The sequence below is a fragment of the Sorangium sp. So ce385 genome, from assembly GCF_051474135.1.
Classification (GTDB): Bacteria; Myxococcota_A; Polyangia; order Polyangiales; family Polyangiaceae; genus Sorangium; species Sorangium cellulosum_D.
Genome location: NZ_CP150337.1, coordinates 3,051,580 through 3,166,922 on the forward strand (window position 1 = coordinate 3,051,580; position 115,343 = coordinate 3,166,922).

Here is a 115,343-nt window from a genome sequence, read left to right on the forward strand (position 1 = left end):
GGAGCCCCAGCGCCGCGGCGAGCTGCGCGCCGAACAGGCTGGAGCCCAGGATCCAGATCGGCACGTCCAGACCGGCGCCGGGCACGGCCTGCACCAGCTGGCCAGGCTCCGCCGGGCGGAAGTAGCCCATCAGCTCCAGGACGTCCTGGGGGAAGCCGTCGACGTCGCCGGCGAGGTTGCGCCTCAGCGCGCGGGCGGTGACCGGGTCGGTGCCGGGAGCCCGCCCGAGGCCCAGGTCGATGCGCCCGGGAAAGAGCGACGCCAGCGTGCCGAACTGCTCGGCGATGATCAGCGGCGCGTGGTTCGGCAACATGATCCCGCCCGCGCCGACGCGGATCGTCCGGGTGCCGCCGGCGACGTGCGCGATCACGACCGCGGTCGCGGCGCTGGCCACGCCGCCCATGTTGTGGTGCTCGGCCAGCCAGAAGCGACGGTAGCCGAGCCGCTCGGCGTGGCGGGCGAGGTCGAGCGTGTTGCGGAAGGCCTGGGAGGCGTCTCCGCCCTGGACGATCGGAGACAGGTCGAGAACGGAAAAGGGAATCATGTCGGACACCTCGCTCGACTGTTGCACGCCGAGGACGGTTGCGGGAGCGCCCGGAGGCCGGCGCTGCTCGAGGCGCGGCGGCGCCCTCGCTCCGGCGCTCCGGCGGTCCCGTCCGCCCGGCGTCCCGGCCCCGCGACGCCCGGGCCGCCTGGAACGGCCATGACGCGGCCGCGCCCGCTGTACTACGCTCGGGTCGTGCGCCGTACCGCCTCGCCGCTGCGCCGGCTCCCGCAGGTCCTGCTCGTCGTCGCCGCCTCGGCCGCCGCGCTCGCGCCGCCCGGGGACGCCGCCGCGTTCCTCTGGCCCAACGTGCCGGAGCAGATCGCGCGCGCGCTCACGTCGGGCGACGTGTCGGAGCGGCGCCTCGCCGCGACCCGCGTCGGCGAGCTCGCCCCGGAGACGGCGATCGCGCTCATCCAGAAGGGCATGAGCGATCCGGACGTCGAGGTGCGGCTGCACCTCGCCGGGGCGGCCGTTCGCTTCCGGATGCCGCGCGCCGGAGACCTCGTGATCGAGTGGCTCGGCGAGGGCGACGCGCGCCTGCGGCTCGCGGCCTGCGACGTGATCCGCGCCGCGCCCACCGACCGGTCCGTCGTCGCCCTCGGCCGGGTGCTCGGCGATCCCGACCCGCACGTCCGCCTCGCCGCCGCCGCCGCCATGGGCGCGGCGGGGCTCCCGGACGCCGTCTCGCCGCTGCTCGGCCACCTCGACGACACCGCGCCGGAGGTGCGCGCGGAGGTCGCGCGCGCGCTCGGCCGGATCGGCGACGCGCGCGCCGTCGTGCCGCTCATCGGCAAGGTGCAGGACTCGGTCCCGGAGGTCCGCCGGGCCACGGCGCGGGCGCTCGGAGAGCTCGGGGACGCGCGCGCGGTCAGCGCGCTCATCCTCGCGCTCCAGGACGCATCCCAGGACGTCCGCGTCGAGGCCGTGACCGCCCTCGGCCGGCTGCGCTCGGACGAGGCGACGTCCGCGATCGCCGATCTCGTCGCGGCGTCGCCGCTGCCCACGGGCGCGTTCCTCGGAGCGCGCCCGACCGACAGCGGCACCTCGAGCAACGACGTGCGCGAGGCGGCGCTCCGGGCGCTCGGCCGCATCGGCTCCGACGCGGCGGTGAAGGTGCTGCTCGCGGCGCTCGCGAAGGACGACCCCGCGGCGCCGCGGTCCGCGGTCCGCGACGCGCTCGTCACCGCCGGGAGGCCGCCGGCGGCGCCCGCGGCGGCTGCGCCCGCTGCGGCGGCGACGCCCGCGGCGGCGGCGGCGACGCCCGCTGGGGCACCGACGCCCGCGGCCTCGGCGACCCCCGCGCCGTCGGCGGCGCCCGCTCCTGCGCCTCCGCCCGCCGGCGGCGCGGGGAGCGCCGTCGGCGCGAACGCTCGCAAGGGCACCGCCGTCCCCGCGCTCGTCGCCGCGCTCGCGGCCGCGCCGTCGCCCAACACCGCGGCGGGCGCCGCCCTCGTGCTCGGCGAGCTCAAGGCCAGGGAAGGGCTGCCCGCCATCGTCCGGGCGATGCAGCGCGGCGTCGTCCCGCTCCGGCACGGGCTCCGCGCCCTCGGCGCGCTCGGCGACCCCGCGGCGCTGCCCAGCGTGCTCGAGCTGCTCGGCGACGCCGATCCCTCGGTCCGCCGCGAGGCGATCCGCGCCGCGACCGCGCTGCTCGATCCCGCGCGGCCCGACGGGCGCGCGGTCGACCCCGCGCGCGCCCTGCTCGTCGACCCGGCCACCCCGCCCGACGAGAAGCTCGCCCTCGTCCAGCTCCTCGGCCGCACCGGCTCGCCGCGCGCCCAGGGGGTGCTGCTGCCCCTCGCGAAGGCCCGCTCCGCGCCGCTCCGCCTCGCCGTGATCGAGGCGCTCGGCGCGGCGCGCGCCGCCGGCGAGCTCGGCGCCGCCGTGGACGCCGCGCTGCTCGAGGCGCTCGACGACGAGTCGGCCGACGTGCGCCTCCGCGCGGCGATCGCGCTCTCCCGCGTCGCCGGCCCGGGGAGCGCGCGCGCGCTGCTCGAGCGCCTCACCGTCGCCGCCGAGCAGGACCGCGGCGCGCTCGGCATCGCCCTCTCGGGCGCGCTGTCGCGCGTCCCGGACGACGCCAAGGGCGCGAAGGACGGCGACAGCGCGGGCCTCGCCCGCGACGTCGCGGCCGCCGTCGCGAGCGCGCCGGACGCCGCGCGCGACGCGCTGCTGGAGGGGCTCGGCCGCATGCCCGGGCAGGCCGCGGGCGCCGCGCTCGCGCGGATGGCCTCGGCGGCGCCGATCGACGACCGCCGCAAGATCGCCGAGGCGCTCGCCGGGCACGCGGGGCACACGGGCGCCGCCGCCGCGCTCCGCAAGCTCGCGGGCGATCCGGATCCGGGCGTCCGCGCCAACGCGGTCTGGTCGCTCGGCGCCGTGGGGGACCGGGACGCGCTGCCGCTGCTCCAGCCGCTCCTCAAGGACCCCGACGCCGCCGTGGCGGGCAACGCGGCGGGCGCGATCGGGCGCGCCGCGGGCCGCGCCGGCCAGCCCGCGCGCGCGGCCGCGGCGCTCTGCGGCGCGCTCGCCGACGCGCGCCCCTACGTGCGCGCCAACGCCCTCGCCGGCCTCACCGTCGCCCGCGCGCGCTGCGACGGCGCCGCGGCCCGCGACCTGCTCGCGCGCGACCCCGCCGAGGCCGTCCGCCTCGCCGCCGCCGACCACCTCGCGCAGGGCGGCGCCGACGCCGATCGCCGCGCGCTCGCCCGCTGCGCCAGCGAGGACCGGAACGCCTCGGTCGCGGGGCGCTGCGCCAGCGCCGCCTCGCCCGGCGCGCCGCCGGCCGGCGCCGAGGATGTCGCGGTCTTCGTCGTCCCGTTCGACGCGGGCCGGGGCGGCTCGCCCCGCGACGCGCCGGTCCCGCGCGCCCCCTTCGCGCTCGTGCGCGCCGACGGCCTCCTGCGCCTCGGGGTCGCCGATCGGCGCGGGGAGGTCTTCGAGCGCGGCGCTCCCCGAGGGCCGCTCCGCCTCGCCGTCCCGGCGCCGCTCGTGAAGTGAGCCCGCGCCCGCCGCGCTGAGCCGTTCGCCATGCGCAGCCGACCCGACGTCGAGCTCCGGATGTCCAGGACCGTCCACCCGGGCGACGTCGTCCTCGTCGAGCTCGTGCTGCGCAGCCGCGCGAGGACGCCTGTCGACTCCGTCGAGCTCCACCTGGAGGGCATGCAGATCGCCCGCGTCGAGGAGCGCGTCCTCGTGCCGCCCCACTTCCTCTCGCTCGTCGCCCGCCTCGCGGGGGAGACGACGCTCCCCGAGGGCGAGCAGCGCTACCGCGCGAGCTTCCCGCTCCCGGCCGACGCGCCCTGCTCGTACCTCGGCACGCGCGCCGAGATCCGCTACGGCATCACGCTCTCCATCGCGATCCCGTGGTGGCTCGACGTCCAGGAGTCGTACGAGGTGCTCGTCACGCCGCGCCCGGGCACGCGCCCGCCCCGCTCGCCGGTCGCGGGCACCACCGCGCGCGGGGACAGCCCCTTCATCGAGGTCTCGCTCGACGATCAGGTCTTCGCGCCCGGCGACGAGATCTCGGGGGCGGTGGCGCTCGGCAACGTGCAGGGCCGCGGCGTGCGCGGCATCGAGATCTCGCTGGTCGGCGTCGAGCGCCTCCTCAGCGGGGGCCCCGACGCGTCGAACCGCGCGACCGAGGCGCACCGCTTCACCGCCTTCCGCCGCGCGGACAGCCGCGACGAGGGGCGGGAGCTGCCCTTCCGTTTCCGGATCCCCCGCTCCGTCGCGCCCTCGTTCGACGCCGGGTGGGTCGCCCTCGTCTGGGGGCTCGAGGTGCGCGTCGAGCTCGCGCGCGCGGACGGCGTCGTCCACACGACGCCGCTCGTGCTCGGCGTCTTCGACCGGCCGCCCGGCCTCGGCGCGATCCGCCGGCAGATCGGCTCGGGGCGGTGGCGCGCGGTCTGGGGCGCGGTCGGCGCGCGCCACGGCCTGTCGCTCGATCCGCTGGAGCTGCGCCTCTCGGGCGCGCTCTCCGGCTGCGCGGCGTCGGTGTGGATCGACGCGGGCTCGTCGTCGAGCGGCGCGCTCGTGGGCGAGCTGCGCTGGCCGTCGTGGGGGCTCGACCTGGACGTCGGCGTGAAGCGCTTCCTGCTCGCGCTCGCCTCCGAGGACGACGAGGGCTTCGGCCGCCGCTACCGCGTGCGTGGGCGCGACCCCGGCCAGGTCCGCGCCGTCGTCGCGGGGCCGCTGCGCAGGGCGCTGCTCGCCTTCGACGACGTCCGGCTCGACGACGAGCACGTGTCGGTCCGGTCCCGCACGCCGGGCCACGACCAGCCGTGGCTCGGCGCGTTCCTGGACCACCTCGCCGCGCTGGCGGCCGAGATCACCGCGGCGTCCGCGCGCATCCCGCCGCCCACGCCGATGGCCGGCATGCGCCCGGCGTGGGAGCGGTTCGCGGCCGAGGTCCACGGCCGCTTCGAGGTCGGCCGCATGCGCATCCGCGACGCGCAGCTCGACGGCGCCACGTTCCACATCGACACCTGCTTCGAGCGAGGCCCCTACCCCGAGCGCTCCGAGGTCACGCTGGTGCTCGATCCGCCCCTCGACGCGGCGCTCGACCCCGACGATCCCGAGCAGCTGCGCGCGGCCTCGCCCGGCGCGCGCGAGGCGGTGAAGCGCCTGCGGGCCCGCACGGACGCGCTGCGGATCGCGCCGCACGCCATCGTGATCACGGTCCCGGCGCCGCTCGAGGACCCCGCGACCCTGCGCGATCTGCTCGGCGCGCAGCTGCACTTGTCGGCGCTCCTGCGCGGCCGGCGCGTCGCTCGCCCGTACCGCTGAGGCGCCGCGGGCGGGCAGCGTGGAACCGCGGAAGGAGCGGGAAGAAAGCGGGAAGAAGAGGAAGCGGGCAGGGACCGGGGCGCGTGAGCGCGAGGCGCGAGGCGCTAGGGCAAACGGCGAGGTCCGGGAATCCCCTTACGGCGGGCGGCGTGCCGATTCCACACAAAGCGCCGGCTGATCCGGGCTAGAGTCTCCGCCCATGCTCGACAAGCTCTCTCGCCAAGAACGCCTCCAGCTGATGCGGTTCATCTGCTCGTTCGCCTGGGCCGACCTCCAGGTGCGCGAGCAGGAGCGCGCGTTCGTGCGCAAGATGATCCTGCGGCTCCAGCTCGACGAGGAGGAGGCCAAGGAGGTGCGCAGCTGGCTCGAGGTGCCGCCCGCGGCCGACGACCTGGATCCGATGAAGATCCCCCGCGCGCACCGGCAGCTCTTCCTGGCGGCCGCGCGCGAGATGATCTCGTCCGACGGCGAGATCGGCGAGGAGGAGCGCGAGAGCCTGAGCCTGCTAGAGCAGCTCACGCGGTGACCGGGGCGCGGCGCCTCGGTCGATGGATGATGGGTCGGTGATGAGTGGAACGATGAGCACGATGGCGCAGGGAGGGGCCGGCGAGGGCCGGGCCCCGACGGAGATGGGAGCGAGCTCGACCGAGAAGCCGTGGGTCGGCGTGATCATGGGGGGCAAGAGCGACTACGAGCACCTCGCCGTGACGAGCGAGCTGCTCACGCAGCTCGGCATCCCGCACGAGGTGCGCGTCGTCTCGGCGCACCGCACGCCGGACCGGATGTTCGAGTACGCGAGCACGGCCGCGGACCGCGGCATCGAGGTGATCATCGCCGCCGCGGGCGGCGCCGCCCACCTGCCCGGGATGGTCGCCGCGAAGACCGTGCTCCCGGTCATCGGCGTGCCCATCCCCGCCACGGCGCTGAACGGCATGGACGCGCTGCTCTCGATCGTCCAGATGCCCAAGGGCGTCCCGGTCGCCACGATGGCGATCGGCAAGCCCGGCGCCGCCAACGCCGCCCTGTTCGCGGCGGCGATCCTGTCGGGCAAGCGCCCCGAGCTCCGCGAGCGCCTCGCCGCGTTCCGCAGCGCCCAGGAGGCGTCGGTGCTCCGCGACTCGGTCATCGTCTAGCCTCGTCCAGCCTCACCCAGCCTCACCCAGGTTCTCACAGGTCCCAGAAATGCCCATCGCTCCCGGCTCTACGCTCGGTATCCTCGGCGGCGGTCAGCTCGGCCGCATGACGGCGCTCGCCGCCCGCACGCTCGGATACAAGGTCCACGCCCTCGACCCGGATCCGGACTGCCCGGCCCGCTCGGTGCTCGATCGCTGCATCGTCGCCTCGTTCGACGACGCCGCGCAGGCGGCCGAGCTCGCGTCGCAGTGCGACGTGGTGACGCTCGAGATCGAGAAGGTCGCCACGGCCGGGCTCGCGGCCGCCGCGCGGTTCGCGCCGGTGCGCCCGTCGGCCGACGTGCTGGGCATGGTGCAGGACCGCGGCGTCCAGAAGAGCTGGCTGTCGAGCAACGGCTTCCCGGTGGGCCCCTTCCGCGAGGTCGCGACGAGCGCGGAGCTCCTCGCGGCCACGCGCGCCATGGGCGGGGCGTGCTTCGTGAAGTCGTGCGTCGGCGGGTACGACGGCAGGGGGCAGCTGCGGCTCTCGGGGGGCGCGTCCCCGGGCGGCGGCGACGACCTCGAGCGCGAGGCGGCGGCGCTCTTCGGATCGCTCGGCGGCCAGCGCTGCGTGGTCGAGCAGGCGCTCGATCTCGAGGCCGAGCTCTCGGTGCTCGTCGCGCGGAGCCCGAGCGGCAAGCTGGCGGTCTACCCGCCGGCCCTGAACCACCACCGCGACCAGATCCTCGACTGGTCGCTGCTGCCCGGCCCCCTCTCGGCCTCGGTGACGGGGCAGGCGGTGCAGATCGCGCTCGATCTCGCGGTCGGCCTGCGGGTGGAGGGCCTGCTCGTGGTCGAGCTCTTCCTCCTCAAGGACGGCCGCCTCCTCATCAACGAGCTCGCCCCGCGGCCGCACAACAGCTACCACGCCTCCGAGGTCGCCTGCGCGACGAGCCAGTTCGAGCAGGCGGTCCGCGCCGTCTGCGATCTGCCGCTCGGCTCGGTCGAGGTCGTCCGCCCCGCCGCGATCGTCAACCTGCTCGGCGACGCGTGGCTCGACGGCGCGCCGCCGCCCTTCGAGGCCGCGCTGGAGATCCCGGGCGTCCGGCTCCACCTCTACGGCAAGCGGATCGCCCGGCCGGGCCGCAAGATGGGCCACCTCTCGGCCACGGGCCGCACGCCGGAGGAGGCGCTCGTCGCCGCGAAGCTCGCGATGGCCCGCCTCTCGGCGCACGCCGGCCTGCCGCTCCCCAGCCGGTAACGGCCTCTCGCGCCGCGCGCGAGGCTCTCACCAGGTCACCACACCACCCCACGCCCTCCGAGCATCCTCACGGCCTGTCGGCGCCGTCGCGCCGATCTCGTCGCGTCGATTCATGAGCCGCCGGCGAAGCGGGGCGCGACTGCTCGCCCAGGACAACCAGTGCGGGTGGGCCGGCGACGACCGCCCGCGGAGAGGCGGGACGATGGGTAGATCCTCATTCGTGGTGTTGGCGTGCGCGGCGGCTGCGCTCGGAAGCGCGTCGTGCGGGGGGACGGATGCGGGCGACGACGCCACGCCGGGCGAGAGCCCGCAGTTCTCCGTCGACGCCCAGGGCGGTGTCTTCACCGCGGAGGACGGCTTCACGATCGAGGTGCCCCCGGGCGCGGTCAGCGCGGCGACGGCGCTCACCATCGAGCGCGTCGAGGCCACGCGCGACGGCGCGGTGGGGCCCATGTATGTCCTCGGCCCTGAGGGGCAGACGTTCACCAAGCCGATCACGCTCACGCTGCCGATCACCGTCGAGCTCGAGGCGGAGCTCGGGGAGAACACCTTCCTCGACGCCTACGGCTTCACCGCGCCCACCGGCTCCGACGACTTCACCCCGATGGATCGTCACGACCCCTCTTCCGCCGGCGTCATCACCGAGACCTCGCATTTCTCCAGCTTCTTTGCCGGGATGATCCCGCCGACGGCGATGGCGACCCAGCACTACTTCCCGAAGGCGATCGCCGCCGACGACGCCTACCTCTATTTCGCGAGCGGCGGCACCGAGGATACCGCGCCCGAAGACTCGAACGACGGCTTCATCTATCGCGTCAAGAAGGGCACCACCGAGGCCGAGGCGATGACGCCGCCGGATCCCGACCCCACGGCGCTGTGGGTCAACGACACCGACGTGTACTGGGCGAGCGGCGGCGACAACGATCCGGTCATCCCGTCGGGGATCAAGCGCGTCAACAAATCCACCCTGGAGATGGAGACGCTGGTCGAGGTCGGTTATCTGCTGAGCCTCATCGGCGACGAAACGTCGATCTATTTCGGCGACGGCGATGGACACAACATCTACAAGATGGCGCTCGACGGCGGCGAGCCCGTCGTCCTCGCGGAAGGCGCCGGCAAGCCCGAGCACCTCGCGCAGGACGCGGACCACATCTACTGGACCGGCGGCAAAGCGACCAACAAGGTCTACAAGGTGGCGAAGTCGGGCGGGGAGGTGACGGTCATCGCCGAGAACGAGGCGGAGCCGGCCGGGATCGCGGTGGACGCGGCGTTCGTCTACTGGGCCAACGCCGGCGACGGCGGCGTGTTCAAGGCGCCGATCGCCGGTGGGGCGAAGACGCTGATCCATCAGGGGGGCTCGATGGCGGGGCTGGCCCTCCGGGGCTCGACGCTGTTCTCGACGGACACGAGCCGGAACCGCAGCGTCAACGCGCACGATCTCGAGGGCGGCTCGACCGTCGTGCTCGCGCTCGGCCAGCACTTCGCCTGGCGCATCGTCGCCCCGGAAGGTCAGGACGTGTTCTGGGCGAGCGGCGGCGATTACCGCTTCGAAGGCCAGGTCGTCGCCTACCGCGCGCCTTGATCGCCCGCGCCCCGGCGGCGAGCCCGAGCGCGCGACAGCAGGGGCGAACGCGACCGACGGTGCCTGTTCGTCCTCGCCGCGCTCCTCCGCCGCGGCGGCGCCGGAGGCCGCGTCGCGCGCTCTCCTGAGGCCGCTCGCCGTCGCGCCGCGCGGCGCGGCCCGGGGGGGCTGGGCGCGTTGACGGCGTGAGACGTCCTCGCGTATCTATGCATGTTCGATGCAGATCACCCTCGCGAGCGCCAGGCTGCGAACCGCGCTGTTCGCCTCGATGGCGGCGGTCGCGGGGGCCGGGCTCGCCGTCGAGGTGCTCAAGCCGATCCTCGAGCTGAAGGGCCGCAGCGGCGTCGTCCCGCTCCTCTCGCTGAGCTACGAGCAGAATGTGCCCACGTGGTACACATCGTGTCTGCTGTTCGCGTGCGCTCTCACCCTCGCGGCGATCGCCGCCGGCGCCCGCCGCGGGGGCCGGTACGTGAAGCACTGGTGGGGGCTCGCCGCGGCGTTCCTGTACATCTCGCTCGACGAGGTCGTGGAGATCCACGAAGCCGCGAGCTCCTGGCTCGATCTGGGCGGGGTCCTGTATTTCAGCTGGGTGATCCCGGCGGCCGTCGTGGTGGCGGCGTTCGCGCTCGCGTACCTCGGGTTCCTCGCGCACCTCCCGCGCGGCACCCGGAACCGGTTCTTGCTCTCGGGCAGCATCTATGTCGCCGGCGCCCTCGCCCTGGAGCTTCCGCTCGGGTACTGGACCGAGCAGGCCGGGAGCAACAACCTCGTTTACGCGCTCATCGACTTCGTGGAGGAGTCGATGGAGATGCTGGGCCTGAATCTCTTCCTCCTGTCCCTCGTCGACTATCTCGCCGTGCAGGGGTGGACGATCGGCTTCTCGCCAGCAGCTCCGGAGCCGGGTTCCGCCCCGGTCGAGCGTGCGGCATGAGCGCCCGGGCCGAGCCCGCGTCTCCCGCGCCCCCCGCCGCGGGCAGGGCGGCCTATATCGTCGGCCCCGGGTACGACTGGGCTTTCTTCCTGCTCCCGCCGCTCGTCGCGCTGGCCGCCGGCGCCTTGATCGCGGGGACGCCGTTCACCGACGCGCGGTTCCGGCTGTACGGGGAGAAGGTCACGTGGGCGGGGCTCTTCATCGGGACGCTCATCCACGGCCACCTCGCCGCGGTGCTCCTCCGGAGCCACGGCAACGCGGAGATCTTCCGGCAGCACCGGCTCCGCTTCCTCGTGGCGCCGGTCGCCCTCTTCGCCGCGATGATGCTGTCCCTGTGGGCCGTCGTTTGCGTGACGGTCCTCGTGGTGTTCTGGGACGTCTACCACTCGGCGCTCCAGACGTTCGGCCTCGGGCGCATCTACGACACCCGCGCGGGGAACGCGCCGGCGCTCGGCCGCCGGCTGGATCTCTGGCTCAACCTGCTCCTCTACGTCGGCCCCATCCTGGCGGGCGCGACGATGATCCTCCACTTCCAGAGCTTCGACGCCTTCGAGGACGTGGGCGCCGCGCTCTTCGCCTCCGTCCCGGGGCTGATGGAGTCGCACCACCGCATCATCCGCTGGTGCGTCATCGCCGCAGGGACCTCGTTCCTGGTCTATTACGCGCTCGCGTACCGCTCCCTGTACCGGCGGGGCTATCGGGTGTCGTTCCCCAAGGTGTGGCTGTTCGTGACCACGGGGCTCTGCTCCATCTACACATGGGGGTTCAACCCCTGGGGACAGGCGTTCTTCATCATGAACCTGTTCCACGCCGTGCAGTACCTCGCGCTCGTCTGGTGGTCGGAGGGCGGCCGCCTCCGCCGGCGGCTGCGCCTCGACGCGCGCCGCGCCGGCAAGCCGATCGCGGTGGCCGTCTTCCTCGGGGGCGTCCTCGCCTACGGCGTGTGGGCCGAGCTCGCGCCGGCGGAGGACCGCGCGCTCTGGTCGCTCACGCAGACCGTCGCGCTGATGCACTTCTGGTACGACGGCTTCATCTGGTCCGTGACCCGCAAGCAGGTGTGAGGCGGCATGCGGACCATGAGCACCTCGGGACAGTTCTATGGCCGCGCGGCGCCGCGCGGCGCCGCCGGCGCGTCCGTGGCGCGGGCGGACGGCCACGCGGGCGCGGCCGCTCTGGTGCGATGCGGCCGGCTCACCCGGCCGCCGTTCGGTGGACTCCGCATTTGAAGCGCTCGATCCGGGCTTTGCCAAAGAGGGATGTATGCGAATCCAAGGTTGTCTCCGCTCCGTGCTCCTCTCGCTCGCGGTGGTCTCCACGGCGCTCGTCGCGCCCGCCTGCAGCAAGTCGCCGCAGATCACGGCGGAGAGCATCGAGGACAACTGGGCGCTGACGGAGCAGCACGAGCCCGGCTCCGTGGTCATGACCGTGGCCCAGGACGGGCAGGTGACGGTGCTCGTGAAGGACAGCGACGGCAAGCCCATCCAGGAGGGCGTGTCGGGCAACCTCACGGTCAAGGTGCCTGGCAAGGACGGCGCCGCGGTGAAGGCGGAGCTCGTGCCGGAGCCCAAGTCGGGCGGCGTCCTGCGCGCCAAGATCCCGCCGCTCGAGGACGACCTCACCGAGGTGAGCTACGAGTTCAAGGTCAAGGGCGAGCCGTTCACGGGGGTGCTGCACGTGCCGCGCGGCGGGACCCGGGAGCTCCAGGAGAGCGCCAAGGAGAACCAGGCGACCAAGGTCGATGGGATGAAGGGCCCGAACGGCGGGGTGCTCCAGCCGGTCGGGGACGACATCGTGGAGATCGTCGCCGACAAGGAGACGGGCGATCTGCGCGTCTACGTGCTCGATCTCAACCTCAAGCCGGTCCCGATCGGCGAGCGCGAGATCAAGCTGGCCATCCAGACGGCGTCGGGCCCCGACGTCATCGTGCTCGCGCCCGGGCCCGATCGCCTTTACTTCACGGGCAAGCTGAACGTGAAGGTCAACCCGACCAAGATCACGGTGGTGCTCAAGGAGGGCGGGCACACGGATGTGGTCCTCTGCGGCTACCGTCCGGGCTCGGTGATCGTGGTCGGCCCGAGCGCGCCGGTGATCGGCATCCTGGTCGCCACCGCGTGGGCCGTGAAGGTCAACGTGAAGCCCACCGTCGTGGTGCACGACGACGACGACGACGACGGCCGCCGGGTCATCGTCATCCACAAGGGCAAGCACAAGGGGAAAGGCAAGGGCAAGTGGCGCTGGAAGTGAGGGAGCCCGGCGCCGCGGCCTCGCGCGGCGCCCCGGAGAGGTGACGCGGCGCCCCGGCGCGGTAAGGTAGCGGCGCCGCGCCCGCCTCACCCGACGGAAGGCCCTCCTCCATGACCGAAGCGCCCGAGCTCCCCGACCTCTCCCCCGACGACGCTCACCCCCGGGCGGTCGCTGCCCTCGCCGACCCGTTCTTCTGGTCGCTGACCGACGAGACCGCCCCGTTCGGCAACGAGACGGCGCACGAGACGCTCACCGCGTTCCGCGACTTCCGCGACGAGCACCCGAAGGGGAGCCCCATCGAGCTGCTCGACGCGCTCCTCGCCCGCTGGGAGGTGGAGAGCGCCCACTGGAACGCCGTGGACGCGGCCGAGGTCCAGGCGCTCGGCGAGGAGGACGAGTACGGCCTGCTCACGCGCGACGAGGCGATCCTCGCCCTCGCCTTCAGCCAGATCGTGACCGAGGGCAGGCTCGATCCCGAGGTGCGCCGCCGCGCGCTCCTCGCGCTGGCCCGTCAGGCGCTGCCCGCCCTGCTCAGCGCCTTCGAGGGGCGCGCCCTGGAGCGCGCGCTCCGGATCGACCGGATGAGGGCCGTCCTCTCGGGGCGCTGGGAGTAGCGCGGCGTCGCTCGGGTCGCCTCGAGGGCCTACCGCCATTGAAGAATGGGGTATGCCGTCAGGCCAAAAGAAGCGAATCCTCGAATCTGAGCCCGTCTTCCTTCGGATCCTCGTGCGCGTCCCACCCGCACGCGGGCGCGTTGATGACTGAACCTCGATAGGCCTGTTCGTCCCGGGGACAGCGTTCCTCTCGTCGATCCGACACACTGTAGGGTGGCTCGCAGAGAGCGTCAGTGGATGCGTCTACCGACCGAGTTGTCAGGGAAGCCCTGAATTTTTCTGCCGCTCCGTCGCCGGTGCATGGAGGGCTGGATCGCCGCAATCGGGCCCGATTTCGCGGCCTTAGGGGCTTGTCGAGCGGCCCGACCGACAGGCCCTCGTGTCACCGGTGTTCTCGAACGTCGTGCCATCGAGGCACGCGGCTGTTGCGCCTACGGAGCATCGAGCTCATCGGTGCATGGATGATCAGGCCTCCCTCTTCCTCAGCGCGCCCAGCGCGAGGACTCGGCAGGGACGGCAACGCTCGTCGCCCCCCTCGGCCGATCCGCTGGAGCCGGCGGTACGCGCGTGATACAATCCACGTTCCGGCGATCGACGTCGCGGGACCGTTCACGAGCGGGTAGGGCATAGCGCCCCGAAGGAGAAGGAGTGCAGAATGGAGCTTAGAGCATGGTGCGCGGCGCTCTGCGCAGGGATGGTGGGTCTTGTGGCGTGCGGCGGGGACTCGGGCACCAACGGGGAAAGCGGTTCGCCGGGCGCGGGCAACGGAGGAAGCCAGGGGCAAGGCGGGGACATCTTCGGGTCGGGGAGTGGCCCCTTCGGGCAAGGGGGGGGCTCCTTCGGCAACGGGGTCAGCGGATCGACCGGCGGGACGGGGGGCAGCGGCGCGAACAGCGCGGGGTGCGAGCACGTCGATGTCGTGTTCGCGCTCGACAACTCCTCGAGCATGGACGAGGAAAAGCAGTCGATGCGCGAGATCGTGTTCCCGGCCTTCGCGCAGGCGCTGCTCGATATCAGCGGCATCCAAGACTTCCGCGCGGCCGTGATCGACGCCTGCCCGATTCCTGCAAATTTCCACACGCGCGGCGCCGCAGGCGAATGTTCGTTCCAGAGCGGACAAGCGTGGATGGATAGCTCGAGCAACGACCTCACGAGCGAGTTCCAGTGCGCCGCAGATCTTTATGTGGACGATGTCGAGTGCACCGGCAACAACGACGACGAACAGCCCGCGTCCGCCGTCGCCGCCGCGCTGGAGCCGCCGTTCTCCCAGGAGGCGAACGCGGGGTTCAGCCGCGAGAACGCGCTCCTCGTGGTGGTGGTGATCACCGATGAGGACGAGCAGCCCGTCCCCCGCCAGGAGCCGCAAGCGATCCACGATCGGCTCGTCGCCGTGAAGGGCGACGCGAAGAACGTCGTGTTCCTCGGCATCGGCGGGAAGACCGAGTGCGAGGGGGCCTATGGGGACGCCGAAGAGGCCGACAACCTGCAGCGGCTCGTGGACACGTTCGCCGCCGACGGCCGCGGCTTCTTCTGGGATCTCTGCGCAGGGCGCCTCGAGGACGGCCTCACGAACGCCCTCACGGCGATCGAGGAGGCGTGCGAGGAGTTCGTGCCCGTCGTGAATTGACCCGAGCCGGGCGCCAGGGAATGCGATGAGCGCACCTGGCCCCGGAGCGGCGGAGCGCCCGGCCCTGTCCTGAGCGCGCTCTTCGGCGGTAGGATCGCCGCCATGGACACCGCTTCCTTCCTCGCCGAGGTCGAGCCGCTCGCCCACCACGACCGCGTCCGCCGCGCCGTCGCGCTCGGCCGCGCCGCCGCGGGCGGCGACGCGGGCGCCGCCGCCCTCCTCGGCGCGCTCTCGGGCAGCGCCCAGGCCTACGAGCGCCTCCTCGCGCTCATGGCCGTGTACGGCTCGGGAGACGGCGCGCGCGTGCTCGCGGCCGTGTCGGACCCGTCCCGCCTCGTCCGGCGGCGCGCGGGCCGCATGGTGGCCCGCTACTGCGACGACGCCCAGGCGCTCGCGGCGCTCGGCGCCGTCGTCGAGCGCCGCACCCTCCGGCGCACGGTCGCCCAGCTCGCGCGGCGCAAGCGCCAGGCGGTCGTGGACGCCTTCCTCGGCGCGCGCCTGCAGCGGCAGGGGCGCGATCCGACGATCGTCGATCTGCTCCCGTTCGGCTCCGCGCCGCTCGTGTCGGCGCACCGGCGCGCCATCGACGAGGCGGGCGGCCCGCTCTGCCTCGCGCGGCTCGCCGACCGGCACCCCGCGGACGCGGCGCGCTGGTTCGGGGAGGCGCTCGCGCCCTCCGGGTCGCTCGACGTCCGCCACCGCTACCGCCTCGCGCCGCTCCTCGTCCGGCTCGCCCGGCGCGCCCCCGACGCGGCGCTCCCGCTGGTCCGGGCCCTCTTCGACCGCGGCGAGGAGCCCTCGTTCCTCGCCGACGAGCTCCGCCTGCTCGCCCGATCGCGCCCGGCCGCCACGTTCGACCTCCTCAAGGCGCGCCACGAGAGCGGCCGCCCCGCCCGTCCGCCCGGCGCCTTCGGGGTCGTGCGCTTCGACGAGGGCGCGCCCGCGCTCGGCGCCGAGCGCCTCGATTTCCTCATCCGCAACGCCTGGGGCGCGCTGAGCGACGGGAAGCGGGGCGTGCGGTGGTTCCTGCGGCTCTGCGCGGACGACCAGAAGGCGGTCCTCCGCGCCTTCCTCCTCGGCGGGCGCGGGGGCTTCGGCGCCTTCCTGTTCCGCTACATCAAGGCCGAGTCCGCCGAGGAGCGGGCGCTCCGCGAGCGGGCCTTCGAGCGCTGGTCGTGCGCCGCGCAGGCCGCCGACGGCTCGATCGCGCCCGAGGTGCTCGACGCCCTGCCCGCCGATCTGCGCGAGCGCGAGGCGCGGCGGCACCTCTTCGACTGCCCCGCGCTCGTCGCCAAGCCGGACCGGCGGATGAGCTACGCGCGCCTCCTGCCGTTCGCCGAGGCCAAGGCGGTGCTCGCGCCGCTCCTCGGGCACCCCGAAGGCGACGAGCGGGCCAAGGCGCAGGCGCTGCTCATCGCGAGCGTCCTGCACGACCGGGGCGCGCTCGCCGAGGCGCTCGCGAACGTGCGTGCCCGCAAGTTCGAGCAGGACCCGGTGCGGCGCGCGATGATCGGCGCCCTCGCCGCGCTGCCGCTCGCCCGCTTCGGGCCGGAGCACCTCGAGGCCGTGGGCGTCGTGGCGCAGGACGCGCTCGACGCCGCGGACCTGTCCCAGGCCACGGCCTCGGCCGTCGAGCGGCTCGTGGTCAAGCTGTTCCGCCTCGACGGCGCGTGGGGCGCCCGCTGGCTCGCGCGGATCCTCGCCGTGCGCGGCTCGGTGTCGACGGCCGGGCTCGGGGAGGGGCTCACGCGGGCGGAGGCCGAGCGGCTCACCCCCGCGCTCGCGCAGCTCGCGGGCGCGTGGAGCACCGCCGAGCGGGCCGGGGCGGTGCTCTCGCTCGCGCACAGCCTCGGCATCCGCCTCAAGGTGGTCGCGCCGCTGCTCGACGCGCTCGAGCGGCTGTCCCGCGAGCTCCCGTTCGTCGGCGTCGCGGCCGGCGCGCTGGCGCTCCTCCGCGCGCACGATCGGCCGCGGTTCGCGCGGCTCGTGCCCGCGCTCCTGCGCGAGGACGCGAGCTTCGCCCTGATCGTCGACGTCGCCCGGCACGTGAGCCGGAGGCGCCAGGATCTGCTCGATCCGCTCCTGGACGGCCGGCCGATGACCGGCAGGTACGCGACGGGGCGGACGCGCTGGGTGATCGACTTCGGCGCGGGCCACGCCCGCTGGACGGCGCGGCAGCAGGCGCGGTACGCGGCCGGCCTGCGCGCGCTGCTCGCGGACGAGACGTGCGACGTCCCCACGCTGCGGTTCGCCGTCTCCACGCTGGCCCGGCTGGCGTACGTCGACGCGTCGGTGATCGTCCCGTTCGCGGCGGATCCGCGGCAGCCGCTCCGCGAGATGGCCGTCCGGGCGCTGCCGTGGCTCGACGCCGGCCAGGGCGTGCCGGTCCTGATCGAGTGCCTGGGCGACGACCGCGCGCGCTGGGCCATCTACGCGCTCCGGAAGGCCTTCTCCGAGATGTCCCGCGATCGGGTGCTCGCCGAGCTCAGGGCCGTGCCGACGGCGAAGGTGACGGTGGCCAAGGAGGTCGTGCGCCTGCTCGGCGAGCTCGGCGGCGACGACGGCTACCGGGAGCTGCTCCGGCTGGACGGCCCGAAGACCCACCGCGACGTGCGGATCGCGCTGCTGCGGGCGCTCTGGGATCACCTCGACCGGCCGGAGACGTGGGACGTCTTCGGCCGCGCGGTCCGGGATCCCGACTGGATCGTGGCCTCGAAGCTCGCGGACATCCCGCTCGGCCGGCTCTCGACCGAGGCCGAGCAGCGCGTCGTGGAGCTGCTCGCCGCGATCCTCGGGCGGGCGGAGCCGGAGGCGCGGCTCGATCTGCTCCGGCGCGCCGCGTCCTTGCCGCTCCGGGACGAGAAGCGCGCGCTCTTCCAGCGGCTGCTCGGGCACCTGGACGCGCCCGCGCCCGAGGAGGCGGCGGTGGCGCTGGCCGCCGTGCTCGCCCGGATGCAGCCGGCGGAGGTGGCGGCCGTAGTGGCGCGGCTGAAGGAGCTCTCGCCGAGGCGCCGGCACCTCGTGGCGCTGCTGCCGGTGCTGTCGGCGCGGCTCGGCGCGTATGCCGCGCGGCACCACGTGGCGGTCGGCGAGGGGCTGCTCGCCGTGCTGAAGGCGGATGCGCTGGCCGTGCCGCAGTACCTCGGGCTCGCGGCCCGTCTGCTGCAATGGCGGGAGCTCGGGCAGGCGCTCGTCGAGCTCGGCCGGCGGGACCTGCTGCACCACGACGCGATGGTCGCGGCGATGGCCGCGGTGCACGGCTGCGTGCACCCGTCGCTGCTCGAGGAGGCGCTGCGGGGGAGCGACGATCCGCGGCTGCGGCGGCTCGCGCTGGAGGCGCTGGTGCAGGCGGCGTCGCCGAAGAACGGGTGGACGGCGGATCGGCGGGCGCTGCTGGAAGAGCGGTACCGGAAGGACCGGTCGCCGGCGGTGGCGGGGCCGGCGTCGTTCGTCGCGCCGCCGTGATCGATCTGCGGATCGTCCCCGCGTCGCCGGGCGGCGCCGGACGAGCGTGAGCCCTGCGGCTCGCAGCCCGAAGTCGCGAGGACTCTCGTCTGCAAGGAGCGCAATAGCTATTCGGCACCGAGCCGTGTCGCCCGCGCGAGGCCTTGCCGGCGCCCCTCGAGCTCGCGGCGCGACGCATTGGCGGAGTCCGAATCTCTGCTCGCTCTCGGCATGATTCCGACAATGCGGAGCGATGGTCATGGTGGTATTGTGCCGGCGCACGCAGTCCATGCGTTCGGGCAAGCCGATCGTTGGTCGATTTTTTTTTTTTGTTTGGGGAAAGGGAATGTGGAACCATGAAGAAGCTCGCGAAATTCGCAGTCCTCCCTGCGTTGGGTCTCCTGTCGAGCCCGGGTGACGTGTCGGCTGGGGCGACCGCGAGCGCCGGGGCGTGCTTCGCGTCCTCGGAAACGACCGTGTTTCGAGCGAGCAACGGCCTGACAAACCTCTTGAGCGGCGCGCAGGTCGTCACTTGCCCGATCCCGGTAGATCATCAGCTCGGAGGGACGGTGACCTTCCGGATCCGCATGGTTGATCTCAACTCCGACTCCGCGGACGACGCGAACGTGATGTGTATCGGAGGCGTGTTCGATCAGGATGGCAATGGTGTCGGCGATACTCCAATCATAACGTCAGGGACCGGAACCTTCACCGGCTTCGTGACGAAGACCACCTCGATCACCGTCTCGCCGCAGAGCTCTTCGCACACGTACTCCGTGACTTGCTTGCTTCCAGGGGGTGGATCGTCTGGTATCAGCACGGTGCGCGTCTTCTGAGTCGAGCCGAGCGAGCCGAGTCGAGCCACGTAGGCCATGAGCTCTGGACGTCCACGCGGGGGACCGGTGATCGAACGACGACCGCACTGGCTGCTCATCCTGCTGGCTGGCATCGCAGCGTCGGCGGGCGCATACGTCTGGGGGCGCGCTTCGGCGCCCCCGGCGAGCGAGCGCGAGGGCGCCTTGCGCGCGGAGGACGGCCAGCGAATCGCGGCCCTGGAACGCGAGGTCCGCAGGCTGCGCGCCGCGACGTTGAAGGCAGCCGTCCCTTCGCAGCAGGGCTCGGCTGGCGAGGATGTGGTCGAGCCCCTCGGCTCCGCCCGGCCTCGCGACCGCGATGAGCAGGACGGCGACAGCTTCGACAGCACGGGCGCGCACGAGCAGCTCGATCCCGAGGAAGAGGAGCGTTCGTTGCGCGAGGCGCGCATCAAATTCTGGGACGGGTTGAGCGATCGCGTCAACACCGAGCCGGCCGACCCAGCATGGCGTCGTGAGACAGCGCCGGTGATCGCACGGTTGATCCCCGAGCAGCTGGGGCCACAGGTCAGCGTCGACGAGGTTGTCTGTTCTTCCAGCATCTGTCGCGCGAAGCTGACCCACCCCGAATGGCCACGCATCCCCGGCGACAAGCTCGTCCAGCTCAGCTTGCGCCGCGGATCGCTGGGGACGATGGAGCTCCAGATGGATACTCGGCAGGAGGGCGCCACCGTTCTGTTCTTCTTGCGTAGAGAACAAGCGCCCGCGGACCATGAGCTGTGAGGTTCGCTCGGTGCCGCACAGGGTGCCGCCACAGCCACCGTGACGAAGGAAATGTGACGAGCCGCGCCAGCGTGCGCCTCGATTCAGGAGCTCGGCCGCTGCCGAGCCCCTGGAGCACGCAGGCGTCAAGGTCCACAGGGCGGCGCGGCGCCGCCGCCCGTCACTGGCAGGGCGGGTCCCCGAGCGCCGCGGCGCACAGCGTCGGATCCTCGAACGCGCGGCTCACGTAGAGCAGCCGGCAGGCGACCGTGGCGCCCTCGGCGCTCGCGACGGCGTAGCCGGAGTCCTGGCCCGCCCCCGACACCTCGCCGCAGTCGAGCTCGCACGCGCCCCGCTCCACGAAGATCTCGTCGAACGCCTCCTTGCAGGCCGCCTCGAGCAGCGTGCAGTACGACGCGCAGTTGCCCGTCGTCGTGGAGTCGCTGTCGAGCCCGCAATGGCCGTCGCCCCCCGGCCCCGCGTGCCCGCAGTGGGTCTCCGGGGCCAGCAGCGCGCTGTAGGCGTGGTACTGGCGGCAGCCCACCGTGTTCTCGCTCCGGTCCTCCGTCCCGCCCGGCGGGAGCGCCCCGCAGACGGCGAGGCACTGCTCGACGGAGTCGTAGACGGCCAGGTCGTCCTCGCAGGACGTCATGACCACCCGGCAGAAGTCCTCGCAGCTCGGCTCGGTCCCCTCCGGCTCGATGCACGGCTCCACCGGCATCAGGCTCGCGTGATCGCAGTGCTCGTCGGGGTCCACCGTCGCGGAGCTCACGTGCACGAGCCGGCATTGCAGCGTGTCGCCCTCGTGGTTCTCGATGGCGTCGAACCCCTCGACGTCCCGGAGCCCCGCGCACTTGGCGACGCACTCCTCCTGCGTGGGGAGCTCGGGCGTGCACGCCGCCGCCTGCAGCGCGCAGTAGCTCTCGCAGTCGGTCCCGCACTCCCCGTCGCCGCCCGGGCCCGCCGCCGGACAGTGCACCGCCGGCTCGCCGGTGAGCCCCGCCAGCTCCGCCTGGCGCGCGCGGCAGGCGAGCGTGTTGTCCACCGGCTCCAGCGGATCGCCCGCCGGGAGCGCCGCGCACACGCCGTGGCAGGTGTCGAGCGTGGAGTACACCTGGTTCTCGCCCGTGCAGTTCGCCATCACGTCGGCGCAGTACGACGCGCACGCCTCGCTCACAGGAGAAGGCTCCGGCTCCTCCTCCGGCGGAACGTAGGTGCGGTCCTCGATGCCGGCGATGGCGTGGCAGCCGAGCCAGCCGAAGAGCGCCGGCGGGGCGAGCAGGACGAGCGGCAAGAGCCCGGTCATGAGGGGGCGCCTCATTGGAACGTCCCTCCGACGCGCAGCCCGACGTTGCGCGCGCCCACCACCGGCCCCACCTCGACCCGCGACGACGCCCGCGGCGCCACGAAGTACAGCACCGCGCCGCCGGCGAGCGCGGCCGCCCCGAGCCCGAACGCGATGTTCGAGGCGGTGGCGGCGCTGCTGGCCTCCTCGGTCAGCGTCACGCCGCGCGGATCCTCGCACGTGCTGCCGCCCTTGCAGTAGCCCTCGGCGTCGCCGTTCTTCGAGATGGCCTTCACGCCGAAGAACGTCCCCACGCCGAGCCCCACGACGCCCGCGCCGCCGACGACGAGGCCGACCAGGCGCATCGTGTCGCCCCGCGACGCCGCCGGCGCCGGAGCGGGCGCCGGAGCGGGCGCCGGCGCGGGCGCGCCGACCGCGGGCGCGGCGACCTCCGCCTCGGTGGGCGCCGGCTTGACCGGGTCGGGCGGCGGCCCCTCGAGCCGCTTGAGCGCCGGCACGTCGACGGTCGCCGACGCCTTGTTGCTCCCGAGCTTCACCGTCGTCTTCCAGGTCTCATGGCCCGGCGCGCTCGCCTCGATCGCGATCTCGCCCGGATCCACCGGGATCGCGATGCCGAAGATCGCCGGCTCGACGGGCTTTCCGGCGGAGCGCACCGCGAACCCCTGGAGGGCCAGGTTCTCCGGGGCGACGCCGATGCTCAGCTTGGACAGGCCCGGCTCCAGCCGGGCGGCCCTCGCCTGCGCCTTGCGGGAGCGCTCGGCCTGGCCCGCGGCCCTCGACTCCGACGCGGCCTGGCGGAACGTGGCCCAGGCGCTCGCCGTGCGGCCGGTGTTCTCGTAGCACTCGGCCAGGTAGAGCAGCGTGCCGATCCCCGGGTCGATGCGGTGGCTCTGCTCCAGCCTCGGGCACGCCTCCTCGCTGCGCCCCTGCTTCATCAGATCGAGCGCCGCGTCGAAGAGCGCCTCCGCCGTCGCCTTCTCGGCGGCGCTCGGCTCCGCCCGCGCGGGGAGCGCCCCGGAGATCAACGCCGCGCACAGACCCAGCGCGACGGGGTGTGCGGTGCTTCGCTGATGCCGTCTCATTCGTCCTGTACTCTCCTCCAAGCTGGCCGCGACGGCGTCCGAGGGCCGTCGCCCGGTTGACGCGGGCGCCGCGCTCAGCGCCGCCCGCCGAAGTCGCTGATCGTGGTGTTCCGGCGCGGCTCCTGCGGCGCGCCCGCGCCGGGCTGCGGGCGCTCGGCGGGGCGGGCCGTCGCGCTCGCCGGCGGCGCGGCCGGCCGGGAGGCGGGAGGCGGGCTGGAGGCCGCCGCCGGCGCTGCGGCGCTGCCGGCGGCGGCGGGCGGCTCCGGGGCGGCGGCGCTGCCGGCGGCGGGCGGCTCCGGGGCGGCGGCGCTGCCGGCGGCGGTAGGCGGCTCCGGCGCGGCGGTCGCGCCGGGCGGGGCGGCGCTCGCGGCGCCCGGCGCGGCCTCGGGCGCGGGATCCTGCGCGGCGGCGCCGGGCAGCTGCGTGGCCGCGGGCGCGGGGGGCTGTTCGCCGGCGGTGCTCCCGGGGCGCACGAAGAGGAAGAGCAGGGCGCCGAACGAGAACGCGGCCAGCGCGGCGCCGACCGCGAGGGCGGCGCCGACGAGCGCCCCCTTGCGCCCCGCGCGCGGGACCTGGCCCGTGTTGCTCCACGAGCTCACCGCGGGCCCCGTGTCCGCCGACGCCGCGGGCGACGGCGCGCCGTGCGGCACGGACAGGCGCGCTCCGGCGAGCTGCCCGCCGGTCGCCGCGCCGGGCGGAGGGAGCGAGATGCCGGGCTGGCTGAACGCCGGCGGCCGGGCGCCCGGGAGGCCGAGCACGCGGCGCGCCCGCTCGACGTGCACGTGGCTCCCGGCCGGGCCGAACGCGAGCAGCGCCGCCGCCAGATCGCCGACGTTCCTCCACCGCTGCTCGGGGTCCTTGGCGAGGCAGTGCATCACCACCGCGTCGAGCTCGCGCGGCACGTCGGCGCGCAGCTGCGCCATCGTGGGGGGCGTCTCGTGGAGCAGCGACGCGAAGAGCTGCGGCACCGAGTCGCCGTTGTAGGGCGTCCGGCCGATCAGCATCTCGTACACGATGACGCCGAGCGCCCAGATGTCGGTGCGCGCGTCCACGTCCTTGGCGCAGCGCACTTGCTCCGGGGACATGTAGAGCGGCGAGCCGAGGAGCGCCGCTGTCTTGGTCAGCGCCAGCTCGTCGCGCGAGCCGCCGAGCATCGATTTGGAGATCCCGAAATCGAGGACCTTGATGATCCGCCCGCCGTCGGGCCGGCGCGCGAGGAACAGGTTGGCCGGCTTGAGATCGCGGTGGACGATCCCCGCGGCGTGCGCCTCGGCCATCGCCTCGATGGCCTCGAGGACGTACCCGACGGCCTCCACCACGGGGAGCGGACCTCGCGCGCGGATCTCCTCCGCGAGGTTGTTCCCCTCCAGGAACTCCATGACCATGTAGGGCATCCCGCCCTGCATCGAGCCGACATCGAGGACGCGCGCCACGTGCTCGCTCTTGATCCTGGCCAGCGCGCGTGCCTCGCGCCGGAACCGCTCCGCCGGGTCGCCGCCCTCGGTGCCGGGCGAGTGCAGGAACTTCATCGCGACCCGCTGATCGAGCTCCAGGTGCCACGCGGCGACGATCGTGCCCATCGCGCCTGCGCCAACGATCTGCTCCACGCGGTATTTGCCCGCCAGCACATCGCCTATCGCCACGGGAGCCGCCACCATGGCCCGTAGGCTAGCCGAGATCCGAGGGAGCACCTACTCCGGAGCGCCGCGCCCTGCGCGCGGGACACAAAGCGCCGGCGAGCCGCGCCGCCGCGGCGGAACTGCCGGAGCTGTGCGCCCGGACACGCGTACCCGGGCATGCCGCGGGCGGCTCGACGCTCGGCGCCCGCCCGGCGAGGCGCTCACGGGCGCGTCAGCGCGACGCCCTCGACGCAGCGCCAGCGCTCGGTCGGCCCGTCCACGGCCCACAGCTCGAGCCGCTCGGCCCACCCTCGGTCGCGCCCGAGCGAGAGCACCCGCGGATCCGCGGCGAGGGACCGGCGGCGGTCTTCCGGCAGGTCGCCGTAGACGAGGCTCACGTGCGGGCGAAACGGGCTCTCGCCGGCGCCGAGCGCGGCCTGCGCGGCGCGGCGCAGCGCCGCGAGCGGCTCGGTGAGCGCCACGTCGAGGAACACGCACTGGTGGCGGGACGCGCCGACGGCGGGGCCGCGCGCGTGGAGCTCCACGGCGTGGAGGGCGCCCTCGAGGTGGCCGAGCTGCGCGGCCAGCGCGGCGCCGTCGCCGCGCAGCCCGGAGACCAGGGTGAGGTGCGGCGCGAACGCCGGCCCGCCGGTCTCCCGGGCGAGCGCCGCGATGAGCTCCCGGAGCCGCGCGGCCGGCGCGCCGCCGGGGACGAGCCACAGAGCGAACGCCTTGTCCTCTGCCATCGCCGACTCCCTCGCGCCGCCGCGCCCCGGGGGCAAGCGCTGCTACCGACCCGCGCGCGGCTCCAGGCGGAGCCACACGCCGCCGGACGTCCGCAGCGTGCCCGCGATGGCCAGCCGCGTCGTCCGCCCCGGCACCGCGCTCACCCGGTACTGCTGGACGATGCGGGCGAGGATGAGCTGACCCTCCATGTGCGCGAACTCCTTTCCGACGCACTGCCGCTGTCCGATCCCGAACGGGACGAACGAGAGCGGGTGCCGCCCGCGCGCGCGCTCGGGCGCGAACCGGCCGGGATCGAAGGTCTCGGGGCTCTCCCAGCAGTCGGGGTGCCGGTGGAGGACATAGCTCATCACGCCCACCATGGTCCCGGCGGGGATGTGGAATCCGTCGATCTCGTCGTCCTCGATGGCGGTGCGAGGGATCCAGTAGGCGGGCGGGTAGAGCCGGAGCGCCTCCTGGAAGATCGCGAGCGCGAGCGGGAGCCTGGGGACGTCCGCGAAGCCGGGCCGCCGGTCGCCGAGCGCCGCGTCGACCTCGGCCTCGAGCGCCCGCAGGACGCTGGGGTGCTCGACCAGGAGGTGGAGCGCCCACGCGAGGGCGACGGCGGTCGTCTCGTAGCCGGCGAGGAACATCGTGACCGCCTCGTCCCGGAGCTGCTGGCTGGTCATCTGCTCGCCGGTCTCCGCGTCGACGCTGTGGAGCAGGATCGTGAGCAGATCGCCGCCTCTCCCCGGCTGCGCCCGGCTCTGCGCGATGAAGCGGAACACGTGCTCGTCGATGCTCTTCACCGCCAGCTCGAAGCGGCGCCGCCCCGGGGACGGCACCCAGCTCGGCAGCGACCGGAGCACGACGCCGAGGAGCAGGAAGTCGTTCGCGTACCGGAGCGCGTCGCCGACGGTCGCCGCCTCTTCCTTGGTGATCCCGGTGCCGAACAGCGTGTTGAGGATGACCTTCATCGTGATGTGCGGCAGCTCCCGCTCGGCGTCGACCGGGCGCCCCGCGGCGGCGGCCGCGTGGAAGCCGGACAGCCCGTCGTCGATGGCCTGCACCATGAGGTCGCACATCGCGGCGAGCCGATCGCGGTGGAACTCCGGCTGGATCATGCGCCGCTGCCGCATCCAGAAGTCGCCCTCGCTCGTGGGCAGCCCGTTGCCGAGGAGGTCGCGCACGCCCTCCCACAAGGGGCCTCCTTTGCGGTAGTTGCGCGCGTGGTCGCGCAGGACGTGCTGGGCGTGCCGCGGGTGATTCAGCGCGATGAGCCGCGTGGCCCCGAGATCGAGCGCATAGAGATCGCCGAGCTCCTTCCGGGCGGAGAGGAGGTAATCGAAACGATCCTTGATCAGGCGCGGGAGCGCGCCCACGAGCGGGAAGCCGCGCGTCGACGGCGGCCGGCTCGCGCGGGCGGCGGCACGCGCAGGGCTGCTGGCGAGAAGGTCTGATGGCATGGTGGCCTCGTCCGGAAGTGGAGTGCGAGTGCGGGTGCGAGTGCGGGTGCGAGTGCGAATGCGAGCGCGAGCGCCGCCGGGCCGCTCGACGGCCGGAGCGCCCGCTCGTGGATCGGACGAGAGTACAGGAGGCCAGACCCCGGGAGAGTCGATGTTGTAAATAGATTTCTTCACGCCTGCGGCGTGCGGGCCTCGCGCGTCGCCGGGGGAGATGTGGTGAGGGCGCGCAGGCCGTGCTCTGAGCGCGGTTTACCCGGACGACGCGCTCGTCACCCGCGCGCCGCGAGGCGCCGCTCGATGTGGCCGATCGCCGTCGCCACGCCGTCCTCGCCGCGGATCTTGCGGCCGAGCTCCTCGGCGCGCTGCCGCATGCCGGCGTCGGTCGCGGCGGCGTGGATCGCGGCCGCGAGCGCCTCGGCGGTGAGGCGCGGCCGCGGGATGGCGCGCGGGCCGACGCCGAGCTCCTCGACGCGCCGGCCCCAGTAGAGCTGGTCGCCGAGGTGCGGGACGACCACCGCGGGCCGCCCGGCGCGCAGGCACGACGCCACGGTGCCGGCGCCCCCGTGGATCACCGCCGCGGCGACGCGCGGGTACAGCCAGTCGTGCGGCACGGCGTCGATCCGCAGGATCGCGTCGGGGAGCGCGGCGTCGCCGAGCCCGGCCCAGCCCGCGAGCAGGACCGCGCGCCGGCCGCTCCGCACGACCGCGTCGACGAGGAGCCGGGTGGTCGCGGCGGGATCGTGGGACGTCATGCTGCCGAAGCCGACGGCGACGGGCGGCTCGCCCGCCGCGAGGAACCGCTCGAGGGCCTCGGGCGGCCGGTACGCGCCGCCCTCGTCGAGGAACCAGTAGCCCGTCGTGTGGAAGCCGGGCGGCCAGTCCGGGGCGCGCGGGACCACGTGGGCGCTGTAGCCGTGGACGACCAGCATGCGGCGCAGCGCGGCCAGGTACGCGCGCCGGCCCTGCGGCGGCAGGCCGAGCCGCTTCCGCACGCGGTTCGTCACGCCGGCGTACCAGCGCCACACCGTCGGCTCGATCAGGAGCTTGCCCACGAGGAGGTTGAGCGCGCTGTCCCCGCGCGGGACCGGCGCGACCATCGCGGTCGGGCCGTGGCGCGTGGCCAGGATCGCGGGCTGGAGCGGCATGCTGACCTGCACCGCGCCGGAGGCCTCGGCGATCGACGCCGCGTACGTATCCGAGGTGAAGCTGCTCAGGATGAGCTCGGCGCCCTCGCAGGCGCGCAGCGCGTCCTCGGACATCTCCGCGCCGTAGCGATCGATGATCTGCTGCAGGATCCGCGGCTGGGCCATGGGATCGGTGCCGCGCGCCACCCACGCCTTGCCGAGGTCGCTCTCCATGATGTCGACGGTGTCGACGCTCGCCGGGATCGCCGTGAGCCCGTGCGCCTCGATCCAGCCCTGGAAGCTCTTGCCGGCGAGGACGCGGACGTCGTGGCCGCGGGCGGCGAGCGCCTTGCCGAGCGCGATGGCGGGCTGGACGTCGCCCCGGGTCCCCACGGCGAGCACGGTGGTCTTCATGCGGGGCCTGCTCGCCTCAGAGCGCCTTCCAGGACGCGTCGCCCGAGGGCAGCCGCGGCGGCTCGACCGACAGGATGTAGTCGACGCGGCGGTTGCGCGGCTCGTCCACCTGGTCCGCGGTCTTCACGAGCGGCGCCGACTCGCCGAGCCCCTCGAACGCGACCGGGAGCTTCAGGCCGCGGCCCTTGAACCAGGCGGCGATCGCGCGCGCGCGCCGCCGCGACAGGGCGAGGTTGTGCTCCACGCTGCCCACGGTGTCGGTGTGGCCGACGATGAACAGGGTGATCTTGCCGAGCTCGCTGGTCTTCGCGACGACCTCCGAGATCTTCTGGAGGCTCGCTTCCAGCTTGGGCACCTCGGGCGCCCGGATGACGTCGGAGTTGGTCTCGAACTGCACCTCTTCGTGGGGGATGCTCACGTTCCACGGGAGGATCGCGACCCCCGCCCAGTAGCCCTGGGTGTCGTAACCGAACACCTCGATGCGCGCGACGGTCTCGTCGCTCGAGGGCGTCCAGGTCACGGCGAGCGGCGTGCCGGCCGCGGCCCCGCCGAACGGCTTCTCCTCCTCGGCGAGGACGGCGCCCGACTGGCCGACGACCTTGATGCGCACCTTGGCGGCCGCGCGCGACAGCTTGACCTCGATCTGGCGGCCCTTGAGGTCCACCTTCGACCGGTCGATCGTCACCTCCAGCGCCGGCGGCCTGGGGGCCTTTTCGCCCTGCGCGGGCGCGGGGGCCGGGCCGTCGCCTCGAGCGGCGGCGGGGGCGAGCAGCGAGGCGGCGACGAGCAGGGCCGGGAGATGGCGCATGGGGACCTCATCTCGGAGGGTGAGGGAAGTCAGGAAGACGGGCCGAGTATACCACCGGGACGCCGGCGCCGCGCCGGCGGGCGTCCGGCGCGCCGCGCGATTTTGCCGCGTCCGCCGCCGCGCTTCTCCGCGCCGCGCCGGCGCGGCGGTGGCGGTCGCCGGCGCGATCCCGTAGTGTCGGCGGGCGTCGAGCGGCGCCCCTGCGAGGCTCTCCGGCGCACCAGCGCACATGGCAGTCACCATTTTCGATCTCTTCAAGATCGGCATCGGGCCGAGCAGCTCGCACACGGTCGGACCGATGCGCGCGGCGCGGATGTTCGCGGTGGATCTCGACGCGTCGGGCCTGCTCGACCGCACCGCGTCGGTGCGGGTGGAGCTGTTCGGCTCGCTCGGCGCCACGGGCCGCGGCCACGGCAGCGACAAGGCCGTGATCCTCGGGCTCATGGGCGAGACGCCGGACGGCGTGGACGTCGAGCGCGCGGGCGAGATCGTCGAGGGCGTGCGGCGGAGCGGCCGGCTGTCGCTGCTCGCCCGGCACGAGATCGGCTTCGAGGTGAAGGGGCATCTCGCCTTCTTGCACCGGAGCTTGCCTTTCCATCCGAACGGCATGCGCTTCACGGCGCTGGACCAGGGCGGCGCGCCGCTGCGCGTGCGGGTGTATTATTCGGTGGGCGGCGGCTTCGTGGTGAACGAGGGCGCGGCGAAGGGGGAGAATCCGATCGAGGAGGACGCGACGCCGCTCCCGTATCCGTTCCACAGCGCCGCGGAGCTGCTCGCGGCGTGCGCGGCCGGGGGCCTGCCCATCAGCCAGGTCATGCTGGAGAACGAGAAGGTCTTCCGTCCGGAGGCGGAGATCCGGGCGGGCCTCCTGCGGATCTGGGCGGTGATGCAGGAGTGCGTGCGGCGCGGCTTCCGGACAGAGGGCGTGTTGCCGGGCGGCCTCAAGGTGGCGCGCCGCGCGCCGGCGCTGTACCGCAAGCTCGTGGAGAGCCCCGAGGCGGGCCTCCGGGATCCGCTGACGGCGATGGACTGGGTGAGCCTCTATGCGCTCGCCGTGAGCGAGGAGAACGCCGCCGGGGGCCGCGTCGTGACGGCGCCGACCAACGGCGCGGCGGGGATCATCCCTGCGGTCCTGCACTATTACCGGCGCTTCGTGCCGACGTCGACGGACGAGGGGGTGATCCGGTTCTTGCTGACGGCGGGCGCGATCGGCCTTCTTTACAAGGAGAACGCGTCGATCAGCGGCGCGGAGGTGGGGTGTCAGGGCGAGGTGGGCTCCGCGTGCTCGATGGCCGCGGGCGCGCTGGCCGAGGGGCTCGGCGGCACGCCGGCGCAGGTGGAGAACGCGGCCGAGATCGCGATGGAGCACAACCTCGGGCTCACGTGCGATCCGGTGGGCGGGCTCGTCCAGGTGCCGTGCATCGAGCGCAACGCGATGGCCGCGATCAAGGCGATCAGCGCCGCGCGCATGGCGTTGCACGGCGACGGGGCGCATTTCGTGAGCCTCGACAAGGTGATCAAGACGATGCGCGACACGGGCGCGGACATGGAGTCGAAGTACAAGGAGACGGCGCGCGGCGGCCTCGCGGTGAACGTGGTCGAGGTGCCGCTGGAGGTCGGGGTCCACCTGCCGGAGTGCTAGCTCCACCCACCAGGAGTCTGGCCACGGATCCGGAGAGAGAGTTCAACGCAAAGGCGCAAAGGCGCAAAGGCGCAAAAAAGATCTGTAGTTTTGCGTCTTTGCGCCTTTGCGTTAAATTCTCTTCCCTAGCGAGGCAGATCCCTGGCGGGATTTCTGACGCACGGAACTATCCCCGCGCGCCGCCGCGTCGCACACGTCGAAGGGCCCGCGGCATCACCGGTCCACCGCATCGCCACGCTGCGCAGCCGCCCTGCGCGCGTGCGCCACACCTGCCGCAAACGTCGCACACACCGCGCCTGCCGGCTGAGCGCAGGGCGCACTGCGGAGCGTCGCGCCCATCTCGGGCGCCGTCGCGCGGCGATCGACGCGCGGGCAGCGCGCTTCACGGCCACGAGGGAATACCCTAGCCTGGCCGTGGGTCTCCGCCGCCACGGGCGCCGCATGCCGCGCCACGGGCGCCACAAGGAAAGAAGGACTCATGGCCGTTCCCTCTGGATTCGACCTCACAAGCGAGCGCTTCTTCGCCGATCCCTTCCCGACGCTCGAGCGGCTCCGGACCGAGGCGCCGGTCTACTTCTTCGAGCCGCTACAGTGCTTCCTCATCACCGCTCCTGCCGATATCGAGGGGCTCGTGAGGGACTCGAGCTTCACCGCGCGGCGGGCGACGGCGCTCCTCGGCGGCCTCGGCATGCTCGGGGAGGACGAGCTCTCGAGGAAGACGTTCGACTCCCTGTCGCGGCTCGCCTTCTTCCAGGACCCGCCGCGCCACACGCAGCTTCGACAGCTCATCATGAAAGGGTTCTCGCCCTCGGCGGTCGAGTGGATGCGCCCGCGGGTCGTGGGGCTCGTGCAGCGGGCCATCGAGCGGGCGCGGCGCGACGGCGAGATGGACGTCGTCTCGGCGTTCTCCGAGGCGGTCGCGCTCAACACGCTGGCCGAGATGTTCGTGATACCCGACGCCGATCGTCCGCAGTTCCTGAGATGGTCGACGGATCTGTTGAAGCTCGCCGGCGGCGGGGTGAGCTCGGAGGAGCAGAAGCGGGCGGTGAAGCAGAGCTGCTGCGACATGCTCGACTACATGACGAGGCTCGTCGAGGAGCGCCGGAAGGCGCCGGGCGAGGACGTGGCGAGCAGGTTCATCGCCGCGGAGGACGGTGACACCGAGCTCGCGGGCGAGGCGGCCCTGCAGTGCTTCCAGATGGTCGCCGCCGGCTTCGTCACCTCCGTGAACCAGATCGCGAACACCGTGCTCGCGCTCCTCAACCACCCTGCAGAGCTCGCGAAGCTCCGGGAGGCGCCGGGCCTCGTCCGCGGCGCGGTCGAGGAGAGCCTGCGCTTCGAGCCGTCCGTGCTCTCCCTCAGCCGCATGTGCAAGAGGGACACGGAGATCCGGGGCGCCAGGGTGTCCGAGGGGCAGTTCGTCTTCGCGATGATCGCCGCAGCGAACCGCGATCCCGGGCTGTTTTCCGAGCCGGACCGCTTCGATATCACCCGGCAGCAGAGCCGGCACCTGACCTTCGGGAGCGGCGCTCATTACTGCCCGGGGGCCCCGCTCATCCGGATGGAAGTGGAGGAGTCGCTGCGCGCTCTGCTTTCGCTGCCGCGCTGGGAGCTCGCGGAACCGACGTTGAGCTACGCCGGGTCGAACCTGCAGGACCGCGGGCCGAGCTCGCTGCGCGTCCGCTTCCCCGCGGCCTGAAGCCGGCGAGCGCGGCTCCGCTCGACGATCCCCGCGAGGCCGGGCGGGCGCGCGATTCCCCCCGAACACGCCCTTGGGCGCCCGGCCTGAAGCCGTGAACGAGGCTGTGGCGAGCTCGCCGAGACGCGGGTAGGCTGGCCTCGAAAGGTGCGGGCGGCCGCGTAGCCCTGGGGGTCGACACGATGCGAACGCCGATGCATGAACCGAAGCCACGGGCGCTCCGCGGCGCACGCTCCGCAACAGGTCACCGCCGCGGCCCGCGCTGGCAAGCCGCCTTGCCGCTGCTCCTCGGTGTCGTGGTCGCCGGCTCGGCGTGCGTCGGCGCGACCCGCGTCGGGGGGGCGGGGACCGGACGCGAGGAGCCGCGCAGCTCACCGCTTGCCTCGAACGCCGGCGCCCCGGCAGAAGACGCCGGCGCCCCGGCGCAAGAGCCCCATCCACAGCCGCCGGGCACCGAGCATCGGCCCGCGGAGAGCCCTGCCGCACCGGCCGCCGGCGTCCAGCAAGCGGCCGCGCCGCGCTGTGATGCGCTCGCGCGCTGTGGTGAACATGGCATCTGTCCCGCGGGGAGCGGATGCTTCGACCTCAAGCGCTGCGGGGGCACGGTGTGCACCACGATGGAGGCGGCTTGCGCCATCGAATGCGCACGTCCGGGGTGCACGCTGCTCAAGAGCCTGCCCCCTCAGATCCATTGCTCTCCCTGAGAAACGATCGCCCGGCGGGCGCTTGGCCCACCCAGCGCTCTGACCGGATCGTCGGCGCGCCAGCGCAGACCCCAGGCTCACGGTCTTCTGCAATGCTGTAATGTTCTGCGCCTCGGAATGGCTTGATTCAACTTTTGCCGGATTGAAAGAACTCGAAGCGCGGCTTGCGCCGAAGTTCTGCCGTCGACTAGCATCGACGCGGCGAACGCGCGCCATCGTCGGCGACGCCAGCGCAAGAGGTGCTCGACATGCGTCGATTTCAGGATCGCGTCCTCGTGGTCGCGTCGATGTCTCTGGGACTGCTCGCGGCCATGCCGGCGCGCGCGGCGTCCGTGGTGAAGGTGGACCGGACGACGTGGGGAGCGAGCGGCGTACCGGACTACGTCAACATGAACATTTATGTCCCGGACCGGCTGGCGGACAATCCACCCATCGTGGTGGCCTGCCACTCGTGCAGCACGCCGGTGAGCGGGTTCTTCAACAGCATCTCGGGGATCCGCGCGGGGGCCGACCAGAACGGCTTCATCATCGTCCTTCCGGAGGCCACCGGCCGGAACTGTTGGGACGTCGGCTCTACGAAGTCCCTGACCCACGACGGCGGCGGCGACACGCAGGCCGTCGCTCAGATGGTGAAATACACGCTCGAGAAGTACGGCGGCGACCCGAAGCGCGTCTACGTGATGGGCGGCTCCTCCGGAGCGATGATGACCCAAGCCATGCTGGCCGTGTACCCGGACATCTTCAGGGCCGGCGCGGCGAGGGCGGGGGTGCCGGCGGGGTGCTGGGCCGACGGCTTCGACCCGAGCAACCAGTGGAGCGGCAACTGCGCGGGGGGCAGGACGAGCAAGACGGCGGAGCAATGGGGAGACCAGGTCCGCGCGATGTATCCTGGCTACACGGGACACCGCCCGCGTCTTCAGATCTTCCACGGCACGGCGGACGCGACGATCAACTACAAGAACCAGGGCGAGGCGATCAAGGAGTGGACCAACGTCCTGGGGTTGAGCGAGGCCCCGACCTCGACCGACAGCACGACGTCGAACGGAACGACCTATGAGCGCCAGTTCTGGAAGAACGAGTGTGGCTACACGGTGTTCGAGGCCTGGTCCGGAAAAAACGGGGCGCACTCCATGCCTTACGAGGCCGACGCCATCCTCGCGTTCTTCGGCCTCGACGAGGCCGGCGGCGCCGATCCAGAGCCCGGTTGTCCAGGGCCCGACGGCGGCGGTGGCATGGGCGGCGCGGGCGGCGTGGGCGGCTCTGTCAGCTCTGGGGGCGGCGCCGGACCGGACGCGGGGAGCACCACCGGCGGGGGCGCAAACGCCGGCTCTGGCGGGCAGCCCGCCGGCAGCGGCACGGGCGGCAGCGGCACGGGCGGCGGCGGCACCACGGGCGGCAGCACCCCGACCGGCGTCGCGGGCAGCGACGACCCCGGCGCGGGCCCGGATTCCGCATCCGAATCGGGCGGATGCGCCTATGTCGTCGGCGATGCGAAGCCGATGAGCTCGACGGCAGCGGTCGTCGCCATGGGCCTCGCGCTGTTGACGTTCCGCCGACGGCAGCGAAGCTCGGACCGTGACATGTCACGCCTCGGACCGTGACATGTCACGCCTCGAACCGTGACATGTCCCGCCTCGAACCGTGACATGTCACGGTGGCTCGCCCCGCGCAGAGGGCGAGCCCTCGGCCGGCGCGCGCGGTTCGGCCGGAGTCGCCGCGCCGGCGCGCTCCCTCGGAAGGCGCGCCAGGCGGCATGTGCCTTGCTGATCCGCGCGCTGGCTCGCAACGCACCAGCGCGCGGGATGGCCGCGCCATACCCGGGGAACGGAGCACCATGATGTCTGCGCCGATACCGATGACCACCATGAACCTCCTCGCGAGGTCCATTTCTGCTGAGCAGCGGCTCGACGAGGCGGTCCTCTGCGCCAACGTGCCGAGCCCCCTGTCCGCGGTCGCGTTTCATCAGGATGTCGAGTGCATCCGGCGGTTCTTCGCCGCGGGGTTCCCGGTTCACCTGGCGGTCCATCGCGTGGACCGCGCCGAGCCGGCGCGCCGGGACTACACCGCGCTGCACACCCACGATGTCCCGGAGATCAACCTGATCCTCCCCGACCCCACAGGCCTGGAGTACCGCATCGAGCTCGGCTCCAGCGCCCACCTCGTCACGAACAGCGCGAGCATCTGGATCCCGCCGGGCGTCCCGCACTCCGCCAACGTGGTCCAGGGCTCTGGCTACCTCGTCACCGTGCGCCTCGATCGCGAGGTCGCGACATGAGCTGCGAGCTTCCTCGGAACCTCGACGATGACGACGACCCGACGATGCCTGCCATCCCCGTCCCCCACGCCGCGCAGGCCTACCGGAGAGGGAGCCTCTGGCAGAAGGGGCGCGGCGAGCACCTCATCGAGCTCGCCGGCGTGAGGCGGGGCGAGCTCGTGCTCGACCTCGGCTGCGGCACGGGCGGCCTCACGCAGCAGCTCGCCGATCTCGTCGGCCCCGGCGGGCGCGTCGTCGGGATCGATCCGGACGAGGCGCGGATCGCGCTCGCCCGGGAGACCGCGGTCGCGCCCAACCTCGAGTTCCGGGTGGGCACGGCCGAGACCCTCGGCGAGATCGCCCGGGGCCGCCCCGTCGACGTCGTCTTCTCGAACTTCGTGTTCCACTGGATCCGCGACAAGCGGGCGGTCCTCCGCCGGCTGCGCGGCCTGCTCCACCCCGCGGGGCGCATCGTCGTCCAGTGCGTCTCGTCGCTCCCCGTGCTCGTCGGGGAGCTCTCGCAGCTCGCGGACCCGTCGGGGGAGACGATCCTCCGGGACTTCGCCTTCGAGGACGCCGCGGCGCTCGCGCGCCACGTCCACGGCGCCGGACTGCAGCTGATCCGCCTGGAGGAGCAGCAGGGGACACACGTGTATCCGACGCTGGACGCGCTGCTCACCTGGTGGCGGGCGACGACGCACGACCGCTTCGACCCGCGGGCGATCGAGCCGGCGGCGCTCGCGCGGTTCGCCGAGCAGCATGGCGAAGGCGGCGCGTTCCTGGTGCACGAGACGTTCTGCTGGTTCGAGGCGCGGATCCCCCCGGCGCACGCGTGGGGACGCCGCGGCTGACCCGGCGCCCCCTCGGCGGCGGGGGCCTCACCCGCGGCCGCTCATCGACCCTCCGCCGCGCGGCGCGTTCAGCGCGTCACGCCTTATGCCCCCACAGCTCCTCGGTGGCGAGCCGCGCGCCCTGCGCGAGCGACTCGAACTTCGCCCACATCACCGTCGGGTGGACGCGCTGGATGTGATCGGCCTGGGCGAACCCGCAGTCCGACCCGGCGATGACGTTCTCGCGGCCCACGATGTTGGCGAACCGCACGATGCGATCGGCGACCACCTGCGGGTGCTCCACCGTCGTGATGTGATGGGTGATCACGCCGGGAATGAGGATCTTCTCCGGCGGCAGCTTCGCCTTCTGCCACACGCGCCACTCGTGCTCGTGCCGCGGGTTCGCCGCCTCGATCGAGTACGCGCCCGCGCGGACGCGGAGGATGAGGTCCACGATGTCCTCCAGCGGCGCGTCGGACATGTGCGGCAGGTGCCAGCTGCCGAAGCACACGTGATAGCGGACGCGATCCTCCGGAATGTCGCGGAGCGCGTGGTTGAGCGCCTCCACGCGCAGCTCGGCCCACGTGCGGTACGCCTGCGGGCTCTGCTGCACGAGGTGATCATACATGTTCGCGAGCACCGCGTCGTCCACCTGGACGACCAGGCCCGCCTTGTGAATGGCCAGGTACTCCTCGCGCAGCGCCTCGGCGAGGGCGAAGATGTACTCGCGCTCGCTCCCGTAGAACTCGTTCAGGCCGTTGAACACGGCGCTCCCTGGCGCGACCACCGTGAGGAACCCCTCCGCGACGTCGACGCCGGCGAGCGCGGCCTTCAGGTTGTCGACGTCCCTTTGCACGTCGCCCGGACGGTAGCGGAGGGCGCTCGTACAGACGTGCTGCATGAGGGTGCCGGGGTTGTCCTTGAACTCGAGATCGACGACTTCCTTGAAGCGGTCCTTGTCACGGCCGAGCCAGTCGCGCGGGCTCTTGCCGCCAGGCCGGAGCTCGAAGCCCGACACGCGCTCGAGGACGTAGTTCGCCCAGCTCGACTTGCCGTACTCGCCATCGTTCACGATGTCGATGCCGGCCGCCGCCTGCCGGCTGACCACGTCGGCGACCGACCGGCGCAGCAGCCCGGCGTAGGCCGCCGGGTCCTTCGGCGGGCCGATGCGCTGGCTCGCCATCTCGAGCATCGCCGTCGGCCGGGCGATGCTGCCGACGTGGGTGGTGAGAATCCGGTCTTCGCTGCGTCTCATGACCCTCTTGGCTCCACCGATTCCGGTCGTCCACGACCTCGAACGAGCCCTCGCTCGCCCTCCGAAGCGCGATGAGGGCGCCCCCGGCACGCCCCGGCGCGATCGCTCGGCAACGCCAGCTCTCACCCAGGGTCGGGCTCGCTCACGTGGCAATCGAGGTTGTCTCCGCGGGAAACCCGAGGCGCCTGGGGCGAACGAACCGGATTTCCTCCTCCCCGACCCCTAACACGCGCCCCGCTCACGGCGCAACGGTCAAAGGTGCCCGTCCACACCTCGACGGATACCTGCTACCCGTTTCCGGCTCCTGCCCTGAGTCCATCTCTCGCGCTCCACCTGGGGTGAACTCAATCGAATTTTTCAATCAGCGAGGAGCCCTCCTGTCCCTTGGTCCTATGGGCTCGCACAGATACAGCAGGGCCTCTGCGCGCGCGTCGGTCGACAGGGCGCGCCTCGATAGCCCACGTGCGCCGCGGAGCGCGGCGGTCCGCCTCGGCGCGAGCGCCGCGACGGATCAGCTCGGCTCGACGGGAGCTCACCGATGCTCCGGGGGCGCACGCCCCTTTCCCGGCGGGCGCGGCGCCGGGCGATGGACGCGCCAGGCCAGGTCGAGTAGGAGGTGCAACGCCCTTCGCGTCCCGCCGAGCAGCAGGCCAGATGGACAAGAACGAGATCGAGATCACTTCGCTCATCGATTCGGCGAAGTTCATCGGCCTGCCGCTCGCGATAACCGTGCTCACCGTCATCATCATGCTGGTCGACGGCTTCGACCTGCAGGCGATGGCGTTCGTGGCGCCCGAGGTCCTGAAGGAGTGGGGGATCGCGCGTGCGGCGCTGACGCCGGCCCTGACGGCCAGCATGGTGGGCATGGCCGTCGGCTCGGTGGCGCTCGGCTGGGCCGGCGATCGCGTCGGGCGCAGGAGCTCGTACATCGCCTGCATGGCGTTCCTGGCCCTCGGGTCGTTCTTCTGCGCCCACGCCGGCTCGCTCACCAGCCTCACGATCTGGCGCGTGGTGACGGGGATCGGGCTCGGCGGGGTGACGCCGCTCGCGGCCGCCATCATCTCCGAATGGACCCCGAAGCACGCCCGCAGCATCGCCGTGGCGTGCGCCATGGTGGCCGTGCCCCTCGGGGGCATGCTCGGGGCGGGGGTCGCTCAGCGGGTCATCCCGATGTACGGCTGGCGCGGTGTGTTCTGGATCGGCGCGGCGCTGCCGCTCGCGCTCTTCGTGGCGGCGATGTTCCTGCTGCCCGAGTCGCCCAAGTACCTCGCGCAGCGCCCCCACCTGCACGGCCGCCTCGCGGAGCTGCTGAACCGCCTGTTCCGCGAGCGCCGCTTCACCGGCGACGAGCGCTTCGTGGTGGCCGAGCCGCCGCCGCCCAGGAGCTGGCTCGCCGCGCTGCTCGGCCCCGCGTACCGCTCCACCACGCTGCTGCTCTGGGCCGCGTTTGCGCTGAACACGCTCGCGCTGTTCTCCTGCGTGAACCTGCTGCCCACGGTGCTCTCCTTCACGGGCATGAGCACCGCGGAGTCGCTGCAGGGCTCGAAGTTCTTCAATTTCGGCGGGTTCTTCGGCGCGGTGGGCGGGGCCGTGATGATCGGCTGGTGGGGCTCGCGCCGCGTGGGCGCGGCGCTCTCGACGGTCGGCGCCGTCGCCACGCTCCTCATCGGCGCGACCCTCCTCGACGGCGGGGGCGCCCTCCACGGCCGGTCGCTCGCGCTGCTCACGCTCGCGGGGATGGCGATGAACGGGATGCAGAGCTTCCTCTACACCGTCGGCGCGCACTCCTACCCCACGTATATCCGCGCGTCGGGCGTGGGCTGCGCGCAGACGGTGTCTCGCGCCGGCGGCCTCCTCGGCACGGTGGCCGGCGGCTCGTTCTTCGCGCTCGATCCGCAGCCGCCCGTGAGCTACTTCTTCTACGCCGTCGCCGCCGCCGTCGCGCTGGTGGTCGTGAGCTTCACCGCGCTCCGCACGCACATCCCGGGTCGGGGAAGGGCCGTTTCGCCGCAGGCGCGAGGCGTCGAGCAGGGCAGGGGGCCGTGAAGCGGGGGCACTTGTTCCTCACCTCTTGAACGGAGACGTGTCTATGGGAATGCTGGACGGCAAGGTCATCATCGTCACGGGCGCGAGCTCGGGCATCGGCAGGGCGGCGGCCGCCGCGCTCGCGGCCGAGGGCGCCAGCGTGGTCGCGAGCGCGCGGCGCGAGGCGCAGGGGCGCGCGCTGGTCGAGGAGATCAGGCGCCGCGGCGGGGAGATCACCTGGGTGACGGCCGACATGCGGGTCGAGCGCGACGTCGCGGCGCTCGTGGACGCCGCGCGCTCCACCTACGGCCGGCTCGACGGCGCCTTCAACAACGCCGGATACGCCGCGATGGGCCTGCTCGCCGAGATGAGCAACGAGGACTACGACGCGCTCATGGAGACGAACCTCCGCGGCGCCTTCTGGTGCATGAAATACGAGATCAAGGCCATGCTCGCGGGCGGCGGCGGATCGATCGTCAACTGCGCCTCGGTGGGCGCATGGGGCGCCGCGCCCGGGATCACGGTGTACGGCGCCTCCAAGGCGGGCCTCGTCGCGCTCACGCGCGGCGCCGCCGTCGAGTGCGCGCAAAAGGGTATTCGCGTCAACTCGGTGAGCCCTGGCATCGTCACGTCGGAGATGGCCGCCGAGGCATGGCGCCTCGATACGCCCGCGGGCGCCGCCTTCGCCGCGTCGCTGCACGCCATGAACCGCGTCGGCGCGCCCGAGGAGGTGGCCGCGCTCGTCGCATTCCTGCTCAGCGACAAGGCCTCGTTCATCACGGGCCAGGACATCCCGGTCGACGGCGGCTTCCTGGCGCAGGCGTGGCCCGCGAGCTACGGCGGCGGCGGCTGACGCCGTCGCGACCCGGGCCGATCGCCGCTATGCTGGGCCCATGCAATGGAAACAGAGATTCCTTGTCCTTGGGCTCGTGAGCTCTCTCGGCTGTGCCACCAGCGACTCGGCGTCGCGCGCCGGCGACGGCGCCGGCGCCGGCGGCGCCGGTGCGGGGGGCCGGGACGTCTCGGACGGCGCCGGAGGCTCGGGCGGCGCGGGAGGCCGGGACGACTTCGGGAGCTCGGGCATCGGTGGGTTCGTCGTCTCCGACTGGGATTACAAGCCGATCCCGCTCGATGGCGTCCCGCCCTGCGAGGAGCGCCCGGTGTTCTGCGAATCTACGGGCATCTCCGCCGACGCTGCTGCGGATCGCGTGGTGGAGATCGGCGGCGATTGCCGCGCCCCCAATTTCCCCTGCGGCGGAACGATCGGGGTCCTGTTCGACGACATGGGTTGCGCGATCGGACTAGAGGCTCCCGATCTCGACGAGAAAGCGACGTCCTGCGTCAACAAGGCCCTCACGGCGGAGCGATGGGCTTGCGCCGCGGGCCTGGTCGTGCACGCTGGCGGCTGGAATTGCGAATGACGGGCGCTCGCCTCGACGCGCTGCCCTGGGCGCATGACCGCTCGTCGCAGCGCTCCCGGCGCCCGCGCCGCGCGTGACCGCCCCCCTCGCGCCGCGCCGGCATCTAACCGGCGAGGGCCACGCGCGCTGTCCGGCGCGGTCTTCGAAGGGGGCCTATGTCCGTCCATATCACCGATGTCGTCGCCCGCGATATCCGCTTTCCGACCTCGCGCTCCCTCGCCGGCTCGGACGCCATGAACCCCGAGCCGGACTACTCGGCGGCGTACGTCGTGCTCGAGACCGATGGCCCGGAGGGGCTGGAAGGCCACGGCCTGACCTTCACGATCGGCCGTGGCAACGAGCTCTGCGTGGCGGCGATCGGCGCGCTCCGGCCGTTCGTCGTGGGCAGGCGCCTCGACGAGGTGACGGCCGACATGGGCGCATTCTGGGACGAGATCACCGGCGACAGCCAGCTCCGCTGGGTCGGCCCGGAGAAGGGGGTCATCCACCTGGCGACGGCGGCGATCGTCAACGCCGCCTGGGATCTGCGGGCGAAGGCGGCGCGCAAGCCGCTCTGGAAGCTGCTCGTGGACATGACCCCCGAGGAGCTCGTCCGCTGCGTCAGCTTCCGCTACCTCACGGACGCGCTCGGCCCCGAGGAGGCGCTCGACATCCTCCGCCGGAACGCGCCGACCCGCGGCGCGCGGGAGCAAGAGATGCGAGCGCACGGCTTCCCCGCCTACACGACGTCCGCGGGGTGGCTCGGCTACTCCGACGCCAAGCTGCGCCGCCTGTGCCGCGAGGGGCTCGCGCGCGGCTTTTCCCATTTCAAGATGAAGGTCGGCGCGAACCTCGACGACGACATCCGCCGTGCGCAGATCCTCCGTGAGGAGATCGGGGCGCACCGCAAGCTCATGATGGATGCCAATCAGGTGTGGGATGTGGACCAGGCGATCGCCAGCATGCAGCGCCTCGCCGCCTTCGATCCGTGGTGGATCGAGGAGCCCACGAGCCCCGACGACATCCTCGGCCACGCCGCCATCGCCAGGGCGATCGCGCCGATCGGCGTGGCGACGGGAGAGCACGCCCACAACCGGGTCATGTTCAAGCAGCTGTTCCAGACCGGCGCCATCCGGTTCTGCCAGGTGGATTGCGCCCGGCTGGGCGGCGTCAACGAGGCGCTCGCCGTGCTGCTCATGGCGGCCAAGTTCGGCGTCCCGGTCTGCCCTCACGCCGGCGGGGTCGGCCTGCCGGAGATCATGCAACATCTCTCGCTCTTCGATTACATCTGCGTGAGCGCGTCGCTCGAGAATCGCGTCCTGGAGCACGTCGACCACCTCCACGAGCACTTCGTCGATCCGGTCGTGATCGAGGCTGGCCGCTACATGCCGCCCAGCGCGGCGGGGTGCAGCGTCACCCTGCGGCCCGAGTCGCTCGAGAGGTTCGAGTTCCCGTTCGGAGAAGCGTGGGTGAGGCAACGGCAGGCGTCGGTGATGCCCTGAACGGGCCGGCCGTCCTGCCGGGCGGCGCGGCCTCGCGGTGATCCCCGTCACGAGCGGCCGGGCCCCGCCGTGGGGCTTGCATCGTCCTCCGCCCAGATCGACCATGCGGCCGGAGCAGGGGCGCGCGGCGGGCTCCGCGCGCGCGAGCACGCGGCATGGCGCAGATCACCTTCACGCAGAACCTGGCAAGACACGTGGAATGTCCCGCGCTCGAGGTCGACGGCGGGACCGTGCGCGAGGCGCTGGAGCGCTACTTCGCGCTGCACCCGCGCGTGCGCGGCTACGTGCTCGACGAGCAGGGCGCGCTCCGCAAGCACGTCGTGATCTTCGTCGATGGCCAGCAGCTCAGGGATCGCGCCGGCCTGAGCGAGCCGGTGCGCGAGGGGACGAGCCTCTACGTCATGCAGGCGCTCTCCGGAGGATAGGGACCATGATGAACTCGTTGCTCGTCGCGACCCGCAAAGGCCTGTTCCGGATCGAACGGGGCAGCGCCGGGTGGGACATCGCGCAGGTGTCGTTCCTCGGGGACGCCGTCCCGATGGTCTTGCCCGACGCGCGGGACGGCGCGATCTACGCCGCGCTCGGGCTCGGCCACTTCGGCGCGAAGCTGCGCCGCTCGCGCGATCGCGGCGAGACCTGGGAGGAGCTCCCGACGCCGGCCTATCCGCAGCAGCCCGAGGGCGTGGCCGACTCGCTGCCGGACGGGCAGCCGTGGCCCTGGCGCCTCCAGCAGGTCTGGTCGCTCGAGGCGGCGCACCCGAGCCAGCCCAAGACGCTCTTCTGCGGCACCATCCCGGGCGGCCTGTTCCGGTCCGACGACAGCGGCGCCTCCTGGACGCTCGTGCGGTCGCTCTGGGACCACCCGAAGCGCAAGGAGTGGTTCGGCGGCGGCGCCGATCTGCCGGGGATCCACTCGATCTGCGTCGACCCCTCGCGCCCGGGCCGGGTCACGATCGGCGTGTCGTCCGGCGGCGTGTGGCAGACCGAGGACGACGGCGCCTCCTGGGCGCTGCGCGGCACCGGCATGTACGCCGCGTACATGCCGCCCGAGCGCCGGGACGACCCCGCCATCCAGGATCCGCACCGCGTCGTCGCCTGTCCCGCGCGGCCGGACCACCTCTGGGCCCAGCACCACAACGGCGTCTTCCGCAGCACGAACGGCGGCGCGCTGTGGCACGACGTCCCGAGCGCGACCCCCTCGACGTTCGGCTTCGCCGTGGCCGTCCACCCGCGCGACCCCGACACCGCGTGGCTCGTCCCCGCGCAGAAGGACGAGACGCGCGTGCCCGTCGGCGCGAGCGTCGTCGTGTCCCGCACCCGCGACGGCGGCGAGACCTGGGACGTGCTCCGCGACGGGCTCCCGCAGCGCCACGCCTACGACCTCACGTTCCGGCACGCCCTCGACATCGACGACAGCGGCGATCGCCTCGCCTTCGGGTCCACCACTGGCTCGCTCTGGATCACCGAGGATCAGGGCGACTCGTGGCACGCCATCTCCACCCATCTCCCGCCGATCTACTGCGTCCGGTTCATGGCCTGACGCGCGTCGATGACCCGCGCATCCCGCGATGCGCCGCGATGCGATGCGATGCGATGCGCTGCGCCAGCCCAGCCGCCCCTCCGGCGCAGCTGGCCAGACCGCCAGACCCATCGCGAGCGCCGGTGTCGGAGATTTGTTTACGTTTCTTTGGTAAAGAGCATTTCCCTCCTTGCCGCGGCGGCCCACTCGTGTGCATCTTGCCCGGTGGCGCGCCGGCCAAGGTCGTCACTTCCGACGTCCCTGCCGTCGTGTCGAGAGCTTTCTTTTGGCAGTGGCGGCGCCGTGTCCGGGGGCAGCCTCGTGCTCGCGCGGCCTGCAGTGGAGATCAAGAGTCATGACCGACAAGAAGCAAGGTGCACCTTCGTCCCGCTCGGACCGTACCCGCCGCCAGGTGCTGAAGCAGGCGGTGGGCCTGGGCGCGGGGCTGGCCGCCGCGAGCTTGCTCGGCGGAGAGGCGTCTGCCGCGCCGCGCCCGCGCATCCGCTCCGGGACCTTCACGACCAGCGACGGGGTCGCGCTCAACTACCTGGAGGCGGGCCGAGGCGAGCCGCTGCTCCTCTTGCCGGGGTGGTCCCAGTCGGCGGCGCTGTACCGGACGCAGATCCTCGCCTTCGCGGAGCACTACCACGTCATCGTGCTCGATTGGCGCGGCCACGGCGAGTCGGAGAAGGTCGACCACGGCTATCGCATGGCGCGCTTCAGCAGGGATCTCTACGAGTTCCTCCGCGGGATGAGGCTCAAGCGCGTCACCGCGCTCGGGCACTCGATGGGGTGCGGCGTGCTCTATAGCTACTGGGACAACTACGGCGGGCAGTACCTGGATCGGCTGATCCTGGTCGACGTGGGCCCGGCGATGACGGCCTGGCCCGACTGGTCCGAGGAGGAGAAGGTCGAGGCAGGGTCGCTGTTCACGCCGCAGTCGCTCTACGACACGGCCGCCGCGCTGCGCGGCCCCGACGGGATCGCCACGACCCAGGGCCTCGTGGCGAGCCTCTTCAGCCCCGGCTTTCCGGCGGATCGGCTCGCCGCCATCGTCGAGGAGAACCTGAAGCTCCCGCGCGAGTACGCGGCCAAGCTGCTCGTGGACCAGGCCGCGCAGGACTGGCGGGACGTGATCCCGCGGATCGACGTGCCCACCCTCGTGGTCGGGGGCGAGATCAGCATCTTCAGCCCCATCTCCCAGCAGTGGGTCGCCGACCAGATCCCCGGCGCAGAGCTCATCATCTTCAGCGCCGAGGAGGGTGGCAGCCACTTCATGTGGGTCGAGAACCCCGAGAAGTTCAACCAGGATGTGCTCGATTTCCTCGGCTGCTGAGCCGCGCCGCCCGCTCAGGGGTTGAGGCGCGCAAGCGCGGAGATCATCCGTTCGGCGATGTCGGCGGGCCCGGGGAAGATGCGGGTCACGGCGCGCTGGTGCGCGAGCCCGTGGAGGCCGAGCCACAGCGCGATCGCGTCGGCGGCGGGGTCGGCGCTGGCGGAGCAGCCGGCGGCGACGCAGCCGCCGAGGGCGTCGACGAGGAGCTTCAGGGCTCCCTCGCCGAGCGTGGTCAGGTCCCGCTCCGTCAGGGAGCTGTCGCCCAGCGTGGGCATCCAGAGGCCACCGAACATGGTGCGATAGCGCTCTGGATGCGTCCTGGAGAACTCCAGATAAGCGTTGCAGACGGCGTATAGCCGCGCTCGTGGATCGTCGCCGGCCTCTTCCACGGCGCGGCGCAGCTGGCCCTCGAGCTCGGCGAAGGCCTGCTGCACGACGGCCAGCATGATGGCCGGCTGATCGGGGAAGTGGGGGTAGATCGAGGGGGCGGCGATCCCGACCCGGCGGGCCACCGATCGCAGCGTGATGGCGCGTTCGTCGCCGGCCTCGTCCAGCAGCGCGACCGCCGCGGCCACGATGTCGTCGCGCAGGCGGGCGCCCTCGCCGCGGCGGTTGCGGTCGCGGGCCGGTTTCGGTGCGGCCGACGCCGCCGTTCCGCGGTCTCTCATGGTGTTACCTTACACCGAAAAACTTATCGCCGTTAGCCCTTGCAGAGGAACATAACGTAAGATTTGTTACGTTTGTGAGCGGTTGCCGGCGGACCTGCTCGACGGCGGCGAGGGGCGGCCCGTGACCGCGCGCCGTGGCCCCGGTCGTGGCCTCGTCGTCTTGCGGCCCGAGAGGGCGGGCCTCGGCCCAGCGAGGGGCGCGGGACAGCCGCGTCGCGCCACGCCCCGACGCGCTCCAGGCGCCGGGACGACTTTCTTGCCGAGGTCAGTTGACAATCGTTAGGTGACGATCATAAGCTTACACATGTAAGTCGACGCCGATGGCGTCCCGTTTTCTTTCAACGGCTCGCCGTTCTCGGCTCGCCCCACGACCCGGAGGTTCCAACATGTCCGCCGCCACCCCGACCCTGTTCGCCGCCACCACCGACGCCGTCCCCGCACTCCCCGTGGGCGAGGTCGACAACCGCGCGACCTACATCAGCTTCGGACTTGCCTACGCGCTCGGCCACGGCGCCGCCGCAGTCTCCAAGGGAGCCAGCCCCCTGCTCGCCTTGCCCGGCTGGGTGCCCACGACGCTGCTGGGGACGGGGCTCGCGGTCGGCACCGTCTACGCCACCCTCGCCGCCGCCCGCGCCCAGCGCGGCGCGAGCGGGGCCGACGCCCTGTCCGGCAAGCTGCTCGGCGCTTCGTGGGCCAGCGCCTTCACCGCGCTGTTCCTCGCCATCACCGGCCTGGCGTACACCCTCGACATGCCGGACCTGCAGACCCTCCTCTGGCCCACCGGCTCCGGCTTCGTCGTCGGCCTGATCTACCTCAGCGAAGGCGCCGTGCGCCGCAACCTGCTGCATTACGGGCTCGGCACCTGGCTCGCCCTGATCTCCACCGCAGCGCTCTTCCTCGGCGCTCCCGGCATCTTCTGGGTGCTCGCCATCGCCGGCGGCGGCGGCTACGGCGTCGCCTCGGTCCTCGAGGCCCGTCGCCTCACCGCGCTCGCGAAGCAAGCGCGGCGCTGACACCCCCGCTGTTCCTCGGGAGGAACAGGTGTCTCCTCCGGAGAGACAGGGGCTCGCCAGCCTCGTGCTCATCTCCGTGGATCAGGGGAGCGATAAGCCTCGTTTTCGGAGCAAACGCGGGAGCTCGCCGATGGCCGCTCGGCCCGCCCGCCGCGGCATGACGATTGCTGGTTCTTTCGCCGTACGCTTCGTCGCTCGCCGACAACGCCGCTTCGACCGCCGATCCACGCACGCCGCGCGTGGCTCGACGAGCGCGGAGCGGGTCGTCGTCGTCCAGACGAACAGCAACCCGAAGGAGCCTGTCCATGAAGCACCTGTTGTTCGCCGCGTTCCTGCTGCCGCTCGCGCACATCGGTGATGCCGACCCCGCCACGCCCGGATCGAGCGAAGGCGCGGCGGTCGAGGCCGCCACCGAGATCGACGCCGCAGCGAAGCCGCCCGTGCCCTTCTGCCTGCCTGGTGAGAAGGTCGTATGCACCCTGGGGCCTCCGCCTGTTTGCCATTGCGAGTAGCCGCCGCGAAGGGCCGTCGATCGCGGCCTGCGCCGGCCCCGGCGCGAGCACGGAGCTCGACGGGAGCCGCGGGCGACTTCGACGCAGGGGGCGCTCGCCGTGAGCTCCTGCCGACGTCATAGGCATCTCTGTTTCACATGTCCGGTCTACATCGAGGAGAATCGAATGTTTACTCGTGTCATCCAACGAACCATGTCCGTCCTTCTCGCGTCGCTGCTGGTGAGCTTCACCCTGATCGGCTGTCAGGTCGAGGTCGTCGACGAGCCGTCCCCCGACGCCGAGGTGGGCGAGGCGAGCCAGGCCATGCTCAACTGCAAGGGGCGGTGCGCCAGGTTCTTCATGCTCTGCGTCCAGTCCGGCGATGACTACGAGCTGTGCGCCGGCGAGCGGGACGCTTGCATGGCGGACTGCGATGAACAGACCTGCGAGCCCGGGGAGCCCGGTTGCTGCCAGGGTCAGCCGACCTGCTGGTAGGCGGCTTTTCCCGAAGGGGCCGCGTCCGGAGCGGTCAAGGCTGATCCGTTCGGCCGTGGCCTCTGTCTCGTCGCGCTCACGGAGCGGGGCTGTGACGCCGCTGTGGATGGCGGAATCGCGTCGGTCACCCGGAGCGCTCGACAGGGCAGGGGACGCGCGCCACCTGGCCGCGCTCTGCGCTGGTCCAGGCGCACGCATGAGCTACAACCTCTCTCATGTCACCTCAGCCGATGACGAAAGAAGCTGTCCGTGCGTTGTGCGCCGTCGCTCTTGAGTCGTTCGAGGACGTGCTCCCCCCGAAGCTCTATCAGGATGCGCACCGTTGGGTTCACCTGTATGGGGAGTGGGGGCTCGCTATGGAGTGCGTCATCGACTGGATCGGCGACCTCGATCTTCCTGTCGGACAAGCGCAATTCGATGCGATGACGAGCGCCATGGCCGCCATGGGCTGGGCTGAGAGCTCGAGGATGAAATGGCTTCGTGAGTATTTCGCGGCTCAAAGCCCTCGGCCGAAGGCGAGATGACCACGTACGGCGCTCGAGCTCCCCCACCATCGCGCTCTCGCCCGTGCCCGACCCGCCCGCGGGCAGGAAGACGTGACGGAGCAGCTCTCCCGGCCCTCCCGAGCGGCGCTCCCAGGGAGCGCCGCTCCCAGGCATGGCGGCGGGGGCGTTGCGGGCGGCCAACAAGGGATCGCCGGCCGACGCCGAAGCTCGAGCCGCTAGGGCGCCGGACGCCTTACCAAGGTGCACGGGGTGGGTGCTCGCAGGCCCTCGTGGTTCGCCCCAGCCACGGTTGGGCAGCCGACCGAGCTCGTGTAGCCTCGTCGCGGATAGGAGAACGCGACCATGCTCGAAACGTTCGATCCTTCGCCCGCGGCTGCGTCACCGTCGGTTCTTCGCAAGCCAGCAGCGCGCGCCCGCGGCTATCCGGTGGTAGGGCTGCTCCCGGGGCTGGTGCACGACGCGCCCAGCCTCTTCCTCCAGCTCGCACGGCAGCACCCGGGCGCGCTCATCGAGCTCGATCTCGGCCTCATCCGCGCCTACCTGGCGACGCACCCCGACCAGGCGCAGTACGTCATCAACGACAACTGGCGCAACTTCACCAAGGAAGGCGGGATGTGGACGCCCCTCAGGAGGCTCCTTGGCAACGGCCTCATCTCGGCCAGCGGCGACGACTGGCTCCGCAACCGCCGGCGCATGCAGCCGCTGTTCGCGCAGCGGCAGCTCGAGGGCCTGGTCGACCTCATGGTCGATGTCGTCGAGAGCGATCTGCCGCGGCTCGAGCAGCTGGCGCGCACCGGCGCCGTCGTCGACATGGACAGGGAGATGATGCGGATCACCCAGCGCGTCATCTTCGCGACCATGTTCGGCGCCAGCATCACCCCCCGGGAGGCCGACAGCCTCGGCGACGCGCTCCTCACCGCGTTCCAGGCGCTGAACGCGAGGATGTTCCTCTACTTCTTGCCCGACCGCCTGCTCCCTGGCGAGCGCGCGTTCAGGGACGCGCTCGCCAGGATCGACGAGGCGATCCTCGGCCTCGTCAAGGAACGCCGCCGGAGCGGGGAAGGGCGGGACGACCTCCTCTCGCTCCTCCTGCACGCGCGGGACGAGTCCGGCTCTCGCATGGACGACCGACAGCTCCGGGACGAGCTCGTCACCATGTTCATCGCCGGCAACGAGACCACGGCGATCACGATGACCTGGCTCTTCTACCTGCTCGACGGGCACCCCGAGGTCGAGCGCAAGCTCCGCGCGGAGATCGAGCAGGTCCTCGGCGACCGGCGGCCCACGGCCGCCGACCTGGCCAAGATGGACTACACGAAGATGGTGATCCAGGAGGCGATGCGCCTCTATCCGCCCTCCTGGTTCCTCCCGCGCGTGGCGAAGGAGGACGACCAGATCTGCGGCTATCCCGTGCGCGCCGGCGCGCCCGTCATCGTCAGCCAGTACGTCATGCACCGCGACCCGGCCTTCTGGGAGGACCCCGAGAGGTTCGACCCCGAGCGCTTCACGCCCGAGCGCTCGGCCTCCCGACCGCGCTACTCGTTCATGCCGTTCGGCGGCGGACCGCGGCAGTGCATCGGCAACCTGTTCGCGATCATGGAGGCGCAGATCCTCCTCGGCGTCCTGCTGCGGCGGCTCCGCACGCGCCTCGTGCCCGGTCGCCCGGTGTCGCCTCAGGCCGTGACCACCCTCCGGCCGCGCCATGGCCTCAAGATGACGCTCCACCCCGCCTGATCGGATCCCCCGCCGAGCGCGCGGTCCGCTGGAGCGCGGCCGCCCGCTCGGGCGCGCGAGGCCGGCGTGAGCTCGGATGTACCTCGGCGCGCCCGGGTCTCGTAAGATGGTGAGCTCATGCCGCGACCGCCGGCACGACACGGCCCCCACCCCCGGCGCCGCACGAGCGCACGGGCGAACACGACAGGCGCTGCGCCGAGGAGATCCACGTGAGCGCTCGAATCCCCCTTCCGCCTTTCCCGAAAGGCTGGTTTCAGGTCGCCTCTGCGGAGGAGCTGTCCGCCGGCGGCCCCCTCCCGCTCCGCTGTTTCGGGCAGGACCTGGTGCTGTTCCGGACGCAGGACGGCGAGGCCCGCGTCCTCGACGCCCACTGCCCGCACATGGGCGCCCACCTCGGGGTGGGGGGCCGCGTCGAGCAGCGCGGGATCCGGTGCCCGTTCCATGGATGGGTGATCTCGGGCGAGGGCGCGTGCGTGCACATCCCGTACGCGGACACGATCCCCCCGAAGGCGAGGGTCCGCTGCTGGGAGGTGCGGGAGCTCGACGGCGCCATCCTGGTCCACCACGCGCCCTCGGGCGAGCCTCCGGCGTTCGAGATCCCGCCGCTGCCCGAGGCGCGCTCGGCGGAGTGGGTCCCGGGCATGAGCAAGCGCTGGAGGATCCGCACGCACGTCCAGGAGGCGCTCGAGAACATCGTGGACCCGGCCCACTTCGTCGTGGTGCACAGCATGCCGGCGCCGCCCCGGACCGAGCTCGAGATCGACGGCCACATCCTCCGATCCCGATCGGCGGTGAAGCAGAAGGGCCCGGGCGGGCAGGTGGTCGACGGCTCGATCACCTGGGAAGGCCACGGCATGGGGTACGGGACGATCCGCTTCACCGGCATCGTCGAGCTCCTCTTCGTGAACGCCGTCACCCCGATCGACGAGGAGCTCATCGACGTGCGCTTCGCCTTCTGGCTGCGCAACGACGGCGCGCAGCGCCTCGGCCACGCCCTCGCCGCCGAGGTGTGCCGGCAGCTCGAGGAGGACATCCCGATCTGGGAGAACAAGATCTATCGCCCGCAGCCGGTCCTGTGCGCCGGCGAGAAGACCATCATGACGTTCCGCAAGTGGAGCAGCCAGTTCCTCTGAGCGGCGGCGGCGCCGTCGGCGTCGTCGGCGGCGTCGGCGTAGGATTCCGCCCCGAGCTCGCGGCGGATCTGCTCGCCGCGCCCTCGACCGTGGACTTCGTCGAGGTCGTGGCCGAGGCCTGCTTCGCGAGCCCGGCCGCGCGGCGCGAGGCCTCGGCCATCGCGCGCATCTGGCCGGTGGTGCCCCACGGGGTGAAGCTCTCGCTCGGCAGCGCCGAGGGCGTCGACGTCGATCGCGCCCGCCGCCTCGGGGCGCTCTGCCGCGAGCTCGCGGCCCCGGTCGTGAGCGAGCACGTCGCCTTCGTGCGCGGCGGCGGGCGCGAGATCGGGCACCTCACCGCCCTGCCGTACACGCTCGAGGCGGCCCGCGTCGTCGCGCGGAACGTCGCCGCCGCCCGGCGGGCGCTCCCGGACATCCCGCTCCTGCTCGAGAACGCCGCGCGCACGCTGCGCTTCCCCGACGACGCCCTCGACGAGGGGAGCTTCTACGCCGAGGTCGTCGCCCGCACCGGCTGCGACCTCCTCCTCGACGTCGGCAACGTCTACGCGAACGCCGTCAACGCCGGCGTCGATCCCGGGGCGCTCGCCCGGTCGTACCCGCTCGAGCGCGTGGCGATGATCCACGTCGCCGGCGGCGCCCGCGAGCACGGCTTCTACTTCGACACGCACGCCCACCCCGTCCCCGCGCCGGTCTTCGCCCTCCTCGCCGAGGTCCTCGCGGCCACCGGGCCGGTCCCGATCCTCCTCGAGCGCGACGGCGACTTCCCGCCCTTCGCCGCCCTCGCCGCCGAGCTCGCGACCGCCCGCGAGCTCGCCCGGTCCGCGCCGCCGCGCCCCGCGCCGCCCCCGCCGCGCCCCGCGCCGCCGCCTGTTTCCACCGGCGATCCGCCCGCCGGCGCCGCGGCGCTCGCCGCGGTCCAGGCGCGCGTGGCCGAGCTCTTCACCGCCCCGCGCGCGCCGTCGCCGGCCGACGTCCGGCCGTATGCGGCCGACGAGGTCGCGCGATCGCGCGCGATCCTGCAGCGCAAGCGGGTCGACGACGCGCTCCCGCTCTTGCCGCGGCTCGCGTCGCACCGCGAGGCGGCCGCGCGCCTCGGGGCCCGGTGCGTCGAGGCGTCGCCGCGGGCCCCGCGCCTCACCGCCGTCGCCGACGCGCTCCGGATCGCCGCCGCGGCGGCGGCCGACGAGCGCCTCGCGGCCGAGGCGCTCGTCGATCGCCTGCTCCTCCGCGCCCGCTTCGTCGGGCCGGCGGCCGACGGGAGCGTGCGGCCCAGGCGCCTGCCGTTCATTCGGCGGGAACGGCTGCCCGGAGGTCGGGTAATCTGGGCGATCAAGGGGATGGGCTCGAGCGCCGAGGTCCGGATCGTCGAGCCGCGAAGATAGCCTATGAAAGACGGATCGAACGCCACGGGGAGCGCGGTCTCCCGCTTGCCGGCGCCGGTGCAGGCGCGGCTCGTCGAGCTCAAGGAGAGCCTGGAGCGGGCGCTCGGCGACCGGCTCGCGTGCCTGCTCGTCTACGGGAGCGCGGCGCGGGGCGGCTACCGCGACGGCCACAGCGACGTGGACCTGATGGTGGTGCTCGAGGAGGCGTCGCGCGAGAGCCTCGACGCGATCGCCAACGCCCTCCGGCTCGCGCGCTACGCGGCCCGGATCGAGGCGATGATCCTCACGGCGGCCGAGATCCCGCAGGCCGCGGACGTGTTCCCGCTGCTCTACGACGACATCCGCCGGTGCCACGTGCTCCTCTCCGGCCGCGACCCGTTCTCGGCGCTGGTGATCGACGGCAAGAACCGCCGCCTGCGCGTCGAGCAGGAGCTCCGCGAGGCGCAGATCCGGCTCCGGCGCGCGGTGGTGGACGGCATGGGCTCGGACGACGCCCTGCGCGGCGCGGTGCTCCGCAAGGTGAAGCAGATCCGCGGCCCGCTGCACGCGCTGCTCGGCCTGCGCGGGATCGACGGCGACGACGATCTCGGCACGGTGCTCGCCGGCGCGGGCAAGCTGCTCGGCGTGGACGTCGCCCCGCTGCAGCGGGCCCACGAGGCGCCGGGCGCGGCCTACGAGGCGCTGGCGGCGCTGCTCGCCCGCGCCGTCGACGAGGTCGATCGGCTCGAGCACGGGGAGGCGTCGCGATGATCCACGAGATCTTCGACTTCTTCCCGTTCAACATCGCGTCGGGGCCGGAGTTCTTGCTGTTTTACTTCGTGCTGTCGTCGTCCGGCCTCTTCTTCGCCGCGCTGGCGCGGAAGGCGCTCGGCGCGTCGCTCGATCGCGCGGCGCCGCCGGGCGGCGCGCCGGCGGTCGCCGCGGCCGCGGCGGGCACGCCCTACCGCTTCCACGCGCCGCCGCCGCCGCCGCGGCAGCGGCTCTCGGTGGGCTGGATCCCGCAGCCGGACGAGTACTGGGCGATCGCGTACCTCCGGGAGGAGAACAAGGGGGTCGCGGCCACGCTGATCGCGGTCGCGATGGCCGCGGGGTGGCTCGTCCCCGCCGGCGACGGGAAGGGGGAGTCGTTCCACGTGGTGGGCGGCGCCCCGCCGCGGGACCGGGTGCTCTCGGCGTTCTTCGGCTTGCTCACGTCGCTCCGCCCGGGCGGCGACGCGAGCGCGGCGCTCTCGGTGGAGCAGGTGCGCGCCGCCGCCGAGCGGGTCGCGGCCGACTTCGAGCCGGGGCTCCGCGAGGAGCTCGCCGCCGCCGGGATGATCCGGCCGCGGGGGACGGTGGCGATCCTCTCGGCGGTGGTCTGGGCGGTGGGCGTCGTCCTGCTCGGCGTGGGGCTGATCCGCGTCCTGCGCGCGGAGGAGCTCCACCGGCCGCACACGTTCCTGGTGGTGGAGATGATCGCGCTCCTGTTCGCCACGTGGCTCGTGGCGAGGAGCACGAGCGCGTACAGCGCCCTGAAGTCGGCCTACCTCGACTGGATCGAGGACTCGACCGTCTCGCTGCGCGCCGACGTCGCGGGCGGCCGCCGCCGGGAGGCGGTGGACGTCGGCTTGACGGTGGCCGCGACCGGCACGGCGGCGCTCGCGATGTCGCCGCTCTTCGGGCCGATGATCTTCGCGATCACCCCGCCGCGCGTGGTCTCGACCGAGGGCGGCTCCGGCGGCTCGGGGTGCAGCTCGTCGAGCTGCGGCGGCGGCGGCGGCTGCGGTGGCGGCGGCGGCTGCGGCGGTGGCGGTGGCTGCGGCGGGTGATGCCTGCTTCGAGGTGCTCGACGCCCTCGGCCTGTGCCGGCTGACCCGGCGCACCGGCGATCTCGACGGCGCGGTGCCGCTGCGGGTGGCGAAGGCGTGCGTGCCGCTCCTCGAGGGCAACGCGTTCGGTCATCAGATCACGCTGGCGCGGCCGATCGAGGTGCAGCGGCGGCTCGGGTCGCTCCGGGCCGAGCCTGTGGGCGAGCACCGCGAGGCGCTGCTCCGCGCCCACCGCGCCGCGCTGCCCCGGCTCGTGTCGCAGGGCTTCCTGGCGCCGGACGGGGCGTGGCACCGGGCGCTGCGCGGCGGCCTCGCCTGGACGTGCCGGACGGGGCTGGGGCGGCCGCGCCTGCGGCTGTGGACCGGGCTCCTGGTGCGGCCGGACCCAGGCGTGTGGCTGCGGGTCGCGGGCGCGGCGAACCGCCGCAACGTGCTGATCGAGGTGAGCGAGGCGGTTCTCGCGGACGAGCGCGCGTTCGTCCCGTTGGTGGTCGAGCTGCGCGTCCGCGACGAGGCGCCGCGGATCCTGCGGCTCGAGGGCGAGATCGGCTGCCTTGCGCCGGTGCGCCCCGACGTGCGGATCGAGGCCTGCGCGCTGGCGGACGCGCCCGAGGTGGGGCGGGCGCACGCGGAGTTCTACGACGCGAGGTACTTCGCGGTGAAGAAGGGCGAGGTGACCCGCAAGTACCGGCGCCTCGTGCGAGGCGAGGCCGGCGCGCGGAAGGGGCGTGCGGGAGAAGGGGGCGCGGGCGAGGGGAGCGCGCGAGAGGGCGATGCGGGCGAGGGGAGCGCGCGAGAGGGCGATGCGAGCGATGCGGGCGAGGGGAGCGATGCGGGCGAGGGGAGCGCGGGGCCGGCGCGCGTGCGGCTGGTGGTCGCCGGGCCGGCGGCGCCCGAGATCGCCGAGGTGACCGAGGTCACGACCGCGGCCGGGCCGGATCCGGTCCCATGGCGCGGGGGCGCGCGGCGCCTCGCGTCGCTCGTGGTGAGGAACGCGGTGCCGTTCCGCGCGACGTTCGACGGGCACACGCTCGCCGTCGCGCCGGAGGCGCCGCGCCTGGCCGAGGGCGCGGCCGCGGTGGAGCGCGCCTTCGCCCGGGTCTTCGGCGAGGATTTCATCGCCGCGAACCGCGGGGCGCTCTGGTACCTGACGAAGTACTTCACGCCCCACCCGCCGGGCGAGCCGCACTTCTTCGTGAAGCCGTGGGCCTTCATCCGGACGCCGCCGGGCTGGTCGAGCCTGCTCGACGGCATCCACGGCGAGGGCTACGACGTGATGCGCGGCGTGGTCGCGACCGACGTCTTCTTCGCGACCCCCGCGGTGTTCCACGTGCGCCGGCTCGGCGCGCCGATCGAGGTGCCCGAGGGCGCGCCGCTGCTCCGGGTCCTGCCGATCCCGCGCGACCTGCTCCGGGCCGGCTTCCGCGAGGCTCGGTTCCTCGATGCGTGAGCGGCGCGGACGGCGCGGACGCTCGGGCTGCATGTGCTGGATAACGATGATGATTTCGCCCTTCGAGCGCCCCCGCGGAGCGCGCCCGTGAGCGCGCGGTGGATCTGGCCCGGCGCGGAGCGCGGTCCGGCGAGGCTCCTCGACGAGCTCGCGGCGCGCGGCTTCTCGGTCCTCCGCGGCGACGCCTCGCTGGCCCCCGAGGAGGCCGCGCGGGCGCCGTGGAGCTTCGCCGAGCGGCTCCTCGGGTCGAGGCCGCGCCTGGTCGAGCGGCAGCCGATCAAGGCCGTGCCGGGGGGGAGGTCGTTCGCCGCGAGCTCCGCGGCGGCGCCGCTCCACACCGACAGCCAGAGCTACGCGGGCGCGCCGCCGGCCGTGCAGATCATGGCCTGCGTCCGGCCCGCGGAGCGCGGCGGCGAGAGCCTCCTGCTCGACGGCTGGGCGCTGCTCGCGGCCGTCGAGCGCGCCGACCCCGAGCTCTTCCGCGCGCTCTTCACGGTCTACCGGCGCATCCCGTTCGTCTTCGGCGACGTCTTCGGTCCCACGGTGTCGCTCCGCGACGGCGCCCTCGCGCTGACGCACGCGCCGGTCGCGCCGCCGGGGGACGCGATCGCCGCGCGCCTCGCGCGGTTCGTCGAGGCGTCGCGGCGCGAGCTGAGCGAGCTCGCGCTCGGCCCGGCGGATCTCCTGGTGGTCGACAACCGGCGCATGCTCCACGGCCGCCGGGCGTTCGAGGGCGGCGCGCGCGAGTTCGTGCGGCTGCTCGTTTGGATGGATGCGCCGCTCCCGTCGCCGCCCGCGTACCGCGCGCTGGCCGCCCAGGTCGCCGAGGCGGCCGCGCGCCGCGTCGCCGGCGCGCCGGAGGCGACGCGGCGGCGGCTCGGCCTCGGGGCGCCGGCCCCGCCCGAGGCGAGGCGCCGCCTCGGGGTGGTCCTGGAGATGCTGCGCGGCGTCCCGCCGGGGGTGCTCGCCGCGCGCGAGCGGATCCCCGAGCCGGAGCTCTACCGCCTCCGCGACGCGGCGCTCGCGGCGGCCGAGGCGGCGCTCGCGGGCGATGCGGCGGGCGCGGACGACGGCGCGCTGGCCGAGGCGATCGCGCGGATGGGCCGGGGGTGAGCGGCGCGCGCGCCGCGCGCCACGCAGAGGACGTCGCGCCATCGGCGATCCGTCAGCCTGCGCGGCCCGCTCCCGTCACTGCGCGACGCAGTTCTCCTTCATCACTTCCCAGACGGCATCCCCGGTGGCGATGCTGCCTGCAGAGGTGGGGTGGATCCCGTCTTGCGTATATTCGTTGTGTCCGTTCCAGGTCGGACGAAGGTCGAGCCAGTAACACTTCGGCGACGTGAGCCCGTCGCACAGCTCCTTCATCTTCGGTCGGAGCGCGTCGAGGCAGGTCTTGAGCGACGCGAACTGGTTTCCGATGGGGTCCGGATAGAAGAAGTAGACCACCTTTTCGACGTTGTCCCCGGCCATGGTCTCGAACAGCGACTCCGCGGCCGCGAGGGCTGCGTCGCCGTCCCCTCTCAACAAGCAGTCGTTCCCGCCCCCATCCATCAGCACGTACTTGATCATGCCGTTCTCCGCGGCTTTGCGGTACTGGCTGGGGATTTGATCGTTGGCCAGCGTCGTGCCGCTGACCGAGTTGTCGATGTAGCGCTCGTTCTCGGCGAGGGAGCCGTTGGCCTTGGCCTGCTTCTCGATCTGCTGCGTGATGCCGTGGGTCGCGGCGATGAACGATTCGCCGATGACCGCGACCTGATTCCCCCTGGTCTGGCCGGTGACGCACTCGTCCGAGCTCCCGCCGGTGCTGGCCGTTTCTCCGCCGCTGGCCGAGCTGCTGGCCGGCCCGGTGGTCGCGCCACCGCTGCTCGAGGTGCTCTCGGCTGCTGAGCCTCCGGTGCCGCCAGGGCCCATGCCGCCAGTGCCCGTGCCGCCGGTGCCGACCGTCGCCGTGGTACCCCCGCCGCTGGTAGACCCGTCAGGGGTGCCTCCGCTGGTCGAGGTCGTATCACCGTCGTTCGCCTCACCACAGGCACAAATGCCGAGGCTCAGGAGACCGAGGACGATCAAGTTCGTAGAGACGCAGCGACGTATTGACCGCATTTTTCTTTCTCCAGTGTCCGAATTCGCGCCGAGGTTTCAGGGTACGAAAGGCCTTCGTCTGCCTTTGCGATGCATCGTCGTGGCGAGCGCCGATCCAATTCGAGAGGCTTGTAGCCGCGCTTGAAGCCGAGAGGGTGGTCTCGGTGTCCGGGGCGCACCAGGCGAAGAACAGCCGGTGAGCACGAATCGAATCGTAGTCGTCCGGTACGGCGAGGATGCGCTGCCCTCGCCCCTCTGTTCCGAGATCGCCGTCCGTCCTCGCATCGCACGATGCAACTGACTGCCACGACTTCGTACCCGAGCCAGCTGGATCGAGGTATAGGCATACCCGCCTATGCCTCGATGCGTGATGGCACGTCCACGTCGGTGGACTGCACAATTCGGGCGAGAGTCGAATTCGGTCATCACTACACAAACTGCGGGATCTGCGGGACCTACCCCGGTCGACGGGCGGCGCTCGCCTGCGGCTCGTCCACCCCGGCACTGAGCCGGGACGCCGCGCGGGCCCGACACGACACCGCCGCTCACCGCGCCCGGCCCCCCGCGGCGCACGGCGCGCGCCCCGCCGCGCGGGCCCGCGCTGCTACCGCCTTGGTGCGCCGCGGGCCTCCGGATATGCTCGCGCGGTATGGCCTCACGTCCTCCCGGTGCCGCTTCGCTGCGCGGGGCCGCCCTCGGCAGCGACGCGGGCCGGTCTGCGGCGAAGCCATCGAAGGAGCAGCGAAATGACGAGCTGGTGTCTGGATCCTGACGCTTTGCGTGGTCGCATCGCGGTCGTCGCCGGGGCGACGCGGGGGGCTGGCCGCGGGATCGCGGCCGCCCTGGGAGAGGCCGGCGCCACGGTGATCTGTACCGGCCGCAGCAGCCGCAACCGCTCCCTGCAATCGGACTACGACCGTCCGGAGACGATCGAGGAGACCGCCGAGCTCGTCACCTCGCTGGGCGGCCACGGCATCCCCATGGTCGTCGACCACCTCGACGCCTCCCAGGTCGAGCGTCTGGCGGGCCAGATCCGGGATGCGCACGGCCACATCGACATCTTGGTCAACGACATCTGGGGCGCCGAGCGGCTCAAAGGTGGACCCTCCGAATGGAACACGCCCATCTGGCGGCACGACCTCCAGAAGGGGCTCCGGATCCTCCGGCTCGCCATCGATACGCACCTGATCACCTCCCACCACCTCATCCCGCTCCTGATCGCCCGCCCCGGAGGCCTCCTGGTCGAGGTGACCGACGGCACCGCCGACTACAACGCCTCGCGGTACCGCATCTCGGTGTTCTATGACCTGGCCAAGGCGGCGGTGAACCGTCTGGCGTTCTCCCAAGGCCACGAGCTCGCGCCGCACGGGGCCACGGCCGTGGCGATCAGCCCTGGATGGCTCCGCTCCGAGATGATGCTCGAGAACTACAAGGTCACCGAGGACAACTGGCGCGCCGCGCCCTCACCGCCCGGGTTCGCGGTCTCGGAGTCGCCTCGCTACGTGGGGCGCGCGGTCGTGGCGCTCGCGACCGACCCCAGGCGTGAGCGATGGAACCAGCGGTCGGTGACCTCCGCGCAGCTGGCGGCCGAGTACGGCTTCACGGACCTCGACGGCTCACGCCCCGATGTGTGGCGATACAGCCAGGCCGTCGAGGACGGCGACCAGGACGTCGATCCGAGGGACTACCGGTGAGCTGCCCATGTTCAAAAGAGCTCGACGTTTCGTAGCAGTCGTTCACGAAACGGTTCGAACGCCGGTACACCAAGCAGCGCTGGAAAGCCCGCACACTCGAGGATAGACGTTCGCAGGTATCCCAGCAGGTCGCTGGGATCGGGCGGCGCCGAGACCGGGCGTCGCGGGCCGGCCCAGGAGAAGTTCCGCCAAGGCGCGAGCCAGCCGCCGCCGATCTCGATGCCATGAGGCATCCCGCCGCTGATGTTGTCCTTGTGGTAGCCGTCCGGAGCGAGGGGCAGCAGGTACGGACCATCCACCAGCGGCGAGCCCGGATCCTCGAGCAGGTCGGTGAAGTCTTGCACGGCAAACGCGATCCACGCAGCGCTACATGGGTCCACGTGGACGCCATCACAGTAACCGTCCGGCCCGGTGACACCGTGAGCCTTCCAGAATTCGACGTGCGCGTACCACTCGAGGTCCACGAGTGAGATTCCCCCGACCTGCTGCCAAAACGCGACGAGGATCGGCGGAATGGCTCCACCGACCGTTGCCTCGAGGTGCCGCAGTCTCGAATCGAGGCCAGGTTCGGGCGGGGTGACTCCCGGGACCGGCGGGTAGCCCAGATCCCGGAGATTCACCATGAGAGCTGCCGCGGCCTTCTCCAAACCAGCGAGCGCGTGCACCGCGTCGCGCGCCGCTGCTTGGGCGTCGTAAAGGGCCGCGTCGCGCCAGGAGCGCTGCGCCCTCAGGATGGTCATCGCGTCAATCATCGCGGCCCCTCCGAGCCTGCCAACGATGCGTCGATGGGTCGACCGAAGCCGCCGGGCCAAGTCTGTCTCAATCGTCGCCCTCTGTGACGTCCCCGCGTGGAAAATCTCACGGACCGGCTGTGTGCCGCAACACCCAAATGCTGCCCAGCGCCGGCGTCCAGCGGCTCCGCGCCCGGCGGGCGACCCAGAGGCGCCGGCACGCCGGTTACAAAACGACACCGAACGGTTTCGGAACTTGACAGTATCGAAACTGTTCGGTATCGATATGTGCAGAGGGTGAGGTGACCGCATGACCCAGAACGAGGACGAGCCCGCCGAGGTGGAGCCCGCGAGGCCGGGGCGCAAGCGAGACCGCTCGCGCGACGCCAAGATCCTCGAGGCCGCGCTCGAGGTCCTCGCCGAGGTGGGCGCAGCCGGCTTGACGATGGACCTGGTGGCCGCGCGGGCGGGGGCCGGGAAGGCGACCATCTACCGTCGTTGGACCTCGAAGACGGAGCTGGTCATCGACGCCGTCGCGCACATGAAGCGCAATCAGGTCGATCTCGAGCATCTGCCCGACACCGGCACGCTCCGCGGAGACCTCCTCGGCTTGTTCAAGCCGCAGTCGATCGAAGAGGGCGAGCGCAAGCTCAAGATCATGACCGGGCTCGCCTCATTGCTCTCGCAGGAGCAGGCGCTCGCCGAGGCAGCCAACAGCGCGATCGTCGAGCCGTGGGCCGAAGCGCATCTCGCGCTGATGCAGCGAGCCGTGGCGCGCGGCGAGATCTCGGCGTCCGCCGACATCGCCACCCTGTCCCAGGTCATCCCGTCGATGGCCGCCTACCGCACCCTGGTCCAGCGCAAGCCGTTCGACTGGGCCTTCCTCGTGTCGATGGTCGACGGCGTCATCGTGCCGGCCGTCCGGAATCAGCCCTCCGACGTGCCGCCAGGCTCGACAGGCCACCGGCCTGATCACACCACCTCACCGGCCCACGAATCCGCGCCGCCCCGACGGGCCGCGCGCGTGGGGACACGCTTGAAACCCTGAACCTGCATAGGAGAAAATCATGACCGTCAGCGTTACCAACCACCTCAACTTCCGTGGCGATGCCCGAGCGGCGCTGGAGTTCTACCAGTCCGTGTTCGGCGGTGACATCACCGTCATCACCTACAAGGACGCTCACAACGTCCAGGCTCCGTCGGAGGCCGATCAGGTGATGTGGGGCCAGGTCGCCGCCAAGAACGGCTTCCGGGTGATGGCTTACGACGTGCCCTCCCGGACGCCATGGGAGCAGGGCAAGAACGCGTTCTTCGTCTCGGTCCGCGGCGACTCGGCCGCCGAGATCTCCGCGCTCTGGGAGAAGCTCTCCGCCGGCGCGACCATCGCGCAGCCCCTGGCGCCGTCGGGATGGACCCCCCTGTACGGCATGCTCAAGGATCGCTTCGGCGTCACGTGGGTCCTGGATGTCGCGACGGAGTACAAGGCGTCCTGAGCGCGCGGAAGAGCGCGCGCGCAAGGAGATAACGATGCCCCCGTCGTTTGGATCGACGTCGACCACGGACGAAGTGCTCGAGGCCCGCGATCTCAGCGGCAAACGCGCCTTGGTCACCGGCGTGTCCGCCGGCCTCGGCGTCGAGACGGCGCGCGCGCTGGTCGCCCACGGCGCCCACGTCGTGGGCGCAGCGCGTGACCTCGAGAAAGCGGAAGCGGCGACCCGCGGGGTGCGGGCGGCGAGCGCCGGCTCCGGGCGGCTCGAGCTGGTGGAGCTGGACCTCGCCTCGCTGGCCAGCGTGCGCCGCTGCGCCGACGACCTGCTGAGGCAGGGGGAGCCGTTCGACGTCGTCATCGCCAACGCGGGGGTGATGGCGTGTCCGTTCGGCCTGACCGAGGATGGGTTCGAGCTGCAACTCGGCACGAACCACCTCGGCCATTTCGTGCTCGTCAACCGGATCGCTTCCTTGCTGCGGGCAGGCTCGAGGGTCGTGTCCCTCTCGTCCGCGGGGCATCGCTACGCGGACGTCGACCTCGCCGATCCCCATTTCGAGCGCACGCGTTACGAGCCGTTCGTCGCCTACGGGCGCTCCAAGACCGCGAACATCCTGTTCGCGGTGGAGCTCGATCGACGCCTCCGCGAGCGCGGGACGCGCGCCACCGCCGTGCATCCGGGCGTCATCCAGACCGAGCTCGGGCGCCACCTCCCCGGCGACTCCCTCTCGACCCTGGTCGAGCGGATCAACGCGGACCTCGCTGCTCGAGGCAAACCGCCGTTCGCGCCCAAGACCATCCCCCAAGGCGCGGCGACCTCGGTCTGGGCTGGCGTGGTGGCCGAGGCGGACGAGGTCGGAGGCCGCTACTGCGAGAACTGCCATGTCACCACGAGGGTGACCCTCGACCCGATCGATCCCATCAGCGAAGGGGTCCGTCCGTATGCGCTCGATCTCGAGCGAGCAGCGGCGCTCTGGGCGAAGAGCGAGGCATGGGTCCGCGAGCGCTTCTGAGCCGACGGCCGGAGGCCATGGATCTCCACCTGCGGCGAGATCTTGCCGGCAATCCCGGCAAGCCCCGGCAAGATCTTGCCGGCCTCCTTCGCCGCTGGCCCTCGCCCAAGTCCGAAGGATTGCTGTCGATGGCCAGCCCTCACCACGTTCGCGCGTGGATCGAGCGCGCTGTCCCGGGTCCCCGCCCCCTCGTACGGCGCGCGGCACGATCGTTGATATGAGAGGGCGGGAGGGACGGACAGCGCGAAGCGCGCTTCCGACAACAATCCCTCGGAGGAGGTACATCATGGGCTTTTATGGACCGGTCACGACGCATGGTCTCGAGGCAACGGCCGAGTTTCGCGCCACCGGGTTTGGCGGGGTCGTGGGCGTGCTCGGCATCAAGGTGAGCGGCGAGGCGCAGAACTTCACGTCCGGGTTCGTGCTGGTGCGGGACGAGAAGTTCGTCGGCGGTCTGAGGTACAATCTCATGGGCTGGACGGGCCCGCTGGGGAAGGGGGATTCGCCCTTCCATCACGAGCAGGGCTTCGATCTCGGCGCGATGCCGCCCGAGGAGATCGTGATCGCGTCGGCCAGCGAGACGATCCGGGTGTCCGTCAAGCTGCCGAAGGCGTCGGCGGCGGCGCCCGCGCCCACGAACACCGGGCTGCCCGCGCCGCTCATGGGCGTCGGATCGTCGACGAAGCTCGACTACGACGAGGCGTACGGCGCGGCGCTGCGCGATCTGGTCGCGAAGTGGAAGCCCGAGCTCCTCGCGAGCCGCGAGATCGCCCTGTATCGGCAAGAGGTGACGTTCCTGGGGCTCGTGCTCGGGGCGCCGACCTTCCGGCTGACGGTCACCCTGATCGCGCCCGACAAGGCTGCGAGCTGACCGAAGCCGCGCGGTCGCGCGGGAGCGAGCGCGCCGCGCCGGCTGCGCCGCTCCTCGCCCGACGCGCGGCCTGCGCGGTCCCCTCAGCGCTGGTCAGCGCGGGCCTGATCCTGGATGGCGTTGAACACGGCGGCCATCTCATCGGCGCCGTGGCCGAGCTGCAATGCCCGTTTGAAGTAGCTCAGGATGAGCTCCGGGATGCGCCGATCGACGCCGTTCTCCCGGCTGAGACGCGCGATGTGCTCGAGGGCGCCGACGTGGATGTCCAGCGTGCAGTCGGTCCCCTTGAAATCGCCGGTAGACAGCATCTTCTTGCTCATGTCGGCGGTGACCGAGATGAGCGGCATGATCGCCTGAAAACCGGCGAAGTACGCGTCGAGGGGGAACTTCTCCGACGCGCAGATCGCCGCCCCGTGCAGGAACGACAGCGTGGCGCCGTAAAAGCTCTCCAGGAGAGCGCAGTCGAGCGTTGCCGCGGCCCCGATCGGCTCGCCGACGTGGGAGGTGGCCCCGCCGAGGACGCGCAGCGTCGGCTCGTGGCGGTCGTAGAGCCCCTTGGGACCCGAGTAGAACACCGGCGTCTGCTCACCACCGATGTAGCTGGGGTAAGCCATGATGCACCCGTCCAGGTAGTTGATCCCGAGCTCCGACGTCCATGCCGCCCCGCTGCGGGCATCGTTGGGCGTGCCGCTGGTCAGCTGCACCAGCGTCCGACCCTTCGCGGCCTCGGCCACGAGGGGAGCGCGGAGGACCTGATCGCTCGCTGCGTAGTTGGTCAGCGAGATGATCGTCAGGTCGCTCTCGCTGCACGCCTGCTCGGGCGTCGCCGCCACCTTCGCCTGGCCCTGAAACGGCTCTGCCTTGCCGTGGGTCCGGTTCCATACGGTCACCCGATGGCCGGCGTTGATGTAGGCGCGCGCCAGCGCGGCGCCCATTTGACCCAAGCCGATGATGGACACGGTCTCTTTGTGCGACATGATCTGGTTCTTCTCTCCTGTAATCGCCTGAGGGCACCCGAGCGCGCGCTCCTCACCCTCGATTCTCTGGCGCAACCGATTCGAGCCGACCGCCGTCGAGGACGCGGGCGAGGCATGCACACCTGCCATGAGAACGAGCGCTTCGCGCGAGGCCTGCGGCTGCCGAGGGACACCAGCCTCGGAGGCTACCGATGGCGAAGGAAAAGTAAAACGATTCGAGGAGGTCGAGGGCGAATCGCCAAGCCCGCTTCCGGTGGCAGAAGCAGGTGTTTCCCACGTCACACCCCTTACTACCGGCCGGGCGGGTCGTTGCGCGTTGGTGCCCCGCGCCCGCCGGGGTACGCTCCCGAGGCATGGCGTCACGTCTTCTCCTCGAAGCGGCCGCGGTGTGTGGGCTCGCCGTCGGCTGCGCGGCGTGCAAGCCGGCGGAGGAGCCGCTGCCGGCCCATGTGCGCGTCTCCATCGACGGCGCGGTCATCAGCCCGGCCAAGGCGGATGGGCGCCAGTGGGACGGCATGGGCACGGTCCCGGCGGGGGCGCTGACCACCATCGGCGACCTGCTCCGCACGGCGCACCCCGCCGCGGCGGCCGCCAGCGTGGCGGGGTACGCCGCGGAGGCGGCGGGGGCGGGCACCGAGCCGCCGGAGCCGTTCGGCTCGGCGGAGCTGTTCGCGGGCGGCCGGTCGCTCGGCCGGCTCGCGCTCGATCGCTCGGGGCAGCGCGACACCTGCACGCCCGGGTGGAAAGGCCCGCCGACCTGGCGCCGCGTGCCGCTCGCGCCGGACGTCCACCTGAGCGGTGAGCTCATCGACCGCGACCTCGTCAACGACGACTTCATCGGGAGGTTCGCCATCCACCGCGATCACCTCGTCGAGGCGCTCCGGGCGCGCACCGTGTACCCGGTGGCGGTCGGCAACCAGGCCGCCGGACAGGTGCTGTTCGTCTGGATCGAGGTCTGGCCGGAGTAGACCGGCGTGGACGCGAGCCGGCGACTCCGCCGCACGCGCGTCGGCGCCTGACCGGTGCGCGGCGCCCGCGCCTGCGCCGCGCAGCGCCGGTGAAGCAAGCGGTGCGCGCCCGGCGGCGCGCCAGCCGTGACGCTGACGCGCGGTCCTGGGCGCAGCCCGACGCGCGCGACGTCACGCCGCGCTGGACGAGCTCGCGCTCTCGGCCGGCGACGCGCCGGCGAGCGGGGCGCGCTTCTCGCCCGCGAAGGCCTTCTCCACGAGGTAGTCGCCCGGCTCGCCGCTGTTGCCCTCTTCGAAGCCGCGCGACTCCAAGAGCGCGGCGGTATCGGCGAGCATCTCCGAGCTGCCGCAGAGCATCAGCCGGTCGTGCGCGGGGTCGAGCGTGGGCAGCGCCAGATCGGCGAAGATCCGGCCGGACTCGATGAGCGCGGTGATCCGGCCCTCGGTCCTGAACGCCTCGCGGGTGACGGACGGGTAGTAGAGGAGCTTGGGCCGCACGATCTCGCCGAGCAGCTCGTCCGCCAGGAGATCGTGCTCGATGTAGCGCGCGTAGGCGAGGTCCTGCGCGCGGCGGCACGTGTGCGTGAGGACCACGCGCTCGAAGCGATCGTACGTCTCGGGGTCCTTGATGACGCTGAGGAACGGCGCCAGGCCGGTCCCGGTCGCCAGGAGCCACAGCGTTCGCCCCGGCCGCAAGTTACCGATCGTGAGCGTGCCCGTCGCGCGCTTGCCGACGAGGATCGTCTCGCCGACGGCGACGTGCTGCAGGCGCGAGGTCAACGGGCCGTTCGGCACCTTGATCGAGAAGAACTCGAGCGTCTCCTCGTGGTTCGCGCTCGCGAGGGAGTACGCGCGGACGAGCGGCTTGCCCGCGACCTCGAGCCCCATCATGCAGAACTGCCCGTTCGCGAAGCGGAAGCCTGGCGAGCGGGTGGTCTTGAGCGTGAAGAGCTTGTCCGTCCAGTGATGGACCTCGAGCACCGTCTCTTCTGTGTAGCCGGGTATCATGTCGTTCATCCTTGTCGGTGCGAAACCATCGCGGGGTCGCGGTTCGAAAGCGCGCGCTCCCCGGTCATGACGGCGGCGCGGCGCCGCGGCGCGCGCCGTCGCCTGCCGCGTGAAGCTCGTTCCATCGCGGCGAGAGCGCCGCCGCGTCGTCAGCGAGCGCGGCGCTCCCGAGCGCGACGAGGTCCATCGCGAGGTCGTCTTCCATGAGCTCGGGGCTTCACGTACCACTGATGCAAATGAAAATCAAGATCATGATGAGCCTGCGACGTTCCCGCCGCGCGTGTCGAACCGCTCGACGCTCGTCACCTCGTCCCCGTCCCCTGGCGCGCGGGCGCGCCACGCCGCCGCGACCGTCGGCTCGCGACGTGCGGGGTGAGCCCGGGACGGCGCGCGGGGGACGGCGCAGGCGCGCCGCCGAGGAAGCGCATCCCACGCGCGCCGTGAGGCAGGGCGCCAGCACGGAAACGCCGCCCGATGCCTGCGTGCTTCCCTTGTGTTGCAAATGAAAGTCTTTATCATCAGTTGCGCGAACGGCTCGGCGAGCGCTCGCTGGTCGTCGGCACGGTGCCGGCGCCGACTGGCTGTGCGCACCGAGCATCCCGTCGCAGGAGGTCACGATGGTGTCCGAGAGCTCCTCACCAGCCGTATTGCCCGCGCCCTTGGTCGTTTATCAACTCGCGATCGGTCACTATCGATCGCGCGCGCTCGCCTTGGTCGCGAAGCTCGGTGTCGCGGACCTGATCGCCGCGGGCCGGCGGAGCGTGGACGATCTGGCGAGCGCCACGTCGACACAACCGCAGGCGTTGCGGCGCGTGCTGCGTCTCCTCGTGAGCGCCGACGTGTTCCGTGAGGACGATGCGGGAGCCTTCGAGCTCACGGCCGTGGGGCAGCTCCTCCGCTCCGATGTGCCGGGTTCCATGAAGGCGCTCGTCGCCACGTTCGCGGGCCCTCCCATCCAGGAGAGCTGGCGGGAGCTCGAGTACTGCGTCCGCACGGGCCAGCCTGCGTTCAAGAAGGATGACCCGAACGCCGATTGGACCACGCGCTTCTCGGCGGATCCCGAGACGGCGGAGAACTTCGACAAGGCCATGGCGACCGGGACCGCGCTCGCCGCGCCGGCGGTCGCGAGCGCCTACGATTTCTCGAGCTTCAACACGATCGTCGACATCGGCGGAGGGAACGGCGCGCTCCTGGCGGCGATCTTGAGCGCGCATCCGAAGCTGCGCGGCGCGTTGTTCGAGCGCCCCGACGTCATCGAACGAGCCCGCGGCGCGCTCGCTTCGAGCCCGTTGCAGTCCCGGATCGACCTCGTGGCGGGGAGCTTCTTCGAGGCCGTCCCGGCGGGGCTGGACGCTTACATGCTCAAGCACGTGATCCACGACTGGAGCGACGCCGACGCTCGCGCGATCTTGGAGGTGTGTCGCCGCGCCATGCCGACGCACGCGAAGCTCTTGCTCGTGGAAGGGGTTTACCCGCGGCGCGTCGAGCCGTCGCTCGAAGCGCAGGGCGCCACGGCCAACGACGTCAACATGCTGGTCTGTACCGGAGGCCGCCAGCGCTCCGAGGCCGAATTTCGAGAGCTCCTGGCGGCCGCCTCCTTCCAGCTCACGCGGATCATCCCGGCCTCGATGGGCGCCTGCGTCATCGAGGGTGTGCCCTGCTGAGATGGGAGCGCGCCGCTGAAGCAAACCTGCTCGCGCCTTCTGCGCGCGTCCCTCCCGGTGTATCCTGCCGGTCGCCGCCCGTGGGACTCCGGGGCGATTTCCGAGCCCAGTCTGGTTACTGTCGTAGGTAGATCGCCCCACCATTCCCCGGGCGGCTTTCGTATGCCGCCCGCGCCCCCCGCACGTTTCCATACCGAGCGCGTCGAGCGCGAGGACCTCGTCATGTTCATCAACGCCTGCTTCGCGTGCAGCGGGCAGGCCGAGTTCTACGGCTCCTCCGGCGGCCAGGTCGTCTCCGTCGACTTCCTCCACGAGTACATCCTCGGCAACTACCGCCGCCTCTACGCGCGCACGCTCGCGGCCGGCATCAACCACTTCAACCAGGCGCGCATCGCCGTGAACCTCCTCGCGACCGGCGCCGAGACGCCCCCCGCCGACAGGCGCGAGGAGGGGCTGCTCATCGCGGCCGCGCTCCGGGAGCTCCCGCCGCAGCGCGCGCTCCGGGCGCTCCGCGAGCTCCGGGAGCGGCGCGTGAACAACCGCCGCGCGCGCGCCGTCATCCGCGACTACCTCGCCGGCCGGCCCGACCCGGCCTTCGACGCCGTGAAGTACCGCGCCCACGTCCGCGCGCTCGCCGTGCACGCCCACCTCCGGCTCCCCGGCGAGATCGGGCCGTTCCTGTTCGAGGCCGGGCGGCGCGCGCCGTTCGAGGCGCCGCTCCTCGAGCGCGCGCGGCAGGCGCGCTACGCGAAGGAGGCGATCTTCGACCTGCCGCTGACCGTCGCCGAGGGCCTCGCCGCCGCCCGCGGCGTCTCGCGCGACGAGCTCCTGCGCCGCGCCGCGCCGCGCATGACCGAGGGCGAGCGCCTGCGGCTGCAGCGCGCCGCCGGGCGCGAGGACGTCGACCTCGCCGTCGACCTCGGCCGCGCCCCGCTCACGCGCGTCGCCCTCTACGCGCTCAGCCTGCCCGAGGCGGCGCGGCGCGACCGCCGCGACGAGCTCCACGCCGCGCTCGAGCGCGCCGCCGCCCGCGCGCTCCGCCGGAGCCCCGCCGCGCTCGGCCGCGTCGCCGCCGTGCTCGATCGGAGCTACTCGGCGTCCGGATCGAGCGAGAAGCGCCGCCGCCCGCTCGCCGTCGCGCTCGGCGTGAGCTACCTGCTGCGCGCCGCCGCCAGCGAGTACCGCGCGTTCTGGACCGCGCCCACGCCGGACGAGATCCTCGTCGGCGCGCGCGGCCAGACCGATCTCGCGACGCCGCTGCTCGACGCGCTCGCGTGGCGGCCGGACGTCGTGATCGTGGTCTCGGACGGCTTCGAGAACGACCCGGCCGGCGCCGCCGCCGAGGTCGCGCGGTGCTTCCGGGCGCGGCTCGATCCGGGGCAGCGCACGTCGATCGTCCACATCAACCCGGTGTTCGACAGCGAGCGGTACGCGCCGCGCGCGCTCGGCCCGTCGATCCCGACGGTCGGCCTGCGCGACGCCGAGGATCTACCGACGGTCCTCGGCTTCGCCCGGTTCGCCGAGGGGACGGCGCCGCTCGCGGAGCTCGAGCGTTACCTCGCGCGGCGCGCGGAGGCCCTGCTCGCGCGGCACGCCAGGGCGCCCGGCGCGTCGGTGCCGGTGGAAGAGTCGCCCATCGCGGCGGCGCTGGCGGAGGCGCCCGCGGCGGCGCTCGAGGCGCCCTGATGGCGAAGGGGCCGGCCCTGCTCCAGTCGCTCTCGCTCCGGGGGCTGACGGCAACGCACGCCCAGGTCTTCGCGGGCGTGCGCCTGGTCCCGCTCCTCCGGTCCGCGCCGCGCGACGACCTGCGCATCGCCCGCCGCCGGTACGACGACCCCATGGCGCTCGTCGATGTGGGCGACGGCTCGTACTACTGCTCGAGCTACGTGCCGCACGCGCTCGTGGTCGGGTGGACCGAGGACGGGTCGCCGGTCGCGTCCTACGGCGCGGCGCTCGCGGGGCCGGCCGACCGCAACCCGCTCGCCAAGATCTGCCGCGGCGTCAACGTGCTCCACCGCATGGTGCGGCGCGAGGCGCGCGGCGAGGACCCGGCCGAGCGGAACCGCCTGCGCCTCCTGCCGCAGCACCTCGCGATGGAGGGCTTCCTCGCCTTGCACTTCAACGCCCCCGAGATCGCCTGGTCCGAGTACTCGCGGCGGGCGATCTCCCGCGGCCTCGATCCGCGCACCGAGGTGTCGCTCTCCGGCCGGGCGATCCCGAGCCTCGAGGACGCGCTGCGCGTCTTCGAGATCCACGAGGGCCAGAGCGGCCTGCTGCTCTTCGTCGGCGAGCTGCTCGCGTCGGTGTTCGTGGTGTCGCACCCCGACGACTACCGCGCGCTGCACCGCACGCTGATCGAGGACTTCTACGAGCAGACGCTGCTCTACGCGGCCCGCCACAACGGCGACAGCCAGGCCTTCACGCACACCTTCGACGAGGCGCAGATCGGCTCGCTCGACGATCTGCGGGCGGCGCTCGGCCGGGCGCGGGCGGAGGCCGGCGCGCTGCACGTGGACACGGCCGCGGGCCTGCTCGGCCGGACGATCGCGGCGCAGCGCGTGTACCGGGCGGGGCCGTTCTCGCTGCAGCGGTTCATGACCGAGCTCGATCCGGCGCTCGAGAACCACATCGGCGAGGCGATCGTGCGCGACGACGGCTCGCTGGAGTACGCGAAGACCTACCGGCTCTCGGCCGGGCAGGTGCGGCGCGCGCGGCTCCTGGAGCAGCTCGCCGCGCACGGGTGGAACCTGGACGCCACCGCGGCGGCGCTCAAGATCACGCGCGACCAGCTGCTCCGGCGGATCGACGGGGAGGGGTTCGGGTACCTGATCGCGGAGCACGTGCTCAAGGCGGCGCTGAAGCGGACGAGGTGAGCCCCGCGTGCTGCCCGGGGGCGCCGGCGCGCGCCCCTCGCGGCGGTCAGAAGCTGGCGCAGAAGCTCGCGTAATCCAGCGCGACCTGGTCGGCGTAATCGAGCGCGATCGCGCGCACTTTGGCGCGGAAGCCCGCGTGATCCCCGTCGGTGAGCGCGTCGATCTGCACGTCGACCGAGCCGGGGAACACCGCCGCGTCCCAGTCGTCGTCGGCGCGCGCGTGCTGCGTCGCCAGGATCTCGCCCCACTGCTGGGCGAGGTTGGTGAAGCGGGTCATCGTCGAGAGGCTCGCGGTGTCGAAGGTGTCCTTGTAGGGCGAGCGCTCGCGCACGCTGTAGCTCTGGCCGTCGGAGAGCGTCATCCAGCCGAGCAGGTCATCGACCCGGTAGCCGAGCGCCTTGTACGCGAGCACGGTCCGGGTTGCCTGGTTGCCGCCGCTCGCCGCGTTGGTCTGGGAGACGGCGGCGGCGGCGATGCCGGCGAACGCGCTCGGCGCGCCCTGGGCCTTGATGTCGAGGAGGCGGTCGTCGTCCTGTCCCGCGGTCGGCCCCTCGATCAGCACGTAATACCGCGTCACGCCGAGCGAGCCGATCCCGCTGTGCAGCCGCTGGGCCACGCTCTTCACCGCGAAGTAGGCGGCCGGCAGCCCGCTGCCGCCGCCGCTCAGGGTGGCGCGATAGGCCGACATGTGGCCCCGGACGTCGGCGTCCAAGGCCGCGGACACCGGGGCGAGATCCGGGTTGCCCCCCGTGTCGAGCGCGCGCACGCCGCCGATCTTGACCGTGAAATCGTCGAGCATCTCGACCCGGCTGTTCGACGCCGCGACGTCGTCGAGGAAGTCGTCGAGCAGGCCATAGGTGTTGCTCTCCGTGAACTTCCGCGTGGTCTCCTGGCTGTTCCCGGCGTAGCTCGCGATCGCGTCGAGGTACGCCTCGGTGAACGCGTCGAGGAGCGAGCTCTGGTCGGCGAGGCTGTAGCCGCCGTTCTCCCGGGCGACCAGCGCGAGGCTCGTGGCGAGCCGCCAGACGTCGAGCTGGTAGTCGCCGATGACCGCCTCGTCGAAATCGTTGATGGCGTACACGACGTCGCCCTGGTCGTCATCGAACGCGCCCATGTTGTTGACGTGCATGTCGCCGCCGAGCCACGTCCGGGTGGAGCTCGCGCCGCCATACGTGAGGAGCTGGGGCGAGCTGCCGAGATCCTTCCAGTAGAGGTGGTTGGAGCCGCGGAAGAACGTGAACGGAGAAGCCTTCATCTCTGCGTACTTCTCGGCCCGAGCGCCCGAGGGCAGACCCGCGTTGGCGCTCGTGATCTCGGCGACGACATGGCTCGTGCGGCTCGAGGCCGCCGAGCCGGGCGTGGCGGCGAGGGCGACCGCGGAGAAGGTGGCGGCGACACAAGAGCGGCGCGCGACGAGCGCTCGAATCGACGGTCTGGACATGGGCTTGCTCCTGGGGGGCGATCGCGGCGTCGTACGTCGAGCGCCGCGCGCACGGCAAGAGCGCGCGCCGGGTGACACGGTCTCGAAGCGCCATCGTCGCTTTGCCGAAGCGGGTACGGCGCTCCCCGGCGAGGGGGTAGGAACACGCGCTCATGCCACGCTTTTCGCGCGGGCTGAGCCTGAGCCGCGGTGTGAGGGGCTGTAGAGACGTGCCGTTTCCGGCGGGCGGGTCACATCGGCGCTCGGAGGTCCTCGTAGCTCGGCAGCGCGCCATCGTTGACGCCGATACCGAAGTTGAACGAGAGCTCCGGTCCCTCGAGGCTCTTCAGCATCGTGAGCTCGGGGTGAAAGGCGACGCCACGCTCGGACCGGAGCTGCAGGCCCAGGCTGCCGCGCAGGAGGAGGCCGTCTGCGGCCAACAAGGCCTTCTCCTTTTCCTTGATGGGGTCCATCACGATGCCGTAGCTGATGCCGGGGGTCACCACGATCGAGAGCCAGTCCGCGGGGTTCACGCCGAGCATCACCGGCGCGTGCATGTAGATGATGGGGCCCTGGAAGAAGGAGAACTGAGCCCCGGGATCGACGGCGAGGTCGAAGACGCCGCGGACCGGGTTCACCTTGAGATCGAGGCCGACCGTGCCGAGGCTGTGGATGTGGGCCCCGAGGTCGATCCTGTCGGTCAAGCCGCCCCGTCGCTGGAACGAGGGGAGCGCCGGCGCGAACCCGCTGGTCGTCGCTGTCGTCATTTCGCCGGTGGCCGGGTCGATCCGGGTTCGTCCGGTCTCGGCGATGAACCCGTAACTCTCGAGGGAGAACGTGGTCGCGATCTCGTCGGGCGCCACGGTCCTCGGCGTCGCGTAGGTGTTCGGGTTGGGGCACCCGGAGAGAAGGACGGAAGAGAGCGCGACGGCTGGAATCGCCGCGAGGCGCGCGGAGGGGCCTCGCGCCGACGGCGCTGTTTCAGGCGCAGCGAACAGCGCATGTTGGGTCGGGCGCGACTGGCATGCTCGTGGCTTTGCTGCCGAGATGCGGGACATGGAAGAGATACGCCGGTTCGGCAGCAGAGATTCGCGGAGGGGCCAGTCGAATGCTTGCTCGGGAGGGCTCGCGCACACGACATGCGCGCGACAAAGGATCTCCTTGGACGGATTCACCTCGGCTCCGGAGCCGGCGGCGCACGACGAGCACGTTTCCAGCGCGATGGCCTTCGAGAGGCATGGGCTGCCCCGCGGATGACGTGCCGTGCCTCGTTTCTGTCCCGGCGGGACCAGCGGCAGCGGCCGCAACCGGGGCATTCTCGGCCTCCGTCTGTGCCAAACGAGGGGACGAAGACGACGATCTGTGCCGTTTCGGCGTTCCGCTGTGTCAGGAGAGGGGGGTCCGGCACTGGCACAACCGCAATGCATTGCGACACACCGGGGTCCGGACCCCTCGAGAACGCTCTGCGGAGCGTCCGAGAGGGCTAAATTGTGCCAAAAACCGCTCCGCGGCTCCCATTTTTGTGCCATTTGCCCACTGAAAACGCGGTTTCTTGTGCCAAGAGGGGGTCCGGACCCCTCCGGAACGCAATGCAGAGCGTTCGCAGGGGTCCCGGACCCCTCGGGTCGTAACGCCGTGCGTGTGCGGGCGGGCTGGAACGTTGCTCGGCGAAACGCGGAGCGCGCCCGAGGCGAAGAGGAGCGCGGACCAGGTAATCTCGCTCGCATGCAGAGGCCCGGGGCATCCGGTGTGTGGATGGAGGTCGCGCTCGAGAGCAGCGGAGCCGAGGTGCGGGCTTCTGCTCGCGGCAGCCGGGGGGAGCAGACGGCGCCTCACGCGCTCGGTCCGGAGCTGGGCGCAGCGCAGCTCCGCAGCTTCGCGAGCGACGTTCGCCAGGCGGCCGCGCGCGGGCGGCCGCTGGAGGAGCGCCTCGCGCGGATGGCGCAGGCGCTCCACGGCGCCGTGCTCCGCGACGGGATCGACGACCTCCGGGCGCGCCTCGGCGAGGCCGCGGGCGGGCCGCTCCTCGTGCGCCTCGCGATCGGCGATCCCGGGCTGCAAGAGGTCCCCTGGGAGGCGCTCGCCGCGCCGGGCGGGGCGATGCGCCATTGGGGGACGTCGCCGGATCTGCTGCCCGTGCGCGGCGTCAGGAGCAACGAGCCGTGGCAGCCGCGCGAGGTGCGCGGCGCGGTGCGCGTGCTCGCGATCGCGCCTGCCGGCGGCGCCGCGCTCGCGCGGCTCAAGGAGGCGCTCGCCGGCCCGATCGCCGCGGGCGAGGTCGAGTGGCTGGCGCCGATCGCGGGGCAGGCCGCGCAGCTGCCCTGGCTCTTCGATCGCCTGCGCTGCGAGCCGATCCCGCACGTGCTCCATTTCGTCGGCCACGGAGGGGTGCAGGACGGCGTCCCCGTCCTGCGGCTCGCGGACGCGGACGGCGACGAGCGCTGGCTGCCGGTCGAGCTCCTCGGGCAGCAGCTCGCGGCCGGCTTCCGCAGCTTCCTCCGGCTCGTGGTGCTCGAGGCGTGCGAGGGGGCGCGGCCGGCGGCGTTCGCGTCTGCCGCGGAGATCCTCGCGCGGGCCGGCGCGGACGCGGTGGTCGCGCACCTCTGGCCGGTCCAGGCCGACGTCGCCAGGGCGTTCTCGGCGCAGCTCCACCGCGCGCTCGCCGGCGCGAGCCTCGGCAAGGGGGACGTCGCGCGCGCCGTGAGCGAGGCGCGGCGGGCGATCCTCGCCGAGTTCGAGGGCAGCGCCGAGGCGTTCTCACCGGTCGTGGTCCTCCGGGGGCCGGACGGGGTGCTGTTCGATTTCAAAGGGCGCAAGGTGGCTCCGCCAGCGGTGCTCGCGCCGGCGGTGAGCGACGCGGCGAGGGCGATCGACCCCGGCCTCGCGCGGATCGTCTCGCGGCCGTTCTCGCTGCTGCTCGGCGATCGGTGGAGGGCCGACCGCGCCGCGCTCGACCGATTTCGCGACAAGCTCCGGACCGAGCTCGCGAAGGGGTCCGAGCCGCCGCCCGCCGGACTGCCGATGAGCGCGCTGGCGCAGCGGTACGCGCTCCGCCGCGGGGCCGACAAGCTGGGCGCCGAGTTCCAGCGCGCGTTTCGCGCCGGCGCGGAGGCTCCGCCCGTCATCAAGGCGCTGGCGCGCGCCCTCGGCCCCGGGGCGCACGCGACGCTGCTCCGCAGCCCGCTGCTGGAGATCGCGCTCGCGGAGCAGCAGCCGGAGAGGACGATCCACGTGATCCAGCCCGACGAGGAGAGCACGCTGGTGCTGCGGCGCGCGTCCGGCGGCGAGTGGGAGGCGCTGGAGGCGCCGCCCGCGTCGGTCGATCTGGAGCGGGAGATCCTGCTGGTCCGGCTCTACCGCGGGTACACGCCGGAGCAGATCTTCACCCGGCCGCTGCTCACCGAGGACGACTACCTGCTCGGCTTCCGCGACCTCGAGAGCGCGCTGCCGCGCGACTTGGCCGACGAGATCCTGAGCACGCTGAACAGCCGGCCGGCTTTGATCGCGGGGATGTCGCTGACGACCTGGCACCACCGGATGCTGCTGCACCGCCTCTTCGGCCGGCGGCCGGTGCCGCGAGGGAGCCTTGCCTTGATCGAGTCCGATGACGCCGAGCGGGAGCTCTGGGAAAAGGGCGTGAGCTTGCCGGGGAGAGCCGGGATGGGGGTCGTTGCGGCGAGCGGCGATGACGTCGTTGACTGGCTGGAAGCGCTCGGGCGAACAGGGAGCAACAGCCGATGAGCGAGGGGAGCACGCCGCACAACCCCTTTCCGGGCCCGCAGCCGTACCGCGCCGCGGATCGTGGGTACTTCTTCGGCCGGGAGGAGCTCACGAGGAAGCTCGCGCGCCGGCTGATGGCTCGTCCGTGTACGACGGTGTTCGGGCCCTCCGGGGCTGGAAAGTCGTCGTTGATGCAAGCGGGGGTGATCCCGCTCCTGGAGGAGGCGCACGGCTTTCGGGTCGTGCGCATCGATGGCTGGCCGCCCGGAGCGACTCCGCTCTCATGGCTGGTGCGTGCGCTCTTCAACGATCTAGAGCTCGGAACGGTGCCGCCGCAGATGAGCCCAGGGCAGGTGCTCGAGCACGCGGTGAGCCTGGCCGAGCGACGGAGCGAGCGGCCGATCCTGGTCTATTTGGATCAGCTTGAGCAGCTGCTCTTTCCGGGACGAGATGCGGACGAGGCGATCGCCGTGATCGATGCCGTCGATCGGCTGGCGCAGAAGCCCATTTGGGGGCTACAGATCGCGCTCTCACTCCGGGAGGATTACCTGGGGCGGTTCCGGGATCGGGCGAGGGGACGGCGCGAGCTGCTCGAGCACGGTTTCCGGCTGGGGCCGCTCTCGGTGGGGGAGATGGTTCGATCCGTCTGCCGGGCGGCGGAGGAGGGACGGCCGCGCCAGCACTGGTCCGAGGAGCAAGTGTGTGCGCTGATGCTGGAGGTGAGGATGCCCGGATCGCCCGCCTCGGAGGATTCCGACGTGCAGGCCGCGTTCGGGCAGATCGTTTGCCGGGCGCTGTGGGAGGAACGGGCGGCGGGGCGAGGCCGCGAGGCCGGGGCTGTGGAGGCGGAGTCGATCCTGCACCGGTACCTGGAGGCCACGGTGGAGGGGCTCGGGATTCTGAGCGGGGCGGCACGCCATCTGCTCGAGGAGCACCTCGTCGACCGCGCGGGACACCGGAGGTTGCTGACGGAGCAGGAGGCGCGTGGGGTACTGCCGGCAGGAGCTGCGACCGAGGTGCTAGGCCACCTGGAGCGGGCGGCGGTGCTGCACGCAGAGGAGCACCAGGGGAGTCGATACTTCGAGCTCGGGCACGATTGGCTCGCCGGCCGGGTGTTCCAGCGGCGGCAGGAGCGCGAGCGGGAAGAGGAGGCGAAGAAACGGAGAGAAGAAGAAAACCAGAGGAGCGCCCGGGAGCGGGCGGCGCGGCGGACGCTGGGGTCGATTGCGGTGGTCGCGGTTGCGGTGGCGGCCGTGATGACGGTTCTCGTCGTTTGGGCGTTACGGCAGCGAGACGCGGCGCGGCGCGCGGAAGACGTCGCGCGGCAGTCAGAGAGTACTGCGAAGGCAGCGCAGCGGGAGGCTGCGGCCCAGGCGGCGCGAGCGCGGGTCTCTTCGTTGATGGCCGGAGTTCGTGAGCTCCTGGCGAAAGGACAGCCGGCGTCCGCAGCGAAGCTGCTCCTCGAGGTAGGCGAGCCGGGCGACGTGCGGGGGTGGACCGACGTTGCGCGTGACGTGCTGGACCTGGGTATTCCAACGCTGACCATGCGCGGCCATCGAGGTCCGGTTTTGTCCGCCCGCTTGAGCGCCGATGACCGTCGCATCGTCACCGCGTCGGGCGACAAGACGGCGCGGGTGTGGAACGCGGACGGCAGCGGGACACCCGTCGTGCTCAGGGGCCACGAGGGCGAGGTCCTATCGGCAGTGTTCAGCGCCGACGGGCAGCGGGTGGTCACCGCGTCGGGCGACAAGACGGCGCGGGTGTGGAACGCGGACGGCAGCGGGACGCCCGTCGTGCTCAGGGGCCACGAGGACCGGGTTCTATCGGCGGCGTTCAGCGCCGACGGGCAGCGGGTGGTCACCGCGTCGGGCGACAAGACGGCGCGGGTATGGAACGCGGACGGCAGCGGGACGCCCGTCGTGCTCAGGGGTCATGAGGACGGGGTTTGGTCGGTAGAATTCAGAAGAGATGGAAAACGGGTGGTCACCGCGTCGGGCGATAAGACGGCGCGGGTATGGAACGCGGATGGCAGCGGGACGCCCGTGGTGCTCAGGGGCCATGAGGACGGGGTTTCATCGGCGACGTTTAGCGAGGACGGGCAGCGGGTGGTCAGCGCGTCGGGCGATAAGACGGTGCGGGTGTGGAACGCGGATGGCAGCGGGACGCCCGTGGTGCTCAGGGGCCATGAGGACGGGGTTTCATGGGCGACGTTTAGCAGGGATGGAAGATATGTGGTTTCTGCGGGCGATAAGACGGCGCGGGTGTGGAACGCGGACGGCAGCGGAACGCCCGTCGTGCTCAGGGGGCACGAGGGTTGGGTTCCATCGGCAGTGCTCAGCGCCGACGGAAAGCGTGTCGTTACTGCGTCGTTCGACATGACGGCACGGGTGTGGAACGCGGATGGCAGCGGGACGCCCGTCGTGCTCAGTGGCCACGACGGCTGGGTTCTATCGGCGGTGTTCAGCGCCGACGGGCAGCGGGTGGTCACCGCGTCGGGCGATAAGACGGCGCGGGTGTGGAATGCGGACGGCAGCGGAGCGCCCGTCGTGATCAGAGGCCATGAGCACCAAGTTCGGTCCGCAGTGTTCAGCGCCGATGGGCAACGTGTGGTCACCGCGTCGCTGGATAAAACGGCGCGTGTCTGGAGCGCGGATGGCAGCGAGAGGCCCGTCGTGCTCAGGGGGCACGACGTCGGGGTTCTATCGGCAGTGTTCAGCGCCGACGGCAAGCGTGTGGTCACGGCGGGCGATGAGACCGCGCGGGTGTGGAATGCGGACGGCGGCGGTACGCCCGTCGTGCTCAGGGGCCACGAGGCCGCGGTCTTGTCGGCGGCATTGGGCGCCGATGGACAGCGTGTTGTTACCTCGTCATTGGATAAAACGGCGCGGGTGTGGAACGCGGACGGCAGCGGGACGCCCGTCGTGCTCAGGGGCCACGAGGCCGCGGTTCTATCGGCGGCGTTCAGCGCCGACGGGCAGCGTGTGATCACCGCATCGGGCGACAAGACGGCGCGGGTGTGGAACGCGAACGGCAGCGGGACGCCCGTCGTGCTCAGGGGCCACGAGGCCGAGGTTGTATCGGCAGAGTTCAGCGCCGACGGTAGGCGTGTCCTCACCGCCTCCTTCGATAAGACGGCGCGCGTGTGGAACGCAGACGGCAGCGGTACGCCCGTCGTGCTCAGGGGCCACGAGGCCGAGGTTTGGTCGACAGCGTTCAGCGCGGACGGGCAGCGTGTGGTCACCGCTTCCTTCGACAAGACGGCGCGGGTGTGGAACGCGGACGGCAGCGGGACGCCCGTCGTGCTCATGGGACACGAGCGCGGGGTCAACTCGGCAGAGTTCAGCGCCGACGGGCGGCGTGTGGTCACCGCTTCCTTCGACAAGACGGCGCGGGTGTGGAACGCGGACGGCAGCAGGACGCCCGTCGTGCTCAGGGGCCACGAGGCCGAGGTTACATCGGCAGAGTTCAGCGCCGACGGGCAGCGTGTGGTCACCGCGTCGGTCGACAAGACGGCGCGGGTGTGGGCCATCTCTGCGCAAGCCCTTCAGCAGAGCCTCCGCGCTGCCACCACCGATTGCCTCTCCCCTGAAATGCGCCGAACTTACCTCGACGAGAGCGATGAGGCCGCCCGGAAGGGATACGAGTCCTGCGAGCGCTCCTACGGCCGGACGCCGTTCTACCCGGAGGTTGACCCGCCGTGAACAGCTCAAATGCCTGATAGCGTCACTCTACCGCGAGGGGCCATCGGAAGGAACAGGGGCGCCGCCAGCCAGCCAGACCGGCAAGGTCGCCGCCGACGGCCTCGGCAACACGACGTTCGATGGGCCGATTCTGTCCATCGAGGACACCGCCGCCCGCGCGCTCCTCCCGCTCTGGCCCCTCCTCCGCGCGTGGCATCGAAAAATAATGAATGGACACGGCCCCCTCGGCATGCCGCCGACCCGTCGCGTTGACCCTCCATCACACCCCTGGCACCCTGCGGCCCATATGACCGCTGCCGCCCCCAGCACCTTCGAGCTCTTGCTCGCGGACGCCATCGAGCTCCGCCCCACCCTCGCGGCGGGCCTGCCCGAGATCGCGGCGGGCAGCGCGCCGAAGCCGGAGAAGACCTCGCGGGCCGTGGACGCGTTCTCGCTCGAGATGCCCGACGCGGACCCCAACGATCTCGAGCTCCAGCGCTGGTCGGTGATCGCGCCCGAGGGCGCCCTGGGCGACCAGGCGATCGAGGCGATCACTCCGCTCCTCCGCCTGCGCGAGGCCGAGCAAGGGGCGAAGGTCGAGCCCTACCGCGTCAGGCCCGACATGGGCACGGCCGAGTCGCTCCGGTGGAAGAACGAGGTGCTGCGCGGCGAGCGCGTCCCCGAGGAAGAGAGGCCGCGGTACCTGCTCCTCCTCGGCGATCTGGACCAGATCTCCGCCGACCTCCAGCACGTCCTCGCGAACGGCAGCTTCGTCGGCCGCCTCCACGTCGCAGGCGCAGACGGCCGGCCGGATCTCGCCGGCTATGCCGCCTACGCGGAGAAGGTCGTGCGCTGGGCCGAAACCCCGACAGACCACGACCAGCCCGACGCCCTGTTCTACGTCGCGGAGGACGGCACCGCCGCGACCGAGCTGGGGCGCAGCCTGCTCGTCGATCCCTGCATCGCAATGGCCCGGAAGCCGGGCCGGCGGCGCTCCCCGGCCGCGAACGTGGTCGAGATCCCGAGCGCCGAGACCGCGGACGACCTGCTCCGCGCGGGGAGCACCGCGAGGCCCTCCGTGCTCCTGTCCGTGAGCCACGGGCTCGGCCGGCCCAGCGCCGGGTGGGCCGCCGTCGAACAGCAGCGCGCGCTCCAGGGCGCGCTGCTCGTGGGCGCATGCGGGGGCCCCGAGGCGCTGCTCACGGCGGAGAGGCTCCAGAGCGCCCCCTTCCTCCCGGGCGGCCTGTGGTTCTGTCTGGCCTGCTTCGGGGCCGGGACGCCCGAGCAGAGCGCGTTCTACCCCTGGCTCTCCCTCCTCGCGCGCGAGGGCGCCTATGCCGGCCAGGCCCGGCGCGTGCTGGCGAGCCTGCCCCGCGACGGCGAGCGCCCGTTCCTCGCCGCGCTGCCGCAGGCCGCGCTCCGCAACCCCGACGGGCCGCTCGCGGTGATCGGGCACCTGGATCTCGCCTGGACCTACAGCTTCGTCGACCCGGCCCGGGCGGCGCAGAGCCGCGCCTCCCGGATCTTCAGCAGCCTCCAGGCGACCGCCCGCGGCAGCCGCGCCGGCGTGGCGCTCGACGCCCTGATGCGCTCGTACCGCGAGGCCAACGACGAGCTGATCGCGGGCTATCAGGCCGAAGAGGACGCGCGCGCATGGAACCGGCCTTCCCCGGTCGAGCCCACCCACCGCAGCCGCGCATTCATGCTCCGCAACGATCTGCGCGGCTACGTGCTGCTCGGCGATCCGGCGGCGCGGCTGCCCCTGAAGGGCAGTGCGCCGACCAACCATCCTTAGGCCTTCAGGTCCGAGACTGGCTTCACAGCTGGCGAGCGACCCGGACACCCTCGTTGCGGAGCGGACGAACAAGCTCCTAGATTGAATGGATGAAGCGCCCGGGACGGTGCCTGTGATCACGACATCACACCGGCGGACGCCGTAGACAACCGCGCGTCGTACAGGCATCGTCGTCGCTGTCGACACGGTGCGTCTGCAGCGTCGCACCGGCCGCCACGGAGGTGCGCATGCGCGCAGACTTGGACGCTTTTCCTGAGCCGCTCGCGGTGCTCGACGCGACCCTGCAGCTGCGAGAGGTCAACGCGGCATGGCGCCACGCCTTCGGGGCGGCGCCGGTCCTCGCGCCGCAGGCCGAGGAGGCGGCGCGCGCGGTGCTCGGAGGGGCGCAGCGCCGGATGGAGATCGACGCGGGGGCGGGGAATGGATCGGGCCCGCAGCGCTGGACGTTCCTGCGCTGCGCGAGGGCCGAGGGAGGGCCGCTCGTCTTCGTGCACGCGCGCGCGCAGGACGGGGCGGCGCCGCGCCGCCGCGAGGAGGAGCTCGCCGAGGAGGTGGAGCTCCTGCGGAGCTTCATCGACCTCGCGCCCAGCCTCATGTTCATCAAGGACCGGCGCAGCCGTTACGTCATGGCGAACCGCGCGCTCGCGGACTGCTACGGCATGACGCCGGAGCAGGTCGTCCACGCGTCCCAGCACGAGCTCACCGCGAGCGCGGAGGAGGCGGCAGGGTTCGCCAGCGTCGACCGGCAGGTCATCGACACGCGGCAGCCCGCGGTCATCGAGGAGAAGGAGACGCGGCCGAACGGCGAGGTGCACTGGTACGAGACCGTCAAGAAGCCGATCGTCCGCACGAGCGGCGAGGTGCAGGTCGCCTGCTTCAGCGTGGATGTCTCCGAGCGCCAGCGCGCCCAGGAGGCGCTCCAGCGCTCGGCGCGCGAGCTGCAGACAATGGCCGCGGCGGCCCGGCGCGAGGCGGACGAGAAATCGGCGCTCGCCGCCGAGCTCGATCGGAGGCTCGCCGTCATCCAGGCGCAGCACCGGCAAATCCTCGCGCTCTCCGCGCCCATCCTGGAGGTCGCCGACGGCATCGTCGGCGTGCCGCTCATCGGCGCCATGGATGAAGAGCGGACGGCCATGCTCACCGAGCGCCTGCTCGACGCCATCGCGACGCGGCACGTGCGCAGCGTGGTGATCGATCTCTCGGCGCTCGAGGCGATGGACACGCGCACCGCCGACCGGCTCGTCGGCATCGTCCGCGCGATAGGCCTGCTCGGCGCGCGCGCCGCGATCACGGGGATCCAGCCCGCGGTCGCGCAGACGATGACCTCGCTGGGCATCGATCTCTCGAGCATGGTCACGATGCGCACCCCGAAAGACGCGATCCGCCTCTTCTCGACCCGGAGCTGAGCCCGTGAGGTCGCGCGGCGCGCCCCCATCGGCGCTTCGAGCTCCTTTTGGCGCGCCCGCGGGGAGCGTAGAGGCGCGCAGATTTGTTCGGGCTCCGACATTCGAGCGGGTTTCGTCGTGAGCGTGCCCTCGGTGTTGACAGCTGAGCCCGCCGGCCCGTAACCTCGATCAGATACCGAGACTTGGGTGCTCGATGCTCGCGGCGTCCCTCGGGTCATGACCCCTCTGGGCACGCCGAAGGCGCGGAGACGCAAGCGCTCGGATCGAGGGGGCCTGTGCCCCCTCATCGGACCATCTCGACATACCCGCTCCGCGAAAGCCGAGAGTGGAGGTGCAACATGAAAAAGTCGTTGGTAAGGCTGGCGATCGTTGGTCTGCTGACAGGCGCGTGCTTCCTCGACGTGGAGCAGCGCGGCGCCGGGATCGCTCACGCGAAGGAGCCTGCGGCGTCCGAGCGCAGGGGCGGCGGCTTTCAGGGCCGCTTCGGCTGGGACGCCTCCGGCACCATCGTCGGGCAGGGCAATTTCGTGGCGAATGGGACCATTACATTCCACCGCAATGGGACGCTCACCGCCACGGAATCGGGGAATCTCGAGGGTACGTACTTCACCGATACCTTTACCGGTACATGGACGCTGGACCAGGACGGCACGGGCACCTTCACCACGGTCGACTCGTCCGGCGGCGTCAGCGTCTTCGACTGGGTGCTGACGGCGCAGGGGCAGCGGGGGACAGCGATCGCCAGGGACGCGGGGGACGTCACGCTGCTCAGGATGGAGCGACAGTAGCCCTCTCGCTGCCCGCTCTGGCTAGCGCCCGCGTGGCGCTCTGAACTGGCTGCCTGGCCCGGCTACCGCCCGGATTCCCCATCGGGCGGCGCCGGCGGATTCCGCTCGAGCGCCTCGATGCGCCCGAGGAACGCGCGTCCCCGGACCGGATCCGTCATGTACACGAACGCCGCGAGCCCCTTGAGCTGCGCGAGCGTCTCCCCCTTGCCGGGCCTCCCCAGCTCGCGGTTGCGGATCGCCGCGCGCAGCGCGCGCACGCGCTCGCGCGGGACCCGCGCCGCCGGGACGGCCTCGCCCGCGCCGTTGACGACGAGGCCCGTCACCTTCTGGCGGCTGCCCTTGCGCATCACCACGGTCTTGCCCGGGTGCAGCCGGAAGCCCTCCGCGCTCAAGATCTCCCGGACGCCCCGGAGCAGCGCGCCCACCGGCGCGCGGGGCCGCGCGGCGCCAGCGAGCCCGGGCGCATCGGGCGCCTCGGGCGCGCGGAAAGAGAAGGTGAGATCGTCCGCATACCGCGTGTAGCGGAACCCCAGCTTGCGCGCGAGCCCGGACACGCGCCGATCGAGCCGCAGGCAGATCGCGTTCGTGATCGCAGGAGAGGTGGGCGCGCCCTGCGGGAGCACGCGCGGGCCGGTCGCCACGTGGAGCGTCTGCCCCCGGAACTGCACGACCTCGCGCGGCGCCTCCGTCGCGAGCAGCGCGACGAGCGTCGCCGGACCCTCGGCCACCCCCGCCTTGCGGAGCAGGCCGCGCACGCGGCGCCACGTGATCGTCGGGAAGAAGTCCTTGATATCGATCTTGACGATCGTGTCGGCGCCGGCGTGCGCCGCCGCGTTCGTGACGATGGAGCGGCTCGCGAGGAAGCCGTGCGCCGCGGCGTGGACCGGGAGCTTCTCGAACAGATGGCGGAGCGCCCAGCGCTGCGCGCGCTTGAGCTCCCGCTTCGGAGACGAGATGGTCCGCGCGCTGCCGTCGCGCTTCGGGATCAGCCAGCGCCGGTAATGCGTGCCGGTGTCGACCTCGCGGTGGTACGCGAGCCAGCGGAGCCGCGGGATCGACAGCCCGAGCGCGCTCGCGAGCTCGCCCGCGGAAGGCAGGTCGGGCAGGCCGCGCGACCGCGCGCGCTCGGCGAGGCCCGGGACGTCGAAGGCGTCCGGCCCTCCGCGATCGCGGAAGTGCACGCCGGCGCCGAGGTGGTTGATGTGCGTGGCGAGGTACGCCTGCCAGGCGAGGCGGCGCAGCGCGCGGCGCTCCCGGGCCTCGACCTTCTTGCGCTCCTTCCACTGGGCGCGCTCCCGGTCCGACATCGCCTTGGGATCGCCGGTCGCGACGGCGCCGCGCGCGACGAGCTCCGCGCTCACCCACGCGTCGATCCCGCCCGCCTCGGCGATCGCCTTCCAGCGGGCGACGCGCTCCTCGTGGGCGAGGCGGCGCTCCTCGGCGCCGCCGCGGGCCGCCGCGACGGGCGCGGGCGGCGTCGCGAGGGGGAGAACGACGGGGGCTCGGGCGGGGACGGTCGCGTCGATCTTCGCGGTCATGTCTCGGTGGAAGCGCGGCTGTGAAGCACGAGGGAAGCGGCCAGCGGCCGGCGTCGAGCTCGGCGCGCGGCAGGATCGCCCTTCGCCGGTCGCGGGTTCATGTCGCCAAGAGAGGCCCCGAGCGCATCACCTTCTACCCATGGGGCACGGTAGCCTCACCGGTTCTCCGGCTAGACCAGCGCTACGGCGCCGGGAGAAACGGCGGTCTCGAGGTTGTCTCAGCTCTCCCGGCGCCGTAGCGCTGGTCTAGCCGAAGAGAACCAAGAACAGGCTACCTTGCGGAGAGTGACTGGCGGTTCCTCCAGAGCGGCGCGACGCCGCTCCTGCGCTCGAGGCGCGGAGGCTGGTGCGTTCAGAACCTCTCCTGGCAACACGACGCAATCTGACGTTGGCTGAGACCTCCTTCCCCCTTCGTCACGCCGACGACGCCTCGGCGTCGACGAACCCCGACGATGTTAACGCATCCAGGCGCTTGAAATACGCGTCGCGCGCTTCGCCGTCCGTGTCAAACCAAATGCGCTGATGGCGAGGGTCATCCTTGCCGCGCGTGCCCCACGACAGGTGCACGACACGGTCGTCCAGCGAGACACGGTAGACCACCTCCGCGCCCGAGGCCTCGCGGCGCACGTAGGTGCGCGTCTCGGCGCGGATGAGCGCCCGCCCCTCGGCCGTCGTTCGCTGGGCGTCCCGCGCGGCGCGCTCGCGGGCGTAGGCGACGCGGAGCGCGATCATGTGCTCGCACGGCCCCTCCCGGAGGCCGCTCCGGCGGAACGTGGGGCAGCTGCACCACGCGTCCGAGACGCGGCCCTCGAGATCCACCGTGAACCGGGGCGAGAAGCCGCGGTGCGCCTCCCGGTCCGCGACCTCGCCGTGGATCTCCGTCCCCTCGCCGGCGATCTCGTGCACCTTGGTCGGCCGCACCGCGCCCGGCGCGGCGAGCAGGCGGTGGGCCGCGGCCTCGCGGGGCGAGCTGTAGCGGATCTCGCGCTCGTCGACCGGCTCGGCGAAGAGCTCGCGCGGGCGGTAGACGCGGCGCGCGACGTCGTAGAGCACGCGGCCGCGCAGGCACTCGAGCTGGAGCGCCGCGCGGGCGTCCTCGGCGCTCGCGCCGGCCGCGAGCGCCGCGAGCGGGAGCGGCCCGCGCTCGCGGAGCAGGGCGAGCTGCCTGCCGGCGAGCGCGTCGAGCGCGCCGCCGCCGCGCTCGCCGTCGCGGGGCATCAGGGCGTCGAACGAGGCGGCGCTGGCCCAGCTCGCGTCGGTCCAGCCCGTGAGCGCGACGGTCAGCGTCGCGCGGCCGAGATCGAGCACCCAGAAGACCGGCAGCCCGGGGCCCCGGAGCTCGGCGCGGGCGCCCCGCACGTGCGGCAGGAGGCGCGAGAGCGCGAGCAGCCGCTGCCGGCCGAAGGTCCGGACCACGCGCGGCGGGCCCTCGTACGGCGGGCCGTGGCCCTCGAGGAGGATCTCCCAGGGCTCGAGGATGAGGCGCGGCGGCTTGCCGGGGACGAGCTCGAAGCGCAGGCCGCGCGGCGGCTTCTTCGCCTTGCGCGTGCGGAGCACGACGAGGGCGTTGTAGAGGTCGATCGGGGCGAGCTCGCACGAGACGGCGGGGAGCGTCGCCGCCGACTGCACCTGGAGGAAGCCGCGCAGCCACGTGGCCGGGACCTCGAGCGAGCGCTCGATGGGAATGGACGGCGCGGCGCCGCCCGGGGCGCGGGACGCGCCGGCGTCGAGCTCGACCTTCGTGTAGACGCGCAGGCGATCGATCTGCTCGACGATGCGCGGCGAGAGATCGACGAAGGCGGTGCCGTGGGCCGCCTCGCGGCCCTCGAAGAGATCGCTCGCGAAGGCGAGCCGGGCATAGGCGCTCTCGTCGCGCGAGAAGACCTCGATCGCGACCTCGTCCGGGTGCACCGTGAGCACCGGATCGAGCGCGCCGGCGGGCTTGCGCGCGCCGGGAGAGCCGTCGCCCTGGCCCGCGGCGCCGCCGAGGGCGCCCTCCAGGTACGCCTTCTGCGCCTCCCAGATCGCCGCGGTCGCCTTCTTGCCCTGCTTCATCAGGTAGGCGAGGTACGCGGTGCGATCGCGGCCCTTGTACCGGAGGTCGCTCTCCAGGAGCGTCGCCAGCGTGACCATCGCGTCGCGGAAGAGCGCCGCGTCGCGGAGGGTGCCGCGCACGCCGATCGGGCCGCGGGCGCTGTCGAGGGAGAGGCGCACGCTCGACTGGAGCGGGGCGGCGGCGAGCTCGCTCGGCGCGGCGTACCGGAGGTGGATCGGACGGGCGAGGGCTGCGGTCATGCGTTGACTCCGTCGGGGGGCCCGGGCTCGGCGGGCGCGCGCGTGATCGAAGCCCGCCGCGCGCGCTCGTTCGCGGCGCTGCGCTTCGCGCGGCGGTACGCCCGGTACGCGGCCTTGCGGACGGCGACGTCGGGCGCCGCCGCCTTGTCGAACGCGAGCGCGGCCAGCGCCTCGATCGCGCGCTCGCCGCCGGCGCGGCCGAGCGCGGCGATCGCGTCGAGGCGGGCCGCGGCGTCGCCGCCCTGGCCCCGGGCGAGCGCGATCAGCGGGGCGAGCGCGGCGGCGTCTCCGCGCGCGAGCATCGCCGGCAGCGCGAGGCGCCGGCCCGGCTCGCTCGCCGCGAGCGCCGAGAGCGCCTCGGGCGGGGCGGCGCGCGCCGTCGGGCCGAAGGCGACCGGATCGAACGGCCGCGCCGCCGCCGCGCGCGCGGCCGCGCCGTCCGGCGCGAGCGCGGCGAGCGCGGCCGCCGCGGAGGCGCGCACGCCGGCGTCCATGTCCACGAGGGCCGCCGCGAGGGCGTCCGCGGCGCCCGCGGGCGCCGCGCCGCCCGCGGCCGTCGCGAGCGCGGCGAGCGCGCGCGCGGCCTCGCGGCGGACCTCGCCGGGGGCGGCGCCGTCCGCGAGGAGCGCCGAGAGCGCGGGCGCCATCGCGGTCGCGCCGGCGCGCGCGCCGGCCCAGAGCAGCTCGCGCCACGCCGCGGCCTCGGCGTCGCGCGCGTCGCCGTGCGCGGCCGACCAGCGCTCCGCGGTGCGCCGCGCCGCCGCGGCGACCGCCGGGGCGAGGGCCTCTCGACCGCCGTCCACGGCGCCGGCGGCGATGAGCCGCGCGGCCTCCTGCCGCGCCGGGGCGCGGTCGTCCTCGAGCATGGCGCGGAGCGCGGCCGCCGGCAGCGACCCGCGGCGGAGCAGGCCCATGGCGAGGCGCCGCCGGAGCTCCTCGTCCTTGAGCGCCGCGAGCCGCGGCAGGAGCTCGGCCGGGTCGGCCTCCGCGGCGAGGTAGCTCGCCGCCGGGCTGGCGATGTCGTCGTGCTCGCTCGCGACCGCGAGGAGCTCGACGCGCGTCCGCTCGCCCGGGAAGAGCTTCTCCAGCGCCTTGCGCGCGCCCTTGCGGACCTCGGCGCTCCGCGCGTCGAGCGCGCGCGCGAGGGCGGGCTCGGCCGCGCGGTCGCCGAGCTCGCCGAGCTCGTTCACGGCGACGAGGCGGAGCCGGTCGGGCGTGTCGCCGGCGCGCGCGAGCTCCTCCAGCAGCACGCGGGCGCGCTCGCCGCCGATCCAGCGCACGCCCCGCGCCGCCGACTCGCGGAGGTCGACGGCGTCGGCGTGGAGCGCCTGCTCGACGCGCTCCGAGGCGCGCCGGCGGAGCTCGGCGCCCTCGAGCTTCGGGGCGATGCGGCCGAGCGCCTCGGTGGCGGCGGCCTGCATGCTCGTCTCGACCGGCGCCTCCTTGGTGCCGCCGGCGGCCACCGCCTCGAGCTCGTCCAGCGCGCGGGCGTCGCCGAGCGTGCCGAGCGCGAGCAGCGCCCGCTCGCGCTCGCCGGGCTCGCCCGCGCGCACGACGAGCATGAGCGGCAGCAGCGCCGCCGCGAGGCCCCGCGCGGCCACGCCCTCGGCGGCCGGCAGCACGAGCTCGCGCGCGCCGGCGCGCAGCACCGCCTCGAGCGGGCCGGTGGGCGCGCCCTTGTCCTTCACGCGCTTCGCGTACGAGGTGACGGCCGCGACGCGCGTGGGGAGGTCGCGGTCCGAGAAGAGCGGGACGAGCAGGTCGTTCTGCGCGGGGTCGTCGCCGAGATCGAGCTCGCGCGCCGCGGCGAGGCGGAGCGCCGGGTCCTTCGCGCGCGCGGCGGCGGCGAGGAACGCGACCGCGCGCGCCGCGTCGCGCTTGTCGCGCTCGCGCCCGCGGTCGACGATCTCGAGGCACGCCTTGAACGCGGCGCCCCGGACCTCGGGGGCCTCGTCCTCGAAGCGCGCCGCGAGGGCGGGGATCGCCTCCGGGTTGCGGGCGCTCCCGAGCGCGCGCGCCAGCGCGGCGCGGTCCGCCGGCGCGGCGGCCTCGTCCATGCGCGCCGCGAGGGCGCGCACCGCGGCGCCGCTCGCGAGCGCGACGAGCGCCTCGCGCGCGCGGGCGAGCGTCGCGCTCGCCGGCGGCGCCGCGCCCTCGCGCAGGAACGCCGCGAGCACGTCGACCGCGCGGTCGTCGCGGCGGCGGGCGAGGAGCTCCGCCGCGCGCAGGCGGAGATCGTCGTGGTCGCTCTCCATCGCGCGGCACAGGGCCGGCACGATGCGCGGATCGCTCGACGACGCGAGCCGCTCGAGCACGCCGAGGCGCAGGTCGGCGTGCTCGCTGCCGAGCGCGGCGAGCAGCGGCTCGAGGCTGCCCTTGGGGCAGAGCCGCTCGAGCAGCTCGAAGGCGTAGCGGCGCACGTCGGCGAGCGGCGAGCTCAGCGCGCGCGCGATCTCGGGCCGGGCGCCGTCGCCGCGCGCCGCGATCTCGTCGAGCGCGGTCCGCGCCACGTCGGCCGACGCCGACGCGAGCCCGAGCGCGAGCGGCTCGCCGGCCCCCTCCGGGAAGAGCGCCTTGAGCCCGGCGAAGGCCGCCTTGCGGACGAGGTGGTGCGGGTCGTCGAGCGCCCGGACGAGCGGCGGGATCGCCGCCGTGCTGCTGACGTGGCCCTTCTGGCAGACGTCGACGATGCGGTCGATGGCGTCGCGGCGGGTCCGGTGCGCCTCGTCGTCGCCCGGCGAGACCTGCCGGAGCAGGCCCATGTACGCGCCGAACGCGAGCCAGCGCAGCCGGCGCTGCTCGCCCTCCGGGACCGCGTCGCCGGCCGGCCGGTCGCCCTGCTTCTGCCCGGGCTGCGCGAGCTGCGCGAACAGGCGGCGCAGCCACCCCTTCGCGGGCCGCGTGTCGGTCTCCTCCGCGGCGCGCGGGGTCGTGTCCGCCGCGACGGGCGCGCCCGCCGGGCGCAGCGCGGCCACGCGCTTCGCCTCGCGGAAGTACTCGACCGGCTTGCGGCGGATGCGGAGCACCTGCGCGGCGGCGTACCGCTGCTCCGGGTTGTCGCTGGCGAGCGCCTCGGCGAGCCCGACGAGGATGCGGCCGCGCGCGACCTCGGGCGGCCAGTCCTTCATGCCGGCGGGTTTGTCGCCCTCGGCCGCGCCGTCGCGATCCCGGTCCGGCTGCGCCGCGGCGTCGGGGCGCGGGGGCATCAGCACCTCGATGAGGTGGGCGAGGTACGCCTCCAGATCGGTGCGCAGCTCCAGCGCGCGCGCCGCGGCGAAGCGCACGTCGGAGCGCTGCGACGAGAGCGCGCTCGTCAGGAGATCCGGCGGATCGCCGCGGCGGAAGGCCCGGAGGTCGCGCGCGAGCACGATCGCGAAGACGAGCTCCTGGACCTCGCGCGAGCTGTCCTCGAGGCCCTGCAGCATCCCGCCGTAGCCCTCGGGCCCGAGCGCCGCGAACGACATGATCGTCGCGACGCGGATGGGCGGGTGCTCGTGGCGCAGCGTGCCCGTGAGCACCGGCAGCGCCCGCACGTCGCCGAGCCGCGCCAGCCCGTCCGCGGCCCACGAGCGCACGGCGACGTCGGCGTGGCCCATGGCGTCGAGCAGGTAGCCCTCCTCGCCGCGGCGGGCGGCCATGGCGAGCCCGCGCGCCGCCTGCTCGCGCACGTCGGGGTAGTCGTCCTTGAGCAGCTCGGTGGCGAAGTACTTGACGAGCCGCGGCGAGCCGAGCGTCGCCAGCGTGGTCGCGGCGCGGGCGCGGAGCGGGCCGAGGATCTGGATCGGGAGCTCTTTGAAGAGGCCTTTGTCGGCGAGGAGCGCCCGCATGGGGCTGATCAGCTGCTCGTCGCGCCGCGCGGCGCAGAGCTCGGCCGCGCGCACCCGGAGGTCGAGGTGGCTCGACTGGAGGCCGATGTGGAGCGGCCCCGCCTCGCCGGGCAGGAGCTTGTCGAGCGCCTCGATCGCGGCGGTGCGCGGCCCCGCGTGGTCGTCCTCGAGCAGCCGGACGAGGGCGCTGCGGACGGCGTCGCTCACCGGCGCGCGCGCGGCCCCGCGGGCGCCGCTCTCGCGGACCGACGGGTGGATCGACGCCATCGCGGCGAGGTGCGGCTCCGCGGCGTCCTTGCCGCGCAGCTTGACGACCGCCTCGTACGCGGCCTGGGCCACGCCGTCGTCGCGGTCGCCGATCGCCGCCTGGAGCCGCTCGGCGGCCCACGGCTGCTCGCCGTGCGCCTTGAGCTCCTCGACGGCGCGCAGGCGCAGGTCGGGGAAGCGCGCGCGCTGGGCGCGGTCGAGCGCCGTCCGCGGATCCGAGGCGTGCCACGACCAGAGCGTCCGGAACGCCTCGCGGCGGACCTTGGGCGACTCGTCCTCGATCGCGTCGGCGAGCAGCGCCTCGGCCTCCGGGGGCCTCGGCCCCTTGCCCTCGCCGGCGAGCGCCACCAGCCGGTCGAGCCCGCGGACGCGGATGTCCTCCTGCGACGAGCGGAGCGACGCCTCGGCCACGGCGAGCGGGGCCGAGGGCTCGAGCCGCGCGTACGCCTCGAGCGCCGCGGCGCGCACCGCGCCGTCCGCGTCGTCGAGCATCCAGACGAGCCGCTTCTCGGCGCGCGTGTCCCGGAGCTCGGCGAGCGCGGTCACCGCTTGCCGGCGCAGCGACGGGTCCTGCTCGCGCGTGAGCTGCAGCAGCGCGCCGAGGGCGCGCGTGTCGCCGAGCTGCGCGAGCCCGCGCGCGCCGCGCACCGCCGTGTCCGGGGTGCGGCACGCCATCGCGGTGAGCAGCGGCTCGAGGTCGGGCTCCGCGGGCCCTTCGCCGGGGCTCCCCACGCCGGGGATCCGGGCGCGCGCGGCCTTCAGGTCCGCGTCGTCGGGCGCCTTCGGCTTGGCCTTCGCGTCCGGCGCGGGCGGCTCGCCGCCGTCGCGGGCGCGCCGCAGCACCTCGGCCGCGCGCCGCGCGATGTCGAGCGCGGCGCGGCCGAGATCCTCGTCGCGCGCCTCGAGCGCGTGGGCGAGCGCCCGCCGCTCGATCACCTTCGCCGCGAACGCGATGCGGCGCACCTCGGCGTCCTCGTCGTCGAGCGCGCGCGCCGCGATCGGCGCGAACGCCGGGGCCGAGAGCCAGCCCTCTAGCGCGGCCCGGATGAGCGCCTCGACCCGGAGGTCGGCCGGGCCGCGCTCGAACGCGGCGCGGAGCGGCTCCGGGCTGCCCGGGTGGAGCTTCTCCAGCTGGTCGAGCGCCGTGAGCCGGACCGACGCGTCGCGGGCGGCGAGCTTGTCGGCGATGAGCCCCGGGATGAGCGGCGAGCTGCCGTGCAGCTTGCCGAGCTCGACGAGCGCCCGGCGCTGCACGTCCGCCGCGCGCGCCTCGAGCCCCGCGCGGAGCGGGGTGAGCGGCGCGTCGCGGTCGATCGCGCGGAGCGCCTCCAGCGCGGCCAGGCGGACGGACGCGTGCTCGTCGTCGAGCGCCTCGCGGAGCTTGGCGCGCGCGCCGCGGCGCCCGCGCGCCCCGAGCTCGCGGGCGGCGAGCGCGCGCACCTCGGCGTCGCGGTCCGACCGGAGCGCGCGCGCCGCGGCCTCGAGCGCCTCGGGCTCGTCGAGGGCCGCGAGCGTCTTGACGGCGGCCTCGCGGGCCGGCCGCGCCCCGGAGAGCGCCTGGGCGAGGACGTCGAAGCCGTGCGCGAGCTCCGCGGCGCCGTCCGCGAGGGCGCCCGTCGCGTCGATCGGGAAGCGCCACACCGTGCGCCGGTCCCCCGCGGCGAAGACGGCGCCGAGCCCGTCCTTCGCGTCCGCCGCACCGCGGCCGGACGCGCGCGACCCCTTGCGCGCGGCGGCGCCCTCGGCGGGCGCGAGCGCGAGCGCGTGGAGCGGCAGCGCGCTCGTCTCCAGCGTGCGCGGCTTGCGCCGGTCCTCGAGGCGGTGGACGCGGATCGCGCCGTCCGCGCCCGCGGACACGAGGCGATCGCCGGCCTCCTTGCCGTCGTCCTGCGGCGGCGCGGCGGGCAGGCACAGCAGCGCGCGGACCCCGCCCGCGTGCCCGGTCCCGTCCGCGCCGCGCACCTCGCACTCGACGTCGCCGACGAGGTACCAGAGCCGCACGGTGCCGTCGTCGCCGCCCGACGCGAGCCGCCCGTCGCGCGGCGTGAACGCGAGCGCCGCGACCGGCCCGTCGTGGCCGGGCATGTCGCGGCGGGCGCCGGTCGACAGGGTGATCACGCGGACGACGCCGTCGTCGCCCGCGGCCGCGACGAGCTCGCCGGCGGGGTCGAAGGCGACGGCGCGGAGCGGCGCCGCCGAGAGCGCGAACGCCGCGATCTCGGCCGCGGCCCCGGCCGGCGGGGCAGCGGACCCGTCGCCGCCGCCGACGCGGAAGACGCGCAGCGCGCCGTCGGCGCCGACGGTCGCGAGGCGCGCGCCGCCTGGCGCCGCCGCGACCGCGGTGACGCCGCCCGGGTGCGCCTGAATCGCCTGCGCCTCGGCCGCGCCGCCCGCGACGAGGCGCAGCGCGCCGTCGGAGCACGCCATGGCGAGCACGTCGCCCGCGAACGCGAGGCCGAGCACGTGCGCCGGCACGTCGATCGAGCGCACCGGCTTGTTCGCCGCGTGATCGAACAGCGTCACCTGGCTCGCGCCGGCGGGCGATCCCGCGGGCGACGTCCCACCCGCCCCGCCCGGCGCCGGCGCGCGCACCCCGCCCACGGCGAGGAGCCGCGGGCCGGCGGCGAGCGCGCGGACCTTCTCGTAGTGGCCGATCGCGTGGCTCATGCGCGCTCCTGTCCGGCGCCCGGCGCGGCGAGCCCCTCGATCTCGAGCCCCGGGTGCGCGCGCCGGAGCCGCATCAGCGCCGCCAGGCACGCCTGCCACTCGCCCTTCGCGATCGACCCGGTGAACTCGGCGATGACCGGGGCGACGAGCGCCGCGAACGCCGCGTCCTCGACCGCGAGATCGCGCACGACCTCGATCACGTGCCGCTTGGCCTCGCTCGCGGACAGGCGCCGCCGCGGGCCCGCGTCGTCGCCCGGCTCCGGCGAGCGCCCCGCGGGGATGCCGGAGAGCACGTACCGCAGGAAGGTCCGGAGCGCCTCGACGTCGGCGAACCGGCCCGCGTCCTCGGGCTCCCCCGCCGCCGGGCGCGGCGCCTCTTCCTTCCCGCGCGCGTTCCCGGGCGCGGGGCGCGGCTGCCAGCCCGGCGGCAGATCGCGCGGCCGGTGCTTCTCCCAGAGCATGCGCACCGCGAAGAGGCGCACCTCGCGGTCGGCGCTCTGCATCAGCCAGCCGAGGCGCTCCGGGCCGCCGAGGCGCGCGTAGTGCTTCAGGATGAGCGACAGGCCGAGCTCGCGCGCGCTCTTCTTCAGGCTCTCCGTGAGCGCGAAGACCTGCGCCGGATCGAGCTCCTCGAGCGTGAGCGTCATCGCCGGATCGGCCGACGGATCGCCGGCCTTGCGGAGCGCGTCGAAGGCGATGTTGCGCACCTCCTTCGCGTCGCTGTGGGCGAGCTCGTAGACGCGGGTCTGGTAGCCCCACGCCCGCAGCTCCGCGCGGGTGATCAGCGCGGCGAAGCGCCGGACGTCGTCCCGCTTGTCGGAGAGCGCGGGCCAGATCCGCTCGGCGGTGAACGCCGAGCGCTTCAGCGCCGGCTTCAGATCGAGCTCCTTGGCCTCGCCCTGCTCGGGCCCGAGCGTCGGGTGGTGGCACCGCAGGTAGGTCTGCGCGAACGCGCGCATCGGCTCGGGCTCCTTCTCGCCGAGGGCGAGCGCGAACAGCCGCGCGGTGCCCGCCTCGCGATCGCCGCGGCCGCTCGCGTCCTGCCCCGCGTCGAAGTCCTGCGGCTTCATGTGCGCGAGGAGGTACCGGCGCGCGAAGCCGTTCAGCGTGGGGTCGGCGCGCCGCGCGAGCGCGAGCAGCCAGGGCAGGGTGAGCTGCCGCGCGGTCACGATCTTCGGGTTGCCGAGCACCGAGAGCGCGACCGCGCGCGTCTCGGCGCTGAAGACGAGCCCCTTCAGCCGCTCCACGCCCTCGGCGGTCAGGTCGGGCAGGGCGTCGGCCTTCTCCAGCCAGGCCGCGACGGCGCGCCCGATGCGCTTCCGCGTGAGCGCGCCGAGCAGCCACGGCGTCCCGATCGCCGCGACCGGGTGCTTGCCGAGCGCGTCGAGCGCGATCTCCGTCGCGCGATCGTCGTCCTCGTGGCGCGGGTCGTCGAGCACGCGGATCCAGAAGGCCGGCCCGAGCTCCCCGGGCCGGTACTTCGCCTTGAAGTAAGCGGCGGCCCACCGCTTCTGCGCGCCCTCGCCGTAGATCATGTCGACGAGGAACGGCTCGGGCAGCTCGGCGCGGTCGAAGCTCTCGCCGAGCGCCTTCCCGGCCCAGGCCTCGGTCTCGCCGTGCTCGAGCAGCCGCCCGAGGAACGCGAAGCCGAGCGCGCGCGGGGTCCTGCCCTGGAGCGCCGACGCCGCGAAGGCGCGCGTCTCCTTGTGCTCGGAGGCGAGCAGCGCGGCGAGCCGCTCCGGGTCGAGATCCGCCGCGTGCGCGCGGGCGTACTCGATCGCGAACGCGCGCGCCTTGGGGCTCGGCGAGCCGAGCAGCGCGAGCGCGGCGTCGTGCAGCCCGAGGCTCCGCAGCTTGCTCTGGTGGAGCTCCGGCGAGCCGAGCAGCGTCTCGATGAGGAAGTCGTGCGCGCTCGCGAGCGGCCGGGCCGCGAGGCGCGCGAGCCACGCGGGCGTGGCGGCGCTCCGCAGCGCGTCGGCGAAGTCCTTCTTGAGCCCCTGGATCGCGAACCGCGCCGGCGGATCGGCCTGGCAGGTCGAGAGCAGGAGCATCAGCGGATCGGGCGAGCGCTTCCACGCCTCGCCGAAGGCGCGGTGCTTCACCATGTCGCTCGGCGGGACGCCGCCGTGGAACGAGCGCCCGTCGTACTTGCCCGCGCCGTGCGCCCAGATGTGGTTCGCGACCCAGAGGTCGCGGAAGGACGTGTCCGGCGTGTAGTGGCGGAGGACCTCGACCGCGAACTGCGGGTAGAGCTCGGGCGTGCTCCGGCCGAGCTCGCGCAGGAAGCGCCACGCGCGGCGGCGCATGTAGATCAGGGTGCCGCGGGAGACCTCGCGCCGCCCGCCGCGCGAGAGCTCGGCGTCGAAGCGGTAGGCGAGCGCGCCGAAGAGCTCCGCGTCGAGGCGCGCCTCGGCCAGCTTGTAGATGCGCTTGAGCCCGCCCCACGCGCCGAAGACGAGCGGCGCGCTCTTCGCGACGTCGCAGAGCGCGCCGCGCCCGGCGTCGGTGCCCTCCTCGTAGATGCGGACGAGCAGATCGGCGAGCTCGAGCCGCGGCGGCGGCGCGGCGTCGACCTGCGCGAGGAAGCGCCGCCACGCGTCGGTCGCCTGCTCGCGCCGCTGCTCGGGGGTGCTCCTGCCCTGCGCGACCGAGAGCAGCTGCAGGAACGCCGCGAAGGTGAGCGCGCCCTCGCGGGGCGGCGCCTCCGGCGCTGGATCCGGCTGCTCGAGGTAGGCCTCGAGGATCTCGGCCAGGGCGGGCGAGCCGCTCGCGGCGAGCTGCTTGACGTTCGCGATGTCGATCGGGTTCGGTGAGCTCGCCAAGGCGCCTCCCGCGGCGGGATGGCCTGAGAGAATCGCGAGCCCTGCGGATCAGGTCAAGCGGAGTCGACTCACGCGGCGCGCATCCGGGCGATGCGCCGCGCGAGGTGCGGGTCGCTGCCCGCGTCGAGGCCCGCCAGGTACTCCTCGAGCGATCGCCCGCGCTGGGCGAGGTGCGCCGCGAGGTAGGGCGAGAGCGCCTTCCACCGGAGAGCCCAGCCTACCTCGGCGCTCATCGAGCCGTGGTGTGGCCGGTCGACGAGCAGCGCGCCGAGCCGGAGGCCGAGCTCCGGGTCGCCGAGCTCCTCGAGCTGGCGCCCGAGGACGGCGAGCGCGCCGGCGGCCGGCGAGGTCGCGGGCGGCGCCTTCCAGGTGTCGCGCACGGCGCGCGCGAACGCGGCGGCGTCGAGCTCCGAGAGCAGCTCGATCGCGCGGACGAGCGGCAGCCGATCGGCCGCGCTCGGCGCGACGACGCGGGCCATGAGCGTGTCCAGCGCGGCCGACAGCGCCGCGTCGGTCGCGGGGTCGACCCCGCCGAGCGGCTCGAGCGCGCGGCGGGCGCGGCGGACGGCGCGCCCGAGGGCCCAGCTGCGCCGGCCGCGCGCGGCCGCGAGCGCGGAGAGCGCGTGGACGGCGGCCCTCCGCTGCGCCTCGGTGGCCTGGCCGGGCCGCACGCGCGGCGGCAGATCGAGCTTCGCCGGCGGCGGGGCGGTCTTGTCGCCGCTGGCCGGGGCGCTGCCGGCGGGCGCGCCGCCCGCGGGGGCGGCGACCTCCTGGTAACCCTCGCGGAGCTTCTCCGCGATCTTCTTCTCGCACTCGCGCGCCGCGGCCTCCGCGGTGGGGAACGCCTTCTCCTTGCGCTGCCCCGCGGTGCCCAGCCGGCCGTAGACGACGACGAACGTCGTGTCGTCCACGTCGGCCATCCAGAACTTGGCGCTCGTCCCCTGCACGAACTCGAACCGGCGCATGGAGGCGAAGCTATCACGCCCTCACGCGCTCGTGGGCCCCCGCGCCCGGAGGCGCGGGCGCGACGTCGAACTCGATGTCTCCGTCGGCCAGCGTGAAGGTGGCATAGGCGAAGTCCCTGGTGGGGAAGTGCCATAGCGCCGTCCCCCCGCGCGCCACCGGCCTGCCATCCACGATCATCCACCCCGCGACGGGCGTCGACCAGCGCGCCTGCACCATGTCCCCTGGAGGGTCGGGGTCATTCACGTAGCGGTCGGTCGTGCTGAAGTCGGTGACGGCGCCGCGCTCGTCGACGAACACGCGCGCCGTGACGGTCCTCCCGTGATCGGTGAGCGCCACGTCGAAGGAGCCGTCGTCGACCGCCGTCCACGTCGTCTCGGGGCCGAGCACCATCGACGGCGCGAACAGGATGGCGTCGTTCAAATAGGTGACGAGCTCGCCGGTGTCGATCTTGGCGCTGGCCTCGTCGACCACGCTGATGGTGTCGAGCATGCGCCCGAGCATCCGGCCCTCGCCGCGCACGTATGTGTCGCGCACGAGCAGCGGCATGAGGCCGTAGCGCAGCCGCATGTGGAAGATGCGCGCGATCCCGAGCCGCGTATCGTACTGCCACGCCTCGCACGCCTTCCACGGCTGGTCCGGCCGCGCGCGGAACACGCCGGTCCACCGCGCGCGGAACGACCACACGCGCGGCCGGCCGACGACCCTCATGAAGCGCAGGTAGCGCTGCGCCGTCGCGGGGAGCGCGGCGAGCTCGGCCTCGGTGACGCGCGCGCGCGGCCCCGGATCGCCCGCGAGGCCGGCTTCTGCGACCTCGCGGAGGAACTTCGCGCGCATGCTGCGCGAAGGCGCAAGGCCTGCGGTCGATGGGCTGCTGGACGTACGTTCGTTTTCCACGGGAGGGCCTCCTCGGGGAGGCGTCCGAGCAGGACCCGTGCCGGTCGCGAGGCCGCGCGGTCGCCCCACAGAGGGGTCGCCCGGGCGCCTCAGGACGGCGGCGGAGAGGCCGGCCGTCGCACCAGCACGAACGGCGCGACCACGAGCGACAGGAACCGCAGATCGAGCTGGAGCGGCCAGCGCGCGAGATCTTCGGCCGTGGGCTTGGTCAGCTTGCCGGCGGCGATCCAGGCCTGGACCTTGGCGGCGTCGTTCGCGGCGACGGCCTCGCCGACGTCCAGGAGGTCGAGGTCGGCCGCGACGAGGATGACACCGTCGCGGGCCGCGTGGGCGCGGAGATCGGTCCAGAAGACCTCCCCGAGCGTCTTGGCGAGCTGTTCGCGCATGGGGGGCAGCATAGAGCCCCGGCGGCGGCCGCCAAGCCGGCAAGGCGCCGCGGCCGGCGGGGCGCCTCGCGGGCGCCGCGCCGCGGAGGGGGCGGCTCGCGGGCAGGGGAAGGGACGGCGACGCGCCCGCCGCGGCGCGCGCGCTCCGCGCTGGGCAGCGCAGCGCCGGCGGCCGCGACCGGGCTCTCCTCGAGGGCTACCAGCCCATGTTGTGGTGAATCCAGCAGTCGATCTGCTCCCAGCCGATCGGCGTGCCGCGGTGGCCGTTGAGGATGTGGCCCGTGTCGGGGACGATCGCCTTCGTCACGCGCGCGGCGCTCGTGTAGAGCGCCGCGTCGGAGTCCACGTACGACGCCGGCTGCAGCTCGTCCGTCTCCCCGAACTGGATGAGCACCGGGCTCGTCACGCCGTGGATGCCGGAGAGCGAGGGGTCCTCGGAGACGGCGAGGAGGCTCAGGAACTGCCCGCGCGTGTACGTGTCGGCGATGTTGGCGTTGTCGAAGGCGATCAGCGCGGGGTCCGCGTTCGCCGCGTCGTAGAAGATGTCGGAGCGGATCTCCGGCGGGATCGCGATATAGGGCGTCTGCAGCAGCGCGGAGATCGCCTCCGGGGAGACGGGGATCGGGTGCGGCGTGAACGTGAGGCCGGTGTTCACGAGGACGTCCGCGTCGTTGTACGTGCTCTGAACGTACGTGCTGATGATGGCGCCGTTCGAGTGGCCGACGAGCGCGATGCGATTGAAGGGCGTCTTGAAGACCCCGCCGCGGGTGCGCATCTCGGTGAGGACCTGATGCACGCTCTCGGCCGTCTCGGCCAGGTCGAGGAAGTCGCCGTCCGGCCGGCTGCTCTCCCCGGCCCCGAGCATGTCGAGCGCCAGGACGGCGTATCCCTCCTTGGCCATGTGCCGGGCATAGGAATAGTCGCGTCCGCCGATCGACGGGATGTCCCAGTACTCGTGCGTGTAGGTGAGCCCGTGGACGAGCACCTGAAGCGGGCGATACTTGTAGTGGTCGCGATAGTAGAGGTAGCCCACGACCTCGTACGTGTTGCCGTCGGAGAGGGTCACCGGGAACACCAGGCGCTCGACCTTGGTGTGCCGGCTCGACGACGACGCCTCGGCCTGGCCCGCGGGGACAGAGGTGGCCGCGAGCGCCGCCGAGAAGAGAACCGTGCTGAGTGTGCGGGAATACAAATTCATCGATCGACCCTCATGGTTGCGGAAGGTGATGGGAGGTGAGGCAACGTCTCTCGCGGTGCGATGTCCCGTGGTCTCTCAGCTCCAACTCCACCTCGCAAGGCTCGCAAACACCGGACCATAAAACGTCTGATCCACCAAGATAGCTCACGAGCCCTGCTCGCGCTGCCCTCAAACACATTTCTTAATGAGTTTCGTCTCGGGGGCGACGTCCGTGTGAACCGCTGGACCCGGCGGTACCGTGGCGCGGCGCAGACGCCGCACGGGTCGTTGCGTTGATCGTTGCGTTGGTCGTGCGTCGATCATTGCGTTTTGCCGCAATGATTTGCGTCCGCGGACGGCGCGGATGCCCATTCCCTGCAGATGTCGGAGCCCACGTCCCCGTTTCGGTTGCTGTACTGGCGATAATTTTACTGCTATGCTTCAAGGTTTTTCGCCATCCGTCGTGGCCAGCCGCCGCCGTCACCGCGTGATTCCGGGGTGATGCGCTGGTATGCGATTTTCGCGGCCGTACTGCACTCCGTCGCCTCGCCCTTCGGTGACCCAGCCCGAACGGGCGATTCCGGGGAGCCTCGACCTCGACGCGGGCGCTCCGCGGAAGCGCGCCGCGCAGCCGCGTGGCCGCGCTCCCGCGCAGCCGCGTAGGGGGCAAGGTCGATGCCGCTCAGAAGCTCGCTTCGACGCCGAGGCTCGGGATGACGATGGGCCCGAGCTCCTCCGGCTCGCAGCCGCGCAGGAGCGAGCACTCGTATTGCAGCGTCTCTTTGCCGGCCGTCGCGTTGAGCGCCTCGACCGTGAGCGAGATGGTTCGTCCCTCCCTGAGCACCCACCGCTTCTCGAGCCGTAGATCCAGCCGGAAGAACGCCGGCAGCCGCTCTGGCAGGTTCAGCCCTCGTACGTACCGAGCGATCTGCGCGCGCAGCCGCTCGCGCCGGCGGATGTCTTCCTCGGTGTCGGGGCGATCCTCACCGTCCTCGGGTCGCTGCCCGTTCAGGGCGTCGTTCCCCCAGAGATCGTAGTCGAGCGTCATCGGAAGGCCGCTGTAGAACACCGCCCGGCCCCCGAGCTTCCAGCCGCGGCCCAGATCGACCGCGGCGGCCGCGTTGAGCACGTGCCGGCGGTCGAAGGCCGAGTCGAACGTCTCGCGGCCGACGTGGCGGACCGAGCGCGAGAGCGTGTAGGACACGAACCCGCCGACCCGCTTCGACAGGCTGCGATGCGCGTGGATCTCCAGCCCATGGGTGCTGCCGGTGCCGCGCAGCTCCGCCCGCTGCGCGAGGCCGATGTCGGTGCCGGGCAGCCGGTTGCCGAGGGCGTCGCTGAGGTCGAAGAACCCGCTCCGGAACGCGGTGTCGTCGCCTTGATCCCCTCGGGGAGCCGGAGCTCGACGCCGGCGCTCGCGAGCAGCCCGGTCTGCACGCCGCCCCGCAGGCCGCCGATCTGGAGGCCCGGCACGGCGCCGAGGAAGCTCGGCGGCTGGTGGGTCACGCCGAAGGCGCTCAGCAGGGCGACGCTCCGCGTGGCCTGCAGCCGCGTGGCGAGGCGCGGATCCACCGTCGCCGCGGTCTCGCCGCCCGAGGAGAAGAAGTCGCCGCGCATGCCCGGCACGATCTCGAGCCCGGGCACGGGGCGCACGACGACGTCGGCCCAGAGCCCGGCGGCGAGGTCCTCCCGGGTCGTGAACAGGCGCGCGAGCGCCCGGTCGTTCCGGCTCGGGAAATCGCCGTCGTTCTCGCGGATGTCGATGTCGAAGCGCTCGAGCTGCGCGTCGGCGCCGGCGCGCACGGTGAGGTGCTCCGAGGCGGGCGCGGACAGCTCCACGCGCGCGCCGAGGAGGCGCGTGCTCCCGGCCCGCTCCCCGTCCTGGTTCGAGCTCTGCTCGTAGCCGAGCGTGACGGCGTGCCGCAGGCGGCCGCCCCGGCGGAAGAACCGGTCGTAGCGCAGGTCGAGCCGGTGGAAGTCGCCGGCGAGCACCACGTCGGTCTCCCCGTCGTCCTCGATCTCGGCGAGGTAGTCGTGCGACCCGAAGGCGAAGAGCCCGACCCGATCGTACGGCGACAAATCGTAGGTGGCGCGCACCTGGTAGTCCCAGTACCCGAGCTCCACGCCGGGCGAGAAGAGCGAGAGGAGCGCGCCCGGGTAGGCGTAGCGGCCGCCGACGAGCGCGGTGCCGCGGCCGTCTGCCCAGGGCGCCTCGACGAGGACGCCGGCGTCGAACAGCCGGACGTTGGCCTCGCCGTGGAACAGGCGCGACGGCTCCCTCGTCTCGCCGGCGATGACGCCGCCCGTGTAGCGCCCGAAGCGCGCCGGGAAGCCGCCGGGGTAGAGATCGACCCGCTCGACGAGCGCCGGGTGGATCACGCTGGGGCCGAGCGCGACGTGGTAGAGCAGCGGGACGCGCACGCCGTCGACGAAGTAGCCGACGTTGCCGGGCGGCGCGCCGCGCACGAAGAAATACGGCACGCCGGAGGCGATGGGCGTCACCCCGGGCATCGCCTCGACCGCGCGGAACGGGTCGCCGAACGCGCCCGGCATCTGGCGCACCTCCTCGCGGGTCATCGAGGTCGTCATCGGCGCCGCGCGCTCGCCCACGACCACGACGTCGATGGCCTGCGGCGGCGGAGGCGGCGGGGGCGGCGCGGGGCTCGCCAGGGGCAACAGCGGCCCCGCGGCGGCCGGCGGAGGCTCGGCCGGCGCGGCCGGGCGAGGGTCGCGGAACGCCACGCGGAACAGGATGCGCGCGCCGATGGGCTGCCCGCCGCGGCGCGCGGGCTCGAACCGCCACGACGGCGCCGCGCGCGCGGCTGCGCTCGCGAACGGCTCCGTGCCCTCCACCGCCTCGGCCTCGCTGACCGTTCCGTCGGCGCGCACGGTGATGCGGAGCACCACGGCCGCGTCGCCCGCCTCGCCGGGCGGATAGGGCGGCTCCGTAGGGCCGCGCGGAGACGGCATCACCACATCGGCGGGCGCCTGTTCAGCGGACTGCGCCGCCGCCTTGGCCGCGCCCAGCGCGGCGAGGGCGCCCAGCGCCGCAACGGCCGCGCTCGCGCAACGCCGGCGACGCGCGAGAGCGGCCTCATCACGCCACATCACGCTACCTCGCCTCTTTGCGCGATGCGTCGGTGTGCTCGGTTGCTCGCCCTTGCGGAAATCGTTGGAAGCACTCATGAAACAGGCATACGGAGTCGCTGCAAAATGATAGGTTGAGCCCCGTTGCAACTCGGTATGAGGTGCTGGGTCTCATCGCCCAAGGAGGGCTATGGTACTCTCTTCCTGCAAGCGAACCATTCCATTCCTCGCCCTACCTCTGGTCACTGCTGCCTGCATCGGAGCGGAGGTCGACGCGCGGGACGGGCTCGCTGTCGACGAGCTGGACGAGCTCGTCGGAGAGGCCGAGAGCGCGCTCGAGAACGGAAACGGCATGCTCGCCAACGCGCTGAGCCCGAACGCGCTGAGCCCGAACGCGCTGAGCCCGAACGCGCTGAGTCCGAACGCGCTGAGCCCGAACGCGCTGAGCCCGAACGCGCTCTCGGCCATCCGGGACACCGGGACGAACGGGACGCTGTCGCGTTCTCTCCTTCGCTACGTCGTGAGCTGCGCGCTGACGCCGGACCAGACGTTCTCGTTCTCGTGGACCGACAGCGGCGGGGTCGTCCACCAGGAGACGTACCGCGGCGATCTCGGGTTCGCGCCGTGGTGGGCATACCAGGCGCTGTCCGACGACTATCAGAAGGAGTGGGTCACCGCCTGCCTCGCCTCGAGGACGAACTGGTACGGCGTCTCGGTGGTGATCTCCTCGCGGGGCCCTCACAGCAAGACGAGCTCGACGCCCACCGAGCGCCAGCAGTACTCGATGAGAGAGGGCGCGTTCTGGGGGAACCTGTTCAGCCCGACGCCCTATGTGCAAGCCTGCTACTCGTCAACCGGGGTCACCCGCGCGCGGCAGCTGCAGCGGGACTGCGCGGCCGGTCACCTCGCGGGCGGGAGCGCTGTCCAGCAATGCGGCGCGATCAACATCGTCGGCGCGTGCGACTCCATCTGTGCCGTGGCGCCTCCGCCCACCGACGGGACCACCCCCAGCAACCACTTCAATAGCTGTACCATCGGCGGCAACCCCAGGTACAACGTGCTCACGACATTCCTCACGCCGTAGTCCCGGTCCCTCCAGGGCGAAGGGCCGGGCGTGGACCCGCACGCGCCACGCGCGGAGCGTGTCCGCAGGAGGCGATGCGGTCCGGAGCCTTCGGGGCGAGGGGCCAGCTCGCGGCAGGAGCGGGGGCTGAGGCCGTTTCCGGGTGGACGACCCCCTCGGCTCTCCCGTAGATAAGCTCACGGCGGCGACGTGGGTTCGAAGAGGAAGCAAAGCAAGAGGCCCTGGAGTTCGCGGGCGCTCGTCGCGCTCGCCGTCGCCGGGCTCAGCGCGGCGGGGGTCAAGTGCGGCCTGGAGCGCGGGCTCGAGGAGCTCGGCCTGGGCCGCGGCGAGGACCGGCCCTCCCGGCCGTCGCCGTCGTCCGGCCGATCCAGCAGCCCCTCGCCGCCGAAGGGCGCTCCGACGAAGGGCGCGCCCTCGCCGCGCCCGCCGGCGCAGAGCGTCCACCTCGAGCTCGGCGTGCCGGCCCGCACCGGGGCGCAGGCCGCCCGGGCCGAGGCCGCGGCGTCCGACGATCACCTGATGATCAAGCCCCAGTACGCCCTCTCCTACAACCGCTCCAGGAACGTGGCGAACTGGGTCAGCTGGCGGCTCGACGCGGCGTCGTTCGGCGACGCGCCACGCCACCGGGGCAAGTTCCTCGCCGACGCGGCGCTGCCGGACGGCTGGTACCGCGTGCAGCACGACGACTACACCGGCTCCGGCTTCGATCGCGGCCACATGGTCCGCTCCGAGGAGCGGACGCGGACGCCCGACGACAACAAGGCGACGTTCCTCCTCACGAACATCCTGCCGCAGCGGCACGACCTCAACGCCGGCCCGTGGCTCCGGCTCGAGGAGGCGTGCCAGGAGCTCGCGCAGAAGCAGCGGCGGGCGCTGTTCGTGATCGCCGGCGGCCTCTTCGACGGGCGCGCGCGCCCGGACACCATCGGCAAGGGCGTCGCCGTGCCGGACGCGTTCTTCAAGGTCGCCGTGGTCCTCGAGCCGGGGCAAGGGCCGGACGACATCGGGCCGGCGACGCGCGTCATCGCGGCGGTGATGCCGAACGAGGCGGGGATCCTGGACCAGGGCTGGGGGCAGTACCGCACGACGGTGGACGAGATCGAGCGGCGCGCGGGCTACGACCTCCTGACCGCCCTGCCCGAGGCGGTGCAGCGCGCGCTCGAGGCGCGCACCGACGACGGGCCCGAAGGCGGCCGCTGAGCGGCGCGCCCTCCGTCGATCACGTCTCGACGACCCTGGTCTTGAGCCCGAGCCACGCGCCCGACGGGTGGCGGCCGACGACGTAGGCGTCGATGTCCACGCGCCCCACGCGGTAGACGCGGAGATCGGCCAGGTGGCGCTCGAGGAGATCGGCGAGCTGCTGGTACCGCCCGGCGTCGGCCTGCGCCGCCTCGCCGGCCTCGGCGGGCGGATCGAGGACGGGCGCGAAGAAGTCGTCGAGGGTCGTGACCTCGACCGGCGTCTCGGCGGCGAGGCCCTCGGCCGCGCGCAGCGCGGCCGGCGACGACGCGTCCCCGCGCGACCGGAACGGCTCCAGCGGGTGATCGGACTCGCTGGGGAACAGCAGGTGCTGCGCGGCCTCCCCCAGGGAGGCGAGGAGCTCTTCGGGCGACGCTGAATCGGCCTGCATGCGGATCTCCGGAGGGGCGGCGCGGCGAGGGCGGGCTCGCCGCGGGGGCTATTCTACCGTGAAGCCGAAGGCGTACGGCGCCTGCATCGGCACGCCGTCCACGCCGAGCGCGCTCCTCACGTCGGAGACCACCACCTCGTAGGCGCCCGGCGCGAGCGGCTCGGCCGGCGTGAAGACCAGGCGGCCCGGCGCGGCCTCGACCACCGCGCCCGCGACCGGCTCGCCGTCGCGCGCCACCTGCACCGAGCCCTCGTAGCCGCCCGCGCCCTGCGGATCGATGTCGTGCGCGAAGCCGACCTCGATCGCGGGCGCCGCCGCGACGACGTCGCCGTCCGCGGGCGCCGTGCCGGACACGAGCGGATCCCGCCAGGAGCGGACCCCCTTGTCGACGTCGGGGAGCGCGCCGTCGTCCCACGCCGTGGAGGTGTTGTCGACGACCTGGGGGCCGCCGCCGAGCGGGATCGACACGGCGCGGTTCGTGACCCCGGTGATGCGCCCCCACCACTCCACGCGATCCCAGGTGCCGCGCGCGTACTTGTACTGGAGCTCGGTCCCCTCGGGGATCTCGACCGTGGTCTCCCAGATCCCGCCGCCCACGCGCGTCATCGGTACCAGCCCCGGGTTCCACGGGCCGAGCGCGCCGATGCTGCCGGGCACGTAGATCGTGTCCAGAGCGGGCGTCTCCGGCGGGGCCCAGACGCGGAACGTGACGGCCACCGGGCGGGGCGTCGCCGCCTGCACGATCTCGTTCGACGCCGGCGACTCGCTGCCGTCCGCGTGCACGGCGCGGACGATGTAGAAGTAGGTCTGGTCGGCGGTCAGCCCTGCGTCCGTGAACGTCGTGAGCGCGCCGTCCACCTCGGCGTGCGGGGTGTCGCCGTAGAGCCCGCCGGGGAGGTGCCGGTAGACGCGGTACGCGACCGCCCCGGGCACGGCCCCCCAGGCCAGGTCGATCGAGGCGGCGCTCGCGCCCGTGACGCGCAGGTCTCCCGGCGCCGGGGGCGCCTCGTCCCGCGGGATCACCGTCACGGTCACGGGCGCGGCGTCGCCCACGGCCACGCTGACCGGCCCGCGCCCGGAGAGCCGGATCTCGAACGCGACCGTCGCCGTCGCGTCGGCGTTGATCCGCACGAAGCGCGCGTCGACCGGCGCGCCGCCCACGATGAGGCCGACCGTGTCGCCGCCGACGAGGTTGCCCAGGTTGGTCACCTCGGCGGTCACCGCGACGACGTCGCCCTCCACGGCCACGGCCGGCAGGGCCACGTCCTCGACCACGTAGCGCGGCTCCCGGTAATCCTCGAGGCTCGCCGTGTCCTCGGCGGTCGCCGGGCGGAGGCGGACCGCCTGGCCGCCGCCGGCCTCCATGGCCGCGACCAGCGTGTCGGCGGGCCTGACCAGGAACCGGCTCCGGGCGACCAGGGCCGGGCGCGCGTCGTAGTCGGCCTCGGCGTCGTCCGTGTACGTCTCGGCGACGAACGTCCCCTCACCGAGGAAGTCGAGCGGGATCCGGAGCGCGCGGGGGGTGCTGTCCGTGCCGCTCCCGAGGTACCAGTCGCCCCCGCTCCGGCGCGCGACGGTCGTGTGCTCGCCGATCGCGGCGTTCAGCACGCGGGTCTCGTCCCAGGTCACCGGGACCTGCTCGATGAAGGCGAACTCGGGCTGCCCCTCGTAGTGCTCGGGGACGTCGGTCACCATCTGGAGCCCGCTGAGCAGGATGACGTAGAGGGCGAGCTGGTGCGCGCGCGTCGTGTGCACCCGGGCGGGCGGGTTCCCGGCGAAGGGGCTCTCGGGGATCTTCTCCGGCGCCCAGAGGACGTCGAAGATGCCAGGGTTGTAGTCGACCGGGCCCCCGAGCATGCGGGTGAAGGGCACGGTCAGCGTGTGCGAGGCGGGGTTGCCGTCGCTCCAGGCCTCGTACTCCATGCCGCGCACCCCCTCGCGGGTCATGAAGTTGGGATACGTGCGCTCCTCCCCGGTCGGCTTGATGGGCTCGTGCGCGTCGACCATGATCTTGTGGTCCGCGGCGCGCCTCGCCACCTCGGCATAATGGTTCACCATCCGCTGGCTGTAGTGGTGATGGCCCGGGATGCTCCCGACGTATCCTGTCTTGACGGCGTGGATGCCGAGCGACTCGTAGAGCCCGAACGCCTCGTCCAGCTGGGCCTCGAAGCCGTCGACGTTGGCGCCGGTCTCCATGTGCGCGACGAAGCCGACCCCGCGCGCCGCCCCGTAGGCGACGACCTCCTCGAGGTCGAAGCGGTCGTTCGACGCGGTGTAATCCATGTCGGTCCAGCTGCCGTCCCAGCCCCGGTTCCAGCCCTCGGCGAGGACGTACGGGATGCCGTGGTCGCCCGCGAAGTCCATGTAGCGCTGCGTGTTCTCGGTCGTGGCGGCGACGTGCTCGCCCGGCTCCCAGGTCGACAGGCCTTTGTGGATCTCCCACCAGACGCCCATGTACTTGCCTGGCCGCAACCACGACAGGTCGCCGTCGCAGATGGCGCACGGATCGTTGAGGTTGAGGATCAGGTGCGACTCCAGGAGGCGCCCGGCGCCGGTGCCGATGGTCAGGGTGCGCCACGGCGTCTCGAAGGGCAGCGTGATCCGCGCCTTGACGGCGGAGCTCTCCGCGCCGCTCTGCGCCGGCACGAGCGCGCTCCGGAACGCGTGGGGCGCGCCCGGCAGCGCCTCCAGGGTCATGGCGGCGTAGTCGTCGAGATCGGCCTCGTGCAAGGCCACGTAGAGGTCCTCCGCCAGCTGGACCGTCAACGGCGTATTGGCGTTCTCGACGGCGCTGAGCGCGCCGCGGTTGTACAGCGACTCGTCGCCCTCGAAGTCCGCGCGCGTCCACCAGGCGGTGCCGTCCGAGGCGAAGCGAAACTCGGTGTCCTCGGAGGTGACGGCGAGCTCGCCGAGGCCCTCCTGCGCGGGGATGACGTACCGGAGGCCCAGCCCGTCGTCGAAGACGCGGAACACGACGTCGAGGCGCATCTCCGGCGCGCTCGACGCCAGGTGGACCGTGAGCTCGTTGTAATGCTCACGAACCTCGGACGCGGCGCCCCACACCGGATTCCATGTCGAGTCCACGGTCCGCCGATCGGCGCCGGTGACGCGCGCGCCGCGGCCGAGCGGCCCGAACTCGCCGAGGGCGAGGCCGAGCGCGGAGTCGGCGAGGATGGCCCTGCCCGCGCGCTCGACCGAATAGACGGGGACTCCGCCCTGAACGTCGAACGTGACGACGATCTCGCCGCCGGGAGACGTGACCCGATGCTCGTCGCCCGGCTCGCCGCCGCCCTCGCCACCGAGGCCGCCGCTGCCACCGAGACCGCCGCTGCCACCGAGGCCGCCGCTGCCGCCGAGGCCACCGCTGCCGCCGAGGCCGCCTGCGCCGCCCGAGCCGCCGCTGCCGCCGAGACCACCGCTGCCACCGAGGCCGCCTTCGCCGCCCCGGCCGCCGCTGCCCGCCTGGCCGCCGCCACTGCCACCCTCGCCGCCAAGGCCGCCGCGGCCTCCCTGACCGCCGCCAAAGCCACCATCGCCGCCCTGGCCGCCTCCGCCGGCGCTCTGTCCGCCTCCGGTGCCGCTGGGTTGATTGTGCTCGTCATCACCACAGCCGGCCGCCAGGGGGACGAGCGACGCAACCAGGCCGAGCCAGGCGACCCGAGTGCGAATCCTTTTCGCGATCGTTGCGCATTCGATGGTCATGGGCGTGCGTCCGGCATGGCCCACCTCCCCGGCGGCGTCAATCGCGAGCCGTCCCCTGAGTCGATGGTAACTTGTTGAAATGAAAAGATTTTTATCGGCAAGGGATCGGGCGGTGGCCACGAGCGCCGGTTGCGCTTGACATCTCAGGAAGGTTTCGAAGCCGCTTCGTCCCTCGCCGTCGCCGCGGTGACGCAACGCTCCTCGTCCGCGCGCTGCCGCACGGGAGAATCCGCTTGCTCCCGGGGCTTCGGCGATGGTACCGGGACGCGCCCGCCCTGGGGATCCGATCCACCCTTCCGCTTTCCGCCCTCGCGTTGCATGCTCAGCGCAACCCGAGCAAGGAACAAGGATTCAAGGTGCCATGTCCAAGATGAAGCTCAAGCCCGGTGTGATCACTGGCTCCGCTCTTCAGGAGCTGTTCGAGTACATGAAGAGCGTCGAGTGCGCGCTGCCGGCCGTGAACGTGATCGGCTCGCACAGCACGGTCGCCGCGCTCCAGGCGGCGCGGGAGGCCAAGAGCCCCGTCATCATCCAGTTCTCGAACGGCGGCGCCCACTTCTTCGCCGGCAAGTTCCTGGACAACAAGGGCGAGAAGGCCGCCATCGCGGGCGCGGTCGCGGGCGCCCACTACGTGCGGAACCTGGCCGAGGCGTACGGCGTGCCGGTCGTCCTGCACACGGACCACGCCGCGAAGAAGCTCCTCCCGTGGGTCGACGGCATGCTCGAGCACGGCAAGAAGTTCTTCGAGAAGAACGGAGAGCCCCTGTTCTCCTCGCACATGCTCGACCTCTCCGAGGAGCCGCTCCACGAGAACCTCGAGATCTGCCAGAAGTACCTGCGGCAGATGGCCGCCATCAAGATGACCCTCGAGATCGAGCTCGGCGTCACGGGCGGCGAGGAGGACGGCGTCGACAACAGCGGCATCGACAACGCCAAGCTGTACACCCAGCCGGCCGAGGTCCTCGCGGCCTACGACGCGCTGAAGCCGATCGGCAACTTCACGGTCGCCGCGTCGTTCGGCAACACGCACGGCGTCTACAAGCCGGGCAACGTGCAGCTCCGGCCGCCCATCCTGAAGAACTCCCAGGACGCGATCCAGAAGGAGCGCAAGACGGGCGCGAAGCCTGTCGACTTCGTGTTCCACGGCGGCTCCGGCTCGTCGCCCGAGGAGATCCGCGAGGCGGTGTCCTACGGTGTCATCAAGATGAACATCGACACGGACACGCAGTGGGCCTTCACGCAGCCCATCAAGAAGTACATGGATGACAAGGGCGCCTACCTGAAGTCGCAGCTCGGCAACCCCGAGGGCGAGGACAAGCCCAACAAGAAGTACATCGACCCGCGCGGCTGGCTCCACCTCGGCGAGAAGGGCCTGGCCGCGCGCCTCGTCGAGGCGTTCAAGGACCTGAACTCGTTCGACAAGTTCGAGTTCTGATCCGCGGCGGCGAGGGGCCCCGCCCGCCCGGGCGGGGCCCGCGCCGCCCGGGCCGCCGGCGGATCGCCGGGCGAGCCCCGGCGAGGCGGGACTGCAACCGAGTCGCTCGTCGCGCGCCGACGTCGGCGCGACCTCGGCGTGCGCGTCGCGAGAGAGCGCTCGTTCCGGCGGCGCTGCCGGTCCTCTGCGGGCTTAGGAGGGCGACGGGTGCGCCTCGCGCAGCGAGCGGACGGGGCGTGACGCGGCGGTGTGGCGGCGGGGCAGCCGGGAGAGCGGCAGGCCGAAGAGGCCGAGGGCGGTGAGCTCGATCCCGAGCGCGGGGAGGAAGGACGACCCCGCGAGCTCGCTGGCGATCACCTGCACGAGGACGAGCGGGGCCGCGATCGAGACGAGCGCTGTCCGGTACGGGACGCCGTGCAGCAGCGCGAGCAGCACGCCGACGATCCCGGCGGTCAGGCACCCGTCGGCGCCGGGGAGCAGCGCCAGCGCGCTCGGGGTGCGCAGGGCCGCGCGGATCCAGAGGAGGGCGCCGCCCCCGAGGAGGAGGAGCGCGATCGGCAGATTGCCAGAGGAGCGGGTCGTGATCGTCTGGGTCTGGAAAGCCATGATCCCCGGCCGAGAGCACGCGATGTGCCCATGACGGCTCCCCGGCGAGGACGGCTGCCCGCGCGCGGGGAGATGCACGGATTGCGCGTCGGCGCATGCGGTGCGCGTCAGGGCGCCGGAGGGCGGGGCGGGTCGCCGGGGTCGCCCGCGTCGGCGCGCTCGCCGCTGCGCGCGGGATCGACCGGCGAGGGGCCGCTGCGCGCGGGATCGACCGGCGAGAGGCGGATGCCCAGGTTGAGGAGCTTCACGCAGTCCTGATCGCACGCGGGCTGCCCGCCGGGTAACCGCGAGCACCGCGCGACCTCGACGAGCTCCCCCGAGCGCGCGTCGGCGAGCATCCGGCACCGCACCGGGGTGCCGGTCCGCGGGCAGACGAGGGTGACGTCCGAGGCGCGGTGATGGCGCCGGGCGAGCAGGCGTCTCGTCGCGACGACCACCCCCCCAACGCCGCCGGCAGCCGCCAGCAGCTCGATCAGCCAGTCTGCTGCCATCGTGACCCCCTCCGAACGCTGCGTGTACGACGCAGCAAGCGGCACGCCATCGGGAGCGCCGGCGTGTGCGCCCAGGCGCGGCGAGCGGCGCTCGTCGCCGGTGCACGCCGTGCGCCCTCCAGCGCAGGGCGTGCGCCGCGGCGTGACGACCGAGCCGCTCGGCCCGCCGGCTGCGCACCCGCGGGTCGGAGGAGCGGCGCGGAGGGACGCGGGATCCGCGGCAGGGGGCGCGCTCGGACGACGGCCCGGACGGCTCGTCGCGCCCGTGCCGCGGCGCGCCCTCGCGCGGATCGTCGATTGCAAAACCCCTCTCATCGGCCGAGGGCCGCGGGAGGAGGTCACGATGACCCGTCGTCTGGATGCACCGGAGAAGCTGGCGTGGCTCGAAATCGAGGGGGGCGGCGTGGAGCCGCAACAGGTGCGCTGCCCGCGGCGAGAGGAGACGATCGACGTGCGGGCGTGCCTCGCGTGCGAGCGCTACGCGACGCTCGCGATCCATCCGAGCGGGAAGAAGATCTATGTCGTGTGCGAGCCGTCCGACGACGCGCCGGGCGAAGGCGCGTAGCGGCGCGAGGGGCCGACGCGCATCGAGGCGCGGCGCGGGCGCCGCAGATCGCGCATCTTCTCCAGCTCGAAGAACCCCGCGAACGCGATCCCGAGTAGCGGATAGGGGAACAGGATCGCCATGGTCAGCAGCACGCCGAGGTGGAAGAGCCACGCGGCGCCGCAGAAGACGACCGCGATGCGCCGGCTGAACAGCGCGAGCGGCGCGCCGAGCTCCATCGCCAGGCTCGCGAGCGCGAGCGGCGGGAACAGGAACCGGTAGCGGACCAGCGCGCCGCCGAGCGGGGAGTGCGTGTCGCCGAGCGCGAGCTTTCGCACGTTGTCGTAAGCGACGTAGTTGCGGAGGATGTCGCTGAACGCCCAGTCGAGGCCGCTGTTCCGGAGCTTGGTCACGCCCGCGATGAAGTACGAAGCCACCGTGATCGCGCAGAACAGCCGGATCGGCCAGCCATAGCGGCCGTCCGGCGCGGGCGGGGCGGCGCCCGCGCGCCGGGCGGCCCGCGCGTCGAGCGAGAGCGCGTCGGCCGACGCCCCGAGGCTCAGCGCGATGACGTGGAGCACGAGCAGGTTCTCGGTGTGGAACACCATGCCCCAGGAGTTCCGGTAGGTCAGGACCCAGAGCAGCAGCGCGCTGAAGAGCGGGCCGGCGACGCGGAACCGGTAGCCGGCCACGAAGGCCGCGCCCGCCGCGATCGCCGCGCCGATGAGGCCCCGCACCGCCCAGAGGGGGAGCGGCGCGGACAGCAGCGAGACCACGCCGATCGGCCTGAAGCTCTCCGGCGGCAGGTGGCCCACCCGCTGGAGGTGCACCGCGCGGGCGCAGAGGTACACGAGGGCGAAGGCGCCGACGAGGAGCCGCAAGAGCGCGAGCCGCTCGGCGGGCGCCTCGGCGAAGAAGCCGCGGTCGAGCCGGTCGAGGAGCCGCCTCATCGCGCGCCCACCTTGCAGGTCGCGTGGAGCTTCGAGTCGATCGGTGTCTCGTGCCCATCGAAGAACGCCACGGCGTCGAAGGTGTCGGTCCGGATCTCGACCGCGACGACGTCCGCGTAGCGATCGTCCTCCGCGACGCGCGCCGCGACGCCGCGGCACAGGGCGCGCGCCGCGCGGGCGCCCTGGCGGATGCTCTGCGCCAGCGTGGCCTTGGCCTGCAGCACCTCCTCGCTGCCCACGAGGCGCGGCGGGATCGGCCGCCGCTCGCCCCGGGAGTCCACGCCGACGGCGCGCTCCACCGTGGTGCGCGCGTCGTGGCGACCCCACGAGAACATCGGGTAGGTCGACAGCGGGAAGCTGTCGACCGGAGGCCGGCGGAACAGCGGGGCGAGCATGAGGAGCACGAGCCCCGCGGTCACGCCGTACGCGTAGCCCTTGCGCTCGCTCAGGCGAGGGCCGCCGCCTGGGCGGGCGCCGCCGCCCACGGCCGCGCCCGCCGCGGGGTCACCGGCCACGGCCGCGCCCGCCGCGTCCTGACCGCCGGCGCCCGCGCTCACAGCGGCCCCGCCGCCGGCGCGGTCCGCCCCGGCACGAGCCCCAGCATCCGGCCCCCGTGGCCGAGCGCGGCCCAGGCGTGCTGCACGTAGTCGATGCGGATCCGGGGAGACGCCATGCTCTCGCTGAAGCCCCCCTCGACGATCACGTCGCGGCTGCAGGCGAAGCACGTCGCCGGCGACCACTGCTGCCGCACCAGGAACCCGAGCACCCGCTCCATGAGCGCCCGCTCCCGCGCGAGATCCTCGCCGCGCGCCTCCTTCACCGCCATCGCCCCGGCCAGCGCCTCGCCGAACCCGGCCGTCGACGTGTTGTGCGGCGGCAGCACGTTGCCGAACCCATACCCGCCCACGAGATCGGGCGCCACGTCGCTGTCCTCGTCGAGCACGAGCCGCGACTTGAACGCCACGTAGTCGAGGCAGAACCGCTCGTAGTCGTCCCGGCGGTGGTGGGCGAGCGCCGCGCGCGCCGCGAGGCAGTGCCAGTTCTCTTCCATGTACACAAAATCGCTGGCGAAATGGTCCCAGTAGCGGTTCGCGTAGTAGTCCATGGCCCGGTCGACGGCGGCGCGCACCTCGGCCGCGGGCGGGAGCTCGGGCCGCGGGTCGCGGGCGGCGAGCGCCTCGAGCAGCGTGAGCGCGAGCACCGACTGGCCGCCCTCGTAGAGCTGCATCGGGCCCAGGATCGGCGCGACGCGCGCGAGGTCGAGCTGCGGCGCGAAGCCGCCGTCGTCCCGCTGCGTCGCGAGCACCATGCGGGCGAGCCGCCCGATGAGCGCGTCGTGCCCATCGCCGACGACGTCGCGGCACGAGAGGAACGCGACGAGGCTGAGCGCCGTGGGGTTGAGGTTCGCGACCATCCCGGGGGTGTCCGCGGGGTAGAAGAGCGCGCCGACGGCGCCGCCCTCGCCGCCCTTGCGCTCCAGCTTCGCGAGCAGCCCGAGCGAGCGCTGCACCACCTTCCTGAGCTCCGGCCGCCCCGGCGCGCCGCCCTCGCCGCCGCCGAGCTCGCACAGGGCGAGGGTGGTGCCGGCCTGGCGCGCGATCGAGAACCCGTCGAACGAGGCGCGCCCGGTGAACGGATCGACGATGTAGCGGAACATGCCGTCCTTCCGCTGCGCGCCGAGGATGTAGCG

At 73.0% G+C, this 115,343-nt stretch carries 89 protein-coding genes (2 of these 89 only partly in view); 55 read left to right on the plus strand and 34 right to left on the minus strand.

Translation table 11 applies throughout. From position 1 onward, the window contains the following. Nucleotides 1-544: the 5' portion of an LLM class flavin-dependent oxidoreductase gene (locus WME83_RS11455; protein WP_437319304.1), read on the minus strand. 458 nt of this gene lie to the left of the window's left edge; only the first 544 of its 1,002 coding nucleotides appear in the window; it begins with the start codon at nt 542-544; the stop codon falls past the left edge of the window. Nucleotides 545-739: 195 nt separating this feature from the next. On the opposite strand from WME83_RS11455, the gene WME83_RS11460 reads away from it, so the two are divergent. The 14 genes from WME83_RS11460 (at nt 740) to WME83_RS11525 (ending at nt 19,745) form a co-directional block, all read left to right on the plus strand. Further along, nucleotides 740-3,547: a HEAT repeat domain-containing protein gene (locus WME83_RS11460; protein ID WP_437319305.1), complete on the plus strand. Its 2,808-nt coding sequence runs from the start codon at nt 740-742 to the stop codon at nt 3,545-3,547. A gap of 30 nt (nt 3,548-3,577) precedes the next feature. Continuing rightward, nucleotides 3,578-5,335 (plus strand): hypothetical protein, encoded by a 1,758-nt coding sequence (locus tag WME83_RS11465; RefSeq protein ID WP_437319306.1) that lies wholly within the window; start codon nt 3,578-3,580, stop codon nt 5,333-5,335. Between the two features lie 199 nt (nt 5,336-5,534). After that, on the plus strand, nt 5,535-5,861 hold the full coding sequence (locus WME83_RS11470; RefSeq protein WP_437319307.1) for a TerB family tellurite resistance protein: 327 nt from the start codon (nt 5,535-5,537) through the stop codon (nt 5,859-5,861). Between the two features lie 52 nt (nt 5,862-5,913). Continuing rightward, the gene (purE, locus tag WME83_RS11475; RefSeq protein WP_437319308.1) at nt 5,914-6,468 is read left to right on the plus strand and encodes a 5-(carboxyamino)imidazole ribonucleotide mutase; all 555 of its coding nucleotides are present in this window, start codon (nt 5,914-5,916) and stop codon (nt 6,466-6,468) included. A gap of 49 nt (nt 6,469-6,517) precedes the next feature. Continuing rightward, entirely contained in the window at nt 6,518-7,708 is a 1,191-nt protein-coding gene (gene purK / locus WME83_RS11480; protein WP_437319309.1) for a 5-(carboxyamino)imidazole ribonucleotide synthase, read from the plus strand. A gap of 202 nt (nt 7,709-7,910) precedes the next feature. Further along, the gene (locus WME83_RS11485; RefSeq protein ID WP_437319310.1) at nt 7,911-9,290 is read left to right on the plus strand and encodes a DUF5050 domain-containing protein; all 1,380 of its coding nucleotides are present in this window, start codon (nt 7,911-7,913) and stop codon (nt 9,288-9,290) included. A gap of 217 nt (nt 9,291-9,507) precedes the next feature. Then, nucleotides 9,508-10,221 carry a hypothetical protein gene (locus WME83_RS11490; RefSeq protein WP_437319311.1) on the plus strand — a complete coding sequence of 238 codons (714 nt, stop codon included), beginning with the start codon at nt 9,508-9,510 and terminating at the stop codon, nt 10,219-10,221. Beyond that, nucleotides 10,218-11,282, plus strand: a complete 1,065-nt coding sequence (locus WME83_RS11495) for a hypothetical protein (RefSeq protein WP_437319312.1) — start codon at nt 10,218-10,220, stop codon at nt 11,280-11,282. Before WME83_RS11490 ends, WME83_RS11495 begins: the two co-directional genes overlap by 4 nt. 199 nt (nt 11,283-11,481) lie before the next feature. Further along, nucleotides 11,482-12,465: a hypothetical protein gene (locus WME83_RS11500; protein WP_437319313.1), complete on the plus strand. Its 984-nt coding sequence runs from the start codon at nt 11,482-11,484 to the stop codon at nt 12,463-12,465. A 110-nt stretch (nt 12,466-12,575) separates the two neighbouring features. Beyond that, nucleotides 12,576-13,079 (plus strand): hypothetical protein, encoded by a 504-nt coding sequence (locus tag WME83_RS11505; protein ID WP_437319314.1) that lies wholly within the window; start codon nt 12,576-12,578, stop codon nt 13,077-13,079. A 655-nt stretch (nt 13,080-13,734) separates the two neighbouring features. After that, complete coding sequence (locus WME83_RS11510; RefSeq protein WP_437319315.1) at nt 13,735-14,706, plus strand: hypothetical protein; 972 nt, start codon at nt 13,735-13,737, stop codon at nt 14,704-14,706. A gap of 102 nt (nt 14,707-14,808) precedes the next feature. Next, on the plus strand, nt 14,809-18,171 hold the full coding sequence (locus tag WME83_RS11515; protein WP_437319316.1) for a hypothetical protein: 3,363 nt from the start codon (nt 14,809-14,811) through the stop codon (nt 18,169-18,171). A 335-nt stretch (nt 18,172-18,506) separates the two neighbouring features. Further along, nucleotides 18,507-18,986 carry a hypothetical protein gene (locus WME83_RS11520; RefSeq protein WP_437319317.1) on the plus strand — a complete coding sequence of 160 codons (480 nt, stop codon included), beginning with the start codon at nt 18,507-18,509 and terminating at the stop codon, nt 18,984-18,986. 66 nt (nt 18,987-19,052) lie between these two features. Further along, complete coding sequence (locus WME83_RS11525; protein WP_437319318.1) at nt 19,053-19,745, plus strand: hypothetical protein; 693 nt, start codon at nt 19,053-19,055, stop codon at nt 19,743-19,745. A 160-nt stretch (nt 19,746-19,905) separates the two neighbouring features. Here WME83_RS11525 and WME83_RS11530 read toward each other — a convergent pair whose 3' ends face one another. The 7 genes from WME83_RS11530 to WME83_RS11560 form a co-directional block, all read right to left on the minus strand. Next, entirely contained in the window at nt 19,906-21,030 is a 1,125-nt protein-coding gene (locus tag WME83_RS11530) for a hypothetical protein (protein ID WP_437319319.1), read from the minus strand. Nucleotides 21,031-21,041: 11 nt separating this feature from the next. Continuing rightward, nucleotides 21,042-22,112 carry a hypothetical protein gene (locus tag WME83_RS11535; RefSeq protein ID WP_437319320.1) on the minus strand — a complete coding sequence of 357 codons (1,071 nt, stop codon included), beginning with the start codon at nt 22,110-22,112 and terminating at the stop codon, nt 21,042-21,044. A gap of 74 nt (nt 22,113-22,186) precedes the next feature. Further along, nucleotides 22,187-23,755: a serine/threonine-protein kinase gene (locus WME83_RS11540; RefSeq protein WP_437319321.1), complete on the minus strand. Its 1,569-nt coding sequence runs from the start codon at nt 23,753-23,755 to the stop codon at nt 22,187-22,189. Between the two features lie 197 nt (nt 23,756-23,952). After that, a complete protein-coding gene (locus tag WME83_RS11545) occupies nt 23,953-24,477 on the minus strand; it encodes a 2'-5' RNA ligase family protein (RefSeq protein ID WP_437319322.1) in 525 nt (174 codons plus the stop codon). 42 nt (nt 24,478-24,519) lie between these two features. Beyond that, complete coding sequence (locus WME83_RS11550; protein WP_437319323.1) at nt 24,520-25,920, minus strand: cytochrome P450; 1,401 nt, start codon at nt 25,918-25,920, stop codon at nt 24,520-24,522. Between the two features lie 269 nt (nt 25,921-26,189). Then, a complete protein-coding gene (locus tag WME83_RS11555) occupies nt 26,190-27,458 on the minus strand; it encodes a glycosyltransferase (RefSeq protein WP_437319324.1) in 1,269 nt (422 codons plus the stop codon). Between the two features lie 16 nt (nt 27,459-27,474). Then, nucleotides 27,475-28,266: an OmpA family protein gene (locus WME83_RS11560; RefSeq protein ID WP_437319325.1), complete on the minus strand. Its 792-nt coding sequence runs from the start codon at nt 28,264-28,266 to the stop codon at nt 27,475-27,477. A gap of 229 nt (nt 28,267-28,495) precedes the next feature. Here WME83_RS11560 and WME83_RS11565 point away from each other — a divergent pair, with 229 nt between their 5' ends. The 5 genes from WME83_RS11565 (at nt 28,496) to WME83_RS11585 (ending at nt 35,416) form a co-directional block, all read left to right on the plus strand. Continuing rightward, complete coding sequence (locus WME83_RS11565) at nt 28,496-29,908, plus strand: L-serine ammonia-lyase (protein ID WP_437319326.1); 1,413 nt, start codon at nt 28,496-28,498, stop codon at nt 29,906-29,908. 478 nt (nt 29,909-30,386) lie between these two features. Continuing rightward, nucleotides 30,387-31,607, plus strand: a complete 1,221-nt coding sequence (locus WME83_RS11570) for a cytochrome P450 (RefSeq protein WP_437319327.1) — start codon at nt 30,387-30,389, stop codon at nt 31,605-31,607. Between the two features lie 952 nt (nt 31,608-32,559). Beyond that, nucleotides 32,560-33,912 (plus strand): extracellular catalytic domain type 1 short-chain-length polyhydroxyalkanoate depolymerase, encoded by a 1,353-nt coding sequence (locus WME83_RS11575; protein ID WP_437319328.1) that lies wholly within the window; start codon nt 32,560-32,562, stop codon nt 33,910-33,912. Between the two features lie 254 nt (nt 33,913-34,166). Continuing rightward, nucleotides 34,167-34,586, plus strand: a complete 420-nt coding sequence (locus WME83_RS11580; protein ID WP_437319329.1) for a hypothetical protein — start codon at nt 34,167-34,169, stop codon at nt 34,584-34,586. Continuing rightward, on the plus strand, nt 34,583-35,416 hold the full coding sequence (locus tag WME83_RS11585) for a class I SAM-dependent methyltransferase (RefSeq protein ID WP_437319330.1): 834 nt from the start codon (nt 34,583-34,585) through the stop codon (nt 35,414-35,416). The genes WME83_RS11580 and WME83_RS11585 overlap by 4 nt, the downstream gene beginning before the upstream one ends. Before the next feature lie 76 nt (nt 35,417-35,492). Here WME83_RS11585 and WME83_RS11590 read toward each other — a convergent pair whose 3' ends face one another. Then, a complete protein-coding gene (locus WME83_RS11590; RefSeq protein WP_437319331.1) occupies nt 35,493-36,650 on the minus strand; it encodes a cobalamin-independent methionine synthase II family protein in 1,158 nt (385 codons plus the stop codon). A gap of 654 nt (nt 36,651-37,304) precedes the next feature. Between WME83_RS11590 and WME83_RS11595 the strand changes: the two genes are divergently transcribed. The 7 genes from WME83_RS11595 (at nt 37,305) to WME83_RS11625 (ending at nt 44,432) form a co-directional block, all read left to right on the plus strand. After that, entirely contained in the window at nt 37,305-38,696 is a 1,392-nt protein-coding gene (locus WME83_RS11595; protein WP_437319332.1) for an MFS transporter, read from the plus strand. A 43-nt stretch (nt 38,697-38,739) separates the two neighbouring features. Next, a complete protein-coding gene (locus WME83_RS11600) occupies nt 38,740-39,528 on the plus strand; it encodes an SDR family NAD(P)-dependent oxidoreductase (protein WP_437319333.1) in 789 nt (262 codons plus the stop codon). 40 nt (nt 39,529-39,568) lie between these two features. After that, on the plus strand, nt 39,569-40,096 hold the full coding sequence (locus WME83_RS11605; protein ID WP_437319334.1) for a hypothetical protein: 528 nt from the start codon (nt 39,569-39,571) through the stop codon (nt 40,094-40,096). Between the two features lie 155 nt (nt 40,097-40,251). Next, entirely contained in the window at nt 40,252-41,577 is a 1,326-nt protein-coding gene (locus tag WME83_RS11610) for an L-fuconate dehydratase (protein ID WP_437319335.1), read from the plus strand. A 155-nt stretch (nt 41,578-41,732) separates the two neighbouring features. Beyond that, nucleotides 41,733-42,002 carry a MoaD/ThiS family protein gene (locus WME83_RS11615; protein ID WP_437319336.1) on the plus strand — a complete coding sequence of 90 codons (270 nt, stop codon included), beginning with the start codon at nt 41,733-41,735 and terminating at the stop codon, nt 42,000-42,002. 5 nt (nt 42,003-42,007) lie between these two features. Further along, nucleotides 42,008-43,117, plus strand: a complete 1,110-nt coding sequence (locus WME83_RS11620) for a WD40/YVTN/BNR-like repeat-containing protein (RefSeq protein ID WP_437319337.1) — start codon at nt 42,008-42,010, stop codon at nt 43,115-43,117. A gap of 334 nt (nt 43,118-43,451) precedes the next feature. Next, nucleotides 43,452-44,432 (plus strand): alpha/beta fold hydrolase, encoded by a 981-nt coding sequence (locus WME83_RS11625; protein ID WP_437319338.1) that lies wholly within the window; start codon nt 43,452-43,454, stop codon nt 44,430-44,432. A 14-nt stretch (nt 44,433-44,446) separates the two neighbouring features. Here the strand turns inward: WME83_RS11625 and WME83_RS11630 are convergent, their stop codons facing one another. Next, the gene (locus WME83_RS11630) at nt 44,447-45,100 is read right to left on the minus strand and encodes a TetR/AcrR family transcriptional regulator (RefSeq protein ID WP_437319339.1); all 654 of its coding nucleotides are present in this window, start codon (nt 45,098-45,100) and stop codon (nt 44,447-44,449) included. A gap of 386 nt (nt 45,101-45,486) precedes the next feature. On the opposite strand from WME83_RS11630, the gene WME83_RS11635 reads away from it, so the two are divergent. The 11 genes from WME83_RS11635 to WME83_RS11685 all read left to right on the plus strand — a co-directional run bounded on the left by WME83_RS11635 (nt 45,487) and on the right by WME83_RS11685 (nt 56,225). Continuing rightward, on the plus strand, nt 45,487-46,113 hold the full coding sequence (locus tag WME83_RS11635) for an ABC transporter permease (RefSeq protein ID WP_437319340.1): 627 nt from the start codon (nt 45,487-45,489) through the stop codon (nt 46,111-46,113). 305 nt (nt 46,114-46,418) lie between these two features. Next, nucleotides 46,419-46,625, plus strand: coding sequence for a hypothetical protein (locus WME83_RS11640; protein WP_437319341.1), 207 nt, complete (start codon nt 46,419-46,421; stop codon nt 46,623-46,625). A 192-nt stretch (nt 46,626-46,817) separates the two neighbouring features. Further along, the gene (locus WME83_RS11645) at nt 46,818-47,099 is read left to right on the plus strand and encodes a hypothetical protein (RefSeq protein WP_437319342.1); all 282 of its coding nucleotides are present in this window, start codon (nt 46,818-46,820) and stop codon (nt 47,097-47,099) included. Nucleotides 47,100-47,329: 230 nt separating this feature from the next. Further along, nucleotides 47,330-47,623, plus strand: a complete 294-nt coding sequence (locus tag WME83_RS11650; protein WP_437319343.1) for a MafI family immunity protein — start codon at nt 47,330-47,332, stop codon at nt 47,621-47,623. A 324-nt stretch (nt 47,624-47,947) separates the two neighbouring features. Beyond that, complete coding sequence (locus tag WME83_RS11655) at nt 47,948-49,339, plus strand: cytochrome P450 (RefSeq protein ID WP_437319344.1); 1,392 nt, start codon at nt 47,948-47,950, stop codon at nt 49,337-49,339. A 209-nt stretch (nt 49,340-49,548) separates the two neighbouring features. Next, a complete protein-coding gene (locus WME83_RS11660) occupies nt 49,549-50,472 on the plus strand; it encodes a Rieske 2Fe-2S domain-containing protein (protein WP_437319345.1) in 924 nt (307 codons plus the stop codon). Beyond that, nucleotides 50,451-51,854: a DUF692 domain-containing protein gene (locus tag WME83_RS11665; RefSeq protein ID WP_437319346.1), complete on the plus strand. Its 1,404-nt coding sequence runs from the start codon at nt 50,451-50,453 to the stop codon at nt 51,852-51,854. The genes WME83_RS11660 and WME83_RS11665 overlap by 22 nt, the downstream gene beginning before the upstream one ends. Before the next feature lie 3 nt (nt 51,855-51,857). Next, entirely contained in the window at nt 51,858-52,604 is a 747-nt protein-coding gene (locus tag WME83_RS11670) for a nucleotidyltransferase domain-containing protein (RefSeq protein ID WP_437319347.1), read from the plus strand. Next, nucleotides 52,601-53,662: a hypothetical protein gene (locus tag WME83_RS11675; RefSeq protein ID WP_437319348.1), complete on the plus strand. Its 1,062-nt coding sequence runs from the start codon at nt 52,601-52,603 to the stop codon at nt 53,660-53,662. The genes WME83_RS11670 and WME83_RS11675 overlap by 4 nt, the downstream gene beginning before the upstream one ends. Beyond that, nucleotides 53,640-55,112, plus strand: a complete 1,473-nt coding sequence (locus WME83_RS11680) for a hypothetical protein (protein WP_437319349.1) — start codon at nt 53,640-53,642, stop codon at nt 55,110-55,112. Before WME83_RS11675 ends, WME83_RS11680 begins: the two co-directional genes overlap by 23 nt. A gap of 87 nt (nt 55,113-55,199) precedes the next feature. After that, a complete protein-coding gene (locus WME83_RS11685) occupies nt 55,200-56,225 on the plus strand; it encodes a TauD/TfdA family dioxygenase (RefSeq protein ID WP_437319350.1) in 1,026 nt (341 codons plus the stop codon). Between the two features lie 75 nt (nt 56,226-56,300). On the opposite strand, the gene WME83_RS11690 is transcribed toward WME83_RS11685, so the two are convergent. Next, nucleotides 56,301-57,179 carry an SGNH/GDSL hydrolase family protein gene (locus WME83_RS11690; protein WP_437319351.1) on the minus strand — a complete coding sequence of 293 codons (879 nt, stop codon included), beginning with the start codon at nt 57,177-57,179 and terminating at the stop codon, nt 56,301-56,303. Nucleotides 57,180-57,937: 758 nt separating this feature from the next. Between WME83_RS11690 and WME83_RS11695 the strand changes: the two genes are divergently transcribed. Further along, a complete protein-coding gene (locus tag WME83_RS11695; protein WP_437319352.1) occupies nt 57,938-58,885 on the plus strand; it encodes an SDR family oxidoreductase in 948 nt (315 codons plus the stop codon). Nucleotides 58,886-58,896: 11 nt separating this feature from the next. Here the strand turns inward: WME83_RS11695 and WME83_RS11700 are convergent, their stop codons facing one another. Then, nucleotides 58,897-59,625, minus strand: coding sequence for a hypothetical protein (locus WME83_RS11700; RefSeq protein WP_437319353.1), 729 nt, complete (start codon nt 59,623-59,625; stop codon nt 58,897-58,899). Between the two features lie 301 nt (nt 59,626-59,926). Between WME83_RS11700 and WME83_RS11705 the strand changes: the two genes are divergently transcribed. The 4 genes from WME83_RS11705 to WME83_RS11720 all read left to right on the plus strand — a co-directional run bounded on the left by WME83_RS11705 (nt 59,927) and on the right by WME83_RS11720 (nt 62,986). Continuing rightward, nucleotides 59,927-60,664: a TetR/AcrR family transcriptional regulator gene (locus WME83_RS11705; protein WP_437319354.1), complete on the plus strand. Its 738-nt coding sequence runs from the start codon at nt 59,927-59,929 to the stop codon at nt 60,662-60,664. A gap of 19 nt (nt 60,665-60,683) precedes the next feature. After that, on the plus strand, nt 60,684-61,109 hold the full coding sequence (locus WME83_RS11710; protein WP_437319355.1) for a VOC family protein: 426 nt from the start codon (nt 60,684-60,686) through the stop codon (nt 61,107-61,109). A 34-nt stretch (nt 61,110-61,143) separates the two neighbouring features. Next, nucleotides 61,144-62,115: an SDR family NAD(P)-dependent oxidoreductase gene (locus tag WME83_RS11715; protein ID WP_437319356.1), complete on the plus strand. Its 972-nt coding sequence runs from the start codon at nt 61,144-61,146 to the stop codon at nt 62,113-62,115. Between the two features lie 286 nt (nt 62,116-62,401). After that, nucleotides 62,402-62,986: a hypothetical protein gene (locus WME83_RS11720; protein ID WP_437319357.1), complete on the plus strand. Its 585-nt coding sequence runs from the start codon at nt 62,402-62,404 to the stop codon at nt 62,984-62,986. Between the two features lie 83 nt (nt 62,987-63,069). On the opposite strand, the gene WME83_RS11725 is transcribed toward WME83_RS11720, so the two are convergent. Further along, nucleotides 63,070-63,963, minus strand: coding sequence for an NAD(P)-dependent oxidoreductase (locus WME83_RS11725; RefSeq protein WP_437319358.1), 894 nt, complete (start codon nt 63,961-63,963; stop codon nt 63,070-63,072). A 353-nt stretch (nt 63,964-64,316) separates the two neighbouring features. Between WME83_RS11725 and WME83_RS11730 the strand changes: the two genes are divergently transcribed. Continuing rightward, complete coding sequence (locus WME83_RS11730) at nt 64,317-64,931, plus strand: hypothetical protein (RefSeq protein ID WP_437319359.1); 615 nt, start codon at nt 64,317-64,319, stop codon at nt 64,929-64,931. A gap of 171 nt (nt 64,932-65,102) precedes the next feature. On the opposite strand, the gene WME83_RS11735 is transcribed toward WME83_RS11730, so the two are convergent. Both WME83_RS11735 and WME83_RS11740 read right to left on the minus strand, forming a co-directional pair. Next, nucleotides 65,103-65,939, minus strand: a complete 837-nt coding sequence (locus tag WME83_RS11735) for a ferredoxin--NADP reductase (RefSeq protein WP_437319360.1) — start codon at nt 65,937-65,939, stop codon at nt 65,103-65,105. A gap of 64 nt (nt 65,940-66,003) precedes the next feature. Beyond that, nucleotides 66,004-66,144: a hypothetical protein gene (locus WME83_RS11740; protein WP_437319361.1), complete on the minus strand. Its 141-nt coding sequence runs from the start codon at nt 66,142-66,144 to the stop codon at nt 66,004-66,006. A gap of 454 nt (nt 66,145-66,598) precedes the next feature. On the opposite strand from WME83_RS11740, the gene WME83_RS11745 reads away from it, so the two are divergent. The 3 genes from WME83_RS11745 to WME83_RS11755 all read left to right on the plus strand — a co-directional run bounded on the left by WME83_RS11745 (nt 66,599) and on the right by WME83_RS11755 (nt 70,476). Next, entirely contained in the window at nt 66,599-67,603 is a 1,005-nt protein-coding gene (locus WME83_RS11745) for a methyltransferase (protein ID WP_437319362.1), read from the plus strand. 162 nt (nt 67,604-67,765) lie between these two features. Further along, on the plus strand, nt 67,766-69,289 hold the full coding sequence (locus WME83_RS11750; RefSeq protein ID WP_437319363.1) for a hypothetical protein: 1,524 nt from the start codon (nt 67,766-67,768) through the stop codon (nt 69,287-69,289). Further along, a complete protein-coding gene (locus WME83_RS11755; protein WP_437319364.1) occupies nt 69,289-70,476 on the plus strand; it encodes an ARPP-2 domain-containing protein in 1,188 nt (395 codons plus the stop codon). The genes WME83_RS11750 and WME83_RS11755 overlap by 1 nt, the downstream gene beginning before the upstream one ends. Nucleotides 70,477-70,522: 46 nt before the next feature. On the opposite strand, the gene WME83_RS11760 is transcribed toward WME83_RS11755, so the two are convergent. Beyond that, nucleotides 70,523-71,917 (minus strand): DUF2252 domain-containing protein, encoded by a 1,395-nt coding sequence (locus WME83_RS11760; protein WP_437319365.1) that lies wholly within the window; start codon nt 71,915-71,917, stop codon nt 70,523-70,525. A gap of 230 nt (nt 71,918-72,147) precedes the next feature. Next, complete coding sequence (locus WME83_RS11765; RefSeq protein WP_437319366.1) at nt 72,148-72,759, minus strand: hypothetical protein; 612 nt, start codon at nt 72,757-72,759, stop codon at nt 72,148-72,150. 925 nt (nt 72,760-73,684) lie between these two features. Between WME83_RS11765 and WME83_RS11770 the strand changes: the two genes are divergently transcribed. From WME83_RS11770 to WME83_RS11790, 5 genes are all read left to right on the plus strand, one after another. Continuing rightward, nucleotides 73,685-75,637 (plus strand): CHAT domain-containing protein, encoded by a 1,953-nt coding sequence (locus WME83_RS11770; RefSeq protein ID WP_437319367.1) that lies wholly within the window; start codon nt 73,685-73,687, stop codon nt 75,635-75,637. After that, entirely contained in the window at nt 75,634-79,317 is a 3,684-nt protein-coding gene (locus WME83_RS11775; protein WP_437319368.1) for an nSTAND1 domain-containing NTPase, read from the plus strand. The genes WME83_RS11770 and WME83_RS11775 overlap by 4 nt, the downstream gene beginning before the upstream one ends. A 286-nt stretch (nt 79,318-79,603) precedes the next feature. Further along, the gene (locus tag WME83_RS11780) at nt 79,604-81,091 is read left to right on the plus strand and encodes a hypothetical protein (protein WP_437319369.1); all 1,488 of its coding nucleotides are present in this window, start codon (nt 79,604-79,606) and stop codon (nt 81,089-81,091) included. Between the two features lie 227 nt (nt 81,092-81,318). Then, nucleotides 81,319-82,497, plus strand: a complete 1,179-nt coding sequence (locus tag WME83_RS11785; protein ID WP_437319370.1) for a PAS domain-containing protein — start codon at nt 81,319-81,321, stop codon at nt 82,495-82,497. A 338-nt stretch (nt 82,498-82,835) separates the two neighbouring features. Further along, nucleotides 82,836-83,285: a hypothetical protein gene (locus WME83_RS11790; RefSeq protein ID WP_437319371.1), complete on the plus strand. Its 450-nt coding sequence runs from the start codon at nt 82,836-82,838 to the stop codon at nt 83,283-83,285. A 62-nt stretch (nt 83,286-83,347) separates the two neighbouring features. Here WME83_RS11790 and WME83_RS11795 read toward each other — a convergent pair whose 3' ends face one another. From WME83_RS11795 to WME83_RS11840, 10 genes are all read right to left on the minus strand, one after another. Then, nucleotides 83,348-84,823 carry a reverse transcriptase family protein gene (locus WME83_RS11795; protein WP_437319372.1) on the minus strand — a complete coding sequence of 492 codons (1,476 nt, stop codon included), beginning with the start codon at nt 84,821-84,823 and terminating at the stop codon, nt 83,348-83,350. 414 nt (nt 84,824-85,237) lie between these two features. Further along, the gene (locus WME83_RS11800) at nt 85,238-87,118 is read right to left on the minus strand and encodes an SWIM zinc finger family protein (RefSeq protein ID WP_437319373.1); all 1,881 of its coding nucleotides are present in this window, start codon (nt 87,116-87,118) and stop codon (nt 85,238-85,240) included. Then, nucleotides 87,115-93,879, minus strand: coding sequence for a HEAT repeat domain-containing protein (locus WME83_RS11805; protein WP_437319374.1), 6,765 nt, complete (start codon nt 93,877-93,879; stop codon nt 87,115-87,117). The genes WME83_RS11800 and WME83_RS11805 overlap by 4 nt, the downstream gene beginning before the upstream one ends. Next, nucleotides 93,876-96,701: a hypothetical protein gene (locus WME83_RS11810; protein WP_437319375.1), complete on the minus strand. Its 2,826-nt coding sequence runs from the start codon at nt 96,699-96,701 to the stop codon at nt 93,876-93,878. Before WME83_RS11810 ends, WME83_RS11805 begins: the two co-directional genes overlap by 4 nt. Nucleotides 96,702-96,769: 68 nt before the next feature. Continuing rightward, a complete protein-coding gene (locus WME83_RS11815; protein WP_437319376.1) occupies nt 96,770-97,666 on the minus strand; it encodes a WGR domain-containing protein in 897 nt (298 codons plus the stop codon). A gap of 13 nt (nt 97,667-97,679) precedes the next feature. Then, complete coding sequence (locus WME83_RS11820; RefSeq protein WP_437319377.1) at nt 97,680-98,561, minus strand: DUF6544 family protein; 882 nt, start codon at nt 98,559-98,561, stop codon at nt 97,680-97,682. A gap of 89 nt (nt 98,562-98,650) precedes the next feature. Beyond that, nucleotides 98,651-98,947, minus strand: coding sequence for a DUF2288 domain-containing protein (locus WME83_RS11825; protein WP_437319378.1), 297 nt, complete (start codon nt 98,945-98,947; stop codon nt 98,651-98,653). A 196-nt stretch (nt 98,948-99,143) separates the two neighbouring features. Further along, nucleotides 99,144-100,145, minus strand: coding sequence for an alpha/beta hydrolase (locus WME83_RS11830; RefSeq protein WP_437319379.1), 1,002 nt, complete (start codon nt 100,143-100,145; stop codon nt 99,144-99,146). A 661-nt stretch (nt 100,146-100,806) separates the two neighbouring features. Next, the gene (locus WME83_RS11835; RefSeq protein WP_437319380.1) at nt 100,807-101,172 is read right to left on the minus strand and encodes a hypothetical protein; all 366 of its coding nucleotides are present in this window, start codon (nt 101,170-101,172) and stop codon (nt 100,807-100,809) included. Then, entirely contained in the window at nt 101,169-103,094 is a 1,926-nt protein-coding gene (locus tag WME83_RS11840) for a TonB-dependent receptor plug domain-containing protein (RefSeq protein WP_437319381.1), read from the minus strand. The genes WME83_RS11835 and WME83_RS11840 overlap by 4 nt, the downstream gene beginning before the upstream one ends. A 307-nt stretch (nt 103,095-103,401) precedes the next feature. Here WME83_RS11840 and WME83_RS11845 point away from each other — a divergent pair, with 307 nt between their 5' ends. Together WME83_RS11845 and WME83_RS11850 are read left to right on the plus strand one after the other, a co-directional pair. After that, entirely contained in the window at nt 103,402-104,295 is an 894-nt protein-coding gene (locus tag WME83_RS11845) for a hypothetical protein (protein WP_437319382.1), read from the plus strand. Between the two features lie 189 nt (nt 104,296-104,484). Then, on the plus strand, nt 104,485-105,495 hold the full coding sequence (locus WME83_RS11850) for a DNA/RNA non-specific endonuclease (protein ID WP_437319383.1): 1,011 nt from the start codon (nt 104,485-104,487) through the stop codon (nt 105,493-105,495). A 19-nt stretch (nt 105,496-105,514) separates the two neighbouring features. Here WME83_RS11850 and WME83_RS11855 read toward each other — a convergent pair whose 3' ends face one another. After that, the gene (locus tag WME83_RS11855) at nt 105,515-105,925 is read right to left on the minus strand and encodes a nuclease A inhibitor family protein (RefSeq protein ID WP_437319384.1); all 411 of its coding nucleotides are present in this window, start codon (nt 105,923-105,925) and stop codon (nt 105,515-105,517) included. 48 nt (nt 105,926-105,973) lie between these two features. Beyond that, complete coding sequence (locus WME83_RS11860; protein WP_437319385.1) at nt 105,974-109,627, minus strand: glycoside hydrolase family 97 catalytic domain-containing protein; 3,654 nt, start codon at nt 109,625-109,627, stop codon at nt 105,974-105,976. A 361-nt stretch (nt 109,628-109,988) separates the two neighbouring features. Here WME83_RS11860 and fbaA point away from each other — a divergent pair, with 361 nt between their 5' ends. Beyond that, a complete protein-coding gene (fbaA, locus tag WME83_RS11865; protein WP_437319386.1) occupies nt 109,989-111,062 on the plus strand; it encodes a class II fructose-bisphosphate aldolase in 1,074 nt (357 codons plus the stop codon). Nucleotides 111,063-111,254: 192 nt separating this feature from the next. On the opposite strand, the gene WME83_RS11870 is transcribed toward fbaA, so the two are convergent. Continuing rightward, a complete protein-coding gene (locus WME83_RS11870; RefSeq protein WP_437319387.1) occupies nt 111,255-111,668 on the minus strand; it encodes a hypothetical protein in 414 nt (137 codons plus the stop codon). A 107-nt stretch (nt 111,669-111,775) separates the two neighbouring features. Then, entirely contained in the window at nt 111,776-112,159 is a 384-nt protein-coding gene (locus WME83_RS11875) for a hypothetical protein (protein ID WP_437319388.1), read from the minus strand. 343 nt (nt 112,160-112,502) lie between these two features. On the opposite strand from WME83_RS11875, the gene WME83_RS11880 reads away from it, so the two are divergent. Then, on the plus strand, nt 112,503-112,724 hold the full coding sequence (locus tag WME83_RS11880; RefSeq protein ID WP_437319389.1) for a hypothetical protein: 222 nt from the start codon (nt 112,503-112,505) through the stop codon (nt 112,722-112,724). On the opposite strand, the gene WME83_RS11885 is transcribed toward WME83_RS11880, so the two are convergent. The 3 genes in view from WME83_RS11885 to WME83_RS11895 are tightly spaced (each overlapping or abutting the next) and all read right to left on the minus strand, a layout consistent with a single transcriptional unit that may run on beyond the window. Next, nucleotides 112,676-113,653, minus strand: coding sequence for an HTTM domain-containing protein (locus WME83_RS11885; RefSeq protein ID WP_437319390.1), 978 nt, complete (start codon nt 113,651-113,653; stop codon nt 112,676-112,678). The two genes, WME83_RS11880 and WME83_RS11885, sit on opposite strands and share 49 nt — an antisense overlap. Continuing rightward, nucleotides 113,650-114,210, minus strand: coding sequence for a hypothetical protein (locus tag WME83_RS11890; RefSeq protein WP_437319391.1), 561 nt, complete (start codon nt 114,208-114,210; stop codon nt 113,650-113,652). Before WME83_RS11890 ends, WME83_RS11885 begins: the two co-directional genes overlap by 4 nt. Further along, a protein-coding gene (locus WME83_RS11895) for a hypothetical protein (protein ID WP_437319392.1) crosses the window boundary here: on the minus strand, nt 114,207-115,343 show its 3' end. 1,407 nt of this gene lie beyond the right edge of the window; the window shows 1,137 of its 2,544 coding nt (coding positions 1,408-2,544); its start codon lies off the right edge, out of view; the stop codon is at nt 114,207-114,209. The genes WME83_RS11890 and WME83_RS11895 overlap by 4 nt, the downstream gene beginning before the upstream one ends.

Coding starts and splice junctions, on each gene's coding strand:
- WME83_RS11465 (WP_437319306.1), top strand. CDS start 3,578: ATGCGCAGCCGACCCGACGTCGAGCTCCGGATGTCCAGGACCGTCCAC.
- WME83_RS11470 (WP_437319307.1), top strand. CDS start 5,535: ATGCTCGACAAGCTCTCTCGCCAAGAACGCCTCCAGCTGATGCGGTTC.
- purE (WP_437319308.1), top strand. CDS start 5,914: ATGAGCACGATGGCGCAGGGAGGGGCCGGCGAGGGCCGGGCCCCGACG.
- purK (WP_437319309.1), top strand. CDS start 6,518: ATGCCCATCGCTCCCGGCTCTACGCTCGGTATCCTCGGCGGCGGTCAG.
- WME83_RS11485 (WP_437319310.1), top strand. CDS start 7,911: ATGGGTAGATCCTCATTCGTGGTGTTGGCGTGCGCGGCGGCTGCGCTC.
- WME83_RS11490 (WP_437319311.1), top strand. CDS start 9,508: ATGCAGATCACCCTCGCGAGCGCCAGGCTGCGAACCGCGCTGTTCGCC.
- WME83_RS11495 (WP_437319312.1), top strand. CDS start 10,218: ATGAGCGCCCGGGCCGAGCCCGCGTCTCCCGCGCCCCCCGCCGCGGGC.
- WME83_RS11500 (WP_437319313.1), top strand. CDS start 11,482: ATGCGAATCCAAGGTTGTCTCCGCTCCGTGCTCCTCTCGCTCGCGGTG.
- WME83_RS11505 (WP_437319314.1), top strand. CDS start 12,576: ATGACCGAAGCGCCCGAGCTCCCCGACCTCTCCCCCGACGACGCTCAC.
- WME83_RS11510 (WP_437319315.1), top strand. CDS start 13,735: ATGGAGCTTAGAGCATGGTGCGCGGCGCTCTGCGCAGGGATGGTGGGT.
- WME83_RS11515 (WP_437319316.1), top strand. CDS start 14,809: ATGGACACCGCTTCCTTCCTCGCCGAGGTCGAGCCGCTCGCCCACCAC.
- WME83_RS11520 (WP_437319317.1), top strand. CDS start 18,507: ATGAAGAAGCTCGCGAAATTCGCAGTCCTCCCTGCGTTGGGTCTCCTG.
- WME83_RS11530 (WP_437319319.1), bottom strand. CDS start 21,030: ATGACCGGGCTCTTGCCGCTCGTCCTGCTCGCCCCGCCGGCGCTCTTC.
- WME83_RS11535 (WP_437319320.1), bottom strand. CDS start 22,112: ATGAGACGGCATCAGCGAAGCACCGCACACCCCGTCGCGCTGGGTCTG.
- WME83_RS11545 (WP_437319322.1), bottom strand. CDS start 24,477: ATGGCAGAGGACAAGGCGTTCGCTCTGTGGCTCGTCCCCGGCGGCGCG.
- WME83_RS11550 (WP_437319323.1), bottom strand. CDS start 25,920: ATGCCATCAGACCTTCTCGCCAGCAGCCCTGCGCGTGCCGCCGCCCGC.
- WME83_RS11555 (WP_437319324.1), bottom strand. CDS start 27,458: ATGAAGACCACCGTGCTCGCCGTGGGGACCCGGGGCGACGTCCAGCCC.
- WME83_RS11560 (WP_437319325.1), bottom strand. CDS start 28,266: ATGCGCCATCTCCCGGCCCTGCTCGTCGCCGCCTCGCTGCTCGCCCCC.
- WME83_RS11565 (WP_437319326.1), top strand. CDS start 28,496: ATGGCAGTCACCATTTTCGATCTCTTCAAGATCGGCATCGGGCCGAGC.
- WME83_RS11570 (WP_437319327.1), top strand. CDS start 30,387: ATGGCCGTTCCCTCTGGATTCGACCTCACAAGCGAGCGCTTCTTCGCC.
- WME83_RS11575 (WP_437319328.1), top strand. CDS start 32,560: ATGCGTCGATTTCAGGATCGCGTCCTCGTGGTCGCGTCGATGTCTCTG.
- WME83_RS11580 (WP_437319329.1), top strand. CDS start 34,167: ATGACCACCATGAACCTCCTCGCGAGGTCCATTTCTGCTGAGCAGCGG.
- WME83_RS11585 (WP_437319330.1), top strand. CDS start 34,583: ATGAGCTGCGAGCTTCCTCGGAACCTCGACGATGACGACGACCCGACG.
- WME83_RS11590 (WP_437319331.1), bottom strand. CDS start 36,650: ATGAGACGCAGCGAAGACCGGATTCTCACCACCCACGTCGGCAGCATC.
- WME83_RS11595 (WP_437319332.1), top strand. CDS start 37,305: ATGGACAAGAACGAGATCGAGATCACTTCGCTCATCGATTCGGCGAAG.
- WME83_RS11600 (WP_437319333.1), top strand. CDS start 38,740: ATGGGAATGCTGGACGGCAAGGTCATCATCGTCACGGGCGCGAGCTCG.
- WME83_RS11605 (WP_437319334.1), top strand. CDS start 39,569: ATGCAATGGAAACAGAGATTCCTTGTCCTTGGGCTCGTGAGCTCTCTC.
- WME83_RS11610 (WP_437319335.1), top strand. CDS start 40,252: ATGTCCGTCCATATCACCGATGTCGTCGCCCGCGATATCCGCTTTCCG.
- WME83_RS11615 (WP_437319336.1), top strand. CDS start 41,733: ATGGCGCAGATCACCTTCACGCAGAACCTGGCAAGACACGTGGAATGT.
- WME83_RS11620 (WP_437319337.1), top strand. CDS start 42,008: ATGATGAACTCGTTGCTCGTCGCGACCCGCAAAGGCCTGTTCCGGATC.
- WME83_RS11625 (WP_437319338.1), top strand. CDS start 43,452: ATGACCGACAAGAAGCAAGGTGCACCTTCGTCCCGCTCGGACCGTACC.
- WME83_RS11630 (WP_437319339.1), bottom strand. CDS start 45,100: ATGAGAGACCGCGGAACGGCGGCGTCGGCCGCACCGAAACCGGCCCGC.
- WME83_RS11635 (WP_437319340.1), top strand. CDS start 45,487: ATGTCCGCCGCCACCCCGACCCTGTTCGCCGCCACCACCGACGCCGTC.
- WME83_RS11640 (WP_437319341.1), top strand. CDS start 46,419: ATGAAGCACCTGTTGTTCGCCGCGTTCCTGCTGCCGCTCGCGCACATC.
- WME83_RS11645 (WP_437319342.1), top strand. CDS start 46,818: ATGTCCGTCCTTCTCGCGTCGCTGCTGGTGAGCTTCACCCTGATCGGC.
- WME83_RS11650 (WP_437319343.1), top strand. CDS start 47,330: ATGACGAAAGAAGCTGTCCGTGCGTTGTGCGCCGTCGCTCTTGAGTCG.
- WME83_RS11655 (WP_437319344.1), top strand. CDS start 47,948: ATGCTCGAAACGTTCGATCCTTCGCCCGCGGCTGCGTCACCGTCGGTT.
- WME83_RS11670 (WP_437319347.1), top strand. CDS start 51,858: ATGAAAGACGGATCGAACGCCACGGGGAGCGCGGTCTCCCGCTTGCCG.
- WME83_RS11675 (WP_437319348.1), top strand. CDS start 52,601: ATGATCCACGAGATCTTCGACTTCTTCCCGTTCAACATCGCGTCGGGG.
- WME83_RS11695 (WP_437319352.1), top strand. CDS start 57,938: ATGACGAGCTGGTGTCTGGATCCTGACGCTTTGCGTGGTCGCATCGCG.
- WME83_RS11700 (WP_437319353.1), bottom strand. CDS start 59,625: ATGACCATCCTGAGGGCGCAGCGCTCCTGGCGCGACGCGGCCCTTTAC.
- WME83_RS11705 (WP_437319354.1), top strand. CDS start 59,927: ATGACCCAGAACGAGGACGAGCCCGCCGAGGTGGAGCCCGCGAGGCCG.
- WME83_RS11710 (WP_437319355.1), top strand. CDS start 60,684: ATGACCGTCAGCGTTACCAACCACCTCAACTTCCGTGGCGATGCCCGA.
- WME83_RS11715 (WP_437319356.1), top strand. CDS start 61,144: ATGCCCCCGTCGTTTGGATCGACGTCGACCACGGACGAAGTGCTCGAG.
- WME83_RS11720 (WP_437319357.1), top strand. CDS start 62,402: ATGGGCTTTTATGGACCGGTCACGACGCATGGTCTCGAGGCAACGGCC.
- WME83_RS11725 (WP_437319358.1), bottom strand. CDS start 63,963: ATGTCGCACAAAGAGACCGTGTCCATCATCGGCTTGGGTCAAATGGGC.
- WME83_RS11730 (WP_437319359.1), top strand. CDS start 64,317: ATGGCGTCACGTCTTCTCCTCGAAGCGGCCGCGGTGTGTGGGCTCGCC.
- WME83_RS11735 (WP_437319360.1), bottom strand. CDS start 65,939: ATGATACCCGGCTACACAGAAGAGACGGTGCTCGAGGTCCATCACTGG.
- WME83_RS11740 (WP_437319361.1), bottom strand. CDS start 66,144: ATGGAAGACGACCTCGCGATGGACCTCGTCGCGCTCGGGAGCGCCGCG.
- WME83_RS11750 (WP_437319363.1), top strand. CDS start 67,766: ATGCCGCCCGCGCCCCCCGCACGTTTCCATACCGAGCGCGTCGAGCGC.
- WME83_RS11755 (WP_437319364.1), top strand. CDS start 69,289: ATGGCGAAGGGGCCGGCCCTGCTCCAGTCGCTCTCGCTCCGGGGGCTG.
- WME83_RS11760 (WP_437319365.1), bottom strand. CDS start 71,917: ATGTCCAGACCGTCGATTCGAGCGCTCGTCGCGCGCCGCTCTTGTGTC.
- WME83_RS11775 (WP_437319368.1), top strand. CDS start 75,634: ATGAGCGAGGGGAGCACGCCGCACAACCCCTTTCCGGGCCCGCAGCCG.
- WME83_RS11780 (WP_437319369.1), top strand. CDS start 79,604: ATGACCGCTGCCGCCCCCAGCACCTTCGAGCTCTTGCTCGCGGACGCC.
- WME83_RS11785 (WP_437319370.1), top strand. CDS start 81,319: ATGCGCGCAGACTTGGACGCTTTTCCTGAGCCGCTCGCGGTGCTCGAC.
- WME83_RS11790 (WP_437319371.1), top strand. CDS start 82,836: ATGAAAAAGTCGTTGGTAAGGCTGGCGATCGTTGGTCTGCTGACAGGC.
- WME83_RS11795 (WP_437319372.1), bottom strand. CDS start 84,823: ATGACCGCGAAGATCGACGCGACCGTCCCCGCCCGAGCCCCCGTCGTT.
- WME83_RS11800 (WP_437319373.1), bottom strand. CDS start 87,118: ATGACCGCAGCCCTCGCCCGTCCGATCCACCTCCGGTACGCCGCGCCG.
- WME83_RS11805 (WP_437319374.1), bottom strand. CDS start 93,879: ATGAGCCACGCGATCGGCCACTACGAGAAGGTCCGCGCGCTCGCCGCC.
- WME83_RS11815 (WP_437319376.1), bottom strand. CDS start 97,666: ATGCGCCGGTTCGAGTTCGTGCAGGGGACGAGCGCCAAGTTCTGGATG.
- WME83_RS11825 (WP_437319378.1), bottom strand. CDS start 98,947: ATGCGCGAACAGCTCGCCAAGACGCTCGGGGAGGTCTTCTGGACCGAT.
- WME83_RS11830 (WP_437319379.1), bottom strand. CDS start 100,145: ATGAATTTGTATTCCCGCACACTCAGCACGGTTCTCTTCTCGGCGGCG.
- WME83_RS11835 (WP_437319380.1), bottom strand. CDS start 101,172: ATGACGCTCGACTACGATCTCTGGGGGAACGACGCCCTGAACGGGCAG.
- WME83_RS11840 (WP_437319381.1), bottom strand. CDS start 103,094: ATGCCGTCTCCGCGCGGCCCTACGGAGCCGCCCTATCCGCCCGGCGAG.
- WME83_RS11845 (WP_437319382.1), top strand. CDS start 103,402: ATGGTACTCTCTTCCTGCAAGCGAACCATTCCATTCCTCGCCCTACCT.
- WME83_RS11855 (WP_437319384.1), bottom strand. CDS start 105,925: ATGCAGGCCGATTCAGCGTCGCCCGAAGAGCTCCTCGCCTCCCTGGGG.
- WME83_RS11860 (WP_437319385.1), bottom strand. CDS start 109,627: ATGACCATCGAATGCGCAACGATCGCGAAAAGGATTCGCACTCGGGTC.
- fbaA (WP_437319386.1), top strand. CDS start 109,989: ATGTCCAAGATGAAGCTCAAGCCCGGTGTGATCACTGGCTCCGCTCTT.
- WME83_RS11870 (WP_437319387.1), bottom strand. CDS start 111,668: ATGGCTTTCCAGACCCAGACGATCACGACCCGCTCCTCTGGCAATCTG.
- WME83_RS11875 (WP_437319388.1), bottom strand. CDS start 112,159: ATGGCAGCAGACTGGCTGATCGAGCTGCTGGCGGCTGCCGGCGGCGTT.
- WME83_RS11880 (WP_437319389.1), top strand. CDS start 112,503: ATGACCCGTCGTCTGGATGCACCGGAGAAGCTGGCGTGGCTCGAAATC.
- WME83_RS11885 (WP_437319390.1), bottom strand. CDS start 113,653: ATGAGGCGGCTCCTCGACCGGCTCGACCGCGGCTTCTTCGCCGAGGCG.